This window comes from Aeromonas sp. QDB62, assembly GCF_027705695.1.
In the GTDB taxonomy this organism is placed as follows: domain Bacteria; phylum Pseudomonadota; class Gammaproteobacteria; order Enterobacterales; family Aeromonadaceae; genus Aeromonas; species Aeromonas allosaccharophila.
Genome location: NZ_JAPDCD010000014.1, coordinates 1 through 105,557, shown reverse-complemented (window position 1 = coordinate 105,557; position 105,557 = coordinate 1). Strand labels below are relative to the sequence as shown.

At 60.0% G+C, this 105,557-nt stretch carries 96 protein-coding genes, 2 tRNA genes and 2 rRNA genes; 58 read left to right on the top strand and 42 right to left on the bottom strand.

Annotation, left to right across the window (positions count from 1 at the left end; translation table 11 throughout):
- The first annotated feature begins 165 nt into the window (after window positions 1–165).
- The 10 genes from rrf (OKC27_RS09300) (at window position 166) to OKC27_RS09255 (ending at window position 10,447) form a co-directional block, all read left to right on the top strand.
- Window positions 166–280, top strand: a 5S ribosomal RNA gene (gene rrf / locus OKC27_RS09300).
- Window positions 281–386: 106 nt separating this feature from the next.
- Window positions 387–462 (top strand) — tRNA-Thr (locus OKC27_RS09295).
- A 23-nt stretch (window positions 463–485) separates the two neighbouring features.
- Window positions 486–600, top strand: a 5S ribosomal RNA gene (rrf, locus tag OKC27_RS09290).
- A 165-nt stretch (window positions 601–765) separates the two neighbouring features.
- On the top strand, window positions 766–1,731 hold the full coding sequence (ebgR, locus tag OKC27_RS09285; protein ID WP_182938641.1) for a transcriptional regulator EbgR: 966 nt from the start codon (window positions 766–768) through the stop codon (window positions 1,729–1,731).
- 320 nt (window positions 1,732–2,051) lie between these two features.
- Entirely contained in the window at window positions 2,052–5,126 is a 3,075-nt protein-coding gene (gene ebgA / locus OKC27_RS09280; RefSeq protein ID WP_182938642.1) for a beta-galactosidase subunit alpha, read from the top strand.
- A complete protein-coding gene (locus OKC27_RS09275; RefSeq protein WP_182938643.1) occupies window positions 5,123–5,578 on the top strand; it encodes a beta-galactosidase subunit beta in 456 nt (151 codons plus the stop codon). Before ebgA ends, OKC27_RS09275 begins: the two co-directional genes overlap by 4 nt.
- A gap of 103 nt (window positions 5,579–5,681) precedes the next feature.
- Entirely contained in the window at window positions 5,682–7,133 is a 1,452-nt protein-coding gene (locus OKC27_RS09270) for an amino acid permease (protein WP_270806181.1), read from the top strand.
- A gap of 113 nt (window positions 7,134–7,246) precedes the next feature.
- Window positions 7,247–7,585: a tRNA-binding protein gene (locus tag OKC27_RS09265; RefSeq protein ID WP_182938644.1), complete on the top strand. Its 339-nt coding sequence runs from the start codon at window positions 7,247–7,249 to the stop codon at window positions 7,583–7,585.
- A 172-nt stretch (window positions 7,586–7,757) separates the two neighbouring features.
- Entirely contained in the window at window positions 7,758–9,203 is a 1,446-nt protein-coding gene (locus OKC27_RS09260) for an amino acid permease (protein ID WP_182938645.1), read from the top strand.
- Window positions 9,204–9,496: 293 nt separating this feature from the next.
- Window positions 9,497–10,447 (top strand): bile acid:sodium symporter family protein, encoded by a 951-nt coding sequence (locus OKC27_RS09255; RefSeq protein ID WP_182938646.1) that lies wholly within the window; start codon window positions 9,497–9,499, stop codon window positions 10,445–10,447.
- 78 nt (window positions 10,448–10,525) lie between these two features.
- Here the strand turns inward: OKC27_RS09255 and ovoA are convergent, their stop codons facing one another.
- On the bottom strand, window positions 10,526–12,676 hold the full coding sequence (gene ovoA / locus OKC27_RS09250) for a 5-histidylcysteine sulfoxide synthase (RefSeq protein ID WP_182938647.1): 2,151 nt from the start codon (window positions 12,674–12,676) through the stop codon (window positions 10,526–10,528).
- 364 nt (window positions 12,677–13,040) lie between these two features.
- Between ovoA and OKC27_RS09245 the strand changes: the two genes are divergently transcribed.
- Window positions 13,041–13,763, top strand: a complete 723-nt coding sequence (locus OKC27_RS09245; RefSeq protein WP_182938648.1) for a head GIN domain-containing protein — start codon at window positions 13,041–13,043, stop codon at window positions 13,761–13,763.
- A 50-nt stretch (window positions 13,764–13,813) separates the two neighbouring features.
- Here OKC27_RS09245 and fghA read toward each other — a convergent pair whose 3' ends face one another.
- Together fghA and OKC27_RS09235 are read right to left on the bottom strand one after the other, a co-directional pair.
- Complete coding sequence (fghA, locus tag OKC27_RS09240) at window positions 13,814–14,650, bottom strand: S-formylglutathione hydrolase (protein WP_182938649.1); 837 nt, start codon at window positions 14,648–14,650, stop codon at window positions 13,814–13,816.
- A 48-nt stretch (window positions 14,651–14,698) separates the two neighbouring features.
- Window positions 14,699–15,826 carry an S-(hydroxymethyl)glutathione dehydrogenase/class III alcohol dehydrogenase gene (locus tag OKC27_RS09235; protein ID WP_124930421.1) on the bottom strand — a complete coding sequence of 376 codons (1,128 nt, stop codon included), beginning with the start codon at window positions 15,824–15,826 and terminating at the stop codon, window positions 14,699–14,701.
- A 120-nt stretch (window positions 15,827–15,946) separates the two neighbouring features.
- Here OKC27_RS09235 and OKC27_RS09230 point away from each other — a divergent pair, with 120 nt between their 5' ends.
- Complete coding sequence (locus OKC27_RS09230) at window positions 15,947–16,852, top strand: LysR substrate-binding domain-containing protein (protein ID WP_042062478.1); 906 nt, start codon at window positions 15,947–15,949, stop codon at window positions 16,850–16,852.
- A gap of 116 nt (window positions 16,853–16,968) precedes the next feature.
- Here the strand turns inward: OKC27_RS09230 and OKC27_RS09225 are convergent, their stop codons facing one another.
- Genes OKC27_RS09225 through OKC27_RS09215 form a run of 3 tightly spaced genes read right to left on the bottom strand, consistent with a single transcriptional unit; the run spans window position 16,969 to window position 21,181 of the window.
- Window positions 16,969–18,495, bottom strand: a complete 1,527-nt coding sequence (locus OKC27_RS09225) for a DHA2 family efflux MFS transporter permease subunit (RefSeq protein WP_075111958.1) — start codon at window positions 18,493–18,495, stop codon at window positions 16,969–16,971.
- A gap of 11 nt (window positions 18,496–18,506) precedes the next feature.
- Complete coding sequence (locus tag OKC27_RS09220) at window positions 18,507–19,712, bottom strand: HlyD family secretion protein (RefSeq protein ID WP_163130072.1); 1,206 nt, start codon at window positions 19,710–19,712, stop codon at window positions 18,507–18,509.
- Between the two features lie 23 nt (window positions 19,713–19,735).
- Window positions 19,736–21,181: an efflux transporter outer membrane subunit gene (locus OKC27_RS09215; RefSeq protein WP_270806180.1), complete on the bottom strand. Its 1,446-nt coding sequence runs from the start codon at window positions 21,179–21,181 to the stop codon at window positions 19,736–19,738.
- Between the two features lie 100 nt (window positions 21,182–21,281).
- On the opposite strand from OKC27_RS09215, the gene OKC27_RS09210 reads away from it, so the two are divergent.
- Entirely contained in the window at window positions 21,282–21,887 is a 606-nt protein-coding gene (locus tag OKC27_RS09210) for a TetR/AcrR family transcriptional regulator (protein ID WP_042656121.1), read from the top strand.
- Between the two features lie 395 nt (window positions 21,888–22,282).
- Here OKC27_RS09210 and OKC27_RS09205 read toward each other — a convergent pair whose 3' ends face one another.
- Entirely contained in the window at window positions 22,283–23,146 is an 864-nt protein-coding gene (locus OKC27_RS09205; RefSeq protein WP_042062476.1) for a YicC/YloC family endoribonuclease, read from the bottom strand.
- Window positions 23,147–23,293: 147 nt separating this feature from the next.
- Between OKC27_RS09205 and rph the strand changes: the two genes are divergently transcribed.
- From rph to OKC27_RS09160, 9 genes are all read left to right on the top strand, one after another.
- Window positions 23,294–24,010 (top strand): ribonuclease PH, encoded by a 717-nt coding sequence (gene rph, locus OKC27_RS09200; protein WP_182938651.1) that lies wholly within the window; start codon window positions 23,294–23,296, stop codon window positions 24,008–24,010.
- Window positions 24,011–24,085: 75 nt separating this feature from the next.
- Entirely contained in the window at window positions 24,086–24,739 is a 654-nt protein-coding gene (gene pyrE, locus OKC27_RS09195) for an orotate phosphoribosyltransferase (RefSeq protein WP_182938652.1), read from the top strand.
- A gap of 172 nt (window positions 24,740–24,911) precedes the next feature.
- A complete protein-coding gene (locus OKC27_RS09190; protein WP_182938653.1) occupies window positions 24,912–27,341 on the top strand; it encodes a heavy metal translocating P-type ATPase in 2,430 nt (809 codons plus the stop codon).
- Window positions 27,342–27,731 carry a Cu(I)-responsive transcriptional regulator gene (gene cueR / locus OKC27_RS09185; protein WP_042062472.1) on the top strand — a complete coding sequence of 130 codons (390 nt, stop codon included), beginning with the start codon at window positions 27,342–27,344 and terminating at the stop codon, window positions 27,729–27,731.
- A 127-nt stretch (window positions 27,732–27,858) separates the two neighbouring features.
- Window positions 27,859–29,013: a GGDEF domain-containing protein gene (locus tag OKC27_RS09180; RefSeq protein ID WP_182938654.1), complete on the top strand. Its 1,155-nt coding sequence runs from the start codon at window positions 27,859–27,861 to the stop codon at window positions 29,011–29,013.
- Window positions 29,014–29,043: 30 nt separating this feature from the next.
- Complete coding sequence (locus OKC27_RS09175; RefSeq protein ID WP_042062469.1) at window positions 29,044–29,307, top strand: YihD family protein; 264 nt, start codon at window positions 29,044–29,046, stop codon at window positions 29,305–29,307.
- A 155-nt stretch (window positions 29,308–29,462) separates the two neighbouring features.
- Window positions 29,463–30,914, top strand: coding sequence for a cytochrome c oxidase accessory protein CcoG (gene ccoG / locus OKC27_RS09170; protein ID WP_182938655.1), 1,452 nt, complete (start codon window positions 29,463–29,465; stop codon window positions 30,912–30,914).
- A 103-nt stretch (window positions 30,915–31,017) separates the two neighbouring features.
- Window positions 31,018–32,007 (top strand): serine/threonine protein kinase, encoded by a 990-nt coding sequence (locus OKC27_RS09165; RefSeq protein WP_182938656.1) that lies wholly within the window; start codon window positions 31,018–31,020, stop codon window positions 32,005–32,007.
- Between the two features lie 229 nt (window positions 32,008–32,236).
- Window positions 32,237–32,845, top strand: coding sequence for a thiol:disulfide interchange protein DsbA/DsbL (locus tag OKC27_RS09160; protein WP_042655883.1), 609 nt, complete (start codon window positions 32,237–32,239; stop codon window positions 32,843–32,845).
- A gap of 73 nt (window positions 32,846–32,918) precedes the next feature.
- Here the strand turns inward: OKC27_RS09160 and pncB are convergent, their stop codons facing one another.
- Window positions 32,919–34,097, bottom strand: coding sequence for a nicotinate phosphoribosyltransferase (gene pncB / locus OKC27_RS09155; RefSeq protein WP_182938657.1), 1,179 nt, complete (start codon window positions 34,095–34,097; stop codon window positions 32,919–32,921).
- 89 nt (window positions 34,098–34,186) lie between these two features.
- Window positions 34,187–34,822: a nicotinamidase gene (locus OKC27_RS09150; protein WP_042062463.1), complete on the bottom strand. Its 636-nt coding sequence runs from the start codon at window positions 34,820–34,822 to the stop codon at window positions 34,187–34,189.
- A 74-nt stretch (window positions 34,823–34,896) separates the two neighbouring features.
- Between OKC27_RS09150 and OKC27_RS09145 the strand changes: the two genes are divergently transcribed.
- Both OKC27_RS09145 and OKC27_RS09140 read left to right on the top strand, forming a co-directional pair.
- A complete protein-coding gene (locus tag OKC27_RS09145; RefSeq protein WP_111807240.1) occupies window positions 34,897–35,547 on the top strand; it encodes an NUDIX hydrolase in 651 nt (216 codons plus the stop codon).
- Complete coding sequence (locus OKC27_RS09140; RefSeq protein ID WP_182938658.1) at window positions 35,544–36,056, top strand: DUF523 domain-containing protein; 513 nt, start codon at window positions 35,544–35,546, stop codon at window positions 36,054–36,056. The genes OKC27_RS09145 and OKC27_RS09140 overlap by 4 nt, the downstream gene beginning before the upstream one ends.
- Here the strand turns inward: OKC27_RS09140 and OKC27_RS09135 are convergent.
- From OKC27_RS09135 to OKC27_RS09125, 3 genes are all read right to left on the bottom strand, one after another.
- Window positions 35,972–36,946 (bottom strand): acyltransferase, encoded by a 975-nt coding sequence (locus OKC27_RS09135; protein WP_182938659.1) that lies wholly within the window; start codon window positions 36,944–36,946, stop codon window positions 35,972–35,974. The genes OKC27_RS09140 and OKC27_RS09135 overlap by 85 nt on opposite strands.
- A gap of 6 nt (window positions 36,947–36,952) precedes the next feature.
- Window positions 36,953–37,852 (bottom strand): acyltransferase, encoded by a 900-nt coding sequence (locus tag OKC27_RS09130; RefSeq protein WP_139409837.1) that lies wholly within the window; start codon window positions 37,850–37,852, stop codon window positions 36,953–36,955.
- A 127-nt stretch (window positions 37,853–37,979) separates the two neighbouring features.
- A complete protein-coding gene (locus OKC27_RS09125) occupies window positions 37,980–39,494 on the bottom strand; it encodes a YifB family Mg chelatase-like AAA ATPase (protein ID WP_111807248.1) in 1,515 nt (504 codons plus the stop codon).
- 384 nt (window positions 39,495–39,878) lie between these two features.
- On the opposite strand from OKC27_RS09125, the gene ilvG reads away from it, so the two are divergent.
- The 6 genes from ilvG to ompA all read left to right on the top strand — a co-directional run bounded on the left by ilvG (window position 39,879) and on the right by ompA (window position 47,597).
- Window positions 39,879–41,525: an acetolactate synthase 2 catalytic subunit gene (ilvG, locus tag OKC27_RS09120; RefSeq protein WP_182938660.1), complete on the top strand. Its 1,647-nt coding sequence runs from the start codon at window positions 39,879–39,881 to the stop codon at window positions 41,523–41,525.
- The gene (gene ilvM / locus OKC27_RS09115; RefSeq protein ID WP_005339613.1) at window positions 41,522–41,800 is read left to right on the top strand and encodes an acetolactate synthase 2 small subunit; all 279 of its coding nucleotides are present in this window, start codon (window positions 41,522–41,524) and stop codon (window positions 41,798–41,800) included. The genes ilvG and ilvM overlap by 4 nt, the downstream gene beginning before the upstream one ends.
- Before the next feature lie 12 nt (window positions 41,801–41,812).
- Window positions 41,813–42,757, top strand: coding sequence for a branched-chain amino acid transaminase (locus OKC27_RS09110; RefSeq protein ID WP_182938661.1), 945 nt, complete (start codon window positions 41,813–41,815; stop codon window positions 42,755–42,757).
- A gap of 144 nt (window positions 42,758–42,901) precedes the next feature.
- Window positions 42,902–44,743 (top strand): dihydroxy-acid dehydratase, encoded by a 1,842-nt coding sequence (ilvD, locus tag OKC27_RS09105; protein WP_182938662.1) that lies wholly within the window; start codon window positions 42,902–42,904, stop codon window positions 44,741–44,743.
- Window positions 44,744–44,746: 3 nt separating this feature from the next.
- Window positions 44,747–46,267, top strand: coding sequence for a threonine ammonia-lyase, biosynthetic (gene ilvA, locus OKC27_RS09100; protein ID WP_058052051.1), 1,521 nt, complete (start codon window positions 44,747–44,749; stop codon window positions 46,265–46,267).
- Window positions 46,268–46,502: 235 nt separating this feature from the next.
- Window positions 46,503–47,597 carry a porin OmpA gene (gene ompA / locus OKC27_RS09095; protein ID WP_058052049.1) on the top strand — a complete coding sequence of 365 codons (1,095 nt, stop codon included), beginning with the start codon at window positions 46,503–46,505 and terminating at the stop codon, window positions 47,595–47,597.
- 79 nt (window positions 47,598–47,676) lie between these two features.
- On the opposite strand, the gene OKC27_RS09090 is transcribed toward ompA, so the two are convergent.
- The 6 genes from OKC27_RS09090 to OKC27_RS09065 all read right to left on the bottom strand — a co-directional run bounded on the left by OKC27_RS09090 (window position 47,677) and on the right by OKC27_RS09065 (window position 54,192).
- A complete protein-coding gene (locus tag OKC27_RS09090; protein WP_231554903.1) occupies window positions 47,677–48,786 on the bottom strand; it encodes a YeeE/YedE thiosulfate transporter family protein in 1,110 nt (369 codons plus the stop codon).
- Between the two features lie 123 nt (window positions 48,787–48,909).
- Entirely contained in the window at window positions 48,910–50,529 is a 1,620-nt protein-coding gene (locus tag OKC27_RS09085; protein ID WP_270806178.1) for a methyl-accepting chemotaxis protein, read from the bottom strand.
- A 180-nt stretch (window positions 50,530–50,709) separates the two neighbouring features.
- Window positions 50,710–51,606 carry an EamA family transporter RarD gene (gene rarD, locus OKC27_RS09080; RefSeq protein WP_182938664.1) on the bottom strand — a complete coding sequence of 299 codons (897 nt, stop codon included), beginning with the start codon at window positions 51,604–51,606 and terminating at the stop codon, window positions 50,710–50,712.
- Window positions 51,607–51,731: 125 nt separating this feature from the next.
- Window positions 51,732–51,890, bottom strand: a complete 159-nt coding sequence (locus tag OKC27_RS09075; RefSeq protein ID WP_182939823.1) for a hypothetical protein — start codon at window positions 51,888–51,890, stop codon at window positions 51,732–51,734.
- A 138-nt stretch (window positions 51,891–52,028) separates the two neighbouring features.
- Window positions 52,029–53,525 carry an aldehyde dehydrogenase gene (locus OKC27_RS09070; protein WP_270806177.1) on the bottom strand — a complete coding sequence of 499 codons (1,497 nt, stop codon included), beginning with the start codon at window positions 53,523–53,525 and terminating at the stop codon, window positions 52,029–52,031.
- Window positions 53,526–53,649: 124 nt separating this feature from the next.
- On the bottom strand, window positions 53,650–54,192 hold the full coding sequence (locus OKC27_RS09065; protein WP_005339643.1) for a cupin domain-containing protein: 543 nt from the start codon (window positions 54,190–54,192) through the stop codon (window positions 53,650–53,652).
- Between the two features lie 186 nt (window positions 54,193–54,378).
- On the opposite strand from OKC27_RS09065, the gene OKC27_RS09060 reads away from it, so the two are divergent.
- The 6 genes from OKC27_RS09060 to OKC27_RS09035 all read left to right on the top strand — a co-directional run bounded on the left by OKC27_RS09060 (window position 54,379) and on the right by OKC27_RS09035 (window position 61,000).
- On the top strand, window positions 54,379–55,710 hold the full coding sequence (locus OKC27_RS09060; protein WP_042062437.1) for an aspartate aminotransferase family protein: 1,332 nt from the start codon (window positions 54,379–54,381) through the stop codon (window positions 55,708–55,710).
- An 81-nt stretch (window positions 55,711–55,791) separates the two neighbouring features.
- On the top strand, window positions 55,792–57,288 hold the full coding sequence (locus OKC27_RS09055) for a CoA-acylating methylmalonate-semialdehyde dehydrogenase (protein ID WP_182938666.1): 1,497 nt from the start codon (window positions 55,792–55,794) through the stop codon (window positions 57,286–57,288).
- Window positions 57,289–57,371: 83 nt separating this feature from the next.
- Window positions 57,372–58,100 carry a glutamine amidotransferase-related protein gene (locus tag OKC27_RS09050; protein ID WP_182938667.1) on the top strand — a complete coding sequence of 243 codons (729 nt, stop codon included), beginning with the start codon at window positions 57,372–57,374 and terminating at the stop codon, window positions 58,098–58,100.
- 183 nt (window positions 58,101–58,283) lie between these two features.
- Window positions 58,284–59,255 (top strand): LysR substrate-binding domain-containing protein, encoded by a 972-nt coding sequence (locus OKC27_RS09045; protein ID WP_042062431.1) that lies wholly within the window; start codon window positions 58,284–58,286, stop codon window positions 59,253–59,255.
- Window positions 59,256–59,361: 106 nt separating this feature from the next.
- Window positions 59,362–60,201 carry a PfkB family carbohydrate kinase gene (locus OKC27_RS09040; RefSeq protein WP_182938668.1) on the top strand — a complete coding sequence of 280 codons (840 nt, stop codon included), beginning with the start codon at window positions 59,362–59,364 and terminating at the stop codon, window positions 60,199–60,201.
- Window positions 60,202–60,547: 346 nt separating this feature from the next.
- On the top strand, window positions 60,548–61,000 hold the full coding sequence (locus OKC27_RS09035; RefSeq protein ID WP_005339654.1) for an Rrf2 family transcriptional regulator: 453 nt from the start codon (window positions 60,548–60,550) through the stop codon (window positions 60,998–61,000).
- A 74-nt stretch (window positions 61,001–61,074) separates the two neighbouring features.
- Here the strand turns inward: OKC27_RS09035 and OKC27_RS09030 are convergent, their stop codons facing one another.
- The gene (locus tag OKC27_RS09030) at window positions 61,075–61,596 is read right to left on the bottom strand and encodes a ferredoxin-type protein NapF (protein ID WP_005339657.1); all 522 of its coding nucleotides are present in this window, start codon (window positions 61,594–61,596) and stop codon (window positions 61,075–61,077) included.
- A gap of 140 nt (window positions 61,597–61,736) precedes the next feature.
- On the opposite strand from OKC27_RS09030, the gene OKC27_RS09025 reads away from it, so the two are divergent.
- Window positions 61,737–61,952: a hypothetical protein gene (locus OKC27_RS09025; protein WP_021231493.1), complete on the top strand. Its 216-nt coding sequence runs from the start codon at window positions 61,737–61,739 to the stop codon at window positions 61,950–61,952.
- Window positions 61,949–63,289: a DNA recombination protein RmuC gene (rmuC, locus tag OKC27_RS09020; RefSeq protein ID WP_182938669.1), complete on the top strand. Its 1,341-nt coding sequence runs from the start codon at window positions 61,949–61,951 to the stop codon at window positions 63,287–63,289. The genes OKC27_RS09025 and rmuC overlap by 4 nt, the downstream gene beginning before the upstream one ends.
- A gap of 151 nt (window positions 63,290–63,440) precedes the next feature.
- Here the strand turns inward: rmuC and add are convergent, their stop codons facing one another.
- The 5 genes from add to glnA all read right to left on the bottom strand — a co-directional run bounded on the left by add (window position 63,441) and on the right by glnA (window position 69,258).
- Window positions 63,441–64,442: an adenosine deaminase gene (add, locus tag OKC27_RS09015; protein WP_182938670.1), complete on the bottom strand. Its 1,002-nt coding sequence runs from the start codon at window positions 64,440–64,442 to the stop codon at window positions 63,441–63,443.
- A 142-nt stretch (window positions 64,443–64,584) separates the two neighbouring features.
- On the bottom strand, window positions 64,585–66,003 hold the full coding sequence (gene glnG / locus OKC27_RS09010; protein ID WP_182938671.1) for a nitrogen regulation protein NR(I): 1,419 nt from the start codon (window positions 66,001–66,003) through the stop codon (window positions 64,585–64,587).
- Window positions 66,004–66,012: 9 nt separating this feature from the next.
- Complete coding sequence (gene glnL, locus OKC27_RS09005; protein WP_005356202.1) at window positions 66,013–67,068, bottom strand: nitrogen regulation protein NR(II); 1,056 nt, start codon at window positions 67,066–67,068, stop codon at window positions 66,013–66,015.
- Window positions 67,069–67,154: 86 nt separating this feature from the next.
- Window positions 67,155–67,733, bottom strand: coding sequence for a DUF4124 domain-containing protein (locus OKC27_RS09000; RefSeq protein ID WP_182938672.1), 579 nt, complete (start codon window positions 67,731–67,733; stop codon window positions 67,155–67,157).
- A gap of 115 nt (window positions 67,734–67,848) precedes the next feature.
- Window positions 67,849–69,258, bottom strand: a complete 1,410-nt coding sequence (glnA, locus tag OKC27_RS08995; protein ID WP_042062421.1) for a glutamate--ammonia ligase — start codon at window positions 69,256–69,258, stop codon at window positions 67,849–67,851.
- A gap of 352 nt (window positions 69,259–69,610) precedes the next feature.
- Here glnA and typA point away from each other — a divergent pair, with 352 nt between their 5' ends.
- Window positions 69,611–71,422, top strand: coding sequence for a translational GTPase TypA (gene typA / locus OKC27_RS08990; protein WP_042062420.1), 1,812 nt, complete (start codon window positions 69,611–69,613; stop codon window positions 71,420–71,422).
- 249 nt (window positions 71,423–71,671) lie between these two features.
- Here the strand turns inward: typA and OKC27_RS08985 are convergent, their stop codons facing one another.
- The 5 genes from OKC27_RS08985 to def all read right to left on the bottom strand — a co-directional run bounded on the left by OKC27_RS08985 (window position 71,672) and on the right by def (window position 77,489).
- On the bottom strand, window positions 71,672–73,114 hold the full coding sequence (locus tag OKC27_RS08985; protein ID WP_042657333.1) for a TrkH family potassium uptake protein: 1,443 nt from the start codon (window positions 73,112–73,114) through the stop codon (window positions 71,672–71,674).
- 96 nt (window positions 73,115–73,210) lie between these two features.
- Entirely contained in the window at window positions 73,211–74,587 is a 1,377-nt protein-coding gene (gene trkA, locus OKC27_RS08980; RefSeq protein ID WP_042062417.1) for a Trk system potassium transporter TrkA, read from the bottom strand.
- A 79-nt stretch (window positions 74,588–74,666) separates the two neighbouring features.
- A complete protein-coding gene (gene rsmB, locus OKC27_RS08975; RefSeq protein ID WP_111807273.1) occupies window positions 74,667–75,959 on the bottom strand; it encodes a 16S rRNA (cytosine(967)-C(5))-methyltransferase RsmB in 1,293 nt (430 codons plus the stop codon).
- 60 nt (window positions 75,960–76,019) lie between these two features.
- Complete coding sequence (fmt, locus tag OKC27_RS08970; protein ID WP_182938673.1) at window positions 76,020–76,964, bottom strand: methionyl-tRNA formyltransferase; 945 nt, start codon at window positions 76,962–76,964, stop codon at window positions 76,020–76,022.
- Window positions 76,965–76,976: 12 nt separating this feature from the next.
- The gene (gene def, locus OKC27_RS08965) at window positions 76,977–77,489 is read right to left on the bottom strand and encodes a peptide deformylase (RefSeq protein WP_042062412.1); all 513 of its coding nucleotides are present in this window, start codon (window positions 77,487–77,489) and stop codon (window positions 76,977–76,979) included.
- A gap of 108 nt (window positions 77,490–77,597) precedes the next feature.
- On the opposite strand from def, the gene OKC27_RS08960 reads away from it, so the two are divergent.
- The 9 genes from OKC27_RS08960 (at window position 77,598) to OKC27_RS08920 (ending at window position 84,359) form a co-directional block, all read left to right on the top strand.
- The gene (locus OKC27_RS08960; RefSeq protein WP_182938674.1) at window positions 77,598–78,689 is read left to right on the top strand and encodes a LysM peptidoglycan-binding domain-containing protein; all 1,092 of its coding nucleotides are present in this window, start codon (window positions 77,598–77,600) and stop codon (window positions 78,687–78,689) included.
- Between the two features lies 1 nt (window position 78,690).
- Window positions 78,691–79,806 (top strand): DNA-processing protein DprA, encoded by a 1,116-nt coding sequence (dprA, locus tag OKC27_RS08955; protein ID WP_182938675.1) that lies wholly within the window; start codon window positions 78,691–78,693, stop codon window positions 79,804–79,806.
- The gene (locus OKC27_RS08950) at window positions 79,799–80,272 is read left to right on the top strand and encodes a DUF494 family protein (RefSeq protein WP_042062407.1); all 474 of its coding nucleotides are present in this window, start codon (window positions 79,799–79,801) and stop codon (window positions 80,270–80,272) included. The genes dprA and OKC27_RS08950 overlap by 8 nt, the downstream gene beginning before the upstream one ends.
- Window positions 80,273–80,327: 55 nt before the next feature.
- A complete protein-coding gene (locus tag OKC27_RS08945; protein WP_058052030.1) occupies window positions 80,328–80,885 on the top strand; it encodes a DNA topoisomerase family protein in 558 nt (185 codons plus the stop codon).
- Window positions 80,886–80,959: 74 nt separating this feature from the next.
- Window positions 80,960–81,463 (top strand): 5-(carboxyamino)imidazole ribonucleotide mutase, encoded by a 504-nt coding sequence (purE, locus tag OKC27_RS08940; protein WP_005339704.1) that lies wholly within the window; start codon window positions 80,960–80,962, stop codon window positions 81,461–81,463.
- A 132-nt stretch (window positions 81,464–81,595) separates the two neighbouring features.
- Complete coding sequence (locus OKC27_RS08935; protein ID WP_182938676.1) at window positions 81,596–82,156, top strand: Sua5/YciO/YrdC/YwlC family protein; 561 nt, start codon at window positions 81,596–81,598, stop codon at window positions 82,154–82,156.
- A 112-nt stretch (window positions 82,157–82,268) separates the two neighbouring features.
- Entirely contained in the window at window positions 82,269–83,177 is a 909-nt protein-coding gene (hemF, locus tag OKC27_RS08930) for an oxygen-dependent coproporphyrinogen oxidase (RefSeq protein WP_182938677.1), read from the top strand.
- Between the two features lie 103 nt (window positions 83,178–83,280).
- On the top strand, window positions 83,281–84,102 hold the full coding sequence (gene aroE / locus OKC27_RS08925) for a shikimate dehydrogenase (protein ID WP_182938678.1): 822 nt from the start codon (window positions 83,281–83,283) through the stop codon (window positions 84,100–84,102).
- Window positions 84,099–84,359, top strand: a complete 261-nt coding sequence (locus OKC27_RS08920) for a DUF1488 domain-containing protein (protein ID WP_182938679.1) — start codon at window positions 84,099–84,101, stop codon at window positions 84,357–84,359. The genes aroE and OKC27_RS08920 overlap by 4 nt, the downstream gene beginning before the upstream one ends.
- A 776-nt stretch (window positions 84,360–85,135) precedes the next feature.
- On the opposite strand, the gene yihA is transcribed toward OKC27_RS08920, so the two are convergent.
- Window positions 85,136–85,792 carry a ribosome biogenesis GTP-binding protein YihA/YsxC gene (gene yihA / locus OKC27_RS08915; RefSeq protein WP_005341943.1) on the bottom strand — a complete coding sequence of 219 codons (657 nt, stop codon included), beginning with the start codon at window positions 85,790–85,792 and terminating at the stop codon, window positions 85,136–85,138.
- A 142-nt stretch (window positions 85,793–85,934) separates the two neighbouring features.
- On the opposite strand from yihA, the gene OKC27_RS08910 reads away from it, so the two are divergent.
- The 4 genes from OKC27_RS08910 to hemN all read left to right on the top strand — a co-directional run bounded on the left by OKC27_RS08910 (window position 85,935) and on the right by hemN (window position 89,837).
- Window positions 85,935–86,552: a c-type cytochrome gene (locus OKC27_RS08910; RefSeq protein WP_005341942.1), complete on the top strand. Its 618-nt coding sequence runs from the start codon at window positions 85,935–85,937 to the stop codon at window positions 86,550–86,552.
- Window positions 86,553–87,392: 840 nt separating this feature from the next.
- A complete protein-coding gene (yihI, locus tag OKC27_RS08905) occupies window positions 87,393–87,980 on the top strand; it encodes a Der GTPase-activating protein YihI (RefSeq protein WP_182938680.1) in 588 nt (195 codons plus the stop codon).
- A gap of 11 nt (window positions 87,981–87,991) precedes the next feature.
- Entirely contained in the window at window positions 87,992–88,432 is a 441-nt protein-coding gene (locus tag OKC27_RS08900) for a DUF2489 domain-containing protein (protein ID WP_182934325.1), read from the top strand.
- Window positions 88,433–88,463: 31 nt separating this feature from the next.
- Window positions 88,464–89,837: an oxygen-independent coproporphyrinogen III oxidase gene (gene hemN / locus OKC27_RS08895; protein WP_182938681.1), complete on the top strand. Its 1,374-nt coding sequence runs from the start codon at window positions 88,464–88,466 to the stop codon at window positions 89,835–89,837.
- A gap of 721 nt (window positions 89,838–90,558) precedes the next feature.
- On the opposite strand, the gene OKC27_RS08890 is transcribed toward hemN, so the two are convergent.
- The 3 genes from OKC27_RS08890 to OKC27_RS08880 all read right to left on the bottom strand — a co-directional run bounded on the left by OKC27_RS08890 (window position 90,559) and on the right by OKC27_RS08880 (window position 91,850).
- Window positions 90,559–90,927, bottom strand: coding sequence for a CopG family transcriptional regulator (locus OKC27_RS08890; RefSeq protein ID WP_075111914.1), 369 nt, complete (start codon window positions 90,925–90,927; stop codon window positions 90,559–90,561).
- A gap of 1 nt (window position 90,928) precedes the next feature.
- On the bottom strand, window positions 90,929–91,576 hold the full coding sequence (locus OKC27_RS08885) for an AAA family ATPase (RefSeq protein ID WP_042063761.1): 648 nt from the start codon (window positions 91,574–91,576) through the stop codon (window positions 90,929–90,931).
- A 97-nt stretch (window positions 91,577–91,673) separates the two neighbouring features.
- Complete coding sequence (locus tag OKC27_RS08880; RefSeq protein WP_167335554.1) at window positions 91,674–91,850, bottom strand: hypothetical protein; 177 nt, start codon at window positions 91,848–91,850, stop codon at window positions 91,674–91,676.
- Between the two features lie 747 nt (window positions 91,851–92,597).
- Between OKC27_RS08880 and arcA the strand changes: the two genes are divergently transcribed.
- The 4 genes from arcA to OKC27_RS08860 all read left to right on the top strand — a co-directional run bounded on the left by arcA (window position 92,598) and on the right by OKC27_RS08860 (window position 97,421).
- A complete protein-coding gene (gene arcA / locus OKC27_RS08875) occupies window positions 92,598–93,818 on the top strand; it encodes an arginine deiminase (RefSeq protein WP_042063762.1) in 1,221 nt (406 codons plus the stop codon).
- 62 nt (window positions 93,819–93,880) lie between these two features.
- Window positions 93,881–94,807, top strand: coding sequence for a carbamate kinase (arcC, locus tag OKC27_RS08870; protein ID WP_139710607.1), 927 nt, complete (start codon window positions 93,881–93,883; stop codon window positions 94,805–94,807).
- Between the two features lie 79 nt (window positions 94,808–94,886).
- Entirely contained in the window at window positions 94,887–95,891 is a 1,005-nt protein-coding gene (argF, locus tag OKC27_RS08865; protein ID WP_270806176.1) for an ornithine carbamoyltransferase, read from the top strand.
- Between the two features lie 123 nt (window positions 95,892–96,014).
- On the top strand, window positions 96,015–97,421 hold the full coding sequence (locus tag OKC27_RS08860) for a YfcC family protein (protein ID WP_111807290.1): 1,407 nt from the start codon (window positions 96,015–96,017) through the stop codon (window positions 97,419–97,421).
- 132 nt (window positions 97,422–97,553) lie between these two features.
- Here OKC27_RS08860 and OKC27_RS08855 read toward each other — a convergent pair whose 3' ends face one another.
- From OKC27_RS08855 to OKC27_RS08835, 5 genes are all read right to left on the bottom strand, one after another.
- Window positions 97,554–98,045, bottom strand: coding sequence for an arginine repressor (locus tag OKC27_RS08855; protein WP_042063766.1), 492 nt, complete (start codon window positions 98,043–98,045; stop codon window positions 97,554–97,556).
- A 200-nt stretch (window positions 98,046–98,245) separates the two neighbouring features.
- Window positions 98,246–98,710, bottom strand: coding sequence for an aspartate carbamoyltransferase regulatory subunit (gene pyrI, locus OKC27_RS08850; protein WP_042063767.1), 465 nt, complete (start codon window positions 98,708–98,710; stop codon window positions 98,246–98,248).
- Between the two features lie 15 nt (window positions 98,711–98,725).
- Window positions 98,726–99,646 carry an aspartate carbamoyltransferase gene (pyrB, locus tag OKC27_RS08845; RefSeq protein WP_042063824.1) on the bottom strand — a complete coding sequence of 307 codons (921 nt, stop codon included), beginning with the start codon at window positions 99,644–99,646 and terminating at the stop codon, window positions 98,726–98,728.
- Window positions 99,627–99,821 (bottom strand): hypothetical protein, encoded by a 195-nt coding sequence (locus OKC27_RS08840; RefSeq protein ID WP_152986295.1) that lies wholly within the window; start codon window positions 99,819–99,821, stop codon window positions 99,627–99,629. Before OKC27_RS08840 ends, pyrB begins: the two co-directional genes overlap by 20 nt.
- A gap of 99 nt (window positions 99,822–99,920) precedes the next feature.
- Window positions 99,921–100,463: a hypothetical protein gene (locus OKC27_RS08835; RefSeq protein WP_058052021.1), complete on the bottom strand. Its 543-nt coding sequence runs from the start codon at window positions 100,461–100,463 to the stop codon at window positions 99,921–99,923.
- 201 nt (window positions 100,464–100,664) lie between these two features.
- Between OKC27_RS08835 and OKC27_RS08830 the strand changes: the two genes are divergently transcribed.
- Both OKC27_RS08830 and OKC27_RS08825 read left to right on the top strand, forming a co-directional pair.
- Window positions 100,665–100,741 (top strand) — tRNA-Trp (locus OKC27_RS08830).
- Window positions 100,742–101,002: 261 nt separating this feature from the next.
- The gene (locus OKC27_RS08825; protein ID WP_042063770.1) at window positions 101,003–102,895 is read left to right on the top strand and encodes a methyl-accepting chemotaxis protein; all 1,893 of its coding nucleotides are present in this window, start codon (window positions 101,003–101,005) and stop codon (window positions 102,893–102,895) included.
- A gap of 66 nt (window positions 102,896–102,961) precedes the next feature.
- On the opposite strand, the gene OKC27_RS08820 is transcribed toward OKC27_RS08825, so the two are convergent.
- From OKC27_RS08820 to OKC27_RS08805, 4 genes are read right to left on the bottom strand one after another with little or no spacing between them, the layout of a single operon-like run.
- Window positions 102,962–103,426, bottom strand: a complete 465-nt coding sequence (locus tag OKC27_RS08820) for a gamma-glutamylcyclotransferase family protein (protein WP_182938682.1) — start codon at window positions 103,424–103,426, stop codon at window positions 102,962–102,964.
- Complete coding sequence (pcp, locus tag OKC27_RS08815; protein ID WP_182939692.1) at window positions 103,423–104,067, bottom strand: pyroglutamyl-peptidase I; 645 nt, start codon at window positions 104,065–104,067, stop codon at window positions 103,423–103,425. The genes OKC27_RS08820 and pcp overlap by 4 nt, the downstream gene beginning before the upstream one ends.
- A 17-nt stretch (window positions 104,068–104,084) precedes the next feature.
- Complete coding sequence (locus tag OKC27_RS08810; RefSeq protein WP_182938683.1) at window positions 104,085–105,008, bottom strand: DUF979 domain-containing protein; 924 nt, start codon at window positions 105,006–105,008, stop codon at window positions 104,085–104,087.
- Window positions 105,008–105,478 (bottom strand): 5-oxoproline transporter, DUF969 family subunit, encoded by a 471-nt coding sequence (locus OKC27_RS08805; protein WP_270806182.1) that lies wholly within the window; start codon window positions 105,476–105,478, stop codon window positions 105,008–105,010. The genes OKC27_RS08810 and OKC27_RS08805 overlap by 1 nt, the downstream gene beginning before the upstream one ends.
- Window positions 105,479–105,557 lie beyond the last annotated feature (79 nt).

Below are 105,557 nucleotides of genomic sequence, written 5' to 3'. Positions count from 1 at the left end.
CGTGTTGAGCTAACCCATACTAATTACCCGTGAGGCTTAACCATACAACACCCAAGAAGTGTTCTGGGCCTTGTAGCGAATGAACGAACTACTCAAATTCAGTGATAGCGACAAGCCAATAGGAAACTCGTTATTCACGTCAGCTTTCCAAGATTGAAGAATTTGCCTGGCGGCCATAGCGCCGTGGAACCACCTGATCCCATGCCGAACTCAGAAGTGAAACGCGGTAGCGCCGATGGTAGTGTGGCATTCGCCATGCGAGAGTAGGACACTGCCAGGCTTTAATTAAGCAATCACAGCGATGTGGTTGGTCGCGATACAACGTCAGGTTGTGTTGGACAAAAGATTTAGATAGCGCACACAGTGCGGTCTTTACCGGTTAGTGTGCTGATATGGCTCAGTTGGTAGAGCGCATCCTTGGTAAGGATGAGGTCCCCAGTTCGACTCTGGGTATCAGCACCATTATTGAAGTAGTAAAGCTTTTGCCTGACGGCAATAGCGCCGTGGAACCACCTGATCCCATGCCGAACTCAGAAGTGAAACGCGGTAGCGCCGATGGTAGTGTGGCATTCGCCATGCGAGAGTAGGACACTGTCAGGCACCTATTTAGAAGAGGCCTCCCATTCGGGAGGCCTTTTTGCATTTCTGCGTTTCAAAAATCGGCCCTGCTGCCAGCATTTTAGTAAAAATGCTGGGCTATCAAGGGATTGCCCGTTACTCTTTAGCCGTTACCGATTAACACGTGATGCTGCCAGCGAGGTATTGATGGCTACGTTGAAGGAAATTGCACAGGAGGCGGGGGTGTCGCTCGCCACGGTATCCCGGGTACTGAACGAGGATCCCAGCCTGAGCGTCAAGGAAGAGACCAAGCAGCGGATCTTCGAGATTGCCGAACGGCTGGAGTACAAGACCAGCAGCGCCCGCAAGGGGGTTCACAAGAGCAAGCTGCACTTTCTGGTGGTCTACTCCTACCCGCAGAGTACCGAGGTTAACGATCCCTACTATCTCGCCATCCGTTATGGCATCGAGACCCAGAGTGCCCGTCTCAACATCGAACTGACCCACCTCTACAACTGTGGTGAGGGACGCGAGCTGACCGCCGTGGACGGTATCCTGGTGGTGGGGAGCCTCTCGGCCGAGCGTCTGGCGCAGCTACGCACCTGCTCCAGCATGCTGGTCTTTGTCGATTCCCGGGCCATGGAGGAGTTTGACTCGGTCGACGTGGATCTCGCCCTGATCAGTCAGCAAGTGGTGGATTACTTTATCGCTCAGGGGCACCAGCGCATCGGCTATATCGGTGGGCAGGATGAGAATCCGGATCTGCGTGAGCTGGCCTTCAAAGATTATGGCCAGCGACTGGGGGTGGTGCAGGAGAGCGATCTCTATCGCGGCGACTTCTCCAGTGCCTCCGGCTACCGGCTGGCAAAAGAGATGCTGGCAGGGGATTGGCCCAGGGCGCTGTTCGTTGCCTCCGACTCTATCGCCATTGGGGTGCTGCGGGCCATCCACGAGAGGGGATTGTCGATTCCCCAGCAGATTGAGCTGATTAGCGTCAACGATATTCCGACCGCCAAGTTCACCTTTCCGCCGCTCTCCACGGTGCGGATCCACTCCGAGTTGATGGGCTCCCAAGGGGTTAATCTGCTGGTCGAACGGCTGCGTGACGAGCGTGATATTCCCCTTCGGGTACTGGTGCCGAGTCGCCTGACCCTGCGTGGCACCACTCGTTGATTTTAGTAAAATAAATTCTGTTTTAGTCGCGTCATCTTGCGGTGGCGCGGCCTCATCCCTTTATCATCCTCTCCCTTATTTCTCCTGATAAATTCATAATGCATTGTTTTACGGTGGTTTTAGCCATTTTTTGCCTGCATTTATCAACATCCATGCCATCACTGCCTGCTTTATCCCCTTTTATCCTCCGATTCAGATCTCGCTCACAAAACCATCCAGCCATTGTGATCAGGTTAAAACTTTACCGATCCAAAACTGATATTTAGTAAATGTTTATCTAAAGTTTACCCAGTCAAAGTTGCCTTGTTCCGGGAGGACATGTGAATAACTGGGAAAACGTCCAATTCGTTGGTGAAAACAGGCTGGCTCCGCGTGCCTACTTCTTCTCTTATGCCGACCACGCGCTGGCGGCCACCATGCAGCGCGAGCTGAGCCGCCGTTTTCTGGGCCTTAGCGGTCAGTGGCAGTTCCACTACTTCGACCACCCTCTGCAGGTGCCGGAGGCCTTCTATCACAGCCCTATGAGCGAGTGGGGCCAGATCACTGTGCCCAACATGTGGCAGATGGAAGGGCATGGCAATCTGCAGTACACCGACGAAGGTTTTCCCTTCCCCATCGACGTACCCTTCGTGCCGACCAACAACCCCACCGGCGCTTATCAGCGCAGCTTCACGCTGAGCCCGGCCTGGGATGGCGAGCAGGTGATCATCAAGTTTGACGGGGTCGAGACCTACTTCGAGGTCTATGTGAACGGCCACTACGTCGGCTTCAGCAAGGGCAGTCGCCTCACTGCCGAGTTCGATATCAGCGCTTACGCCAAGATTGGTGAGAACCTGCTGTCGGTGCGGGTGATGCAGTGGGCCGACTCCACCTATATCGAAGATCAGGACATGTGGTGGATGGCGGGGATCTTCCGCGATGTCTATCTGGTGGGCAAACCGGCCGCCCATGTGCAGGACTTCTTCATCCGCACCGCGCTGGCCGATGATAATCAAAGCGCTACCCTGAGCTGCGATATCCAGCTGGAAAATCTGGGTGCGGCTGCCCGTGATCACCGTCTGGTCTGGTCGCTGCTGGATCAGGGCAACGAGATCGCCAGCGGCTCGCTCGACCATCTCGCCATCGACGGCAAGTGTGATTGCCGCTTCACGCTGGATCTGGCCAACCCCCATCTGTGGAGCGCCGAAGACCCCTACCTCTATCAGCTGCAACTCTCCCTCTACAGCGGTCAGGGCGAGCTGCTGGAGGTGATCCCGCAGCGGGTCGGGGTGCGTGAAATCAAGGTCAAGGATGGTCTCTTCTACGTCAACGGCCACTACCTCAAGCTGCACGGGGTGAACCGTCACGACAACGACCACCTCAAGAGCCGCGCGGTCGGTATGGACCGTGTTGAACGGGACATCGTGCTGATGAAGCAGCACAACCTCAACTCGGTGCGCACTGCCCACTACCCGAATGACCCGCGTTTCTACGAGCTGTGTGACCAGTACGGTCTGTTCGTGATGGCGGAGACCGACGTGGAGACCCACGGCTTTGCCAACGTCGGCGATCTCAGCCGCATCACCAATGACCCCTTCTGGGAGCCGGTGTTCGTGGATCGCATCGAGCGCCACGTGCACGCCCAGAAGAACCACCCCTCCATCATCATCTGGTCGCTCGGCAACGAGTCCGGCTACGGCTGCAACATCAGAGCCATGTACCAGCGCTGCAAGGCGATCGACCCGACCCGGCTGGTGCACTACGAAGAGGATCGCGATGCCGAGGTGGTGGATGTGGTGAGCACCATGTATTCGCGCGTCTCCCAGATGAACTGCTTCGGCGAGTTCCCGATGGAGAAGCCGCGCATTATCTGTGAATACGCCCACGCCATGGGCAACGGTCCGGGTGGCCTTAGCGAATACCAGCAGGTGTTCGACCGCCATCCCCACATTCAGGGTCATTACATCTGGGAGTGGTGCGATCACGGCATTCTGGATCAGGACGAGCAGGGGCGCGCCGTCTACAAGTACGGCGGCGACTATGGTGACTACCCCAACAACTACAACTTCTGCATGGATGGCCTCATCTATCCGGATCAGACCCCTGGGCCGGGCCTGCGCGAATACAAGCAGGTGATCTGCCCGGTCAAGGTGCGGGCGCTGGATCTGACCAGCGGCAAGCTGGCGGTGGAAAACCGCTACTGGTTCTCCACTCTCGACGACATCCGCCTGCTGGTCGAAGTGAAGGCCGAGGGCGAACTGCTGGCCAGCCAGCAAATCCGGCTGGAAGGGGTGGCTCCCGGTGCCATCACCGAGCTGCAACTCGAGCTGCCATCCCTCGATGGGCGGGAAACCTTCCTCCAGCTGCGGGTCATCAAGGCTACCGCTACCCGCTATAGCGCGGCGGAGCACGAGCTGGGCCAGTACCAGTTCCAGCTGAAAGAGTCGACTCGCCAGCTGCAGCCCTTTGCCAATCCCAACGCCACCGCATTGCAGATTGCCGACGAGCGGCTCGCGCTGACCTTGAGCGGCAGCGGCTTCGCCCTGCGCTTCTCGCGTCTGGACGGCAAGCTGGTGAGCTGGCAGCAGGATGGTATCGAGCTGATTGAGCGCTCGCCGCGCCTCACCTTCTTCAAGCCGATGATCGACAACCACAAGCAGGAGTACGAGAGCCTGTGGCACCCGAACCACCTGCAGATCATGCAGGAGCACTTCCGCACTCTGAGCTGGCGTCAGCTGGGTGGCGCGGTCGAGGTGACGGTCGAGAGCCTGATCGCGCCGCCGGTGTTCGACTTCGGCATGCGTTGCCGCTACGTCTACACCCTGAGCCCGAATGGCCAGCTGCACGTGGCACTGTCCGGTCAGCCCTACGGCGGCTATGACGACATCATTCCCAAGATCGGCTTCGAGCTGGGTATTCGTCAGGATCTCGACCGGGTGCACTACTACGGCATGGGACCGGGTGAAAACTATCAGGACAGCCGCCAGAGCAACTGGATCGACCGCTTCAACAGTACGGTGGGCGAGATGTGGGAGCACTACCCCTTCCCGCAGGACAACGGCAACCGCCAGCAGGTGCGCTGGGCGACCCTGACCAACCGCCACGGCGCCGGTCTCTACGTGCGGCCCGATGCCCCCATCAACCTGAGCGTCTGGCCCTACAGCTGGGAGCATATCCATGCGGCGCAGCACATCAACGAGCTGGAGCCGAGCGGTTATCTCACCCTCAATCTGGATCACAAGGTGCTGGGGCTGGGCTCCAACTCCTGGGGTTCCGAGGTGCTGGACTCCTGGCGGGTGCGCTTCGAGCCGTTCAGCTTCGGCCTGACCCTGCTGCCCATCGCTCGCGGCAACCTCAATCCGGCTGCGCTGGCCGGGCTCGATCTCACCATCAACGGCGGGAGGAACCTCGCATGATCACCCTGGACAACCTGACCCTGTTCAAAAACATCTACCGGGAGGGCAAGAAGTGGGGCCGCTGCGTGGAGGCCATCAACAACCTGGCCAACCTGAAGCCCGGCATCTGCCACTCCATCGGTGACTCCCTCACCTACCGCTTGCAGGAGGGGGCCAGCCCGGCCACCTCCCTGTTCGAGGGGCAACGCCGCTACTTCGACGTTCACTACTACCTGGAAGGGGAAGAGACGGTGGAGTGGGCTGCCAAGCGCGAGCTGGGCGTCGAGCAGCCCTATGACGACACCACGGATCGCGAGTGGCTGGCCGGTGAGGTGCGTGAGCGCCAGAAAGTCGGCAAAGGTCAGGTGGTGATCTTCGAGAACGACGAGGCTTATCGGTTCGTCGGCGACGGGCCGGTGCGCAAGCTGATCATCAAGGTCACCGTCGAAGGCGGCTACTTCAAAAACAAATAACAAGCCGCTGTTTTTGCACTGATAAAAGCCGGAAGGACGGGGCTCACCCTACAACTCATGCCCCGCCCTTTCGCGGAAATAACTACAGGTCTGGAGATGCACCATGTCTGATTCCAAACGCAATACGATAGGCAAGTTTGGTCTGCTGTCGCTCACCTTCGCGGCGGTATTCAGCTTCAACAACGTCATCAACAACAACATCGAGATCGGTCTGGCCTCGGCCCCGGCCCCGATGTTCTTTCTGGCCACCATTTTTTACTTCATTCCGTTCTGCCTGATCATTGCGGAATTTGTGTCACTGAACAAAAACTCCGAAGCGGGGGTGTATGCCTGGGTGAAGAGCTCCCTCGGCGGTCGCTGGGCCTTTATCTCCGCCTACACCTACTGGTTCGTGAACCTGTTCTTCTTCACCTCCTTGCTGCCGCGGGTCATCGCCTACGCCTCCTATGCCTTCCTCGGCTACGAATACATTTTCACCCCGCTGGCGACCACTTTCTTAAGCATGGTGCTGTTTGCCTTTGCCACCTATGTCTCCACCAATGGCGCCAAGCTGCTGGGCCCCATCACCTCGGTGACCTCGTCCCTGATGCTGCTGCTGACCCTCTCCTACATTCTGCTGGCAGGTGTGGCGTTAGTCGGTGGTGTACAACCGGCTGACCCCATCACGGTAGAGGCCATGGTCCCCGATTTCAGCTGGGCCTTCCTGGGTATTACGACCTGGATCTTCATGGCAGCCGGTGGCGCCGAGTCGGTGGCGGTCTACGTCAATGACGTGAAAGGCGGCTCCAAATCCTTCGTGAAAGTGATCATCGTCGCCGGGCTCTTCATTGGTGTGCTCTACTCCATCGCCTCCCTGCTGATCAACGTGTTTGTCCATAGCGACACCCTGAAATTTACCGGTGGCTCGGTGCAGGTGTTCGAGGGGCTGGCGGCCCATTTCGGTCTGCCCACCGTGCTGATGAACCGCTTCGTCGGTCTGGTCTCCTTCACCGCCATGTTCGGCTCCCTGCTGATGTGGACGGCGACTCCGGTGAAGATCTTCTTCTCCGAAATTCCGGCCGGCATCTTCGGCAAGAAGACCGTCGAGCTGAACGAGAACGGCGTGCCCGCCCGTGCAGCCTGGATCCAGTACCTCATCGTGCTGCCGCTGATGGTGATCCCGACCCTGGGTTCCAACACCGCGCAGGATCTGATGAACACCGTCATCAACATGACCGCTGCCGCCTCCATGCTGCCGCCGCTGTTCATCATGCTGGCCTACCTCAATCTGCGCCTGAAGCTCGACCACCTGCCACGGGATTTCAAGATGGGCTCGCGCACCACCGGCATCGCCGTGGTCTCGGTGCTGATCGCCATCTTCTCGGTGGGCTTCCTCGCCTCCACCTTCCCGACTGGCGCCGACATCATGACCATCATCTTCTACAACGTTGGCGGGATCGTGATTTTCCTCGGCTTCGCCTGGTGGAAGTACAACCGCTACGAAGCCTCCCTGAGTGCTGACGCGCGGGTGAAAGAGGCCCAGCCGACCAGCCAGATTTCCGTCCGGGCATCCTGACGATAACCCTGACCAGACCGGCCCCCGTGGCCAGGAGAGATCAACCGGGTGGCTGCGGCCACCCGTTACCCGTTGCACCATTGAGCACAAGAACCGAACACAAGGAGAAAGGAATGAGCGAGACGATCGAGTTTGCCGAATTCAAACGGGTCGAGATGAAGGTGGGCAAGGTGCTGGAGGTGGTGCGCCACCCCGGGGCTGACAAACTCTACATCGTCCAGATCGACGTGGGTGGCGAGCGGCCACTGCAGACCGTCACCAGTCTGGTGCCCTACTACAGCGAAGCGGAGCTGATGGGCAGCGAAGTGGTGGTGCTGACCAACCTCAAGCCGACCAAGATGCGCGGCGAGCGATCCGAGTGCATGTTGCTCTGCGCCGAGACCTCGGACGAGAGCCAGAGCGTGCTGTTACAGCCGCAGGTGCCGATGGCGCCGGGCACCCCGATCGTCTGAACCACGGATTGAACGCCGGGGCAGCAGGGCTGCGTCGGTGTGTGAAGGGGCGCCATGAGCTGCCCCTCTGACCATAACAAGAGAGTAAACGGCGCGGCCAGCTGGCAGGCGCCGAACACATTCAGAGTCATAGCGCCCCGTACGAAGGGGCGTGAATCTACCGGAGGACACCATGTCTGAATCAGTACGCGGCACCATCGGCAAATTTGCCCTGTTGTCGATGACCTTTGCCGCCGTGTTCAACGTGCGCAATATCGTCAACAACAACATCGAGCTGGGGCTCAGCTCCGCCCCCATTTTCCTGCTGGCGACTTTGGTCTACTTCGTGCCATTCGTCTTCATCATTGCCGAGTTCGTTTCGGCCAACAAAGATTCCGAGTCGGGGATGTACGACTGGCTGAAAAAACCGCTCGGCACCCGGATGGCCTATCTGGGCTCCTTCCTCTACTGGTTTGTGAACCTGTTCTGGTTCGTCTCATTGCTGCCCAATGTCATCGCCTACGCCTCTTACGCCATGCTGGGCTATGAGTACAGCTTCTCGCCGACCGTCACCTCGATCATCTCCATCGTGCTGTTCGCGGCGGCGACCCATATTTCCACCAAGGGGGCGAGCTGGCTCGGCAAGATTGCCGAACTGGTGGCCTATGGCGTGTTTGCCCTGTTTGCCATCTATGTGCTGGGTGCCCTGATGGCGCTCGGTGGTGACCATGTGGCGGCCCAGCCGATCACGCTGGAGGCCATGACCCCCACCGTCAACTGGGCGACCCTCGGCATCATGTGCTGGATCTTCCAGGCGGCGGGCGGTGCCGAAACCGCGGCTGCCTATCTCAATGACGTGAAGGGCGGCCAGAAGTCCTTTATCAAGGTGATCATCACCGCCGGTATCGTCATCGGTGCCATGTATGCGCTGGGTTCCCTGCTGGTGAACGTGTTCGTGCCGCGCGAGAGCCTCACCTATGCCGGTGGCATGGTGGAGATCTTCACCGGCATGGCGCAGTACTTCGGGCTCTCCGAGACCCTGGTGGGTCGCGCGGTCGGTATCGTGCTGTTCATCGCCATGTTCGGCTCCATGATGATGTGGACCTCGGCGCCGGTGAAGATCCACTTCTCCGAGATCCCGCAGGGTGTCTACGGCGACAAGACCACCCGCCTCAACAAGCACGGGGTGCCGGTGCGTGCCGCCTGGTGGCAGTTTGTCTTCGTGTTTGTGATGCTGGTGGTCAACGGTTTCGGTTCCGAGTCGGTACAGCAGATGATGAATACCGCCATCAACCTGACCGCCGGTACTGCCATGCTGCCGCCGATCTTCATCATGGTTGCCTACTTCGTGTTCCGCTGGAAACATGACGACACCCCCCGCGACTTCCGCATGGGATCGCGCAAGTTCGGCATGGGCGTGGTGTCGGTGCTGATCGCCATCTTCGTGGTGAGCATGATCGCCTCCGCCTTCCCGAGCGGGGTGGATCTGGTGCGCGCCTTCTTCATCAACGTCTTTATGACCGCGGTCTTCTCGGCGCTGGCCTACTGGTGGATCTCCCGCTTCGAGAAGCGGCAGGCCCGCAAAGCCGGTGGCAATGAGAAGAAAAGCGGCAACGGCACGCTGGCCAGCCAGCGCTGATCGGCGGAGCGAAAAAACGAGACGGGCGGCCCAGGTCGCCCGTTTTTTTATCCATTTATCGCCGGTTTGGCGCTATCTGGCCGCGGGTCGTCAACTTCCGCTATTCGACAAAGCAAAGGCGTTAAGCATTGATGAACAATTAACCGCCACTCAACGTTGCGCCGCTTCGATATCGGGGTAAGCTGGGGGTTCGTTTCAACGGGAGGTGCCAGACACCTCCTGTTGTGTTTCTTGTCCTTCCCGATCCTGACCTTTTGCCAAGAAGGCAGGATGCGCTCTGATGGAGACCCCTTGTGCGTCTGGATCCCTTTACTGTTGTGCTGATTGCGGTGGTCACCCTGGCCTCCCTCTTTCCCTGCGAGGGGCAGGTGGCCGTCTGGTTCGGTCTGCTGACCAAGCTGGCGGTGGCGCTGCTCTTTTTCATGCATGGCGCCAAGCTGTCGCGCCAGAACCTGCTGGCGGGCCTCGGCCACTGGCGGCTCCATCTGGTGGTGATGCTCAGCACCTTCGTGCTGTTCCCGCTGCTCGGGCTGCTGCTTACGCCGCTGGTGCCCAGCTGGCTGAGTCCGGCCATCTACCTCGGCTTCCTCTATCTCTGTGCTTTGCCTGCCACAGTGCAGTCAGCCATCGCCTTCACCTCTATGGCGGGGGGCAATGTGTCGGCGGCGGTGTGCAGCGCCTCGGCCTCCAGCATCCTCGGCATCTTCCTCTCGCCGGTGCTGGTGGGGATGATGATCCACGTGCAGGGGGAGGGGGTCGATACCTGGCACTCCATTCAGGCCATCATGGTGCAGCTGATGCTGCCGTTTGTGGTGGGTCATCTGTCGCGGCCGATCATCGGCCGCTGGGTCGACAGCCACCGGCCGATGATCGGCAAGCTGGATCAGAGCTCCATCCTGCTGGTGGTCTACGTCGCCTTCAGCGAGGCGGTGGTGCAGGGGATCTGGCGTCAAGTAGGTTGGTACGATCTGGCCAGCATCGTGCTGCTGAGCTGCGTCTTGCTGGCGCTGGTGCTCTGCTGGAACGTCTGGATCAGCCGCCGCCTCGGCTTCAACAAGGCGGACGAGATCACCATCGTCTTCTGCGGCTCGAAGAAGAGCCTCGCCAACGGGGTGCCGATGGCCAACGTCATGTTCCCCGCCGCCAGCGTCGGCGTCATGGTGCTGCCACTGATGATCTTCCACCAGATCCAGCTGATGGTGTGCGCCGTGCTGGCCCGCCGCTATCACGAGCAGGGGCATTGATCATCGCGCCGTTTGCATTGTCATAACAAGAGGGAGGCTGTTGGCCTCCCTCTTCTCATCTGCATGCCGACTGGCGTACTAGCGTTTGCGCCAGACGGTCAGCTGCGCCACCGTGTGCTGGTATTTGCGGGCGGTCTCGCGGATGACGAAAGGCACATCCCGCGGCGGGCAGTGCTCCTCGAACTCCGCCGCCAGCAGCCGTTGCAGCGCCTGATAGGTGGTGAGCGCCTCGCCGTTTTCGCGAATGCCGCCGAGCCAGTTGGCGGGCGGGGTATATTCCGCCAGCCAGGTGTAGGGGCTGGTGAGCACCAGCAGGCCACCGCTGCGCAGCCGGGGAGCGATATCCCGCAGGAAACGGGCGGGCTCCCGCAGCCGGTCGATCAGATTGGAGGCGAGCACCAGATCGTAGTGGTCATATTTGGGCTTGAGGTTGCAGGCATCCCCCTGACTGAAGTGGATGCGCTCAGCCTGACTCGCCCCCAGTCCGTGGCTCGACAGGCGTGCCTCGCAATACTCCACCAGTTCACCCTCCAGCGGAATGGCGTAGCGGAAACTGTCCTGGCTGGCGAGGGCCAGCGCCACATCGATGAAGCGGGCCGAGTAGTCCACCCCGTCCACATGCTGGAAGTGGCGGGCCAGCTCGAAGCTGGCGCGGCCGGTGGCGCAGCCAATATCCAGCGCCCGCTGGTGGTTGCTGCACAGCTCGCCAGCAAGGTCAGCAAGCGTCTTGGCGTAGTTGGCCACCCCGAAGTGGCTCGGGCCGTACTGGAAGTCGAGGTACTGAGCGACGAGCGTGTCGGTTTCATAGGGATTCACGATAACGGGTTCCTGATAACGGGAGACCAGATAGCGGAAACCCGCATGCTGGAAGAAGTGACGCCGGAAGGCGTAACGGGATGATTTGAGCGCTTCGTTGCCGGTACTGATCCAGCTGCCGCCCTTGATCAGGGTGTGCTTGCCATCAAAGGTGGGGGTGGAGAAGTCGTCGTAGAGCGGGTGGATTTTAAAACCGTCGAAGCCATCGATGGCGGTGCTGGTCCACTGCCAGACATTGCCCACCAGATCGAAGAACGCCCCTTGCGGGCAGGCATCCACCGGGCAGGACGACGCGAAGCGGGCCAGATTGATATTGCCGGGGGCCTCCGTCCAGTCCGGCTGATCGCCGGGTACCTGTTCGCGCAGCAGCTGCCATTCTGCCTCGCTCGGCAGCTGGATAGGGAGTCCGGTCTGGGCCGCCTTCCAGCGGCAGAAGGCGGCCGCCTCCAGCTGGTTCACCTCGACCGGCCAGTCCCAGGGCATGGCAACCTGTTCGGTCATCAGCCGCAGCTGCAATTGCCCGGGTTCGGCGGGGTCGCCGACCCAGAAGGTGGGCATCTGCGCCTTGGCATACTGACACCAGCTCCATCCCTCCTCATTCCACCACTGCTGCTGGCCGTAGCCGCCCGCCTGTACGAAGGCGAGGTACTCGGCATTGTTCACCAGCATGCGGCTGGCCTGAAACGGGGCCAGCTCGATATGGCGCTCGCCATATTCGTTGTCCCAGCCGTAGGTGGCGTCCTGCTTGCCAAGGCGCACCTTGCCGCCAGCCACCGGTAGCAGGCTGTTGGTTGGCACCTGCTCAATGCGGTGGCGCGCTTCGGTGCAGGCGGGCCAATAAGGTTGCGGCCGCACCCAGGCGAGCGGCAACTGGCGGATCAGCACGCTGGAGGTCTCGAGGTGGATGCGCTCGTGCTCTATCCCCATCAGGATCACCCAGGCCGGGCTCTGCCAGTCGATGGGCAGGGTGAGTGGCATCTGGCGGATGAAGTCGCACACCAGAGTACGGACTTTGGCACGATAGCTGCGCAGCTCGGTGACTTTTGGCCAGTCGTAGTGGGTCTCGTCCAGATCGTCCCAGCTCATCTCGTCCACCCCGATGGCGACCATGGCCTCGATACGGGCATCCAGCCGCTGGTCGATCAGGCGCGCCGCCAGCAGCTTGTTGATAAAGAAGGCGGCGGTGTGGCCGTAGTAGAAGATGAGCGGGTGGCGCAGCGGGATCGCCTTGTTGAACCAGGCCCGCTCATCGGCCAGACAGTCGAACAGCGAGTCGTAGAGATCGAAGGTCTGGCAGAAGTAGCCAAGCAGCTCGCGCCGTTTCTGCTCGGGGTCGTTACCGGTCAGCAACGGTGTGCGAGTCGGTGCTGGCAGACCGACGGCAGTGGCATAGAGAGGGCTTGCTTGGGTCACGCTCTGACTCCTTGTTGGCGGTGAAGACTGACAAGACAGTGGTAATGACATTACCGCAATAGAGAGCTTGGTACGCACGAAGTACCACTATTGGCTCAACAGATCGGTACGGCAATCAAAAATTGCCACGGGCTGTCAGCATAGTGACCGGCAGGGCGACCCGCCAATCAGCCATAAACATACCCGTTCGAGGATGGCCATTTTCACCAACATATGGTCTAAATGACTCTCTAAATACTGAAATTGGTGCAGGTGAAAATAGTTATTTCCTTTTGAATCATGAAGTTGATTTTTTGGCGCACGCTTTGCAAAGCATGAAAACCCATTGGCCCCGGATGGCCAATAGATAACGAGGAGAGTGGTGATGAAGTGGATGATGGTTGTCATGCTGGTGGCTGGGCTCAGTGGTTGCAACTGGCTGGACGAAACCCGGATCAGCGGTGCTGGCGCCGTGATCGAGCGCCAGCAACCGTTGGGCGAGAGGGTGACCCGGGTGTTGGCGGGCGTGCCTGCCACCCTCTATCTGGTGGCGGGGGAGCCGCGCGGCATCCTGATCAAGGGGCAGGAGAACCTGCTGCCCTATCTGGAGCTGACCGAGCGGGACGACAAGCTGGAGATCGAGGTGAAGGAGGGTTACCGGCTCGACCCCACCGAGCCGCTGGAGCTGACCATTACCCTGCCCGAGCTCCATGAATTGGCGCTGGCGGGCATTGCCAGCGGCGAGTTGCGCGGCTTCAAGGGGGATTCGCTGGTGCTGTCGGTGGCCGGGGTCGGTGACCTGACAGCCAGCGGGCTGGAGATGAACCGGTTGGAAGGCAATATTGCCGGGGCGGGCAGTCTGGATCTGGGGGAGGGATCGGCCAAAGCGCTCACGCTGAACATTGCCGGGTCGGGTGATATTCAGGGGGGCAATCTCAAGGGTCAGGAGGTCGAGGTCAATATCGCCGGCAGCGGAGATGTGGAGGTGCGGGCGCAGGATCTGCTCAAGGTCGGCATCGCGGGCTCGGGGTCGGTCAGCTATTGGGGCGATCCCCGGCTGCGTAGCGAGATCGCCGGTTCCGGCGATGTGAGTCGTGTCGGCAGCTGAGGCCAACCGATCACCACAACTGAAACAGGCCCGTTACGGGCCTGTTTTGATCAGAGGTGGCGGGCGTGAAAGCGCAGGTGCGCCTCGATAAAGCTCGCCACGAAGTAGTAGCTGTGGTCATAGCCCTCGTGGCGGTTGAGCTCCAGTGGCCACTCCTTGCTGGTGGCCACTTCGGCCAGCGCATCGATATGCAACTGCTCGGCGAGAAAGGGATCATCCAGTCCCACATCCACCAGGGTGGGCAGCGGCGTGACCGGCTGGTGGCGCAGCAGTTGGCAGGCATCCCATTCCTGCCACAACAGCGGATTGCTGCCGAGATACGCCCCGAGCGCCTTCTGGCCCCAGGGGCAGCGGCTCGGGTGGCAGATCGGGCTGAACGCCGAGACCGAGCGGTAGCGACCGGGCTCCCGCAACGCGGCGATCAGCGCACCGTGACCGCCCATGGAGTGGCCGCTGATGGCGCGTCGGGTCGAGACCGGGAAGTGGGTCTCTATCACCTCAGGCAACTCGCGGGTGACGTAGTCATACATCTGGTAGTGAGCCTGCCAGGGGCTCTGGCTGGCATTGACGTAAAAGCCTGCCCCCATGCCGAGGTCATAACCGGGATCGTCCGCTACGCCGTCGCCGCGCGGGCTGGTGTCCGGTGCAACCAGCGCGATGCCGAGCTCGGCGGCGATGCGCTGGGCGCCCGCCTTCTGCATGAAGTTCTCATCGGTGCAGGTGAGGCCGCTGAGCCAGTAGAGCACCGGCACCTTCTGGCCGGTGAGGGCCTGAGGCGGCAGATAGATGGCAAAATTCATCTCGCAGCCGAGCACACTGGCGCGGTGGCGATAGCGCTTGTGCCAGCCGCCGAAGCTCTTGTTGCTGCTGATAATCTCCAGATTCATCGAAGGACTCCTGCACCCCGCCCACGAAGGCGGGCGGGGTGATCAAGCTCAGTAGTGGATGACGGTGCGGATGCTCTTGCCTTCATGCATCAGATCGAACGCCTCGTTGATCTGCTCAAGGGGCATGGTGTGGGTGATGAAGTCATCGAGGCGGAACTCACCCTGCATGTAGCGCTGCACATAGCTCGGCAGTTCGCTGCGACCGCGTACCCCGCCGAAGGCGCTGCCGCGCCAGACCCGGCCGGTCACCAGCTGGAACGGACGGGTACTGATCTCCTGACCCGCGCCGGCCACGCCGATGATGACCGACTCGCCCCAGCCCTTGTGGCAGCACTCCAGCGCCGCACGCATTACTTTGACGTTGCCGATGCATTCGAAGGAGAAGTCGACGCCGCCATCGGTCAGCTCGACGATCACTTCCTGAATCGGTTTGTCGTAATCGTTCGGGTTGATGCAGTCGGTGGCGCCCAGCTTGCGGGCCAGCTCGAACTTGCTCTCGTTGATGTCGATGGCGATGATGCGACCAGCCTTGGCCAGACGGGCGCCGATCACTGCGGAGAGGCCGATGCCGCCCAGCCCGAAGATGGCGACGCTCTCACCCTCTTTCACCTTGGCGGTGTTCATCACGGCGCCGATGCCGGTGGTGACGCCGCAACCGAGCAGGCAGACCTCTTCCAGCGGGGCGGCCGGGTCGACCTTGGCGATGGAGATTTCCGGCAGTACCGTGTATTCGCTGAAGGTGGAGGTGCCCATGTAGTGATAGATGGGCTGGCCATCTTTCGAGAAGCGGGTGGTGCCGTCCGGCATCAGCCCCTTGCCCTGAGTGGCGCGGATCTTCTGGCAGAGGTTGGTCTTGCCGGATTTGCAGAATTTGCACTCGCCGCACTCGGGGGTGTAGAGCGGGATCACGTGATCGCCGACTTTGACGCTGGTGACCCCTTCGCCGACTGATTCGACGATGCCGCCCCCCTCGTGACCGAGAATACAGGGGAAGACCCCTTCCGGATCCTCACCAGACAGCGTGAAGGCATCGGTGTGGCAGACGCCGGTCGCGACGATGCGCACCCGCACCTCTCCCGCTTGTGGCGGCATGACCTCGATCTCTTCGATGGAAAGGGGCTGACCCGGGCCCCAGGCGATGGCGGCCTTACACTTGATGCTTTGAACCTGTGCCATAAATGACATCCTTCTTGTTGAGCAGGGTGAACAGAGATGAGTTCGGACAGTCAGTGTAGTTTCCCGCCGATTTGGTGATAATGAGGGCAAATCTCAAATCACTTTTACACACAGGTAATAATGTTCGGCTGGGAAGGGATCTGTGAATTTGTCAGCGTGGCAGAGCAGGGGGGCTTTACCCCGGCGGCACGCAAGCTGGGGGTGTCGGTGGCGCAAGTGAGTCGTCAGGTGGCGCAGCTGGAGGATCGGCTGCAGGCCAAGCTGCTGCTGCGCACCACCCGTCAGGTGCGGCTCACCGAGCTCGGCGAGATCTACTATCGCCACTGCCGTCAGCTGCTCGACAACCTCTACGAGGCTGAGCTGGCGGTGGGGCGCCATCAGGCCGTGCCGCAAGGCACCCTGCGCATCACGGCCCCCGTCTCTTACGGCGAGAGCCGCATCGCCCCGCTGGTGAACGACTTCATGGTGCGCTTCCCCCAGCTGGAGGTGACCCTCAACCTCACCAACCAGCTGCTGGATCTGGTGCACGAAGGCTACGATCTGGCGCTGCGGCTCGGCCACCTCAAGGATTCGACGCTGGTGGCGCGCAAGCTGGCGCAGCGGGTGCCCTATGTCTGCGCCTCACCGGCTTACACCGCCCGCCACGGCATGCCCAACAGCCTCTCCGAGCTGACCCGCCACACCTGTCTGGTGGGCAACAGTGACGAGTGGCATTTCACTCTGGATGGTCGCCCCCACAGCGTGCGGGTGCGCGGCCTGCTGCAGTGCAACAGCGGTCACGCCCTGCTGGATGCGGCGCTCAAGGGGATTGGCATCATCCAGCTGCCGGACTACTACGTGAGCGACCATCTGGCCCGTGGCGAACTGATCGAACTGCTGCCCGAACTGCGAGCGCCGGCCGAGGGGATCTGGGCCCTCTATCCCCACAACCGCCACCTCTCCCCCAAGGTGCGGCTGCTGGTGGACTATCTGGCCGAGCGGCTGAGCGACCCTCACCAACCGGCGCTGGTGATGCCGAGAGGCTAGGGCGCTTCCCGCCCGTTGACTCCCCGACGGCTGGCAGCAAACCCTCTGGCCGAAAAATGAAAAAAAGCCTGAACAGAACGACCTGTCCAGGCGTGATCCCCTCAGGGCTGAGGGACCTAGTGCACTACGGAAGTGTCTACCTGTGTTTTCGGGCGGGGCGCCAGCCAGATGGCAAACGCAGCTACGAAAAACAGCACGGCAATAATCATGAAGATCTTGTTGGTGGCCACCATCACGCTTTGGCCTTGCAGCAGCCACTCCAGGGTGCCTTTGCTCTGCTCCCCGGCACCTGCCATCTGCATCGCCTGGGTGGTGTCACCCGCGCGGTCGGTCAGTCCGGCCAGTTCGGCCCGCACATAGCGGGTCTCGCGCTCCCAGCCGGTGTTGACCATGGAGGTAGCCACCGCGCCGGAGAGCGTCCGGATAAAGTTCATCAAACCGGCGGCGGACTCCATTTCACGGGCGAGCACGCTGCCCAGCGCAATGCCGGTGAGCGGCACAAAGAACAGCGGCATGCCGATCCCCTGGAAGAACATGGGGAAGCTTATCTGCCAGAAGGTCATGTCCATGTTGGCGTGGCTGCGGTAGAGGGTCCAACCGCCCAGCCAGAGCACACCGATAAACACCATGGGCCGCGGATCGATCTTGGTCGCCAGATTGGCAATCAAGGGCGCCAGGAACACCGCCAGAATCCCCATCATGGCCGTTGAATAACCGGCGATGGTGGCGGTATAGCCCATGTAGATCTGCAGCCACAGCGGGGTCAGTACCGTGATGCCGAAAAAGGCACCAAAACCGAGTGACAGGGTCAGCATACTGGTGCGATAGCCCCGATGACGGAACACCCGCAAATCGACCACCGGATTGCGCTCGGTCAGCTCCCAAATCAGGAAGGCGACAAAGCCGATGGCCGCGATGATCGCCAGGGTCACAATCCGGGTCGATTCGAACCAGTCGTGATCCTTGCCCTCATCGAGCATGATTTGCAGCGCCGCAACCCAGACGATCAGCAACACCAGTCCCACCTTGTCGATAGGCAGCTTGAGGGTCTTTGATTCGAACGGCCGCAACAGCTTCCAGCACATCACCCCGGCCAGCAGGGCAAACGGCGCCTTCACATAGAAGATGTAGGGCCAGCTGTATTGGTCACACAGGATCCCGCCCAGAATCGGCCCCATGATTGGTGCGACCAGCGTGGTCATGCTCCAGATCCCGATCGCCGCGTGCGCCTTGTCCTTGGGGAAAATGCGCATCATCAGGGTCTGCGACAGTGGCATCAGCGGCCCCCCGCACAACCCGAGAAAGACCCGAAACAGCACCAGCATGTTCATGCTGGTGGCCATGCCGCACAGCAGCGAGAACAGACCAAACAGGATAAAGCAGGTAGCAAACACCCGGATCGGACCAAAGCGCGACGCCAACCAGCCGGTCAGCGGCACCGAGATCGCCTCGGCTACCGCATAAGAGGTGATGACGTAGGTGCCCTGGCTGGTCGAGGTGCCCAGACTACCGGCAATGTTGGAGACAGACACGTTGGCGATGGTGGTGTCGAGCACCGCCAGGAAGTTGGCCATCGCCAGGATGCCAGCGCCTAATGCCAGTTGTGCTCCGCGCAGCGGAGCCGGCTCAGCGACGTGTTGCATCACGTATCTCCTCAGCCCTGCTTGCGGTCATCGGTGTGGGTACGCTCGGCCAGTGCCGGACCGGGCGCCTCGGCGCGGGTATCAATGGTGGCGATCATCGACAGCCCTACCTGCAACGGGCGACTGGCAAGCTCGGTGGGATCGAGCTCGATACGAACCGGCAAACGCTGCACCACCTTAATCCAGTTACCGGTGGCGTTTTGGGCCGGGATCATGGCAAACGCCGAGCCGGTGCCGCCGGAGAAGCCGCTCACCGTGCCGTGATAGACCACTTCGTTGCCATAGAGGTCAGCGGTGATCTCGACTGGCTGGCCGATCTTGACGCTACGCAGCTCCACCTCCTTGAAGTTGGCATCCACGTGCACGGTATGCAGGGGCACCACGCTCATCAACGGTGCGCCAATCTGTACGCGCTGACCCACCTGTACCTGACGCTTGGCGATCACACCATCGACGTTGGCAAAAATGCGGGTCCGTGACAGATCGACTCTGGCCTGCTCAAGACGGGCCTTGGCCAGTAGCACTTCCGGGTTGGTATCCACGGTGGTGTCCCGGATCAGCGCCGCATTGGCCTTTTGCGAGCCGATGGTCGAGTGTACGTTGGCCACGCTTTGCGCCGAGGAGGCGCGCGCCGCGCTCAGATTGGCCTGGGCCTGAATCAATCCATTGCGGGCATTGGTCAGCTCTTCGCCCGATACCGAGCCGGAGGCCTGCAGGGCGGCACGACGGTCAAAATCCACCCGGGCCCGATCCAGATCGGCTTGAGCCGCCTGGAGTTGCGCCTGGGCTCGCAGTTGGTCGGCCTCGCGCGCCTTCACCTGCGCCGCCAACCCTTCATCATTGGCCTGGTAGCTGTGTACCCGCCGCTTGGCCAGCGCCAGATCGGCCTCAGCCTGTGCCAATGCCAATTGGGCATCGGTGTCATCTATCTCGACCAGCAGGTCACCCTTACGGACATGCTGGGTATCGACCACCTCAATACGCTTGATGATCCCGCCCACCGCCGGAGTGACCTCGGCCAGCTCGACCGCGGTGTAGGCGTTGTCGGTCGAGACATAATGCGAGCCGACGAAATACCAGTAAGCGCCATAACCACCGGCCGCGACCGCAACGGCGGCAGCCAGCCCGATAAAGCCACGACGCCGCCGGGCATTGGCCTCACGGGCATCAAACGTCTGCTCGGCAGCGGAGTCGGAGTGTTGAACTTGTTGCGACATACAATTGAATTTCCTGTCTTTTATCAAGAGTGGGCAACGCTGTAACCCGCACCCAGTGCGTGGACCAGCGAGACATCAATGGAGAGAGCACGGGCCTGCATGTTGACCAGTACCTGACGGCTCTGCAGCAAGGCTGCCTCGGCACTGAGCACATCCAGGTAGGTAGACAACCCGCCCTTGTAGCGGTTATTGGCAATCCGGTAGGCATCTTCGGCCGCATCCACTGCAGTCCGGGACTGGATCAACCGTGCCTTGAGCGCATCCTGGCTGGTGACGGCATCGGCCACCTGCTGCATGGCCTGGGTCAGGGTCTGGTTATATTGCGCAACGGCCTCTTGATAGCGACCACGGGCACTGTCCAGCTGACCTTCCAGCTTGCCGCCGGTAAAGATCGGCAGATAGAGGGCTCCACCGACCCCCGCCGTTTGCGAGCCGGACTCGAGCAGCTTGTCGAGCCCCATCGACTGGTTACCAAAGAAGGCTGACAACGAGACGTTCGGATAGAACAGGGATTCTGCGACACCGACCTGCTGAGCGGCAGCTTCAACGCGCCAGCGGGCAGCGGTCACATCCGGTCTGTGCCCCAGCAAGTCGATACCGGCGCTGTCCGGCAAACCAAACACCGAGGTCATGGCCAGCGTCGGGCGCTGCAGAGTCAGGCCGCGATCCGGCCCCTTACCGAGCAGGGCGGCAATGGCATGGCTCTGCAGCACTATGGTCTCTTCCATTCCCAGCAACTCTTGCTCGGCACTCGCCTTGAGTGACTCGACCTGACGCACCGACCCCGGGGTTTCCAGACCGTTGTTGTAACGCTGCTGGAACAGGCTGACGGTCTCACTGCGGATCTTCAGCGCTTCTGCGGCTGTGTCGCGATTGGCGTACAAACGGGCCAGCTCGACATAGGACTGCATCAGGGCACTGACCAGCACCCGCTCGGCATCGGCCTGCTCCGCTTCGCTGGCAGCCAGCGTCGAGCGCGCGGCTTCCACCGTGGCCCGGTTCTTGCCCCAAAAGTCGAACTCATAACTGAAGTTCGCCATACCGCTGCCAAACGTGTTCCAGCCATGCGGTGGCAGTGAGCTGTAGTTGTAACTCACCCGCTGCCGGGTGACATCACCACTCACAGAAAGCTGCGGCATCTCACTGGCTCCGGCTTGTCTTGCCATCCCCTCGGCACTGCGCAGACGGGCCTGTGCGATGGCCAGAGACGGCGCATTGTGCAGTGCCTCCTGGATCAGCTGATCGAGCTGATTATCACGGTAACGCTGCCACCAGCTGGATTGAGGCCAGCTGTCCTGACGCGTCGCCAGCAAACTCTTGCTGTGCTCGAGGGTATCGGCGCTGGCAAGGGCATCGCTGGGCAGATCAGGTTGATGGGCACAACCACTGAGCAGGGCAAACAGGGACCAACAACAGACTCGCCAACCCTGCGAATGGTTGTCTGCAACGTCACGAGAGAGGAATGACACATGTACTCCTGATAACTGAACTGTACGGTTTAGTTATAATTTGACAAAGCCTCTTCGTCAAGCAAAACTAGACTGATGAGTTCATTAATGAAGGTTTGCAATGAGAGTTAAAAGCGAAGAACGGCGACAGGCGATCCTCGATGTTGCCAGGGAAGCGTTTACCCAGCTTGGGTTTGAAAACACCACCATGTCGGAGATCGCCAACCGGACCGGTGGGTCCAAGGCCACGTTGTATAACTATTTCAGCTCGAAAGAAGAGCTGTTTGCCGCAGTGATAGACGAGTTTGGTCGGCAGCGGATCGCGGAAGCGTTCATGTCGATGAATCCGGCCAAGCCGGTGCGCGAAGAGATCACCCGTTTAGGCCTTCACTACCTGCGTTTTATCCTCAATCCGGACGTCATTGGCCTGCGTGCAGTGATTGTTCATGAGTCCGCCCGTACCAATATTGGCCGCGAATATTATCGCCTTGGGCCACAACGCGGCTGGCAATACATCAGCCAATATATTGAACAGCAATCTCGCAGTGGCCAACTCTGTGCTATCGAAAACAGCTGGGCGGCAGCCATGCACCTCAAAGGCTTGCTAGAGGTCGAGATGCTCGAGCCTCTCCTGCTCGGAGCAAGAGCATGTCCGGATGATAAGGAGATGGCAGAGGTCGTGGAGCGCGCCATTAACGTCTTTATGCTGGCTTACGGCCCGAGGTAAGTCGCAAGGCTGCACCGAATTCGCAGCCCTCTTTCCAGCCAATATCATCGCGCTCATAAGCCATCGTGTCAGAAGGGCCCGAATAAGCCCCTGATGTGAGATCAAGCCGCGTTGGGCAAGGGCATCATCACATCCCGCTTGGTCTGGCTGTGTCTTGCGGTATCGCACAGGTCATGGACCCATCGAGTCTCGAACGAGAGGCCGTTCTGTGTGAGCGGCTTTTTGATTGCCTGATTCAGCGATTCAGTATCACGTTATGGGGAAGTGGAATTGCGTCGTATGGTGATACCACTTTTCTCGAACAATCCAGAACGATGCAGACATCCACAAACAACAAACCCCTGAAAATCAGGGGTTTGTGAGTCATCTGAAACAGCGATAAACGCCGAAAAACATCACTCGATGTTCTGGATCTGCTCGCGCATCTGCTCGATGAGGACCTTCAGCTCAACGGCGGACTGGGTCACTTCGGCGTTGATGGACTTGGAGCCGAGGGTGTTCGACTCGCGGTTGAACTCCTGCATCATGAAGTCGAGACGACGGCCACAGGCGCCACCCTTTTTCATGATCTTGTTGGTTTCGCTGATGTGCATCTCCAGACGATCCAGCTCTTCGGCCACGTCGATCTTCTGGGCCAGCATGACGATCTCCTGCTCGATGCGGGCCGGATCCAGCTCGACCTTGGCTTCGGCCAGGCGGTCGGTGAGCTTCTGGCGCTGCCATTCGATGATCTGCGGCAGGTGGACGCGCACCTTCTTCACTTCCACTTGAATACCGGCCAGACGCTGTTCGATCAGCGCCTTGAGGTTGGCCCCTTCGCTGGCGCGGGAGGCGAGGAAATCTTCCATGGTCTGATCGAACCCGCCGAGCAGCTCGGTGGCGACCGCGTCCATGTCCTGCTCGGCGGCAGCCATGACACCCGGCCAGCGCAGCACGTCGACCGGGTTGAGCTGGCCCTGGCCTGCTTCTTTCATTACCCAGTTGGCGCTGTCGATGATTAGCTTGGCCAGCTCTTCATTGATATGCAGCTGCTTTGCATCGGCCTGAGCGGCTTCGAAACGCAGGTTGCACTCCACCTTGCCGCGCTGCAGCTTGGCGCGGAAACGCTCACGCAGTACCGGCTCCAGGCTGCGCAGTTGCTCCGGCAGGCGAATGTAGGTTTCCAGATAGCGCTGGTTTACCGAACGAATTTCCCAAACGGCTGTGCCCCAGTCGCCCTTGAATTCCTTGCGGGCGTAGGCGGTCATGCTGTGAATCATTGATTGTTCCGGGCTTGATGAAGTGTGCGGCCAGTATACTCAGCCCGGCCCTGCTCGTCAGCCGATGCCGTGGTTTTAGCGGCTGATATTTGGGGCGGGATCACTTATAATCCCCCGCCAATTTGAGCCAGCCCAGAGGTCCGTTCCATGTCACGTCCCAGCGATCGCACTGCCGCGCAGCTTCGCCCGGTTACCATTACCCGCAATTTCACCAAACATGCAGAAGGCTCAGTGCTGGTGGAGTTCGGTAACACTCGCGTGCTCTGCACCGCCAGCGTCGACACCAGCGTTCCGCGCTTCCTGAAAGGGAAGGGCCAGGGTTGGGTCACTGCCGAATACGGCATGCTGCCGCGTTCCACCCACTCCCGCATGAACCGCGAAGCGGCCTCCGGCAAGCAGAGTGGCCGTACTCTGGAAATCTCCCGTCTGATCGCCCGCTCCCTGCGCGCGGCGGTAGACCTGACTGCGCTGGGCGAGCACTCCATCACCGTTGACTGTGATGTGCTGCAAGCCGATGGCGGCACCCGCACCGCCTCCATTACCGGTGCCTGCGTGGCGCTGGTGGATGCGCTGAACTGGATGGTCGAGAAGGGCATGCTCAAGCAGAGCCCGCTCAAGCAGATGATCGCCGCCGTCTCAGTCGGCATGTATCAGGGCGAAGCCATCTGCGATCTGGAGTACATCGAAGACTCCGCCGCCGAGACCGACATGAACGTGGTGATGACCGAAGATGGTCGCATCATCGAGGTGCAGGGCACCGCGGAGGCCGAGCCCTTCACCCATGAGGAGCTGCTGGCGATGCTGGGGCTCGCCAAGGGCGGCATTGAAGAGATCATTGCGCTGCAGAAGCAGTCGCTTTCATAATTTTAAAAACGCGGCCAAGGCCGCGTTTTTTTATACCCCCACACAAGACAACGACAAGCCAAGCAAGGAGCCAGAATGAAAGCCTACCAGCGTCAATTTATCGAGTTCGCCCTGGAGAAACAGGTCCTCAAATTCGGTGAATTTACCCTGAAATCCGGTCGTAAAAGCCCCTACTTCTTCAACGCCGGTCTGTTCAACAGTGGCCGCGATCTGGCCCGCCTCGGCCGTTTCTATGCCGCCGCCCTGATGGATGCCGGCATCGAGTTCGATGTGCTGTTTGGCCCGGCCTATAAGGGGATCCCCATCGCCTCCGCCACCGCCGTGCAGCTGGTGGAGCAGCACGATGTGGACGTGCCCTGGTGCTTCAACCGCAAGGAGGCCAAGGATCACGGCGAGGGCGGCAATCTGGTGGGCAGCCCGCTCAAGGGGCGCATCATGCTGGTGGACGACGTTATCACCGCTGGCACCGCCATCCGCGAATCCATGGATCTGATCCAGGCCAATGGCGCCTCGCTGGCAGGCGTGCTGATCGCGCTGGACCGTCAGGAGAAGGGCAAGGGCGAGCTCTCCGCCATTCAGGAAGTGGAGCGTGACTACGGCGCCCACATCATCGCCATCATCCAGATGAGCGACCTGATTGCCTATCTGGAAGAGAAGCAGGTCGAGCAGCCGGAGCTGGCAGCACAACTGACGGCCATGAAGGCTTATCGCGCCCAGTACGGCATCTGAATGAGCTGAATCATGGCGCCACCCTCGTCGAGGGTGGCGCCATTTTTTTATCCGCGTTTTCCAGCACTGTTTTAAAAAGCGGGTGTGAACTGCTTGAGCTTGCCCTTACAGTAAAGGTTAGGGTTTGCCAGTCGGCGTTTTGTGGTGCCGACGGGTTCCCGGGAGGAGCAGCATGACGATTCAACAGCAACACCTCATTCATCTGCAATTGCCGCTCAGTGGCATGAGCTGCGCCAACTGCGCCAGCCGCATCGCGGCCAGCCTCAACAAACTCGACGGGGTATCGGCCACCGTCAACTTCGCGCTGGAGCAGGCGGCCATCGAGCTGGCCAGCCCCGATCACCTGCCTGTGGTGCTCGACAGTATCAAGAGTCAGGGTTACGACTACGGCAGCGAGACCTTTTTGTTTCAAATTACCGGCATGAGTTGCGCAGGTTGTTCGGCTCGGCTGAACAAAATGCTGGCCGCGCTGCCCGGCGTCATCTCCGCCGAGGTCAACTTCTCCATCGAACAGGCCCGTATCGTGCTGGTGCCGGGGGCCCAGAGCCCCGCCGCCCTGCGTGAACATATAGAGGCGCTCGGCTTTGGCGCCAAACTGGCGCAGGGCTCGGCCAGCGGCCGTCGCCAGCAGTTGCTGGAGCGGGAAGCGCAGGAGGCCGCCACTGCCCGTCAGGCGCAGACCTGGGTCATCGTCTCGGCCCTGCTGACCCTGCCGCTGCTGGTGGGCATGATCGCCATGGCGGGGCTGCTGCCCTGGCATATGCCCGCCTGGCTGGAGCTGGTGCTCGCCACCCCGGTGCAGTTCTGGATCGGGGCCCGTTTCTATCGCGGCGCCTGGCTCGCCCTCAAGAACCGCGCGGCCAATATGGATGTGCTGGTGGCGACCGGCACCAGTGCCGCCTACTTCTACAGCCTCTACCTGCTGCTTAACCTGGGGATGGCCGCCAGCGGCAAGCTCTATTTCGAGGCGAGCGCCATCATCATTACCCTGATTTCGTTGGGAAAACTGCTGGAGGCAAGAGCCAGACACAGCACCCAGTCCGCCATTCGCGAACTGATGGCGCTGCGGCCGGAAACTGCCACCGTCTGGCGTGGCGAAGCGTGGCAGAGCGTCGCCATCGACGAGGTGCTGCGCGGCGATCGGCTGCGGGTGCTGGTGGGCGAGCGGGTGCCGGTGGATGGCAAAATCGTGAGCGGTGCCAGCGAGCTGGATGAGTCGATCCTCACCGGCGAGAGCCTGCCGGTGCCGCGCGGTGCGGGCGACAAGGTGCTGGGCGGTGCCATCAACCGCTCCGGCGTGCTGGAGATCGAAGCCACTAGCGTGGGAGAAGATTCCAGCCTCAGCAAGATCATCGCGCTGGTGGAGAGCGCCCAGATGGGCAAGGCGCCGCTGCAACAGCTGGTGGACAAGGTCTCTGCCGTGTTGGTGCCGGTGGTGATGGCCATCGCCCTGTTCACCCTGCTGGTGTGGTACGCCATCAGCAATGACTTCGCGCAGGCGCTGCTGGCGGCGGTGGCGGTGCTGGTGATCGCCTGTCCCTGCGCGCTGGGGCTGGCGACACCTGCCGCCATCGTCACCGGCACCGGGGTGGCGGCGCGTCACGGCATCCTGATCAAGGATGTGGATACCCTGCAAAAGGCCCACGCCATCAAGGCGCTGATCTTCGACAAGACCGGTACCCTCACTCAGGGCAAGCCGGTACTGGCCAGCTGGAGCGGTAACGGCGAGCAGCTGCGTCTCGCCGCCGCCCTGCAGCAGGCGAGCGAACACCCGCTGGCGCTGGCGATGCGCGAGGCCGTCGGCAACGGTGCGACATTGCCTCAGCCGGAAGCGGTCGAGGTGCGGGTTGGGGCCGGTATTGTCGGTCAGGTTGATAGTCACACGGTCGCCATCGGTAATGGCTCCCTGCTGACCCAGCTCGGCATTGATCAGCCGCAACAGGATGAACAAGCCGCCGATGGGGCGACCCGGGTCTGGGTCGCCATCGACGGCATGGTGGCAGGTATCGCCGCACTGGCCGATACCCTGCGCCCCGAGAGTGCGGAAGCCATCGCCACCCTGCGTCAGCGCGGTATCGCCAGCTGGCTGGTGAGCGGCGATGCACCGGCGCCGGTGGCCCATATCGCCGCCAAGCTGGGGCTGGACGGGGCCTTCGACTCCGTGCTGCCAGCGGGCAAGGTGGCGAAGGTCGAGGCGCTGCGGACGCAAACCCGCGGGCTGGTGGCCATGGTGGGGGACGGGGTGAACGACGCCCCGGCGCTGGCGGCGGCGGATGTCGGCATCGCCATGGGCTCCGGCTCCGATGTGGCGATGGAGACCGCTTCCATCACCCTGATGCGATCTGATCCGCGGCTGGTGGCCGATGCCATCGATATCTCGGCGGCGACCTGGCGCACCATCCAGCAGAATCTGTTCTGGGCCTTCGTATTCAACATCATCGGCATTCCGCTGGCAGCGCTGGGCTACCTCAGCCCCGAGCTGGCGGGGGCGGCCATGGCCCTGAGTAGCATCACCGTTTTGAGCAATTCCCTGTTATTGAAACGCTGGCAGCCCAGGGCGGCGCACGGGCCAGCATCCAACCCGATCAGTAAGGAGGCATAAATGAACATCAGCAAGGTTGCCAAGGCCACGGGGCTGACCGCCAAGACCATCCGTTACTACGAGAGCATCGGCCTTATCACAGCACCGGTACGCAGCGACAACGGCTACCGCAGCTACACGGAAGGCGCGCTGCGGGAGCTGCGTTTCGTCAAGCGGGCGCGGGAGACCGGCTTCAATCTGGAGGAGTGTCAGGAGCTGTTGGCGCTCTATCGCAACGAGCACAGAACCAGCGCCCAGGTGAAGAAGCTGGCGCAGGAGAAGATCGTCGATCTGCGCACGCGCATCGCAGGGCTGCAGGCCATGCTCAGCTCGCTGGAAGGGCTGGTCTGCTGTTGCCACGGGGATGAAAACCCTGAGTGCCCGATCCTCGACGAGCTGGAGAAGGGGTGAGCAAGAGCTCACCGTCCAGCGCAGGGTAAGCCACAGATGATTGACTAACTTCTTAATAAACGGTGCTTTATTGTTGCTGGTCAGGGGGTAGTGGTAGACTGCTCGGCTCTTGTACAGGAGTACTCAGTTGACCCAGAGTGTGACACGCCAGGTTAAGCAGGCCATCATGGCCCAGCTCTATACCCACGCATCGTTCAGTCTCCCCTGTTTGGGCGTGTTGGCATTTGGCTGGAGTCTGCTGTTTCACGACTATCTGCCCGCCACCGAAGCGCTTGGCTGGCTGTCAGGGACTTTCCTGTGGCTGCTTGGCCGGGGCTGGCACCTGCGCTGGCGCCGATCCCGCCTGCACCAGACACCGCTGCCGGTGCTGGAGCGCGAACTTTTCATCGGCGTGACTATCACCTCCATCATCTGGGCCCTCGGGGTGCTGCTCTACATGGACAAGCTGCCCGATACCTACCGGGCCGCCATGATGATGCTCGCCAGCCTCATTCTTACCGGCAGCGCCATCATGCTGTTTGGCAGCCGCCGTACCCTCTATGGTTCCGCCCTGCCGCTGGGCATGGCGATGCTGTTCGAGCTGGGCAATGGCAACGAGCAGGAGCGGATCGTCTCCTGCATGCTGGCGGGCTATCTGTTTGTCTTTCTGCCGACCCTGCTGCGCCGGATGCGGCGGGATCAGATTGCCTCGCTCCACCACCGTTTCTCCAACGCCGAACTGGTGGCCGAGTTGAAGGTGGTCTCCGAGCATTTGCGTCTCACCTCCCGCCTCGACGGTCTGACCGGTATCGCCAACCGCGCTCACCTCGACGACTCGCTGGAGCGGGCCTGGCGCCGCTGTCACCGTGCCCGGGCGCCGCTGTCGCTGGTGCTGGTGGACGTGGATTACTTCAAGCAGTTCAACGATCTCTATGGCCATCAGCTGGGGGATGACTGTTTGCAACAGGTGGCGGGCTTGCTGGCCGAGGTGGAGCGGCGCGAGGACGATCTGGCGGCCCGTTACGGGGGCGAAGAGTTTGCCCTGCTGCTGCCCTGCACCGGCATGCAGGGGGCGTTGCAGGTGGCGGACAATGTGCGGCAGGCGCTCAAGGAGCTGGCCATCCCGCACCAGAAGTCACTGGTCTCCGGTCGGGTCACATGTAGTTTTGGTGTTGCGACACTGATACCGGATAACAGCATGAAAATCGCCGATTTGATCCAGAAAGCGGATGCGGCACTCTATCAGGCCAAGCATAATGGGCGGGATCGAATCGAAGTAGCCTTGATGGGTAAGGTTGCCTGAATTTAACGTGACAGATTAAAGAGGTTGTCTATGCAATGTCATCGTATCGAAGAGCTGCTGGAGTTGTTGCAGCCTGCCTGGATCAAGGAACAGGATCTCAGCCTAGTGCAGTTTGTTGCCAAACTGGCCAACGAAGCGGGATTTGAAGGTTCTCTGTCCGAGTTGACCGACGACATGCTGATCTATCACCTCAAAATGCGGGAATCCGACAAGCAGGCGATGATCCCCGGTCTGGCCAAGGATCATGTGCCCGATTTCAAAGAGGCACTGCTCAAGGCCCGCGGAATCAAGTGAATCTTTAGCGGAAGCGCATCACCTTGGGGTGATGCGCTTTTTTGTTGCCGAAAATTGCGATCAAACGCCAATATTAGATACATCTAATCCACACAATTAGCATGCTGTTTAAGATATAATCCGCTCCATAACAAATAAGGGAGCGATGTCTTGCAATGGCCGACCACGATAAAATCGATATCAAGGACGTCACCGACAAGGACGTAACCGGGACCTTCAACCCCCATACGTTCAAAGCCAGCGACGACAGATTCAACCCGGGCAACCGCATCTATGTGCGGGCCCAGAAAGGGTATTGGCAGCGGGTGCGCAAGGGGATGGGCTGGTTCTTCGTTGCCCTCTTCGTGCTGCTGCCCTGGCTGCGTTACGAGGGGCGACAGGCGGTGCTGTTCGACCTCGGTCATCAGCAGTTCCATATCTTTGGCGCCACCATCTGGCCGCAGGATCTGACCCTGCTCGCCTGGCTCTTCATGATTGCCGCCTTCGCCCTCTTCTTCGTGACCACCTTCCTCGGCCGGGTCTGGTGCGGCTATCTCTGCCCGCAGACGGTCTGGACCTTCATGTTCATCTGGTTTGAAGAGAAGCTGGAGGGGCCTGCCAACAAACGGCGCAAGCTGGACGAGGCGCCCTGGAGTGGTGAGAAGCTGGCCCGCAAGGGGGCCAAGCATCTGGCCTGGCTGGCGATCTCGCTGGTGACCGGCCTCACCTTCGTCGCCTACTTCCAGGATGTGACTGAGCTGGTGCCGGACTTCTTCACCCTGCAGGCGGGGGGCTGGGTGCTGTTCTGGGTGAGCTTCTTTACCATCATCACCTACGGCAACGCGGGCTGGATGCGTGCCATCATGTGTATCCACATGTGCCCCTATGCCCGCTTCCAGTCCGCCATGTTCGACAAGGACACCTTCATCGTCGGTTATGACACCAAGCGCGGCGAAACCCGTGGTGCCCGTTCCCGCAAGGCGGACCCCAAGGCGCTCGGGTTGGGTGACTGTATCGACTGCGATCTCTGCGTGCAGGTCTGCCCGACCGGTATCGATATCCGCGACGGCCTGCAGTACGAGTGCATCAACTGCGGCGCCTGCGTCGATGCCTGCGATCAGACCATGGAGCGGATGGGTTATCCGAAAGGGCTCATCAGCTACACCACAGAGCACAAGCTGGCCAACGACTCCACCCATGTGGCGCGGCCCAAGCTGATTGGCTACGGGCTGGTGATGGCGGTGATGCTGGGGGTATTTGTCTACAACGCCATGTCCATCATGCCGATGGGGCTCGATATCCTGCGGGACCGCAACCAGCTGTTCCGTGAAAACAGCGAGGGGCTTATCGAGAACACCTATACCCTCAAGATCCTCAACAAGACCCTGCTGCCCCAGACCTACCAGCTGGATGTGGAGGGCTTGCCCGAGTATCAGTGGTTTGGTCCCCGTGAAGTGACCCTGAAAGCGGGCGAGATCTATACCTTGCCGGTCAGTCTGGCGGTCGACCCCTACAACCTGAAACGGCCGACGCTGGATATCCAGTTCGTGCTGAAACGGGAGGGGGCGGCGCCCGATGACAGCAAGGGCAACCTGCGCCAGGGCAGCAAGTTTATCAGCCGGTTGTAACCGCGTGTGGCGGTGTGCCGGACGTGACACACGTCAGGTCACCAGCGAGCACGGCAATGCCGGGCAGTAGTGATAGAATGGGGCGCAACGGCGCCCCTTTCTTATGGTGGATGACATGCGTTTCAACTATTCCGATCTCACACCCGACCTCATCATGGATGCGCTCGATCTCAGCGGCTTGCGGCTCGACTCTGGCCTTATCGAGCTCAACAGCTACGAAAACCGGGTCTACCAGTTTCAGGATGAGGATCGTCGCCGCTATGTGGTGAAGTTCTACCGTCCCGGCCGCTGGAGCCGGGCCCAGATCCTCGAGGAGCACGAGTTTGCCACCCGTCTCGCCGAGGCGGAGATCCCGGTCGCTGCGCCGCTCGCCTTCGCGGGCGAGACCCTGCTGGAACACGAGGGTTACCCCTTTGCCATCTGGCAGAGCGTCGGTGGCCGTCAGTTCGAGGTGGATAACCTCGACCAGCTGGAGTGGGTGGGGCGTTTCCTCGGCCGCATCCATCAGATCGGTGCCAGCAAGCCGTTTCACCATCGGGTTCGCCTCGACGTGGATAGCATGCTGCACGAACCGCGTCAGCTGTTGGCGTCCGGCGAGTGGCTGCCAAGTGGGTTGGCGAAGCAATTCTTCGGGGTGCTGGACGAGCTGATCAAGCATGTCAGCGACGCCATGACTCTGGATGTGGCGCAGATCTCGCTGCATGGCGACTGCCACCCGGGCAACATCCTGTGGCGCGACGGCCCCATGTTTGTCGACCTCGATGATTGCCGCACCGGCCCCGCGATTCAGGATCTCTGGATGATGCTGAGTGGCGAGCGCCACGAGCAGCAGATCCAGCTCGACACCCTGCTGGCGGGCTACGAGGAGTTTATGGAGTTCGACTCGCGGGAGCTGGCGCTGATCGAGCCGCTGCGGGCGATGCGCATCGTCCACTACATGGCCTGGCTGGCGCGGCGCTGGGAAGATCCCGCGTTCCCCCGTCACTTCCCCTGGTTCAATACCGATCACTACTGGCGTCAGCAGATAGCGACCCTGCACGATCAGCTGGAAGCGCTGAAGGCGCCACCGTTGAGCCTGATGCCGGGGTGGTAACTTATCCGGTGGCCAGCAGATCGCCCCACCTGCGGCGAGATCAGCTGGAAGCACTGAAGGCACCACCGTTGAACCTGATGCCAAACTGGTGAAATAGAAGGGATCTTGCGTGGCCAGCGGGGCTCGATCTCCGGCCCTGACCATTGACGTCAGCATGGCGAAACAATAGGCTTGGCACTGCTTCGGTTCGCCGGGCGTGCCTCACAGTGATCCCTTAACAGGAAACATCATGAAAAAAGTTCTATTTTTCCTTGCTGCCATGCTGATGATCCCCATGGTTCACGCCGCCCCCGAGTTCAAGGAAGGCGTCAACTACGATGTGGTCAAACAGACTGGCAGTGCCCAGCCGGAAGTGATGGAGTTCTTCTCCTACTACTGCCCGCACTGCGCCACCTTCGAACCGATCGTTGAGCAACTGCAAGCCGGTCTGCCGAAAGGCGTCACCCTGAAGAAGAACCCGGTTGCCTTCCTCGGCCGCGAAATGGGCCCCGAGATGCAGCGTGCCTATGCCGTTGCCAGCCTGCTCAACGCCGAAGCCAAGCTGACCCCGGCCATCTTCACCAAGATCCACACCCAGCGTCAGCCGCCGATGAGCCGTGACGAGGTGAAGCAGATCTTCGTGGACAATGGTGTGCCGGCTGAAGAGTTCGACGGTGCCGTCGACAGCTTCGCCGTCTCCGGCATGGTCTCCCAGTTCGATCGCAACACCGAGAGCTACAACATTCGCGGTGTGCCGGCCTTCCTGGTGAACGGCAAGTACATGGTGAAGATTGAATCCATCACCTCTCAAGAGCAGTTCAACCAGCTGGTGCAGTTCCTGCTGGCCAAGAAAGACTGATACCTTTTGAGTCGATAAAAAAAGCCCGCCGGTGCGAACCGGCGGGCTTTTTGTTTTCTGGCGTGCTCGAAGATCAGACCCCGACGTGGAACGCCTGCTTGAGGTTGCGGATAAACTCCGCATCCCGGCACAGGGTCTTGCCCGGGCTGTCGGAGATCTTGGCGACCGGGCCGCCGTTGCACTCCATCAGCTTGAAGACGATGTTCATCGGGCTGACATCGGGCAGATCGCAGGTGAGCTTGGTGCCGATGCCGAAGCTGGTGTTGATGCGGCCACGGAAGTGGCGGAACAGCTGCACCGCCTTGTCGAGGTTGAGCCCGTCGGAGAAGACCAGGGTCTTGTCGGTGGGGTCGATACCGAGGCGCTGATAGTGGCTGATCGCCTTCTCGCCCCACACCACGGGATCACCGGAGTCGTGGCGCAAGCCCTGATAGCTGCTGGCCAGCTCGAAGTCGAAGTCACGCAGGAAGGCATCCATGGTGATGCAGTCGGTCAGGGCGATGCCGAGATGGTCGGTAAACTCGTCCAGCCAGCTGGTGAGGGCGGCGCGCTGGCTGTGCTCCAGCGGGAAGCCGAGCTGCTGGTGTGCCTGGAACCACTCGTGGGCCTGGGTGCCCACCGCGGGCAGCTTGTACTTCTGGGCCAGCATGTAGTTGCTGGTGCCGCGAAACGCTGGCAGCCGCTCCTTGAGACGACCCACTACCGCATCCTGCACCGCGTGGGAGAAGCGACGGCGGGTGCCGAAGTCGATGAGGTTGAACTCGCTCATCTCCTCCGGGCTCAGCTCCTGCTCCAGCTTGTCGATCTTCTGATCGAGCCGCTCCAGCGCGTGGCTGACGCCGAACTGGGGGTAGCGGAAGCGGTTGCGCATCTCGCTGATGATGGCGAGCACCGGGATCTCCCACAGGATCACATCCTGCCAGGGGCCCTCGACCCGCACATTGATGCGGCCATCCTGCTCGAACACCTTGAGCAGAGAGGCATCAAGCGGCTTGCGGCGCAGGTGGTCGAGGTAGTCAGGGGTGAAGAAGGGGCGCTCGGCCAGAAAATCGAGCTCGGGCTTGGTCAGTCTCAGGGATCCGGCGAGGCGCAGCTGCTCCTCGATCTGCCCCATCATGGGCAGCAGATCCTCTTCATTGCGGCTGTGAAACTCGGCCACCACCTCGGCATCCGGATAGCGATGGAACACCGCCTGCTGCATATGCAGCTTGTAGGCGTCGGTGTCGAGCAGGCTGGTGAGGATTGGAGGCATATCAGGCTCCCCGCAGGCGGGTGAACGCCAGTTGCATAGGTAAATTGCAGGCGCCGGTGTCGAGCTGGCTGGTAAGGATTGGGGGCATATCAGGCGTCCAGCAGGCGTTGTACATCGATCAGGGTCTGGGCCAGTTCGGCGCCAGCCTCGATCATCTGGGTGTGGGCGCTGGCAACCGTCTCGGGCGCGATGCCACGGCAGGCATCGAGATGGACGATCACCCGGAAACCGGCGCGGCGCAGTTGCAGCACGCTGGTTTTGACACAGTAGTCGGTGGCGAGGCCGCCGACCAGTACGGTGTCGACCTTGCGGGCTTGCAGGAATTCAATGAGTCCGGTGCTGCGCCGTTCGGCCAGATCGTGATAACAGGCGCCGTAAGGGTGCAGATCCGGCTCGACCCCCTTCCAGACGAAGAAGTCATAGTCGATGGGGGCGGGCAGGCCGTCGAGCAGCTCGAAGCCCTTGCTGCCCGGCACGCAGTGCACCGGCCAGGTGAGGTCGGCGTTCGGCAGATCCAGCGGCAACAGCATGCCGGCAGGGTCAGAGACGGCCCAGTCGGCATTGGCGGGGTGAGCGTCCTTGCTGCCGATCCGCAGCGTGGCGAGGGTGGCCTGAGCGTTGAGCGCAGCCACAATATCATCACCGCCCGCGACGGGCAGTTCGTTCGGGCAGAGGGGGGTAAAGCCCTTCTGCGCATCAATATCCAGGCTGGCGACGGTTCCCATGATTGGCTCCTGCACATACTATTCGTGTGATATTATCTACCAAACATTAATGGAAGGCGAGCAGGGCGATCGGCATGCTGAGAATGAGTCTGGATATGGTGGTGCTGCGGTTGCATAACGAGCGGCTCGAGCTGCTGCTCGAGACCCGCGATCGCCCCCCCTTTGCCCACAGTTGGCAGCTACCCGGTTTGCGTATCGACGAGGCACTGGATCGGGATCTGGACGCCGCCCAGCGTCGCCTGCTGGCGGAGTGGGGGCTCGGCCACTGCTACAGCGAGCAGGTCTGTACCCTCGGCAATCTGGAGCGGGATCCCCGCGGCTGGTCCACCACCCTGGTCTATCTCTGCTTGGTCGATCCGGAAGTGGAAGTGACCCACGGCTGCTGGCATCCGCTCTCCAATCTGCCGGGGCTGAGCCTCGCCTTCGACCATGTGCAGCTTATCGCCAAGGGGCTGGAGCGGCTGCGGATCAAGAGTCGCTACAGCACCCTGCCGTTGCATCTGCTGGGGCCCGAGTTCACCCTCTCCGAGGTGCAGCGTGCCTTCGAGATCATCCTGCAAACCCCGATGAATACGGCGGCGTTTCGCAAGCGGATCCATCGCGCCGACATTCTGGTGGATACCGGCCGCAAGCGTACCGGCAAACAGCGCCCCGCCATCCTCTACCGGCTGGAGAGCCCCTGCTGCGTGATGTTCGATCAGGTGATGCACGGAGCGGAAGCGTGAGTTCGAACCCCGTTCGTGTGCTGGTCAGCGCCTGCCTGTTGGGCCAGCCAGTGCGTTACGATGGCCAGAGCAAGGGGATTGTCAGCGATTGGCTGAGTGAGCTCGGAGCCGAAGGGCGGGCGCTGGCGTTTTGTCCCGAAGTGGCAGGCGGCTTGCCGACCCCGCGCCCTCCTGCCGAGCGGCAGGGCGAGCGGGTGGTGACGGCGAGCGGAGTGGATGTGACTGAAGAATTTGATCGCGGCGCCGAGCTGGCGCTGGCGATCTGTCAGGCGCAAGGCATTCGCTTCGCGCTGTTGAAAGAGGGGAGCCCTTCTTGCGGCAGCGGCCGTATCTATAACGGCCGCTTTGAAGGGGTCTCTGTGGCGGGCGAGGGCAAGACCACCGCCCTGCTGCGCCGCCACGGGATTGCGGTCTTTTCCGAAGATCAGCTGGTCGAGCTGGCCTCGGCGCTCTCTTTGGATGCCTCTTTGCTGGATATCTCTTCGGCAACAACCGGCAGCGGTGACTGACCGCTCTGCCACCTCTCCAGCACCTCGTCCTTCTCCTGCCAGAGCTGGTTTAGCCACTCCTGAAAACCGCGCTTGAACTGCTTGTCATTGAAGTAGTCGCCCACCAGCGCCTCATCCACCGGCAGCTCCTCGATCCGCACCTGAATGCGCTTTACCCGCCCCATCAGGAAGTCCTTGAACGGGGTTTCGGCGTTGTCCGGATAGCGGATGGTGACGTTGATCAGGCTGTCAAACTGCTCCCCCATGGCGGCCAGCGTGAAGGCCAGCCCCGCAGCCTTGGGCGGCATCAGATGGCGGTAGCGAGAACGGGCCGCATCCCGTTTCTGCTCGGTGAAGCGGGTCCCCTCTACGAAGTTGATGACGGTGGTGGGGATGTGGCGAAACTTCTCGCAGGCATTGCGGGTGGTCTCGATATCCTTGCCGCGCAGGTGCGGATTTCTTAACAGAAACTCTCTCGAATAGCGGCGCATAAAGGGCATGTCGAGCCCCCAGCAGGCGAGCCCCAGCAGCGGGATGTAGATCAGCTCGTGCTTCATGAAGAACTTGGGCACCGGCAGTCGATCCCGGAACAGATGACCCAGCACCACGATATCGGTCCAGCTCATGTGGTTGCTGATGATGAGATACCAACCATCCTTGCGCAGTCGGGTCTTATCTTCGATCTGCCAGTCGATGCGCATCGTGAGACGGATCACCAGCGCATTGCAGGCGAGCCACAGACGCATGAAGCGGTTGTTGAGGCGGCTGCAGGCGCGGCTAAAAGCCGGAACAGGCAGCAGCAGTTTGGCCAACGACACCAGCAGGATCAGGCTGGCGCACAAGGCGGTGAACAGGATGGTCAGGCCCGCGCTGATGATCAGCACCAGCGGGCCGGGAAGCAGGGATAGCATGGATGTTTACTGCGCCTTGGTTGCCAGCAGTTGGCTCAGGGTCTGGTCCTTCTCGTGCCAGATCCCGTTCAACCACTGTTGAAACTCTTGTTGGAAGTCGGGGTCATTGAAGTAATCCCCCACCAGCTTGCGGTCGATCGGCAAATAGCGGACCTGAACCTTGATTTGCCCGACCCGGCCGCACATGAAATCCCAGTAACTGGGAATGCCGTCCGGATAGGCGATGGTGACATCCACCAGTTGATGCAACTGATCACCCATGGCGGCCAGGGTGAAGGCGATGCCCCCCGCTTTCGGGAGCAGCAGATGACGATAGGGCGAGCCCTGCTTCTGATGCTTGCTGCCGGTGAAGCGGGTGCCTTCGACGAAGTTCATCACACTCACCGGAATGTGGCGGAACCTGGCGCAGGCCTTACGGGTCGTTTCAATGTCTTTTCCCTTCAGATGGGGGTGTTTTTCCAGAAATTTTCTGGAATATCGCCGCATGAAGGGGAAGTCGAGTGCCCACCAGGCCAGACCGAGAAAAGGCACCCAAATCAGCTCTTTCTTCAGAAAAAACTTCAGGAAGGGGATTTTTTGGTTAAAAACCCGCTGCAATACCAGTATGTCGACCCAGGATTGATGGTTGGCAATCACCATATACCACTCATTCCGGCGCCCTTTGTCCACTCCGACCACCTCGAAAGGGGTTTTGATGATGGTTTTCTGGATCAGATTGTTGAAACCGATCCAGCAGCTGGCACAGCCATCCAGCAGGGCATTGCAGAGGGTTCGCCACCCTTTGAGCGGTAACGGCAGCTTGAGCAGACCCAGCAAGAAGATGGGGATAAACCAGAAGAGGGTGTTGAAAAAATAGAGCAGGGTGGAGAGGCTGCCGCGCAGTCGCTCTGTCAGCTTGTTGGGCATGAGTTCGGGTCCGTCTTGCTGTCGATAAAGGGCCATCAAGTGGTCAGATCTGTGGCCATAATATCAGCCGATGGCCCGTGAGACCATTAAGAGCCGTTACGGGGCCGGACTCACCCTTTCCCCTCTATCAGCTGCTGCGCAGCCGCGACAGCAGACGATCCATGGCGCGATAACCGAGCGCCTCGATAAGATGCTCCTTGCCGATGGCCGGTTGTCCCGCCAGATCGGCGATGGTGCGCGACACCCGCAAAATGCGGTGCCAGGCCCGGATACTGAGTCCCAGCTTCTGGATGGCGTTCTCCAAAAACTCGGCATCTTGCGCTGATAGTCGGCAAATATCCTCTATCTCACGGCTATCCAGCAGGTTGTTGAGCTTGCCATTGCGGCTGAGCATCCGCTCCCGCGCCGCCAGTACCCGATCGCGGATCTGCTGGCTCGACTCCCCTCGTTCCGCCTTGCCGGTCAGGCTCCCCTTGGGCAGCAGCGGCACCTCCACCGTCAGGTCGAAGCGGTCGAGAAAAGGGCCGGAGAGCTTGCCGAGGTAACGCAGGATCTGATCCGGGCTGGAGCGGGTCTGGCCGTCGCCATAGTGGCCGCAAGGGCTGGGGTTCATGGCGCCCACCAGCTGGAAGCGGGCGGGAAAGTCCACCTGACGGGCAGCCCGGCTGATGGTGATGTGGCCGGTCTCCAGCGGTTCGCGCAGAGAGTCGAGTACCTTGCGCTCGAACTCCGGCAATTCATCCAGAAACAGCACCCCGTTGTGGGCTAGCGAAATTTCGCCGGGCCGCGGATGGCTGCCACCTCCCACCAGCGCCACCGCAGAGGCACTGTGGTGCGGCGTGCGATAGGGCCTGTGGTGCCAGTGACCGGCCCGCGGGGTGAGGCCACCGATGGAGTGGATGGCGGCGGTCTGCTGCGCCTCCTGCTCACTCAGCGGTGGCAAGATGCCGGGCAGGCGGCTGGCCAGCATGCTCTTGCCGGTGCCGGGCGGGCCGATGAACAACAGGTTGTGGCTGCCAGCGGCGGCGATCTCCAGAGCCCGCTTGGCCTGGGACTGGCCGATCACATCCTGCAGATCCGGTACATCGGGCAGGGAGTCCGTGGTCTGGGGCTCCGGCAGTGGCAGCTCGTATTGACCCGCCAGCCAGGCGGTGACGGCCAGCAACTGGTGGGCGGTGCGCACCTCGGCATCCTGAATGAGGGAGGCCTCAGGGCCGTTCTCTCGCGGCACCAGCAGGGTGCGTCCTGCATCGCGGCAGGCGAGCACGGCAGGCAGCACGCCGAGCACGGGACGGATCTCGCCAGTCAGAGCCAACTCCCCTAAAAATTCGTGATTGAGCAGGTATTTTGCCGGTATTTGCTTGGAAGCGGCGAGAATGCCGATGGCGATGGCCAGATCGAAACGACCGCCCTCCTTGGGCAGATCGGCGGGGGCCAGATTGACTGTGATGTGCTTGCTCGGGAACTCGAAATTGCCGTTGAGCAGGGCGCTGCGTACCCGATCCCGCGACTCTTTCACCGAGGTTTCCGGCAATCCCACCATGTTGAAGGCGGGCAGGCCGTTGGAGAGGTGAACTTCCACTGTAACTTGCGGCGCCGCGATCCCGAGGCTGGCACGGCTATAAACCACAGCTAATGACATAAATCCCGTCCTTGAGTTGATATATGTTCTGACTAACTGCTTGTTGTTGGTTTTTTATTCCAGAGTTCCGGTTGGGGAATAGCCAAAATCAGTGGGTTGTCACAGAAAAAAGGCTTGCCCAATAAAAATCACCGTGCTAGTTCTAATAGCCATTCGCGGTAGAAACCGCCCCAATTTCACAGGATTTCCGGTTGTAACTATGAACATGGCCTCCCGTTTCGTCAGCATTATTGTGGTCCTAGTGGTGATTATTATCTCACCGCTCGGGGCTCGTTTAGCTGCACGGAACAAGGGATAGACCCACCACCGGACAGAACGAAACAAGCGACCCCCGAGCCTCACAGCTCGGGGGTTTTTTTTCGACCAAAGGACAGGATTTTCCACATGAACGGCGCGCAGTTTTTGGTACAGGCTCTCAAGAAACAGGGTGTGACCCAGGTGTTTGGTTACCCGGGCGGGGCCATCATGCCGGTCTACGATGCCCTGTATGACGGTGGTCTGGCCCATCAGCTCTGCCGCCACGAGCAGGGAGCCGCCATGGCGGCGGTCGGTTATGCCCGCGCCTCCGGTCAGGTGGGCGTCTGTATCGCCACCTCCGGCCCCGGCGCCACCAATCTGGTGACCGGTCTGGCGGAGGCGCTGCTCGATTCCGTGCCGCTGGTGGCCATCAGTGGTCAGGTGCCCTGTTCCGCCATCGGCACCGATGCGTTTCAGGAGGTCGACGTGCTCGGCATGTCCCTCTCCTGCACCAAGCACTCCTTCATGGTGACCGATGCCGCCGATCTGGGGCGCGTGTTGGCAGAAGCCTTCTCCATTGCCACCGAAGGGCGTCCGGGTCCTGTGCTGATCGATTTTCCCAAGGATGTGCAGTTGGCTGCCGTGCCGCCCCAGAGCCCGCTGTTTGCGGTGGAAGAGCCGGAAGCGCTTAACCCCTCTGAGTTGGCCGCAGCCCGCACCCTGATTGCCACCGCCGAGCGTCCGGTGCTCTACGTCGGTGGCGGAGTGGGCATGGCCAATGCCGAGCAGCAGCTGCGCGACTTTGCCGCCGTCACCGGCATGCCTGCGGTCACCACCCTCAAGGGGATTGGGGCGCTCGACCCCGACAGCCCCGTTTATCTCGGCATGCTCGGCATGCACGGTACCAAGGCCGCCAACTACGCGGTGCAGCAGTGCGATCTGCTGGTGGTGGTGGGCGCCCGTTTCGATGATCGGGTGACCGGCAAGCTGGAGGAGTTTGCCCCCGAAGCCAAGGTAATCCATCTCGATGTGGACGCCGCCGAGTTCGGCAAGCGCCGCGCTGCCGAGGTGGGTATCACCACGGATCTCAAGCGGGTGTTGCCCGCCCTCGCCATGACTCTCTCCATCGACCCGTGGCGTGAACACTGCGCCGCCATGGCCCGCGAATATGCGTTTCGCTACGACCATCCAGGTCAGGCCATCTATGCGCCGGCCCTGCTCAAGCAGCTCTCTGCCCGGCTGCCGGAGACCAGCGTGGTGGCCTGCGACGTCGGTCAGCACCAGATGTGGGTGGCCCAGCACATGCGCTTCACCAGCCCGCGCAACCACCTCTCCAGCGCCGGTCTTGGCACCATGGGGTTCGGTCTGCCTGCCGCCATCGGCGCCAAGATGTCGCGCCCGCAGGATGAAGTGGTGCTGGTGAGCGGCGACGGCTCTTTCATGATGAACGTGCAGGAGCTCGGCACCATCCGCCGCGCCCAGCTCAAGGTGAAGATGGTGCTGCTGGATAACCAGCGCCTCGGCATGGTGCGCCAGTGGCAGGAACTGTTCTTCGACGGCCGCTACAGCGAGACCATCCTCTCCGACAACCCCGATTTCGTCGCGCTGGCTGCCGCCTTCGGCATTCCTGGCGAGACCATCACATGCAAGGAGCAGATAGCCGGTGCCCTCGATCGCCTGCTGAAGAGTGAGAGCGCCTATCTGCTGCATGTGGCTATTTCAGAGGAAGAAAACGTCTGGCCCCTGGTTCCGCCGGGAGTCGCCAACCACAAGATGATGGAGCAACGCCCATGAACCCGCACACCCTTGCCCAGCCTGCATTTGCACAACACACCCTGCATATCCACGCCCAGCCCAGACCCGAAGTGATGGAGCGGGTGTTGCGGGTGGTGCGTCACCGCGGCTTCGCTCTCTGCGCCCTTAATATGGAGCAGGATTGCCAACAGCTGCGGATCACGGTTACTGTCGAGTCGGTGCGTCCCATCCAGCAGTTGTGGAGCCAGCTGGTAAAGCTGGTGGACGTTTCCCGGGTCGATGCACTGGAACAGCAACCCCGGATCAGAGCTTAAGGAGCAAAGCCAATGTCACAGCCTTCCCAATCCGTCACTCACCCGCAATACATCTGGTTCAACGGCACACTGGTGCCCTGGCAGGATGCCCAGGTGCACGTCATGAGCCACGCCCTGCACTACGGCTCCTCGGTGTTCGAGGGGGTACGCGCCTACGACACCCCCAAGGGCACCTGCATCTTCCGTCTGCAGGAGCACACCCGCCGCCTGTTCGACTCCGCCAAGATCTACTGGATGGATGTCCCCTACAGCGAGGCCGAAGTGAATGAAGCCTGCCGCACCGTGGTGCGCGAGAACGGCCTGAAGAGCGGCTATTTGCGCCCGCTGGCCTTTGTCGGCAACGTGGGGCTGGGGCTGCATCCGCCGCTGAATGCCAAGGCCGATCTCATTGTCGCAGCCCTGCCCTGGGGCGCCTATCTGGGGGAAGAGGGGCTGAAAAACGGGGTGGATGTCTGCGTCACCTCCTGGAACCGGCTCGCTCCCAACACCATTCCCACTGGCGCCAAGGCGGGCGGCAACTATTTGTCATCCCAGCTGATCAGCCGCGAGGCCAAGCGCAACGGATTCGCCGAAGGACTGGCGCTGGATGTGAACGGCTATCTGAGCGAAGGGGCGGGGGAGAACCTGTTTCTGGTGAAGAACGGCGTACTGTTCACCCCGCCTGCCACCGCCGCCATCCTGCCCGGCATCACCCGCGACACCATCATGACGCTGGCCCGCGATCTCGGTTACGAGGTGCGCGAACAGGCGCTGCCCCGCGAAGCCCTTTATGTGGCGGACGAGATCTTTATGACCGGCACCGCCGCCGAAGTGACCCCGGTGCGCTCCGTCGATCGGATGAAGGTGGGCGCTGGCAGCCGTGGCCCGGTGACCGAGCAACTGCAAAACGCCTTCTTCGGCCTGTTCAACGGCCAGACCGAGGATAAGTGGGGCTGGCTGACGCCAGTCAACGGCTGATGAGAGAGGGGAGGCGTCATGCCTCCCCGAGTCGCTTCCGGTGAGAGCTTCACAGAGGAGCCTTCACCAGGATCGATTCCGATCCACTCGTATCATCACCGCATAACGCATCGAGCCCATATGGGCATTCAGGGAGTAGAGACAATGCCGAAGTTGAGATCCGCCACCACCACCCACGGACGTAACATGGCCGGGGCCCGCGCCCTCTGGCGTGCTACCGGCATGACCGATCAGGATTTCGGCAAGCCCATCATCGCCGTGGTCAACTCCTTCACCCAGTTCGTACCGGGCCACGTCCACCTCAAGGATCTGGGTCAGCTGGTGGCGCGCGAAATTGAAGCCGCGGGTGGCGTTGCCAAGGAGTTCAACACCATCGCCGTGGATGACGGCATCGCCATGGGCCACGGCGGCATGCTCTACTCCCTGCCATCGCGCGAACTCATCGCCGACTCGGTGGAGTACATGGTCAACGCCCACTGTGCCGACGCCATGGTCTGCATCTCCAACTGCGACAAGATCACCCCGGGGATGCTGATGGCCGCCCTGCGCATCAACATCCCGGTCATTTTCGTCTCTGGCGGCCCGATGGAAGCGGGCAAGACCAAGCTCTCCGACCAGATCATCAAGCTGGATCTGGTGGACGCCATGATCCAGGGCGCCGATCCCAAGGTCTCCGATGCCCAGAGCGAACAGGTGGAACGTAGTGCCTGCCCCACCTGCGGCTCCTGCTCCGGCATGTTCACCGCCAACTCCATGAACTGCCTGACCGAAGCGCTCGGCCTCTCCCAACCGGGCAACGGCTCCATGCTGGCAACCCACGCTGATCGGGAGCAGCTGTTCAAACTGGCGGGTCAGCGCATCGTGACGCTGGCCAAGCGCTGGTATGAGCAGGATGACGAGAGCGCCCTGCCGCGCAATATCGCCACCAAGGCGGCGTTCGAGAACGCCATGGCGCTCGATATCGCCATGGGCGGCTCCACCAATACCGTGCTGCACCTGCTGGCGGCGGCGCAAGAGGCCGGTGTGGACTTCACCATGGCCGACATCGACCGCATGTCCCGCAAGGTGCCCCAGCTCTGCAAGGTGGCGCCCTCCACCCAGAAGTACCATATGGAAGATGTGCACCGCGCCGGTGGCGTGGTCGCCATTCTGGGCCAGCTGGAAAAAGCGGGTCTGGTACACGGCGATACCCGCACCGTGCTGGGTTGCTCCCTCGTCGAACAGCTCAATGAATATGACGTCAGCCGCCAGCCGAGTCAGGAGGTGGTGGACTTCTACCGCGCTGGCCCGGCCGGTATCCGCACCACCAAGGCATTCAGTCAGGATTGCCGCTGGCCGGAGCTGGATCTGGACCGCGCCGAGGGCTGCATCCGCTCGCTGGAAAATGCCTACAGCCAGGAGGGCGGCCTTGCAGTGCTCTCCGGTAACCTCGCGCTCAATGGCGCCATCGTCAAGACTGCCGGGGTAGATGAGGAGAACCTCACCTTCCGTGGCCCGGCCCGGGTGTTCGAGAGCCAGGAGAGCGCGGTGAGCGGCATTCTGGACGGCACCGTGAAAGCGGGCGAGGTGGTGGTGATCCGCTACGAGGGTCCGAAAGGGGGCCCGGGCATGCAGGAGATGCTCTACCCCACCACCTATCTGAAATCCATGGGCCTCGGCAAGGCGTGCGCTCTCATCACCGACGGTCGCTTCTCCGGCGGTACCTCGGGCCTCTCCATCGGCCACGTTTCGCCGGAGGCCGCTTCCGGCGGCACCATCGGTCTGGTGGAGGATGGCGACATCATCAGCATCAATATCCCGGCCCGCAGCATGGTGCTGGAGGTGGCCGACAGCGTGCTGGCTGCCCGCCGCGTCGCCGTGGAAGCTCGTGGCTGGAAGCCGCTCGATCGTCAGCGTCAGGTCTCCTTTGCCCTGCGCGCTTATGCCATGTTCGCCACCAGCGCCGACAAGGGTGCGGTGCGTGATCGTTCGATGCTGGGGGAGTAAGTCATGGTCTCTGCGGCTGATTATCTACGCAAGGTGCTGCTCTCTCCCGTCTATGAGGCGGCGCGAGTGACCCCGTTGCAAACGTTGAAAAAACTCTCCGAGCGGCTCGGCAATCATGTCAGTCTGAAGCGGGAGGATCTGCAACCGGTCCACTCCTTCAAGCTGCGCGGTGCCTACCACAAGATCGCCACCCTGACCCAGGAGCAGAAGGATCACGGCGTCATCGCCGCCTCTGCTGGCAACCACGCGCAAGGGGTCGCCCTGTCTGCCGCCAAGCTGGGTATCAAGGCGATCATCGTGATGCCCAAGACCACGCCAGACATCAAGATCGATGCGGTGCGCCGTCAGGGTGGCAACGTCATGCTGTTTGGCAACAGTTTCGACGAGGCCTATGCCGAGAGCCGTCGCCTTGCCGAGCTGGAGGGTTACACCCTGATCCCGCCGTTCGACGATGTCGAGGTGATCGCGGGGCAGGGCACCATTGGCAAGGAGCTGCTGGATCAGGACATTCACCTCACCCACGTCTTCGTGCCGGTGGGCGGCGGTGGTCTGGCCGCCGGGGTGGCGGTCTATATCAAGCAGCTGCTGCCGGATGTGAAGGTGATCGGGGTGGAGGCGGAAGGCTCAGCCTGCCTCAAGGCGGCCATGGCGGCGGGCGAGCCGGTCAATCTGGAGCGCGTCTCGTTGTTTGCGGACGGGGTGGCGGTCAGGCGCATCGGCGAGGAGACCTTCCGCCTCTGTAACCAGTATCTGGACGAGGTGGTGACCGTCTCCAACGACCAGATCTGCGCCGCCCTGAAAGACATTTTCGACGACTGCCGAGCCATTGCCGAGCCGTCGGGCGCCCTGTCGCTGGCGGGGCTGAAAGCCTACAGCGAGCGGGAGCAGGTCAAGGGGGCGCGGATGGCGGCCATTCTCTCCGGCGCCAACGTCAACTTCCACAGCCTGCGCTATGTCTCCGAGCGCTGCGAGATCGGCGAGAAGCGCGAGGGCATGCTGGCGGTGACCATCCCCGAGCGCAAGGGGGCCTTCCTCGACTTTTGCCGTCAGCTTGGACCCCGCATGGTGACCGAGTTCAACTATCGCTATGCCGATGCCGAGCAGGCCTCGCTGTTTGTCTCGGTGCGCCTCACCGGCGGTGACGAAGAGCTCGGCCAGATCATCGATCAGCTCGGCGGCAACGGCTATCCGGTGGTCAACATGACCGAGAGCGAGCTAGCCAAGAACCACGTGCGCTACATGATTGGCGGCCGCCCGGCCCGGCCCCTCGGTGAGCGTCTCTACAGCTTCAAGTTTCCGGAGCAGCCGGGCGCTTTGATGCGCTTTCTCGAGACCCTGGGTTGCCGCTGGAACATCAGCCTGTTCCACTACCGCAACCACGGTGCCGACTACGGCCGGGTGCTCTGCGCCTTCGAGCTGCCGGACGAGGACGTGGCCGCCTTCCACGACTACCTGCACGAGATTGGCTACGGCTGGAAAGAGGTGAGTGACGACCCCGCCTACCGGCTGTTCCTGGCCAGTTGACGGGTCAATGACGGATGAGGGGGGCCAAGGCCTCCCTCCTCTTTTCAAGATGATGGCCCCATGACCGATGGTTTTTGCAGCGGAGAATGTAGCCAAGCTCACACTCCTGGTGGCTTGGTCATTTGAGGCTGCGTTCGGATGGGATACCCTGATTGACGGAGAGGCCGCCTGACGGCTTCACACAGGGATAGTGCGCACTCAGGCGCCCATAACGACTTATTGCAGAGGCGAACATATGAATAAATCCATGCTTGCGGTATTGGTCAGTGGTTTGCTGGCGGCCGGGGCCGTACAGGCCGCCGCTCAGGACAATACCTGGTATGTCGGTGGCAAGGCCGGTTGGTCGAACTATTACGGTGTTGATCACAACGAGTATGCCGAGGCGATTTCCCAATCCTTGGGCAATACCAGCGAGAACACGGATGATCTGGGACTGGGCCTGTTCGCCGGTTACCAGCTCAACCCCAATCTGGGCTTCGAGCTGGGTTATGACTGGCTTGGTAAATATGAGGGCAAGGCGGGGACTGGTAGCAATACCCTCAATACCGAAGCCAAAGGCCAGATGATTCAGGCCACCATGAAGATCAGCTTCCCGGCAACGAATGTGCTCGATCTTTATGGCCGACTGGGGGGCGCCTATGCCTGGACTGAAAATGAAATCAGCTTCGCCAATGTCAGCGAGACTGGCAAGAAGCATGGTGCCGCCTTCGTCGGGGCGCTGGGTGCCGAATACACCATCGATCGTGACTGGGCTGCCCGTCTGGAGTACCAGTACACCACGCCGCTGGGCGATACCTCGCTCGATCGCTCCGGCATCGAGCTGGATAACGGTCTGATCTCGTTCGGCATGCTCTATCGCTTCGGTCAGCAAGGTGGCGAGGTTGCCGCACCGGCGCCTGCTCCGGCTGCCGAACCGGCCCCTGCGGTCGTGGTGGCGCCCAAGACCTTCAGTCTGAGTTCCGATGTGCTGTTCGAGTTCAACAAGGCGACCCTGAAACCGGCGGCCAATCAGGCGCTCGATGCCCTGTTCAGCCAGATTGTGGCTGCCAATCCGAAGGATGGCGTCGCGACCGTGGTGGGTTATACCGACCGCATTGGCTCCGACAACTACAACCTGGCCCTCTCCGAGCAGCGCGCCCAGAGCGTGGCCAGCTATCTGGTTTCCAAAGGCTTGTATGCCGACAAGGTGCGGGTCGAAGGTCGTGGCAAAGCCAACCCGGTTACGGGCAACAGCTGTGCCAGCCGTTCCAAACAGGAACTGATCGCCTGTCTGGCACCGGATCGCCGGGTGGAGATCAATCTGGAAGGGGTGTCCCAGCCCGCTCAATAAGCCGAGCGACGGGATCGATAAACGAAAAACGGGAGGCCTGGCCTCCCGTTTTCTATGGCGTGCATTGCGATGCCGGGCGTCAGAGCCCGAACAGCGGGCGCAGGCGAATGCCGATCAGGCTGCCAGCGAGGGCCATCAGCATCCACACCCAGCCGTGCAGACTGCCGGACGCCGTGCCATCGAAGAAGCCGCCAAGGTTGCAGGCGGCGTACATGGCCCCCATCCCCATCAGCAGGCCGCCAATGATGGATGCCAGACTGTTGCCGATCCGCATCGGGGCGAAGTTGCCGCCACCGCTCAGGCAGCGCGCCAGCATGGCCCCCAGAATGCCGAGCCAGAACATGCCGACCATGGGGTTGATAAAGAGCGGCTGGGCCAGTTTCGGGTTCCCCTCGAACAGGCCGAACAGGGAGGCACCGCGCAGCGCCATGTCATAGACGGCGCCGGTGATGGTCCAGGCCGAGCCGTGCAGGGCGACCACGGCAGAGTTGAGCAGGGCGATGATGATGCCGCCGGTCAGCACGGTGAAGCGGCCATCGCGCCAGAACAGGTTGCCACCGCTGAAGAGGGGCTTGAGCTCGCCGGTGCGCTTGAGCTCGCTATTGCGAAACAGCATGAACAGCACGGCAACCAGCGCCAGGTTGAGCAGCATGCCGCTCCAGATGTTGCCGGTCAAATCCTTGGCCAGCACTACCTGGCTGGAGAAGGTGGCGGTCAGCTCGGGACGGAACTGGTTGCTGATGAGGGTGCCGATGCCGTAGCAGATCAGCACCAGCCAGAAGCGGGGTTGCCCCTCGCCACAGCAGTAGAGGGTGCCGGTGGCGCAGACGCCTGCCAGCTGCATGCCGATGCCGAACAGGAAGGCGCCGACAATAAAGGGAATGCCGATAGCCATCACGTTGCCCACCATGGCATCGCCAAACAGGGCGTGGCTAAAGGAGAGGAAGCAGGTGAACAGCAGAATTTCGATGGCGATGGTAAGCAGGTGAACCCGCACATAGTAGCTGTTGCGCTTGGTCAGCATCTCGCGCCAACCGAACACGATACCGAAGCGGCTGAAGGAGAGGGTGAAGCCGAAGCCGAATCCGATCAGGGCCATCAGAGCCCATTTCATACCAAAGGTGTTGCCTAGCCAGAGTAACGCTCCCCCCGCGAGAGCCACGATGGGGAGCGACCATTTTCGAGTCATGTCAGTTGATCCTTGCAGTTGGTTTTTTAGAGGGGCGGATCCTATTCCCTCATGGAGTCCAATGCTACCCATTTTGCCAACGCAGAGGAAAATGGCGGCGCTGACGCCCGTCAGCGCCCCGGATCAGTGGCGGGGGGTGTCGAGATGGAAGTGACGAGTCTGCCTGGTCAGGATGCGGGCGTGCTGGGCGACCATGGTCGCCTCTTCGGCGGCGTGACTGGCGCTCTGGTTGACCTCGGCCGCCAGCCGCGACATCTCGCCGACCTGATGGTGGATCCCCTGCACCAGCCGGGTTTCATCGGTCATCAGCTGATCGACCTGAGCGATGCGCAGGTTGATCTCCTCGCAGCTCTGCGCTATCCGGGCGACGCTCTGGCCTGCTGTCATCGCGTGGGCGACCGCCTGTTCGACCCGGGTCAGCTCGGTATCCATCTCGCTGGCGGCACGCAGGCTGACATCCTGGATCTTGCCGATGATGGTGTTGATCTCGGTGGTGGCACTGCCGGTGCGGGTCGCCAGCAAGCGCACTTCATCGGCCACCACGGCAAAACCGCGCCCCTGTTCGCCCGCTCGGGCGGCTTCGATGGAGGCATTGAGCGCCAGCAGATTGGTCTGTTCCGCAATGCCATGGATAGCGCCCGCCAGCCCGGCAATCTGCTGCGAAAGACCGGCCAGATCCGAAATGGTGCGCGAGACCCGCTTCACCCCCGCTGCTTGCTCCTCGATTACCTGTTCAACGGTGTGAATAGCGTGAGTGGCTTCTTGTGCGCGGGTGGCTGACTGGAGGGTTTGCTCCCCAACCTGATGCAGCTGGCTACCCGCCTGCTCGATGGAGTGGGTGAGCTGTTCGATGGCCTGCTCGATATGGTGGGCCGCCCCGACCTGCGCCTGACTGTCATCGGCGTGCCGTTGCGCCATCGACGTCAGGTTGGTGGCGCGCTCATCCAGCGTACTGGCGCTGCGCTGCAGCGACTCCACCAGGGTGGCAAGCTGGTCACGCATGGCCCCAATCTGGCGGATCAGCTCGCCAATGGCGTCGAGGCCCGGCTCCGGCATGGGGCGGTTCAACTCCCCTTCGGCGATGGCGGCGGTGGCCTTACCGGCGGCCAGCAGTCGTTGTTGGGTGGGGCGTCCCAGCCAGAAGATGAGTCCCGCCCCCATCAGTGCGGCGCACAGCAACAGGCCGTAACAGAGTCGGGTGGTGTTGGCGAGATGGGCCATCTGTTCGGCGGCATACTGGTTGCCGCTGATGACGGTGGCGTCCACCCCGAGCCGGTGGGCGTTATAGAGGGTGTGCAGACGCGCAGCAATCGCTCCCGCCTGTGTCAAATCGCCCGCCTTGATCGCGGGGACAAACTTGGCGTTGAGCAGTTGCCAGAACAGCTCTCCCTGTACTTTTTGCTCCCCCAGTAGCCGCTCCCTGAGGGGCTCGTTCAGATTGCTCTCTTGCCAGAAGCGGTTGCGGCTCTCGAACTCTTGCTGCAGCCGGGTGAGGGTTTGCAGCAGGGCCTCCCGCTCCTCCGGTTTGGCATGGAGCAGGGTGTAGACCTGCAACTGGGATTCGATGAGGTAGAGGGGCGGCGGCAGAATATCGGCCACTACGTCCTTCCCCTGTCCCATCTGGTCGGCTGCGCTCCGGACCGAGTAAAGTCCGAAAAAGCTGATGGAGATCAGCGTGATAATAACTATGACCCCCAGAATTTGGCTAAAAAGCAGGGATCTGTCGTGAATGTGCTTGAGCATGCTGCCTCCATTCGGCTCCGTTCATGGATAGCATAGCTCTCTGTCGGGATGATGCGACTCGGTTGTGACCAGTTGATGATGAGTCGGCTCTGGGGCATGGGTGGTCGCTGTCAGGAAAGGGCGGGTGGCACAAAAAAGAACCCCGGCTGATGAGCCGGGGTCGAGGGGGGCGGGGAGGTGTCAGGTCCGGCTTGGCGCGGCTCTGCCGCTGCGCAAGCCATCGAGGCTGAACAGTACCAGCGCGCTCCAGATGCAGGCGAAGGTGAGCAGCTTGTCCATCGCCAGCTCTTCCCCATAGAGGGTGACGGCGAGGATGAACATCATGCTGGGGCCAATGTACTGGAAGAAGCCCAGGGTGGAGAGCTTGAGCCGGGTCGCGGCGGCGGTGAAGCAGAGCAGGGGGGCCGTGGTGACGGCGCCAGCGGCGATCAGCAGCAGGTTGAGGTGCCAGCTGTTCTCCGTCATGTGGCTGGTCGGGCTGTCGGCAAAGCCCCACAGATAGATGGCCGCTGGCGGCAGCATGATCATGGTTTCGATCAGCAGACCGGTGAGGGCATCGAGGGCCAGCTTTTTGCGCACCAGACCATAGATGGCGAAGCTCGATGCCAGCACCAGCGCAATCCAGGGCAAGGAGCCAAAGGCGATGAGCTGGATCGCCACCCCGGTAAAGGCCAGCGCCACTGCCCACCACTGCAGGCGGCGCAGCTTCTCGCTCAGAAACACCATCCCCAGCAGCACGTTGAACAGCGGGTTGATGTAGTAGCCGAGGCTGGCATCCAGCATGTGGCCATTGTTGATGGCCCAGATGAACAGCAGCCAGTTGCCGCCGACGGTGACCGAGGTAAACGCCAGGGTGAGCAGCACTTTTGGCTGGCGCAGCACCGCCTGTACCTTGTGCCACTGACGGCCTGCCAGCGTCAGCACCATCAGCAGTACGCAGGACCATATCATCCGGTGGGTCAGGATCTCGGCGGCCGGGACGGCAGAGATGGTCTTGAAATAGATGGGGGCTATGCCCCAAAGGGTATAGGCGCACAGGGCGTAGATGACGCCCTGACGCTGGATCTGTTGCGGCATGCGGATGACCTTTACTGAAGCGTTGGATGCGGGAAAACATCGCAAAAAATCAGTGTAGCGATCCTTTTGCGGGGAAAGAAGCGAATAAACGAAGTTTGAGGGGAAGGAAGCGAGTGGCTGGCCGGTCAGCCTTTACCGCGGCGGATCTTGTCGACATCCATCAACAGCCACAACATCAGGGCGATGGCGGAGATCCAGGGGCCCCAGGTCACGTAGGCCTCGCCGTGCCCCAGCACGAAGAACAGCAGGGGCAAACCGATCACCAGAAAAAGTACGCTTCCCATAAAAAATAGCATTTTTGTCTTTATATTTAACATGTTGGCTTTTTTGTCATTATAAGGATTGGGGCCGGTGATGGAAGGCCAAAAATGCAAAAGGGGGATTTCTCCCCCTTTTTGATCCGGTAGTGCTGCTTTATGGCGTTACGCCAGCTGGATCCAGGTGCTTTTCAGCTCGGTGTACTTCTCCAGCGCATGCAGTGACTTGTCGCGGCCGTTGCCGGACTGCTTGAATCCGCCAAACGGCATGGTCATGTCGCCACCATCCCAGTTGTTGACGAACACGGTGCCGGCACGCAGGGCGCGGGAACCCTTCACCGCCTTGTTGAGATCCGCCGTCCAGATTGCCGCCGCCAGTCCATAGTCGGTGTCGTTGCCAAGGGCAATGGCCTCTTCCAGCGTATCGAAACCGGTCACCGCCAGCACAGGGTCGAAGATCTCCTCGCGGAAGATGCGCATCTCGGGGGTCACGTCGTCAAAGATGGTGGGTTCGATATAGAAGCCGCCGCTCTCCATATTGGTGCGGTTGCCGCCAAGCAGCAGCTTGGCCCCCTCCTGCTTGCCAATCTCGACATAGCGCAGCACCTGCTCCATCTGGATGTGATCCACCATGGCGCCGATGCGGGTGGCTGGGTCGAGCGGGTTGGCCGAGATCCACTCGCGGGCATGGGCCAGCAGCCGCTCCATAAATTGCGGTTTGATGCTGTTTTGCACCAGCAGGCGAGAGGCGGCGGTACACACCTCGCCCTGGTTGTAGAAGATGGCGCCAGCGGCGCTCTTGGCGGCGGCGTCCAGATCCGGCGCATCCGCCAGTATGATGTTGGGGCTCTTGCCGCCGCACTCCATAAAGGCGCGCTTGAGGTTGGACTTGCCGGAGCACTGCACCAGATGCTTGCCGATCTTGGTGGAGCCGGTGAAGGTGATGCAGTCCACATCCATATGCATGGCCAGCGCCTCGCCCACGGTGTGGCCAAAGCCCGGCAGCACGTTGAACACGCCGTCCGGAATGCCCGCCTCTTTGGCCAGACCCGCGATGCGCAGGGCCGTCAGGGGGGATTTTTCGGAAGGCTTGAGTATTACCGAGTTGCCGGTAGCGAGCGCCGGGCCCAGCTTCCAGCAGGCCATCACCAGCGGGAAGTTCCACGGCACGATGGCGGCAACCACCCCGAGCGCTTCGCGGGTCACCAGCGCCAGTGCTGACTCCTCCACCGGGGCGACCTGATCGTAAATCTTGTCGATCGCTTCGGCGTTCCACGCGATGCAGTTGGCGGCGGCGGGGGCGTCATAGCCCATGGCATCGCCGATGGGTTTGCCCATGTCCAGCGACTCCAGCAGCGCCAGCTCCACCTTGTTGAGGCGCATCAGCTCGGCGAAACGCTGCATGATCTGCTTGCGCTGTTTCGGCGGCAGGCCGCACCAGCGTTTGTCCTCGAAAGCGGCACGGGCGGCCTGCACCGCCAGTTCGGCATCGGCGGCATCGCAGGCCGCCACCTTGGTCAGCAGCTTGCCGTTGGCCGGGTTGATGCAATCGAAGGTGGCGCCATTGACGGCATCACGATAGCTGCCGTTGATAAAGGCTTGCGAGGGCAGGGTCAGATGGGAGGCCTTGTGTTGCCACTGGGCCAGGGTCAGGTCACTCATGTTCACTCCTTGAACCGGCAAAAGTCAGTTTCCGCGTATCAATATGCTAAACATCCTGCCGCTTGTAAATCCATCTTGTAACAATTCATTAAACATTGCCCCCCTGCCGACGCGCGTCTGAATGTCAGAAACTGGCGGGGGTGTTGGCCGAAATCAGCACGCACTCCTGCTCGCCGCTATTGCGAAAACGGTGGGGGGTGCGGCTGTCAAAGTAGTAGCCATCCCCGGCGCCCAGCAGGTAGATCTGCTCGCCCACGGTCACTTCAACTTCGCCCTTGATGACGATGCCGCACTCTTCACCTTCGTGGCTCAGCATGTCGTCGCCGGTGTCGGCGCCCGGTGGCAGCACCTCCTGCAACATGCCGATGGCGCGGTTGGCACGGCTATGCCCGACCAGCCGGTAGCTGATCGGGTGAGTGCCGAGATCCGGCATATCCGCGGCGCGGAAGATCACTTCGGTGCCCATTTCGGTCTCTTCGGTGAAGAAGCTGGCCAGCGACATGGGGATGCCTTCCAGCACCTTGCGGAGGGAGGCGACAGAGGGGCTCACCTGATTTTTCTCGATCTGGGAGATAAATCCGTTGGTCACACCGGAGCGCTTGGCCAGCTCGCGCTGGGAGAGGGCTGCCTTGGTGCGAACCGCCTTGAGGCGGTGACCGATATCCATCTATAGACACTCCTTGACTGTTTACTATTATTAAAATTGTGTTAAATATCTTATACCACCCTGTTGATGCATCTAGCTAGGGGTGGCACCAGACAGGGCAATATCGAGCCCTTTTTTATGGATTCAGGTGTTTAATTTAATAGGCATTAGCCGACAGTTGCTAAACACCTTAAGGATGAGGTGACCATGAAACCGATCAGCGACATCAATACGCCCTCCGACATGTCCGCGTTCTGGATGCCGTTCACCGCCAACCAGCAGTTCAAGGCGGCGCCGCGCATCCTGAAGTCGGCAGAGGGGATGTATTATCACTCAGAGGATGGCCGCAAGATACTGGATGGCACAGCCGGACTCTGGTGTTGCAACGCGGGCCATGGTCGGCGCGAGATTGCCGAGGCGGTTTCCCAGCAGATTTCCCACCTCGATTTCGCCCCTACATTCCAGATGGGCCACCCCCTGCCGTTCGAGCTGGCCAACCGGCTGGTGGAGATCGCCCCCAAGGGGTTTGGCCACGTCTTCTATACCAACTCCGGTTCCGAGTCGGTCGATACCGCGCTGAAAATCGCGTTGGCCTGGCAGCGGGCTCGCGGTCAGGGCACCCGTACCCGGCTGATTGGCCGCGAGCGTGGCTATCACGGGGTCGGCTTTGGCGGTATCTCGGTGGGGGGGATTCCCGGCAACCGCAAGTGGTTTGGTTCCCTGCTGACCGGGGTGGATCATCTGCCCCATACCCTCAATATCGCCAAAAATGCCTTCACCAAAGGACTGCCCGAGGAGGATGTGGCGCTGGCCGACGAGCTGGAGAAGATCGTCTTCCTGCACGATGCCAGCAATATCGCTGCGGTGATCGTCGAGCCCATCGCTGGCAGTACCGGCGTACTGATGCCGCCGAAAGGCTACCTCAAGCGGCTGCGGGAGATCTGCACCAAGCACGGCATCCTGCTGATTTTTGACGAGGTGATCACCGGTTTCGGTCGCCTCGGCTCCCCCTTTGCCGCACAGGAGTTCGATGTCATCCCCGACATGATCACCTGCGCCAAGGGGCTCACCAACGGCGCCATCCCCATGGGGGCGGTGCTGGTGCAGAAGCACATCTATGACGACATGATGGCGGCAGGCAAGGGGGCCATCGAGCTGTTCCACGGCTACACCTACTCCGGCCATCCGGTGGCGGCGGCCGCAGGTCTCGCGACCCTCGAGATCTATCGCAACGAGAACCTGCTCAGCCGCGCCGCCGATCTGGCGGGCTACTGGGAGGAGGCGGCGCATTCGCTGAAGGGCTGCAAGCATGTGAAGGATGTGCGCAACTACGGGCTGGTGGCGGGCATCGAGCTGGAATCCATGCCGGATGCGCCGGGCAAGCGCGCCTACGAGGTGTTTGTTCGCTGCTTCGAGAAGGGGGCACTGATCCGGGTGACCGGCGACATCATCGCCCTGTCGCCACCCCTCATCATCGAGCGCAGTCAGATCGACGATCTCTTCACCCTGCTGCAGGATGTGTTGCAGGCACAACCCTAACCCATTTGATGGCCCCGCACTGGCGGGGCCTTGCGTTGTCTTGCTCAGCGCAATTACCACATCAGTTATCACGGAGGATACATGACACACAGGGTCAGCAACTTCATCAACGGCCAGCTGCAGGAGAGTCGCAGCGAGCGCCAGGGGGCCATCTTCAATCCCGCCTGCGGCAAGCCGCAGGGAAGCGTCGGGCTCTCGAGCGCCGCCGAGTGTCAGGAGGCGATCGCCATCGCCGAGCGCGCCTTTGCCGACTGGTCGCAAACCCCGCCGCTGGTGCGGGCCCGGGTCTTTTTCCGCTTCAAGGAGTTGATGGAGCAGCACAGGGATGAGCTGGCCCAGCTCATCAGCCGCGAGCACGGCAAGGTTTTCTCCGATGCGCAGGGTGAGTTGACCCGCGGGCTGGAGGTGGTGGAGTTTGCCTGCGGCATTCCCCATCTGCTCAAGGGGGAGCACTCCCTCAACGTCGGCCGCGGGGTAGACAGCTACTCCATGATGCAGCCGGTGGGGGTCTGCGCCGGTATCACCCCGTTCAACTTCCCGGCCATGGTGCCGCTCTGGATGTTCCCGGTCGCTATCGCTTGTGGCAACACCTTCATTCTCAAACCCTCCGAGAAGGATCCCTCTCTCTCGCTGCGGATGGCCGAGTTGCTCAAGGAGGCCGGTCTGCCGGACGGCGTGCTCAACGTGGTGAACGGTGATAAAGAGGTGGTGGACGTGTTGCTGACCGATCCGCGAGTGGGTGCCGTGTCGTTTGTCGGTTCGACCCCCATCGCCCAGTACATCTATGCCACCGCCTCGGCCCACGGCAAGCGGGTGCAGGCGCTGGGCGGCGCCAAGAACCACATGGTGGTGATGCCGGATGCGGATCTCGATCAGGCGGTCTCCGCCCTGATGGGGGCCGCTTATGGGGCAGCGGGTGAGCGCTGCATGGCCATTTCGGTGGCGGTGGTGGTAGGTGACGAGACCGCCGATGCGCTGGTGGCCAAGCTGACGCCGCTGGTGGAGCAGCTGCGAGTCGGCCCGGGGCTGGGCCAGAGCCCGGAGAACGAGATGGGGCCGCTCATCAGCCGGGAGCATCTGGCCAAGGTGCGCGGTTACGTGGATCAGGGGGTGGCCGAAGGGGCCGCGTTGCGGGTCGATGGTCGCACGCTGAGTCACGAGGAGGGTTACTTTATCGGTGGTTGCCTGTTTGACGAGGTGACCCCCGAGATGCGCATCTACCGCGAGGAGATCTTCGGCCCTGTGCTCTCCATCGTGCGGGCGCCCGACTACGAGACGGCGCTGCGGCTCATCAACGAACACGAGTACGGCAACGGCACCGCCATCTTTACCTGTGACGGCGACACCGCACGGGACTTCACGGCGCGGGTGCAGGTCGGTATGGTAGGGGTGAACGTTCCCATTCCGGTGCCGATGGCGTTTCACAGCTTTGGCGGCTGGAAGCGCTCCATCTTCGGGCCGCTCAATATGCACGGGCCGGACGGGGTTCGCTTCTATACCCGGATGAAGACGGTGACGGCGCGCTGGCCCCAGAGCCTGCGCAGTGGTGCCGAGTTCTCCATGCCGACCATGAAGTGACGCGCAGGCGCCTGCTCATGGCCTAACCTCTTGCCCCCGCCGGTCGTTGATTGGCGGGGGCGAACTCTGTAAAGGAACAACAGATGCGATTGGGAATTCTCGATTGTGACCGGCTCGATCCCGATCTGGCGGATCGTTTTGGCCCCGTTTACTCCGAGATGTTTATCAGGGGCTTTGCGGCCCTGGCCCCCGAACTGGAATTTCGGGTCTGGTCGGCTCTCGATGGAGAACTGCCGGAGGATCTGCACGAGTGCGATGCCTGGCTTATCACCGGCTCGCGCCACGATGCTTACAGCGATATCCCCTGGATTCAGGCGTTGCGGGCGTGGATCCGCCAGGCGCACGATGCTGACGTCAAGCTGGCTGGCATCTGCTTTGGTCATCAGGTGATCGCCCAGGCGCTGGGTGGCGAGGTGGTGAAGTCCACCAAGGGGTGGGGGCTGGGGGTGGCGGTTCACCCTATGCTGGCGGATGCGCCCTGGATGGCGCCGGCGCGGGATCAAATCCGCATTCTGGCCAGCCATCAGGATCAGGTGGCCCTGCTGCCACCGGGGGCGACCCGGCTGGCGGGCAATGATTTTTGCCCCAACTTCATGTTTTTGCAGGGGGATCACATTGTCGCCATTCAGGGGCATCCGGAGTTCTCGGTGGAGTACAACCGGGCGCTGATCGAGCGGCGCCGTGGCCTGTTGCCCGACGAGCGCTACCAGAGCAGCCTCTCCTCGCTGGAGGGAGAGGTGGATTCGGCGACCATGATGCAGTGGCTGCTGCAGTTTCTGGGGATCCTGCCGCTGCGGGCTGGCGCGGCCTGAGCCCGGTTTGTCAGCCACCCCTTCGGATGCTAGATTTTGTAGCAAAATGAAGGATCAAGCGCTGAGATGTCGGGATCGGATGGTACACTGGCCGCCCATGTGGCGGCCTGTTTGTCTGGCTTGATTGCCGTCCCGGCCTGAGCCAAACCTGTCTGAGCCAAACCAGTGTGAGAGTGTGACGCCTTGAAACTACAGCAATTGAAGTATTTGATCGCGATCCGGGACCACAACCTCAATGTGTCCGTGGCTTCCGATGCGCTTTTCACCAGTCAGCCGGGGGTCAGCAAACAGATTGGCCTGCTGGAGAGCGAGCTGGGGGTGCGGATCTTCGAGCGCCGTGGCAAGCACCTGCACCGCATCACGCCGGTGGGGGAAGAGATCATCAAGTGTGCCGAGGCAATGCTCAACATCGAGAGCAAGATCAAGGCGATCTCCCGCGAGTATCTGGACCCGACCGTGGGCACCCTCAATATTCACACCACCCACACCATCGCCCGCTACCTGCTGCCCAAGTCGGTCACCTACTTCACCAAGAAGTATCCCAAGATCTCGTTCCACCTCCATCCGGTGATGTCGGCGAGCAAGGAGCAGATCAGCAAGGGTTACTCCGATTTCTCCATCGTTGCCCACGAGATTGGCTTCGACAAGGAGCTGATCGCGCTGCCCGCCTACCTCTGGACTCTCTCGCTGGTGGTGCCACAGGATCACCCGCTGGCCAAGGTGAAGAAGCCGACCCTGGAGCAGCTCTGCCACTACCCGATCCTCAGCTACGAGAGCGGTGCCACCGGTCGTCAGGTGCAGGACGAGGTGTTTCAGGCGGCGGGCCTTACTCCGAGTTACTACATGACGGTGATGGATGCCGGGGTGATCAAGCGCTACGTGGAGCTGGGCTTTGGCATCGGCATCATCTCTTCGCTGGTCGCCAACGACACCGATGCCCCCGGGCTGGTCTCCATCAATCTGGAGCACCTGTTCAAGCCCTGTCCGGCGCAGATCTGTTTCAGCAAGAGCATCCTGCTGCAGAACTACATGTATGACTTCATCAGCTCCTTCTCGCCCCACCTCACCAAGGAGGTGATCCAGAGCGTGATGCAGCAGCCGAGTCAGGCGCGTATCGACGAACTGCTGGCCGGGGTGGAACTGCCCATCTATTGATCCCGATCGGATTCCCGATCGCTGCCGGTTGTCTCTTCTGTCAGGCTGGGCTCTACTCGGGGTTCAGCCTGTCTCTTTTGGGCTATCTCCATCGTTCGAGGTCTCTATGTCCCGCATTCTGCTGCTTGCCAATCTCAACTGTGATCATGTGCTCTCCCTCTCTGAACCGCTGGTGGCGGGGGCCCGGCTGCAATATGTGGATCAGGGGCGCAGGCTGGGCGGTGGCGCGGCCAACACCGGCATCGGGCTGGTATGGGCGGGCCACGAGGTGACCATCGCCTCCCGCATCGGGCTGGATGAGACCGGCGACTGGCTGCTGGAGCAGGCGGCAGGTTACGGGCTGGATTGCAGCCATGTGGAGCGCTTCGGCGGCGAGACCGGCGAGCTGCTGATCCTGGTGGACTCCACCGGCGAGCGCACCATACTGCGCCGCCCGCGGCGTCCCGATCTGCCCGGCGATCTGCCGCTGGAGGGGGTGGATTGCCTCTATGTGAACTATCCCGGCACTGCCATCATCAGCTACATGCGCCAGATGATCGGCAAGAGCTTCGTGGTAGCCCAGTATCCCAAAGGAGGGCAGGCGCGCCGCCCCTGCCATGTGCTGGTGGCCTCCCGCTCCGATCTCGGCGAGGTGAGCGACCCTTGGCAGCATGCCCGCCAGCTGGCGGGGGAGCAGCTCGAATGGCTGGTGCTGACCGAGGGCAAGGCGGGGGCGGTCGCTATCCATGGCGACGAGCAGATCCGGGTCGCCGCCCGGCCTGTCTCGGTGGTCGATACCACGGGGGCGGGGGATGCCTTCGCCGGTGGCCTGATCCACGGTCTGGCACGAGGCATGGCGATCAAGGATGCGTTGCAATGCGCGGTGGACTGGGGCGCGTTTGCCGTCGCCTCCGAGAGCTCCATCCCCTCGGTTGCGCTGAAAAACTGGCTGAAACAGCCTCACTGAACCACCTCTCTGCTGGCCGATTAAGGGACGGAGCGCGGGCCATATGACTGCTGGTCGAAGGGGCTTGGTGAGGGGGACTATTTGGGAGATTTACCCGCCATAAAGCGGGTAAACGCCGGGCTAACCCGGCAAGTTTGCGATCAATCAAAGAAAGTGTCGATTTATGTGCATCTTCATCGACACCCGGTTGTGCTGCTCTTAACCTGTCACTCCGCAACTCAGATTAAGAGACAGGCCCCCCCTCTGGCGCACCAATGGGCAAACAGAGGCAAACCGGTTGTCTCCTGCCTCTTAGCTCAATGTTGTCGTCCTGATTCCTGGCTTGTAGTAAGAGGCAAGTGCGACCATGCAACTGACACGATTTACCGACTACGCCCTGCGTACCCTGACCTTCCTGGCGGTTCAGCCGGGGGATCGTCTGTCGACCATTACCGAAGTGGCCGATACCTTCGGCATCTCTCGCAACCACGTGGTCAAAATTGTGCACCAGCTTGGTATCAAGGGGTACATCGAGACGGTACGTGGCAAGCACGGTGGCATCCGCCTCGGTCGCTCGGCGGTCTCCATCAATTTGCGGGATGTGGTGATGGACATGGAGCATGTGCTCTGTCCGGTCGATTGCAAGCGGGAGAACTGCCGTCTCTCCGGTGGCTGCCGCATTCAGGGCATCCTGCGCCGCGCCATGAACGCCTTCCTCGAAGTGCTGGGCGAGTACACCCTGGCCGATGCGGTGCGCGATCCCAACCGTCTCTGCCACCTGCTGGGTATCGAGCAAGAGACGATTGTGACCATGGCCTGACGGGGCGCGGGATAACGAACAAGATGTGAAAGGGGCCTGATGGCCCCTTTTGCTTTTGTACACAGGTGGTTTTTTTAGCGACTGCCCGGCTGGCGGATCAGGGTGATGGCGCCGTGCAGGCAGGCGAGGCCGCAGGCACCGCAGCCATTGCAGGCATCCATATTGACGTTGATGCCGTCGGCGGTGGCCTTGATCGCCTGTTGTGGGCAGGCATCTTCACAGAGCAGGCAGTAGAAGCCCTGTCGTGCCTGACAACTCTCCTCAATCTGCACCCGGGTCTGCACCTGTCGACCCAGTTGCAGGTCGAGGGCGCCGGTGGGACAGGCTCTGGCGCAGCTGCCGCAGTAGCTGCACTGGCCGCAGGCGAGATCGAGCACCGGCGTACCGGCGATGGGGCTCCCCTCGTACTCCTCCTGCGTGGCCGGTTTGAGCAGACCGCGCGGGCAGGCTTTGAAGCACTCGCCACAGCGGGTGCAGAGGGAGAGGTACTGGGACTCCTCGATGGCCCACGGCGGGCGCGCTTCATGGCAAACCACGGCGGGCTTGCGGGAAGCTTGCCAACCTTGTGTCAGCCAACGGAGGAAATAGTGAGTCATGCTCGCCCCTGATACCTATTAGGGGTTAATTTTATCGAAGTTTCGGCAAGCAGGCCAGAGAATAGCGGCCGTCAGGATCGCAAGCGCAGTTGCCCTTGTGTAAGCTAGGCGGGTCTTTTTACGTGGTTGAATGAAAACATATGTGGCTATTTCTCTGGCGTGCGTCCCTGCTCTATGTCTTTCCCCTGCTGATGTGGGCCTACTGCCGCATCAAGGATATCGAGTTCGCCGAGCTCGATACTGGCGTCAACACCCACAAGTGGGTGGTGCTGGCCGCCTATCTTATCTACGTGGTGATCTGGATTCTGGTTAACCGTTATCTCGAACTGTTCCTGCGTCAGCGGAGCCGTAAATGATCGACCCCGGGCTCTGGGGGATCTTGCTGCCCGCCGCTGTGCTGGCCCTCGGGCTTGGCTGGCTGATCGGGCGGCGGGCCGCCACGGCGCAGGCTCAGGAGCTGATGCTGGCGCAGGAGCGCCATCAAGCGTTGCAGGATCGCTTCGACGAGTTGCAGGATGAGCGGATGCAGGGCCAGCAGAAGCTGGATCAGCAGCAGACCCTGCTGATCAAGCTCACCGCCCGCCTCAAGGATGCGGAAGCGACCCTGCGCAGCGAACGGCTGGCCGCCGCCGAGAAGCTACAACTGCAACAGGAGGCAGAGCAGCGCCTCAGTCAGCAGTTCGAGAACCTCGCCAACCGGATTTTCGAGCAAAACTCCGGCAACTTCCGCGAATTGAACCAGAACAGCCTCGATCTGTTGCTCACACCGCTCAAGGAGCAGCTGGAGGGCTTCCGCCGTCAGGTGGGGGAGACCCACGCGCAGGAGACGGCCCAGCGCCACAGCCTCAAGTTCGAGCTGGAGCGCCTCGCCGAGCTCAACGCCCGCATGACCGAAGAGGCGGCCGCCCTGACCCGCGCCCTCAAGGGTGACAGCAAGCAGCAGGGCAACTGGGGTGAAGTGGTGCTGGCTCGGATCCTCAGCGAATGTGGCCTGCGCGAGGGGCACGAGTACCACACCCAGGTCAATATCGAGGTGGAGAAGGGCAAGCGCTACCAGCCCGACGTGATCGTCCATCTGCCACAAGAGAAAGACATCATCATCGACGCCAAGGTGTCGCTGACCGCCTACGAGCGCTGGTACAACGCCGATGACGAGCTGGAGAAGGCGGTGGCGCTGAAGGAGCACGTCGCCTCGGTGCGCAACCATATCCGCGAGCTGGGTCGCAAGGATTACCAGCAGTTGCCCGGGGTGCGCACCCTCGATTATGTGCTGATGTTCGTGGCGGTAGAGCCTGCCTTCCTCACCGCCATGGAGGCCGATCCCTCGCTGGTGCGTTACGGTCTCGACAACAACATTCTGCTGGTGAGCCCCACCAACCTGATGGTGGCGCTGCGCACCATCGAGAACCTGTGGCGTTACGAGCGGCAGAACCAGAATGCCCGCCAGATTGCCGAGCGGGCCGGTCGTCTCTACGAGAAGTTGCGGCTGTTTGTGGAGGAGATGCAGCAGATGGGCGGCAGCCTGCACAAGGCGCAGGAGAGTTACGACAAGGCGATGGGGCGACTGGTCAACGGTCGTGGCAACCTGATTGCGCAGGTCGAGCGTTTCCGCGAGCTGGGGGTGGAGGTGACCAAGAGTCTGCCCGAACCGCTGGTGGAGCGCGCGCTGGAGCGCGACAAGGAGCGGGAGTAGTTTCCCCTGCTCTGCCATCAGCAAAAGGCCCAAACACGGTTTGGGCCTTTTGCTATCTGTCAGTTGGCCCAGTGCTTACCCATCATCAGAAATCCGCAAAGCAAACGGCCCACCGTAGTGGGCCGCTGTTTTTTTGCAGTGCCGGTGTTAATCAGCGGCTGGCAGCGCGGGCGCTCAGCTCGGCTTTCTCGCTATCGCTCAGGAAGGCCAGGATCAGGCCGTTCTGCTGGGCGGTGCGGATTTCGCTGGCGGTCATGCCAGCGGCCGGAGCGGCCACTTCATATTCGTGGGGCAGGTCGATCCCTTCCACCGCCGGATCGTCGGTGTTGAGGCAGGCCAGCACGCCGGCGGCCAGGAACTGGCGGATCGGGTGTTCGGTCAGGCTCGCTACCGTGGTGGTCTGAACGTTGGAGGTGAGGCAGGATTCGATGCCGATGCGGTGTTCGGCCAGATAGGCCATCAGAGCCGGATCCTGAATCGCTTTGACGCCGTGGCCGATACGCTCGGCGCCCAGTTCGCGAATGGCCTGCCACATGCTCTCGGGGCCGGCGGCTTCACCGGCGTGCACCGTGACGCGCAGGCCTGCATCGCGCACCTTGCGGAAGTGGTCGGTAAAGAGGGTACCCGGGAAGCCCAGCTCGTCACCGGCCAGATCGATGGCGACCAGCTTGTCGCGGTGGGCCAGACAGGCGGCCAGCTCCTGATTGCACTGCTCGGTGCCGAAGGTGCGGCTCATGATGCCGATCAGATTGGTCTTGATGCCGAAGTCGCGGCTGCCAGCGGCCACGCCGTCGATGATGGCTTCCACTACGCCCTGCGGGTGCAGCTTGTGGGCCATCGCCATGTAGGCCGGGCTGAAACGCAGCTCGGCATAGTCGATACCGGCGCGCAGCAGATCTTCCACGTTTTCATAAGCAACTCGGCGGCAGGCGTCATAGTCGGCCAGCACGGCCACCCCCCAATCCAGCTTCTTCAGGAAGGCGACCAGACTCGGTTCGTTCTCGACGATCTGCACGTGGGGGCGCAGCGCTTCCAGCTCGAAGGCGGGCAGCTGGATATTGTGTTGGCGACCCAGCTCGAGGATGGTTTGCGGGCGGATGTTGCCGTCCAGATGGCGGTGCAGGTCGGTCAGGGGGAGAGATCTGTCAATCATGGTTGGCGCCCTCGTCGAGTCAGGTTTGAAAGCCTGCCATTCTAGGCGGGGCTTTCAAAAAAGATACCCCGTTTATGGTTAAACGGGGTTCTGGCGGGCGGTGATTTGTCAGGGCGTGATGGGAATCGTTTTTCCCCGGGACTCAGGAGAGATCGAGTTCCTTCAGCTTTCGGGTCAGGGTGTTGCGGCCCCAGCCAAGCAGGCGCGCCGCTTCCTGTTTGTGGCCGTGGGTGTGCTCCAGCGCCGTCTCCAGCATGATCCGCTCGAACTGGGGCATGGCATCGGCCAGGATATCGATCTCGCCCAGCGCCAACTTGCTGGCCACCCACTCCTGCAACTGCTGCTGCCAGCAGCCGGGCATCGCCGGTTGACCGGGTTCGGCACTGTTGGTGATGGGGGTGAGCAGCTCGGCAGGTAGATCGCCGACCAGCACCTCCTGCCCCGAGGCCATCACGGTGAGCCAGCGGCAGACGTTCTCCAGCTGGCGCACGTTGCCCGGCCAGGGCAGGCGGCTGATATAGGTCTGGGTATCGGGGTGCAGGCTTTTGGCCTCGACGTTCAGCTCCTTGGCGGCGCGCAGCAGGAAGTGGCGGGCCAGCTGGGGGATATCCTCACGGCGCTCCTTGAGGGCGGGGATGTGGATGCGGATGACGTTGAGGCGGTGGAACAGATCCTCGCGAAACTCGCCATCGGCCACTCTTTTCTCCAGATTCTGGTGGGTCGCGGCGATGATCCGCACATCCACCTGCACCGGCTGGTGGCCGCCGACCCGGTAGAACTGGCCGTCGGCCAGCACCCGCAGCAGCCGGGTCTGCACATCCAGCGGCATGTCGCCGATCTCGTCGAGAAACAGGGTGCCGCCGTCGGCCTGTTCGAAGCGGCCGTGGCGGATGTTGTTGGCGCCGGTGAAGGCCCCCTTCTCGTGACCGAACAGCTCGGATTCGATGAGATCTTTCGGGATGGCCGCCATGTTGAGGGCGATGAAGTTCTTGTGGGCGCGCGGGCTGTGCTTGTGCAGCGCATGGGCGACCAGCTCCTTGCCGGTACCGCTCTGACCGTTGATCAGCACCGAGATGCTGGAGCGCGACAGGCGGCCGATGGCGCGGAACACCTCCTGCATTGCCGGTGCCTCACCGATGATTTCGGGAGTGGCGGTGGCCTCTTGCTGGCGAGACTTGCGCTTGGTGCGCTGCTCCTTGAGGTGGTTCTCGGCGCGGCGCACCAGGGTCACCGCCTCATCGATGTCGAACGGCTTGGGCAGGTACTCGAAGGCGCCGCGCTGGTAGGCGTTGACCGCGCTGTCGAGATCCGAGTGGGCGGTCATGATGATGATGGGCAGATCGGCCTGACGGCGGTGGATCTGTTCCAGCAGGCTCAGACCGTCGATGCCGGGCATCCGGATATCGGAGAGGATCACATCGGGCGAGCGCAGCTCAAGGGCGTGCAGCAGCGCTTCGCCATCGGCAAAGCTCTCGCAGTTGAAGCCTTCGCTGCCGAGAGTGCGCTCCAGCACCCAGCGGATAGAACTGTCGTCATCGACGATCCACACTTTGGCGGTCATGGGGTTCCCTTACTTGCGAAGCGGTAGAAAAATGGTGAATTCGGTGTGACCTGGCCAGCTGATGCAGTCAATCCGTCCCTTGTGCTGGTCGATCAGGTTCTGGGCGATGGAGAGGCCGAGCCCGGTTCCCCCCTCCTTGCCGGTGATCATCGGGTAGAACAGAGTGTCGCGAATTGCATCGGGAATGCCGGGGCCGTTGTCGATGATCTTGATCTCCGCTGCCAGCCGGTAACGCTGGCCGTGGATGGTGATCTGGAACGCGGTGCGGGTCTTGATGCGGATAAGCCCGGTCTGGTCGCCCAGTGCTTCGGCGGCATTGCGCACTATGTTGAGAAACGCCTGCTGCAGCTGATCCGGCTCCATCTCGAATTCGGGGATGCTGGGATCGTAATCCCGTTCGATGCGAACAGAGGGAGGGAGTTCGAGCTCCACCAGTCGGCGTACCTGCTCCAGCACCGAATGGACATTGTGCATCTGGTGACGGCCGGGGCGCTGGGGGCCGAGCAGCCGATCGACCAGTACCCGCAGCCGATCGGCCTGTTCGATGATGATGCCGGTATATTCGCGCAGGGCCGGGTCCGGCAGCTCTTTTTGCAGCAGCTGGGCCGCGCCGCGCAGGCCGCCGAGGGGATTCTTGATTTCGTGGGCCAGCCCGCGCACCAGCTCCTTGGCCGCCAGCTGCTGGGCATGTTGCTGCTGCTCCTGACTGATTTTCTTCTGCTGGTCGATCTTGCGCAGCTCCACCACCAGCAGACGCTGTTCGTGGTCGGCCATCGGGGTGGCGCTCAGCTCCACCAGTCGCGGTTCTCCCTCTACCACCAGAGTCACTTCGCTGTCGGTAAAGCCTTGCCCTGACACGAGGCACTGCTTGAGCCGCTGCAAATCGAGGGAGATATGTTCCAGCAGATGGGGAAGTTCAATGCCGATCAGCCGTCGTTCACTGAGGGAGAGCAGCTGTTCAGCCGCCGGGTTGACGAACTGGATGCAGAGCCGCTCATCCATCAGGATCACGGCGGTCAGCAAATTATCCAAGAGTGTTTTGGCGTTGTCCGAGCGGGTTGGCACAGGTTTCTCCCTAAAACGGTGCTACACACCTGTTATGCACCGATATGGTGCATAGAGTTTACCCGCATCGGTGCGCTATATCACCCCTAGTCGGCTTTGGGGGTGGGTTTGGGAGCCGGCGTCACGCTCGCTCTATGCAGGTAAAAGGTGACTGCACTGGATTTAGCAAGGATCGTACCGTCTTTGGCGAGCAGCTCGAGCTGAGCCTCGTGGGCGCCGCGATCGACGTTCTCGACGCGGATCGACAGGCTGTTGTTGACGATGGGGGCAGCCTTGCCATCCAGGATCAGGCGCACATCATACTGGGTCGGTGGTTTCGGACTGATATTGCCCTGAAAGACGATGTTGCCGGTGTTGTCGCGCAGGGTGCTGCCCTGTTCCGGGGAGAGCAGTTCGATGGCCAGCTTGGCTGCTTCTTTTTCCTTCTTGGCATCGGCGCCGGTCAGGCTGTTGAAGTTGTCCACCTGCACCGATTTGGGCGTGCTGCTGCCCAGCAGCGGGGCAACCCGCAGATCGACCTCTTTGGCACTCTTGTTTGGCGGTGGTGCATCCGTGTAGTGGGTGATGCCATTGCCATCGACCCAGGAGTAGACCTTGGCCGCATCCACCCCGAACGAGGTCAGTAACAGCAGGGCGAGCACCCCTAAAACATGCTTGTTGTTCATCCATCTCTCCTTGACGGTCATTTTCTTAATCCTATCAGAGAAAAAACCCGCCAGATGGCGGGTTTTGTCACGATTAAGCAAGCTGGCCGGATTTAAATGGGCAGCCTGTTCTGGCTTAGACGGAGTAGTACAGTTCGAACTCCAGCGGGTGCGGGGTCATGCGCACACGGTCAACATCCTGCTGTTTCAGTTCCAGGTAGGAGTTGATGAAGTCATCGCTGAACACGCCACCACGGGTCAGGAACTCGCGATCGCTATCCAGAGCAGCCAGCGCTTCGTCCAGAGAACCGGCAACGGTCGGCACTTCTGCGGCTTCTTCCGGCGGCAGGTCATACAAGTTCTTATCCATGGCATCGCCCGGATGGATCTTGTTGATGATACCGTCCAGACCGGCCATCAGCTGAGCTGCAAAGGCCAGGTACGGGTTGGCAGCCGGATCCGGGAAGCGCACTTCGATACGACGGGCTTTCGGGCTCGGTACTACCGGGATACGGATGGAAGCAGAGCGGTTGCGGGCAGAGTAGGCCAGCATGACCGGTGCTTCATAACCCGGAACCAGACGCTTGTAGGAGTTGGTGGTCGGGTTGGCGAAGGCGTTGATGGCCTTGGCGTGCTTGATGATACCGCCGATGTAGTGCAGAGCCATCTCGGACAGGCCGCCGTACAGGTCGCCAGCGAACAGGTTGACGCCGTTCTTGGCCAGAGACTGGTGGCAGTGCATGCCGGAGCCGTTGTCACCGAACATGGGTTTCGGCATGAAGGTGACGGTCTTGTTGTAGGCGTGGGCCACGTTGTGGATCACGTACTTCAGTACCTGCACTTCGTCAGCTTTCAGCGTAAGCGTGTTAAAGCGGGTGGCGATCTCGTTCTGACCGGCAGTGGCTACTTCGTGGTGGTGAGCTTCAACGACCTGGCCCATCTCTTCCAGCACCAGACACATGGCGGCGCGGATATCCTGGGAGGAGTCGACCGGTGCAACCGGGAAGTAACCGCCTTTCACGAACGGACGGTGACCCTTGTTGCCATGCTCATAGGCCGTACCGGAGTTCCATGCGGCTTCTTCAGATTCGATTTTCACGAAGCTGTGGCCCATGGTGTTGGAGAAAGTGATGTTGTCGAACATGAAGAATTCCGGCTCCGGCCCGAACAGCACGGTGTCAGCGATGCCGCTGGACTTCAGGAAATCTTCTGCACGCTTGGCAATGGAGCGCGGATCGCGGTCGTAGCCCTGCATGGTGGCCGGTTCCAGCACGTCACAAACGATGTTCAGCGTGGTCTCTTCGGTGAACGGGTCCAGCTTGGCGGAGGCTGCGTCCGGCATCAGTACCATGTCGGATTCGTTGATGCCTTTCCAGCCGCCGATGGAGGAGCCATCGAACATCTTGCCGTCTTCGAAGAAATCTTCATCAACCTGGTGAGCAGGGATGGATACATGCTGCTCTTTACCCTTGGTGTCGGTAAAGCGCAGATCAACAAACTTGACTTCGTGTTCCTGGATCAGGGCCAATACGTTCTGGGCTGACATGCTAAGTAACCTCCGGTGTTAAAACTCTCTGGGTGAATGCGTCGTCACATTCACATAAGCCAGTATCGTGCCAAGTTTGTGATAGCTTGATTTCAGGGCAATCCCGCTGATGAGGCTCCCCAAAATCAGGCGTTCTCGACTCGTGTTGCATCAATTTAGTGCAGTGGTGGATCGTTTTGGTGCGCTGTAATGGTGCGCAAAATACGGCCACCGCCCATCTAAGCAGGGTTTGTCAGGGAGGTCTATGATCCAGATCCGTTGTTGTGCGCGAATGAACTGCAATTCTGCTAGGCAGATCACAAAGGCGAGAGTACAATTAGCGCCCAATTTTACCCGGTGATTTGAGGCGAGAATGTTAGAGAATTTACGCAATATTGCGATTATTGCGCACGTTGACCACGGCAAAACGACTCTGGTTGATAAGCTGCTGCAGCAATCCGGTACTCTGGATCGCACCAGCGAAGGTCAGGAACGGATCATGGACTCCAATGATCTGGAACGGGAACGTGGCATCACCATTCTCGCCAAGAACACTGCGATCCGCTGGAACGACTACCGCATCAACATCGTTGATACCCCGGGTCACGCCGACTTCGGTGGTGAAGTTGAGCGCGTACTGTCCATGGTTGACTCCGTGCTGCTGCTGGTTGACGCCGTAGATGGCCCGATGCCGCAAACCCGTTTCGTGACCCAGAAAGCGTTCGCTCAGGGTCTGAAGCCGATCGTGGTCATCAACAAGATTGACCGTCCGGGTGCTCGTCCTGACTGGGTAATGGATCAGGTATTCGACCTGTTCGACAACCTGGGCGCGACTGACGAACAGCTGGATTTCAAAGTTGTTTACGCCTCTGCACTGAACGGTTGGGCCACCATGGATCAGGACGTCGAGTCCGAGAACATGGAGCCGCTGTTCCAGGCTATCGTTGACAACGTAGAAGCCCCGGCGGCGGATGCCGACGGTGGTTTCCAGATGCAGATTTCCCAGCTGGATTACAACTCCTACGTCGGCGTTATCGGTATCGGCCGTATCACCCGTGGTCGCGTCAAGACCAACCAGCAAGTCACCATCGTTGGTGCTGACGGCAAAACCCGTAACGGTAAAGTCGGCCAGGTGCTGGGTTACCTGGGCCTGTCCCGTACTGAAGTTACCGACGCGCAAGCGGGTGACATCATCGCCATCACCGGTCTGGGCGAGCTGAAAATCTCCGACACCATCTGTGACAACGGTGCTGTTGAAGCCCTGCCGCCGCTCTCCGTTGACGAGCCGACCGTGAACATGACCTTCCAGGTCAACACCTCACCGTTCGCCGGTAAAGAAGGCAAGTTCGTGACCTCCCGTAACATTCTGGAGCGTCTGAACCAGGAGCTGGTCCACAACGTGGCCCTGCGCGTGGAAGAGACTGATGATCCGGACAAATTCCGCGTATCCGGTCGTGGTGAGCTGCACCTCTCCATCCTGATCGAAAACATGCGTCGCGAAGGTTACGAACTGGCTGTGTCTCGTCCGGAAGTAATCCTGCGTACCGTTGACGGCGTTCTGCAAGAACCGTTCGAAACGGTAACTGTGGACGTTGAAGAAGCGCACCAGGGTTCCGTGATGGAGCAACTGGGTCTGCGTAAAGGCGAAATGACCAACATGACGCCGGATGGCAAGGGTCGTGTCCGTCTTGACTTCATGATCCCGAGCCGTGGTCTGATCGGCTTCCAGACCGAGTTCATGACCATGACCTCCGGTACCGGTCTGCTGTACCACACCTTCGACCATTACGGTCCGCACAAGGGTGGCAGCATCGGCGAGCGTCAGAACGGCGTGCTGATCTCCAACGCAACCGGTAAGGCTCTGACTTACGCCCTGTTCGGTCTGCAAGACCGCGGTCGTCTGTTCATCGGTCACGCGACCGAAGTGTACGAAGGCCAGGTGATCGGTATTCACTCCCGTTCCAACGACCTGACTGTTAACTGCCTGAAGGGCAAACAGCTGACCAACATGCGTGCCTCCGGTACCGACGAAGCCCAAGTGCTGACTCCGCCGATCCGCATGACTCTGGAACAGGCTCTCGAGTTCATCGACAACGACGAACTGGTAGAAGTGACTCCGAAGAACATCCGTATCCGCAAGAAATTGCTGACCGAGATGGACCGCAAGCGCTCCGGCCGTGGTTAATGCCATGAGCTGAGTCTCGGCAGCCCTCGCGGCTGCTGACGGTTCACTGATAAACGGACCCAAACCTCTGGTTTGGGTCCGTTTTTTTATGCGTGTGATCCGCTCTGGTCATCCTGGTGAGGTCGTTCAGGTCATCAGCAATGGATGATGAGCGGGCTGATAAGCGGTGAGCTAAGTCGTGGGGATGTTTGAGATAAAAAAGCCGCAGCGGGTGAACGCTGCGGCTTTTTGCTGACATGCCGTAAGGGGTTACTGGCGCCAGAAGGAGGGGAAGAAGAGCACGGCGACCGTCAGGATCTCCAGCCGTCCCAGCAGCATGCCAAACGACAACAGCCACTTGGCTGATTCCGGCAGGCTGGCAAAGTTGGTGCTGGGGCCAACCACAGGGCCCATGCCAGGGCCGACGTTGGCGACGGCGGTGATGGAGCTGGAGATGGAGGTGAGGGGGTCGAGTCCGATGGCGGCCAGCAGCGCGGCGATCACCAGAATGATAGCAAAGTAGGCCAGCACGAAGGAGATCATCGAGCGGATGATGGCGTCATTGACCGTCCGGCCGTTGTATTTCTGCGGGAATACGGCGGAGGGGTGCATCAGCTGGCGCATCTGCTTTCTGAACAGGGCAAACGCCACCTGCACCCGGAAGATCTTCAGACCACCCGCAGTGGAGCCTGAGCAGGCACCGAGTGCCAGCAGCACGATGAAGACGATGCTGGCGAGCGGGCCCCAGGTGCCGAAGTCACCGAGACCGAAGCCGGTGGTGGTGAGTACCGAGACGATGTTGAAGCAGCTGATGCGCAGGGCATCCATAAAGCTGAACAGATCCCGCTGCCACAGATAGAGGGTCATGATGGCGGTGACCCACACCACCAGCCAGAAGAAGCCGCGCACCTGGGCATCCTTGAACAGGCTGTAGTCCCTGTGGTTGAGGCTCTGCACATAGAGCAGGAAGGGCAGGCCGCCGAGGAACATGAACAGGGTGCCAATCCAGTGTGCCGAGTTGGAGAAGTGGGACATGGATTGATCGGAGGTGGAGTAGCCGCCGGTACTGAGGGTGGTCATGGCGTGGTTGATCGCCTCGAACATGTTCATGCCGCTGGCCCAGTAGGCCATGAAGCAGAGCATGGAGAGCACCAGATAGACCACAACGATGTTGTTGGCCACCGTCTTGGCCCGCGGCGCGCTTTTGTCTGACCAGTCCGAGCTCTCGGTCTGGAACAGCTTCATACCGCCGACGTTGAGGTAGGGCAGTACGGCAACCGCCATCACGATAAAGCCGACCCCGCCCAGCCACTGCAGGATGGATCGCCACAACAGGATGCTGTGAGCCATGTTGTCGAGGCCGGAGAGCACGGTGGAGCCCGTGGTGGTCACTCCCGACATGGTCTCGAAGTAGGCGTCGGTAAAGTTGATGTGGGTGATGAAGACAAAGGGCAGCGCGCCGAAGGCACAGGCCACCACCCAGACCGAGGTGGTGAGCAGGAACATCTCCCGCACCCCCAGATGAAACTCCGCCTTGCGGCCGTAGTGGAGGCAGAGCAGGGCGGCGCCGTGGGTGATCAGCACGGACTTGAGAAACTCGACAAATCCCTCTGACCCGGTGAGCAGTGCCAGCAAGGTGGGCAGCCACATGAAGAGCGCCAGCTTGGAGAGCACCAGCCCCAGGGTGAAGATAATGGGACGCAGCTTGATCATGTTCGATAACCTGGTCGTTGATTAACAAAAGACCCGGACCATCCCCTTGGAGGAGCTGAGCCGGGTCTGGTTTGACAGCCTGTGCGCATGAAGACGTTACAGGAAGAAGGGGCTTGGCTGGAACAGCCGCTCCACTTCCGGGATGTACTTCTTGTCCACCAGGAACATGACCACGTGGTCATCCTGCTGGATCTTGGTGCGATCGTGGGCGATAAGCACCTCATCCCCGCGTACCACGGCACCGATGGTGGTGCCCGGCGGCAGCTTGAGTTCGCCCACCGTCTTGCCGACCACCTTGGAGGTGTTCTCGTCGCCGTGGGCGATCGCCTCGATCGCCTCGGCCGCACCGCGGCGCAGGCTGTAGACGTTGGCGATATCGGCCCGGCGCACGTGGGTCAACAGGGCCGAGATGGTGGCCTGCTGCGGCGAGATGGCGATATCGATGGAGCCACCCTGCACCAGATCCACGTAGGCGCCGCGCTGGATCAGCACCATGGTCTTCTTGGCGCCCATCTTCTTGGCGAGCAGCGCCGACATGATGTTGGCCTCGTCCTCGTTGGTCACGGCGATGAAGACGTCGATCTGATCGATGTGCTCCTCGGCCAGCAGCTCCTGATCCGCCGCATCGCCGCAGAAGACGATGGTGTTCTCCAGCAGTTCGGAGAGCTGCTCCGCCCGCTTCTGGTTGCGCTCGATAAGCTTGACGCTGTAACGCTTCTCCAGCTGGCGGGCGAGGCCAGCGCCGATGTTGCCGCCCCCGACGATCATGATGCGGCGGTAGGGGCTCTCGAGGCGCTGCAGCTCAGACATCACGGCGCGGATATGGCCCGCGGCGGCAACGAAGAAGACCTCGTCATCCGCTTCGATGATGGTGGTGCCTTGCGGACGGATCGGGCGGCCCTGACGGAAGATGGCCGCTACCCGAGTTTCGATGTTGGGCATGTGCTCGCGCAGGGTGGAGAGGGCATTGCCCACCAGCGGGCCACCGTAGTAGGCCTTTACCGCCACCAGACCGACGCGACCACCTGCAAAATCAACTACCTGCAGGGCGCCCGGATACTCGATCAGGCGACGCACATAATCGGTCACCAGCTGTTCCGGCGCGATCAGGTGATCCACCGGCACCGATTCCGGCAGGAACAGACGATCCCGCTCGGTCAGATAGGCGGGCGAGCGGATCCGCGCCACCTTGTTCGGGGTGTTGAACAGGGAGTAGGCGACCTGACAGGCGATCATGTTGGTCTCGTCACTGTTGGTGACGGCAACCAGCATGTCAGCATCCTGGGCCCCCGCTTCGCGCAGCACTCTGGGGTGGGCGCCGTGACCGTTGACCACCCGCAGGTCAAACTTGTCCTGAAGCTCGCGCAGCCGTTCGCTGTCGGTATCGACGATGGTGATGTCGTTGTTCTCCCCGGCCAGGTTCTCAGCCAGGGTGCCGCCGACCTGGCCGGCTCCCAAAATGATGATTTTCATAGGGAACGTCTACTCACGTTGATGCAGTAAAGGGGCGTGCCGTCAGCATGGCGGCCACCCCGGAAGAAGCTGGCCAGACTCACAGCTTGAACAGTTTGGCGTAGTAGAAGCCATCCATCTCGGCTTCACCCGGCAGGAACTGGCGACCCGGGCAGTCCGGGGTGTCCTGTTCGTGCAACGGCACCAATTTGGCATCTTTGGTCGCCGCAAGGAAGGCGCGGATCTGTTCACGGTTCTCTTCCGGCAATACGGAGCAGGTGGCGTAGAGCAGGGTGCCGCCGCTCTTCAGCTTGCCCCAGAGGGCATTGAGAATGCGGCGCTGCAGCTCGGCCAGCTCGCGAATGTCCTGATCACGGCGCAGCCACTTGATGTCGGGGTGGCGGCGGATCACGCCGGTGGCGGAGCAGGGGGCATCCAGCAGAATGCGATCGAACTGACCCTCCGGCCACCACTGTTCCGGTGCCGCGGCATCGCCGTGGATCACCTTGGCGGTCAGGCCGATGCGGTCCAGGTTCTCCTGCACCCGCTTGAGGCGGTTTTCGTCGGCATCGACGGCAACCACGCCAGCCAGCTTGGGTTGACGCTCCAGCAGATGGGCGGTCTTACCGCCAGGGGCTGCGCAGGCATCCAGCACCCACTCACCCGGTTGCGGGTCGAGCAGTGCCGCAGCCTGTTGTGCTGCACCATCCTGTACCGAGCAGTCACCGACCTCGAAGCCGGGCAGCTTGGTCACGTCGCAAGGGCGCTCCAGCAGGATGCAATCCTCGCCCTCTTCACCGGCCACGGCATTGATGCCGACGTCGGCCATGCGGGCCAGCATGGCATCGCGGCTCTGGCGCTGGCTATTGTTGCGGATCCACATGGGGGGGCGCTGGTTGTTCGCCTCCATGATGAATTCCCACTCATCGTGATAGGCCTGACGCAGCCGTTTGGTGAGCCACTCCGGATGACCGAGGCGAATGCTGGGGACTCGGTCGATGCGCAGCAGAATGACTTCGGCGCTGCGCTGGAAGTTGCGCAGTACGCCGTTGATGAGGCCACGCAGGGAGGTGCCCTTGAGCAGTTTGACGGCGTTGACGGTCTCCGCCACCGCGGCGTGAGCCGGAATGCGGGTGTAGATGAGCTGATAGAGACCGACCAGGATGAGGTAGTGGAAAATGCGGCTCTTGTTCTTGAGCGGCTTGTCCATCATCTCGTTGACTGCCGCATCGAGGCGGGGCAGCCAGCGCAGGGTGCCGTAGCAGAGTTCTTGCAGGAGAGCGCGATCGCGAGGCGCGACCTTCTCCTGGGCAGCAGGCAGAACAGCAGAGAGGGATTGACCCTGATCCAGCACCTGTTGAATAACGAGAGCGGCCTGTGCACGTGTTTTCATAGAGTTACCTTAGATGCGCAAGTCGGGGCCTGGGCCCCGCTTGTGTCAATTCAATCCAGTTCAATTCAATTGCGTGCCGGGTTCAAACCAGTCGCGGCGAGAGTTGAGCAGATCCGAAACGGACATGGCCTTCTTGCCGGGCGGTTGCAGGGTCAGCAGGCGCAGTACCCCTTTGCCGGTGGCGATGTCGATCCCCTGTTTGTCGGCCTTGAGCAGGGTGCCGGCGGGTTGGCCGTGGTCACTGTCCAGCACTGCTGCTTGCCACACCTTGATCGTTTGGCCGGCGACTTCAAACCAGCTGATTGGCCAGGGGTTGAACGAACGGATGCAGCGTTCGATGGCAACAGCCTCCATCGACCAGTCGATGCGGGCCTCTTCCTTGGAGAGCTTTTCGGCGTAGTTTGCCTGCGCATCATCTTGCGCCTCGGCAGCGGTTTCACCGGCGGCCATGGCATTGATGGTGTCGACCAGCGCCTGCGGGCCCAGCTCGGCCAGCTTGTCATAGAGGCTGGCGGAGGTGTCATCGGCGGCTATGGGGCAGCTCACCTTGCGGATCATGGCGCCGGTATCCAGCCCCACATCCATCTGCATGATGGTGACGCCGGTTTCGTTATCGCCCGCCCAGATGGCACGCTGGATCGGTGCCGCGCCGCGCCAGCGGGGCAGCAGGGAGCCATGGACGTTGATACAGCCCAGACGCGGGGTATCGAGCACCACCTTGGGCAGGATCAGGCCATAGGCCACGACGACCATCAGGTCGGCACCCAGAGCAGCCAGTTCGGCTTGCGCCTCTTCTTTGCGCAGGGATGCGGGCTGGTAAACCGGCAGATTGTGGGTCAGGGCCAGCTCTTTGACCGGGCTGGCAGTGAGCTTCTGACCACGACCGGCGGGCTTGTCCGGCTGGGTATAAACGGCAACGACCTCGTGGTCGGAAGACAACAACGCCGCCAGGTGACGGGCGGCGAAGTCGGGAGTACCGGCAAAAATCAGTTTCAGCTTATTCAATGGGGCAGATCCTCAGAGGACTTTGCGATCTTCACGGGCCATCTTTTCCAGCTTCTGGCGAATGCGCTGGCGCTTGAGCGGGGACAGGTAATCCACGAACAACTTGCCGACCAGATGATCCATCTCATGCTGGATGCAGATGGCGAGCAGATCGTCGGCTTCCAGCTCGAACGGCTTGCCGTTGCGATCCAGCGCGCGGATTTTGACCTGTTCGGCGCGCGGCACCAGAGCACGACTGCCGGGCACGGAGAGGCAACCCTCTTCGATGCCGGTGCTGCCGCACTGCTCGATGATCTCCGGATTGATCAATACCAGAGGATCTTCACGGTTTTCAGAGACATCGATCACTATGATGCGTTGATGAACGTCGACCTGAGTTGCGGCCAGGCCAATGCCTTCCTCCGCATACATAGTTTCGAACATATCATCTACAATCTGTTGTAACTCGGGTGTAAAGGTCTCGACAGGGGCTGCGACAGTGCGCAGGCGTTCATCGGGAAAACGCAATACATCTAGAATGGCCATAGTTTTTTCTTTAGTTTCGTATAAATGCAGTCAATATTGGCGTAATTCTAGTCATTTACGCCGACAAAAAACAGCAACACTTTGCGTGCAGAAGTAACAGGGAGTGTTATGTATCTGAAGCAAACCATCCTCGCCTGCCTGCTGGTGACCGTGAGCCACTCCGCTCTGGCCGACCAGCTGAGGCTAAAAGCGGGCTATCCCGAAAGCTATGTGGTGCAAAAAGGCGACACCCTGTGGGATATCTCCGGCAAGTATCTCTCCGAGCCCTGGCTGTGGCCCCGGCTCTGGAACATCAATCCGCAGATTGCCAATCCTCACTGGATCTACCCCGGTGATGTGCTGCACCTGAGCTGGGTCAATGGTGAACCCCGGCTCGGCAAGGCGATGCAGGGGGGCAAGCAAGTTATCCGTCTCGGTCCGAAAACCCGTTACGAGAACAAGGCCAACCCCATTCCGACCCTGCCCATCAGCGAGATCGGCCCCTTCTTGCAAACCGACCATATTCTGGCAGACAGCCAGCAGCAGAAAACCCTGCCTTATCTGCTGGGCTCGGACCAGAAACATATCGGCATGCTGGAGGGGGACACCCTCTATGTTCAGGGCTCCCTGACGCCTGGCCAGATGTATGGCATCTATCACCCGGGGGTGGTCTACAAAGATCGTGAAACCGGTGAACAACTTGGCCAGGAGGCCATCTTTGCCGGTGTGGTACGGGCTGTGGCGCGTCTTGATGGTGACCGGACCGAAGTGACGCTGACTCATAATCAGCGGGAGGTGCTGCAGGGCGACAAGGTGATGCCGCTGCCCGCTCAGGAGAACATGCCCGCCGTCTTCACGCCGAAGGCTGCACCCGCTATCACGCCGGGTTATATCATCGACTTGCCGAACAAGACCCGGGGCGGTGGCAAGTTTGATGTGGTGCTGATCAATCGGGGTGGTCGTGATCAACTGGTCGCCGGGGATGTGCTGGATGTCAGGCGGCCCGGTGCTGCCTTGGTGACCAAAAATGGCGATGTGCAGTACAAGGAACTCTCATCGGTCTACAACAAGGTGTTTTACAGCAGCAACAAGAAGACACCACTGCCTTCCGAAGCGATTGCCCGCGTCATGTTGTTCAAGGTGTATGACAAGGTGAGTTACGGCCTCATCATGCAGAGTAACGACATGGTGAGTTCGGGTTATCAGGTCACTCACTTCTGACGTGAGCTACCCCGACGAGCGTCTGGCGCTCTGGTTAACCCTTGATGCGGTTACCGGTATCGGTCCGGTGACCGCAACCCGCCTGCTGGAGCTGGTTGGGGGAAGCATTGATGCCCTGTTCCAGTGCGATGAAGCGCAACTGCATGGCATGGGGCTATCGTCAGAGCAGATCAAGCAACTGCGTTGGCCCTCGCCGATTGTTGAGCAGAGCCTGGCTTGGGCCGCTTTGCCTGGCAACGTCCTTATTCCGCAAGATCACCCGGTTTACCCCTCTTTGCTGCGGGAGATCCCCGCAGCCCCCTTGTTGCTCTACTGTCGCGGCGATCTCGCCGCCTTGTCCTTGCCTCAGCTGGCGATGGTGGGGACGCGCCATCCCACCTACGCAGGCAAGGATAATGCGTCCCGCCTCTGTAGCGAGTTGGTTGGGTGCGGGTTGGCCATTACCTCGGGCCTTGCGCTAGGTATCGATGGTATTTGCCATCAGCAGGCACTGGCTGCTGGCGGTATCACCCTCGCAGTGCTGGGCTCGGGTCTTGATAGCCTCTATCCCAAACGTCATCAGGGGCTGGCTGGCCAGATTCTGGAGAATGGTGGTTTGCTTATCTCCGAGCTGGCGCCTGACAAAGGGCCGTTAGCTGAACATTTTCCGCGTCGCAACCGTATTATCAGTGGTCTGTCGCTGGGAACCCTGGTGGTGGAGGCGACCGAGCAGAGCGGTTCGCTGATCACCGCCCGCTATGCGCTGGAGCAGGGGCGCGACGTGTTTGCGGTTCCTGGCGCTCCACAAAATGCCCAGGCGATAGGGTGCAACAGATTAATTCAGCAGGGAGCCAAACTTGTGCTGAGTGCGGCCGATATAGTGGAAGAGCTGCCAGAGTGGGTCGCACGGCCACATCCGTCGGTTACATCATCTGAGCAACCGCATAATAGCGAATTGCCTTATGCCGATTTGTTGGATAACGTAGATTATGAGACCACGAGCGTGGATACCGTCGCCGAGCGGGCCCAGCTTCCTGTCGAAGTGGTATTGGGCAGGTTGGTAGAGCTGGAGCTGGCCGGTGCAGTGATAGCGGTAGCCGGTGGATACGTCAGAGCGAGGAGGGCGAATCATGTTTGATGTATTGATGTACCTTTTCGAGACCTACATCCACAGCGATGCAGATGTGATGGTCGAGCAGGATGAGCTCACCGACGAGCTGAGCCGGGCCGGTTTCGATAAAGCCGAAATCGACAAGGCGCTCGACTGGCTGGAGCGACTGGCCAATCTGCACGATAGCGAGCGGGAGGTCTATGTCACCGCCAGCGCGCAAGGCTCGATGCGTATCTATGCCCCGCAAGAGCTGGCACGCCTCAGCACCGAGTGCCGCGGCTTCCTGCTCTTTCTGGAACAGGCCCAGGTGCTGAATGCCGAAACCCGCGAGATCTGTATCGAGCGCCTGCTCGAGCTGGACAAGCCGGATATCGAGCTGGATGACCTGAAGTGGGTCGTCATGATGGTGCTGTTTAACGTACCGGGCAGTGAAAATGCCTACCAGCAGATGGAAGAGCTGGTGTTTGATGAGTCAGACGGCGTCATCCACTGACAGTCCGGTGCCGCGCTGGTAGAATTCAGACCATCTGGATTTCAAGGCGCGGCCCATGTCAAAAATCGATCATCACCTCTTTTCAGCCCACGAACATGCCTTCGAGCGCGAGCTGTGCCCGCAGTGCGGGGCCGAGCTGGTGATCCGCCAGGGCAAACATGGTCCCTTTCTCGGCTGCTCTGCTTACCCTGCCTGTGATTACATTCGTTCCTTGACGCCATCTGGCCGCGACATCGAAAAGGTGCTCGAAGGCTCTGCCTGTCCCGATTGCGGACAGCCGCTGGCGATCAAGAAGGGGCGTTACGGTCTGTTTGTCGGCTGTACCCACTATCCGGCATGTCAGCATATCGAATCCCTGCAGGAGAGCGACGATACCCAGATCCTCTGCCCCGAGTGCGGCAAGGGCCATCTGGTGGGCCGCACCTCCCGCTACGGCAAGCAGTTTTACTCCTGTGATGGCTATCCCCATTGTAAATATGTGGTGAACGACAAGCCGATCCCCATGCCTTGTCCCGCGTGTGGCTGGGGCATCATGATCGAGAAAAAAGTGAGGGGAACGCTGCGCTGGGTCTGTCCGCAAAAGAAATGCGGCCACCAAAGTGAGCAGGTATAATCCCGCCGCCGCAACCGGATTGAAACGTTTTCGGCGAACTTCAACCCCCCACTTGGAGTAAGGAAATTCCCACCATGAATAAACCCTTTGTTGCCGTATTGATGGGCTCTGATTCTGATTTCCCCGTGATGCAGACCACCCTTGAGGTGCTCAAGTCATTTGATATCGCAGTGGAAGTCAAAGTCACCTCCGCGCACCGCACGCCGGCTGCGACCCATCAGTATGTGACCGATGCCGAGGCCCGTGGCTGCAAGGTCTTTATCTGTGCAGCCGGTCTGGCGGCGCATCTGGCGGGTGCCGTAGCCGGCATCACGACTCGTCCTGTGATCGGGGTGCCCATCGATGGTGGCCCGCTCAAGGGGCTGGATGCACTGCTCTCCACCGTGCAGATGCCGGGTGGTGTACCGGTGGCGACCGTGGCGATCGGCAAGGCCGGTGCCAAGAACGCAGGTTATCTGGCGGCCCAGATGCTGGCAGTAGCCGATGATGAACTGGCGGCCAAGGTTCGGGCCGAACGCCAGAAGAATGCTGAAGAGGTGATGGCCAAGGATGCTGCCCTGCAGGCTCAACTCAAGTAAGTGAACGGGTGGCGATCCGGATGTGTCGTATTTTCTGTCTACAGCAACACGTCACGTTGCCATGGTCGCCGCCATACTGATTCAACTTGCTACTAAGTGACGAGGCGGCAGCCAGGCTGCCGCATTTTTCCTATGCCAAATGAATTTGAACAGGCGGTTGCAGCCCTCCAACAGGAAGGGGTGATTGCTTATGCGACCGAGGCCGTGTTTGGTCTGGGTTGTGATCCCGACTCCGAAGTTGCGGTGCAGCGACTGCTGGCCATCAAACAGCGTCCGGTAGAGAAGGGGCTGATCCTGATTGCCGCCGACGTGGCGCAATTGCAGGATTACATCGATCTGAGTCAGCTTAGCGATGAGCAGTTGGCTCGGGTTGAAGCCAGCTGGCCCGGCCCCTTTACCTGGATCATGCCTGCCCGTGAGACGACGCCGGCCTGGCTGACCGGGCAGTTCGAGACCCTGGCGGTACGCGTGACGGCTCATCCTCAGGTGCAGGCGTTGTGCCGCGCCTTTGGCAAGCCGCTGGTCTCGACCAGTGCCAACCTGACCGGTGAGGAGCCAGCCCGTCGGGTGGCCGATATCGGTGAGCTGCTGGCCAGCAAGTTGGCCTATATCCTGCCCGGTGAGGTGGGGGGGCAAGCCAACCCATCCGAGATCAAGGACGCCCGTACCGGCGCCATTATTCGCCCCTCCTGAGTGGGCGGATGCATCATGATTTGCCATCAATCCGCTGGGCGGTGAGCTCACCGGATTGATTCAACTATAAAAATGGACAGGGCGTTTACGATCCTGCCTGACTGGAGACAAGATGAGCAAACCGGATGTGGCCCAGGTCAAGGCCTTCCTGTTGCAGTTGCAGGATGAGATCTGCCGTGGTCTGGAGCAGGCCGACGGTGCCGGACACTTTGTGGAAGATGCCTGGAGCCGTGAAGGCGGTGGTGGTGGTCGCACCCGCGTGCTGCGCCACGGTGCGGTGATCGAGCAGGGGGGCGTCAACTTCTCCCATGTCTATGGCGATGCCATGCCTGCCTCTGCTACAGCCCATCGGCCCGAGTTGGCCGGTCGCAAGTTCGAGGCGATGGGCGTGTCGTTGGTGATCCATCCGCACAACCCCTATGTGCCGACCAGTCACGCCAATGTCCGTTTCTTCATCGCCGAGAAGGAAGGTGAAGAGCCGATCTGGTGGTTTGGTGGTGGCTTCGATTTGACGCCCTTCTACCCGTTTGCCGAGGATGTGCAGCACTGGCATCAGGTCTCCCATGATCTCTGCCTGCCCTTTGGTGATGAGATCTACCCCGAGTTCAAATCCTGGTGCGATCGCTACTTCTTCCTCAAGCATCGCAATGAGACAAGGGGGGTGGGCGGTCTCTTCTTCGACGATCTGAATCGCTGGCCTTTTGCTGACTGCTTTGCCTTTATGCAGGCGGTCGGTCGGGGTTATCTCGATGCCTACCTGCCGATCATCGAACGACGCAAGGCACTGCCCTATGGAGAGCGGGAGCGGGAGTTCCAGCTCTATCGTCGCGGTCGTTATGTGGAGTTCAATCTGGTGTATGACCGAGGCACCCTGTTCGGGCTGCAGACCGGTGGACGTACCGAGTCGATCCTGATGTCGATGCCACCGCTGGCACGTTGGGAGTATGACTGGCTGCCGGAGGCGGGCACTCCTGAAGCCTTGCTCTACACCGATTACCTCACGCCGCGAGAGTGGTTGTGACTCGAGGGGCCATGATGGCCCCTTTTTACTGGCCGATATTCGGCTTGTTCCCGAGTGCGAAAACCCGTTAAATCGGAATATTGCCCTCTGATGGAACTCTTTGATGGATCGTTATCTGGTTTTTGGCCACCCGGTGCGCCACAGCAAGTCCCCCTTCATTCATACCCTGTTTGCCAGACAAACCCAGCAAGAGCTGGAGTATGGGCTGGCTGAACCCGCCGTCGACGAGTTTGCCCAAACCCTGCGGGCCTTTTTTGCCCAAGGGGGCAAGGGGTGCAATGTCACCGTTCCCTTCAAGGAGCAGGCATTCACTCTGGTCGATCGGTTGAGCCCGAGGGCCAAGCGGGCGGGCGCGGTCAATACCATCAAGCTGACCGATGATGGCGTGTTGCTGGGGGATAACACCGATGGCGCCGGATTGGTTGCCGATCTCAAGTCCCATGGTGTGACACTGGCGGATAGCCGGATCTTGCTGCTGGGGGCTGGCGGTGCGGCTCGCGGTGCATTGGCGCCGCTGCTAGCAGAGCTGCCGAGCGATCTGGTGATTGCCAACCGTACGCACACAAAAGCGCAGCAGCTGGCTACCGAATTCCACGATCTGGGGCCCGTGACCGCCCAGACCTATGAGCAGTTGGCAGGGCCGTTCGATCTCATCATCAACTCTACGTCTGCTAGTTTGCAAGGGGAGCTGCCGCCGTTGGCACCCGCCCTTATCCACGCTGATATTGCCATCTACGACATGATGTATGGCTCATCGGATACGGCGTTTATTAGTTGGGCCAAACAGCAGGGAGCCCGCCAAACCATGGATGGACTCGGCATGCTGGTGGAACAGGCCGCCGAAGCGTTTACCGTGTGGCGCGGAATTCGTCCCGGGACTAAACAGGTATTGAGAGAATTGAAGCGTAACTTGGGGGTGATATGAACCAGAGTATTCTGTTTCCCGATCTGATGGAGTGGCAGGCTGGCGAACAGCGGGTTCGCTTTCCCGCCCAGCAGATGGGGGCACTGATAGATTGTTACATCAGCCAGCGGCGACTGGAGAAAATAACCGGTCTGGTGCTGACGAGGGAGGATGACATCGTCAGAGCCTTCGAAAGCGTGCGTTTTGATATTGAAGATCTGGCTGAAAAACTCATTGAAGAACAAGAGTTTGCTGAGGATGGCGCTATCTATCTCTGATTTTTCAAAGTTTTTTTGTTTTGTAGCGGAACTACTTTGAAATGGCGCTGACTAACTAGATAGTTGAGGAAGTGCTAGCTAGTCACCTTTATAACTCCCCGGTATTCGTACTGGGGATTTTTTTATCTGCATGAAAATAAAAGATTTTTTCTTAAGCAATAAGCCGTGAAACTAAATTACATAAATTACTTTCACTTTCTGCTGCTTTGCTGTACAGTTGTCTGCGTAGGGTACAGAGGTAAGATGTTCTATCTTTCAGACCTTTTATTTCACGTAATTGAATGTGGCTGAATAGCTGCCCCGATGAGGTTCTCGTCGGGGTGTTTTTTTATGCGCGGCATTTAGAGTAAATGCTTTAAATTGGCGATGTATTTGATAGAATGAGGCTGCTTCTTGAGGAATACCTGTCGTCTGGTACTCAAGATTCAGCTTCTTCCCAATTTTTTGAACTTATTATTTCAGGCTGGATGGCATCACTGTCGTCCGGCCTCATTTTTATCCCTCTCGGTTAGATCTTGTAATTAAATTTCATTTTGGTCTCTTTTTGTAATTTTGGTTCGTTTTGAAAGAACAGATTTGAAAACGCTATCAACGCATCCTTAAGTTAATTCCCACTATGAATTAACGATCTATCTATATGAACTGTAAGCAATAATGGATATAACTGGGGGGCCGAATGCGGGGTATTAGTCGTGAGGCAGGTGAAAGCGGCAATCTGAAACCCTTTCAATCAGCGGAGGAGTGCTCCGCCAATTGCAAGGAAAGCGAGGAGTGGATTACTCCTCGACAGGTTGCTGTTCGTCAGCGTCCAGCAGGTCGGTATCGTCACCACTGACATACCATTCGGTCAGGGTTTGCGCCAGCTTCTCCACACCGATATGGGTGAGGGAGGAGAAGGCTTCAACCTGGATCTGGGAACCAAGGTTGGCAACGGCCTGGCGCACCTTGATCACCTGGTTGTTGCGCGGACCCGGGCTCAGTTTGTCGGCCTTGGTCAGCAGCAGCATGACGGGCAACTGACGGTGTGAGCTCCACTCCAGCATGTTCATGTCGGTATCTTTGAGCGGGTGGCGGATGTCCATCAGGATCACCAGACCTTTCAATGACTCACGGCGCTGCAGATACTCTGCCAGTGACTTTTGCCACTTGAGCTTCATTTCCAGCGGAACTTGCGCATAACCATAACCCGGCAAGTCGACCAGACGCTTGCCCGGTTCCAGCTCAAACAGGTTGATCAGCTGGGTACGACCGGGTGTCTTACTGGTACGCGCCAGGTTCTTGTGTTTGGTTAAGGTGTTCAATGCAGATGACTTACCGGCGTTGGAACGGCCGGCAAACGCGATCTCGACACCCCCATCATTTGGCAGGTGACGGATGTCGGGTGCGCTGGTCACAAAATGCACCTTATTGAAATTCAGAGTTTGTGTATCCAACGTAAATTCCCCATGGAGATAGAGGGTTATAGAGTTACTTTTTTGTAAAATGGTGTAAAATAGCGTCGCTTAAACGCGTTTATTTTAACATGCCTTCAGCGGCATGGGATCTGGAAGCCTAATAACGAAAAGTTGGAACGCCATGAAGAACCTAGTCATTACTCTTGCTCTGATGGTTGGCGTAACGGGGATGGCACAAGCCAAGGGCGATGCCGCTGCGGGACAGACCAAGGCTGCCGTTTGTGCGGCTTGTCATGGACCGGACGGAAACAGCCTGGTTGATATGTACCCCAAAATTGCTGGTCAGCACGCATCATATATCAAAAAGCAGTTAGTTGAACTGAAGGCTGCCGCTTCTGGTCAAATTGGCCGGGTTGCGCCAGTGATGGGGCCGATGGCGTTACCTTTGTCGGAACAGGACATGGATGACCTGGCGGCTTACTTCTCCGGCCTGAAGGTTACCCCGATCGCTGTCCCTGACGACGTGGTCGAAGCGGGCAAGGCACTCTATATGGGTGGTGACATGAGTCGCGGTCTGGCAGCCTGTACGGCTTGCCATGGTCCCCGTGGCTCGGGTGTCGAACAGGCGAAGTATCCAAGCCTGTCCGGCCAGCATCCTGCCTATATCAAGGCTCAGCTCACCGCATTCCGTGCCGGGACACGTGACAACGATCCGAATGGCATGATGCGGGACGTTGCCAAGAAACTGACTGATCAGGATATCGAAGCCCTCTCCAAATATGTGGCGGGTCTGCACTGATATAGTCAGATACGGTCGATTCGAGTTGAAACGGGGAGCCTTTGCTCCCCGTTGTTTTTATGGTTTTCAGATAATTCTCGGTTTAATCCCCCCGTTCTGTAAGAGATCTCCCATTCTCAAGGCAGGCCAAGGCTCATAAAATTGCATAAAATATTAAATATCCATTATTTATCAATTAATTATGTGCATATTGATATTTTTCGAGATGTTGAGAATCTTTTGGGTGGATTGAGCCGTTTTATAGAGTTGATACAGTAGGCTCAATGGATTCACCCACGGATTGGGTGGCGGTTTCACAGCAGGATGTTGTGAGCAGAGGATGGCTGGCGTGGCGGGATGCCATGGGCTCGCATGAGCTGGCAAGGGATTTGAAGGATCAGGATGGTGACCATCTCCGGAGCGGGATGGGGTTGCGGGATGCAAGACTCCCCGGCACGATGGCAGGATGCGGTCGCGACGGGTCAAACAGGCACACGCACATTCAGGAACGACCAATACAAGGTCAGGATGACCACACAACGATATGCTGCGGCGACAAGTTGTCACGGAGAGGACGAAACAGACTGTTTTGCCATTCAGGATGGCGCCCGCATGAACATATCAAGGCAGCTTCGGCTGCCTTTTTTCTTTTGGGTCATTAACCCGATTAGCCATTCTGTGTCAAAATACCAGCAACATGCCCAGAGGATACCGATCCTGCGGTGTTCAGTGGCCTGATTGGGCCGGATTGGTGCCGGATCCTGCTCTTGTTCCAGCCTTACTGTTCCTCGCATCGTATCCCACCGGGTGAGATCATCCCGGGTACGGGTCAAACCAGTTATTTTTCGGAGTTAGCCATTCATGTCTGCCAAACAACCCACTCGCAAGCCTACTGGCAAGCGCAAAGAATCTGATGTCAGTGCTCAGGAAGGTCGTGAGCGTAAACGGGCTGCCAAGCGCAAGGGCCTGAAGGCTGGTTCTCGTCAGCAAGTTGAACAATCGAACAACAAGTCTGGCAACAGTCAGTCCAAAGATCCGCGTATCGGTTCCCGCAAGCCGGTGGTACTGGTGGTGGATGACAAACAGAAGAAGCCGGCAGCACCCAAGGCAGTGAAAGAGAAGCAGCTGGTGATGACGCCCGAGCAGGAGCTGGCCTCCATCGAAAACGATGATCGCTTGAATGATCTGCTGGATCGTCTTGATGCAGGTGAAACCCTGGAAGCTGCTGAGCAGGCTTGGGTTGATCAGCGCGTCGACCGTTATCAGGAGCTGATGGATGAGCTGGGCATCATCGATAACGACGATGATGAAGATGACGAGCTGCCGTTTGATGATGGCGATGACGCCGAGTTCGACGAGCAAAAACCGGCCTCCGAAGAGGAGTTGTGGGATCGTTTCAACCAGGTCGATTTCAAGCCGGAACCCAAGCCTGAGCCGAAGAAAAAGTGATGAGTGGATGGATGCTGGCCGCCCTGTTGGGCGGCCTGATTTTGTCAGGGTTGGCAATCTATGCAGGCATGCTGCTGGCCAGACTGAGACGGCAGCAAGCGATGCAGTGGCAGGCGATAACTGCTCGCAATGAGCGAATTCTGGAGAGCGTGCGGGTCATTGCCCATGCAGTGCAGGAGGGGCAGTGCGATTACTCCGAAGGTGCCATTCGGCTGACCAATCTGCTGGATGCATTGCAGATCAAGGGTGGGCGGGCGTTCGCTGCCGAGTTCCCGGGTCTGTACGGGCTGTATGAGAAGGTGAAAGATATGCCGACTCATGAGGCCAGACGCGCACTTAAACGCAATGAAGTGATGAAGATGGATCTCGAACGCAGCGGCTACGAGGCCGAGCTGGAGGCTCAGATCCTCAAGGATGTGGCCCAACTGAAGGATTTTCAGTTAGGTCGGTGAGCCAACAATAACAACAAGAGAGGAAGCGAACGTGCAAGCAGAACAGATTGTGTGGGATCAGGCCCTGATCGAAAAATATAACTACAGTGGCCCGCGATACACCTCTTATCCCACTGCGCTGGAGTTCAACGAGAGCTTCGGTTATCCGGATTTTGTCCGCGCTGCCGGCCAGTATCCCGAGCGCAATCTGTCGCTCTACGTGCATATCCCTTTCTGTCACAAGCTCTGCTATTACTGCGGCTGCAACAAGGTCATTACCCGCCATCAGCACAAGGCTGACGAGTACCTCGACTATTTGGAGCAGGAGATCAAGGCGCAGGCCCCGCTCTTCAAACATCGTCTGGTCACCCAACTTCACTGGGGTGGCGGTACACCCACCTATCTGGATGAAGCGCAAACGCGCCGCCTGATGGCCATGCTGCGTGAGCACTTCCATTTTGCCGAGGAGGGAGAGTTCAGCATCGAGGTCGATCCGCGCGAGATTGCCATTACCATGCTGGATGTGCTGCGAGATGTCGGCTTCAACCGCATCAGCCTTGGGGTGCAGGATTTCAACAAGGATGTGCAGGTCGCGGTCAACCGCGAGCAGGACAACGACTTTATTAAAGCCATGTTGGAACGGGCCCGTGAACTCGGCTTCCGCTCGACTAACCTCGACCTTATCTATGGCCTGCCGCATCAGGATCGTGCCAGCTTCCACCATACGCTGGAAGAGGTGCTCAAGACCGATCCGGCGCGCCTCTCCATCTTCAACTATGCCCATCTGCCGAGTCGCTTTGCCGCCCAGCGCAAGTTGAAAGAGGTGGATATGCCTGCTCCGCAGGAGAAACTGGCCATGCTGCAGGACACTATAGCCTTCCTGACCGGTCGCGGTTACCAGTTCATCGGCATGGACCATTTTGCCAAACCCGATGACGAGCTGGCGGTTGCGCAGCGCGAGGGTAAACTGCACCGCAACTTCCAGGGCTATACCACCCAGGGAGATTGCGATCTGCTGGGGTTGGGGGTCTCCTCCATCAGCATGATCGGTGATGCCTATTCCCAGAATCAGAAAGAGCTCAAGGCCTATTACGCACAGGTTGCAGAGCTGGGTCATGCCCAGTGGAAAGGCTGCTCGCTCAATCAGGATGATCTGATCCGTCGTGAGGTGATCAAGCGGCTGATCTGTGATTTTCGCCTGAACTTTGCCGCTGTCGAGCAGGCGCACAGGCTCAATTTCAGAGAGTATTTTGCCGACGATATCAAGCTGCTGCAGACCTTCATCAACGATGGGCTGGTGCGAATGACTGAGGATGGCCTGGAGGTCTCCTCCACGGGGCAGCTGCTGATCCGCAATATCTGCATGTGCTTCGACGTGTACCTACGCAACAAGGCGCGTCAGCAGCAGTTCTCTCGCGTGATATAAGCTTGTATGCCGATCAGAAAACAGAAAGGGGCGCCATCGTGGCGCCCCTTTCATATCTATTTTTGCTTAAGCCGCGGGTCTGGACGGTTCTGGCAATAAGGCTCGCGATAGGGCAAGCAATCGGGCGGTAAAACGCAGACAAAAAGATGGGGGCGACTTGCGTCGCCCCCGGTAGTCGTATCGCTCATATCCTTGAACGAAGTTGCTCCCTGCAATCCCTGACTGTTTACCTCTTCCTTTAGGTTTCCCCTTCCCAATCCTTTGGGGTGTCCTTTAGCCATCTTGGCCTGACGAGTCATCCTGTCCCGTCGCACTTTCTCCGTCCTGGGAGGTGTCCTTTACCACATCCTGTGGTGAGTCCATTTGCCCAACCCTGGCAGCCAGTCTTCCTGACCGACTTCATTGCGTCTGTGCATGAGTAACTATAAGGATTTTTTTACCGGCTACAACGTCAGATTGGAAAACGTTTTTTTCATAAGCTGTTCCGAAAGCGGTGTGTTTCGACTTATTCATTTATAAACATGATGTTAAGTGTGTTGCCTTCATATTTTAAGATCCTATCTTCCGATTATCTCGAGGATCTTTTCGGCTGTTGGCTTACATATGGAATGGCAGATCTCTTACGCGGCTTTTTGGTTACTTTGGAAACAGATTCTGCAGTCTGATGATGGTCATTCGGGATGGGTTGGCGAGGCACCAAAAGAGCGACTGAATGGAGAAATTATGAGCGCTGGTTGAGTCGCTCATAGATGGTCTGGCGTTCTTCCGGGGTGAGCGAAGAGAAGTAGTGGGTAAAGAGGCGCAGCAACAGGGATTTGTTCATGCCATCTTGCTGGGTCAGATTGCCAAGTTCGTCGATGGCCACCGTGCTCATGGAGAAGGTGGCCTTCTTGTAACTGGGCCTCAGGTGCTCGCCACTCTCGATAAAGGCCAGCGCCGACAGGGCTTCATCACGATGTAGGCTCAGTTCAAGGCTGACCACCTTGGGTTTGCCCTTGGCGTAGAACTCCGCATCTTCGATAAATTCGTCGACGGTGAACTTCTTCTGGTGATGCAGCTGGTGCTTTTTCTTCAGATCGGCCAGACCCATCTCACACCCCCACTTGCAGGAACTCTTTGGCGATGGCCCGGATCTCTTCGGCGGATTTGCCATCCGGCTCGATCTCCATCACCGACAGCCCCTTCTCTTCGCTGTCGTCGTAGACGTTACGGCCATAGGTGATGGCGTTCAGCACATCGACACCGAATGAGGCGCAGACCTCTTTCGCCTCCAGAATGCGTTTTACCTGATTGGGCAGGGCGGGGCACTGGGTCAGCACTACAGCGGCATTGAGCGTCGGATTGACCATCTTGCAAGTGGTGATGAGATCTTCCATATGGGGCAGGGTCTTGAGGTCGCGGCGTTTCGGGCGCAAGGGGATCAGGGCGTGGGTAGCGACAGCCATGGTGGAGCGCAGAGCCCGGTTGTCCTGTCCGCCGCAATCGACGATGACGTAGTCGTAGCGGTTTTTCAGGCTGAGCAAGTCGTTGCGAATATTGCCATAGAGCTGAACGCAGTTGATTTGTGGCAGCTCCGGGTTGTCATTGCGCTCCTGAATCCAGTCAGAGGTGGTGCGCTGCGGGTCGCAGTCGACCAGTAACACCTCCCCCTGAAATTGGGATCTGAGGTAGACCGCCAGATTTTGTGCCAGGCAGCTCTTGCCACTCCCCCCCTTCTCTCCACCGACCAACAAGATCATGACGTTCCCCTATCCATAAGAAAACCGCTGATTTCAGTATAGGAGGGGCCTGCCTCATCACAAGGCGAGAGGAGTGATGCTCCTCTCGTTGTGTCGATTAGTAATGAACGCTGCCTCCATGCCAGCGGCAGACATAGTCAGGCACCAGCATCTGGGGGGCCTGGTCGACATGGCATACCACCATGGGCATGGCAGGGGCTCCTTCAGCTTGAATGAAGGTCGGGAGCGCAGAGAGCAGCAAAGTCGCGAGCAACAGCATGGGTTTCATCTTCATAACAACTCCTTGGTAGTACCATTTTAGTGTGATCTGGATCACTTTCTGAGTTAAGTCGAGGTTGGCGCCAGCGCAAGGTGGGACGAATAAATTCAATTAATGAAAAAAGTATCAAAAGGCGTTGTGGTGACTGACGAGGATGGTTGCCAGCCTCGATGCGAACTTTGTGCATATTAAGTTGAACCGCATAAAGAGGTGATGGCTGATGAGGCCTTGCCTGATGGGGTTGGCATCAATGCCATGATCTGGGACAAGAAAAGATTTATGCAGTGAGTGTGCTCGATCTGAGTATTTATTTCCCCCGAGTTCCTCTTGTCACACCGATGTATTCAATACACAGGAAGTAATATTCAAAACTTATTTTTAAAACCATTTATTATTATGATTTTTAACGAGTTTTGTTTTTTGAATTTAATCTTGCTAGTGAGCCTGCATGAATAAAAACTGAATCAATCTGAAATATAGTGGGGTGGTTGTGCATGGCTATTCAGTTCGCTCTGTGTGGGAAATACGCAATTTGCTACCGGGGTCATAGATTGAGCGGTGAATATATTCAGTTCTGAGTGAATGTGATCAATGTCTAAGTTTGCATTGGTTCGCAGGTCTAACCTCGGCATCGAAAGGCAAGGGCAGGATAGAACATAAGCCGAGTACCCTACATAAAGAATATCCCGCCTTAGCCACGAGCATGAATAGAAGGAATCTATTCAATCACTCGCAGGGACCACTGCTAGACGGAATATAATCATGAGCAAATTTTATGTAGGTTCTGAAGTTGGCCAATTGCGCCGTGTCATGTTGCACCGCCCCAACCTCAGTCTGAAGCGTCTGACTCCTTCCAACTGCCAGGATCTGCTGTTCGATGACGTCCTGTCTGTTGAACGCGCCGGTCAGGAGCACGACAAATTCGCTCAGGTACTGCGCGATCAGAATGTCGAAGTTTTCCTGCTGACCAATCTGCTGGCCGAGACTCTGGATGTGCCGGAAGCCAAAACCTGGCTGCTGCAACATCAGGTCTCCGACTACCGCCTCGGTTCTTCTTTTGCCAACGACGTGCGCTGCTTCCTGGCAGACATGCCGCACCGCGAACTGGCCCGCATTCTTTCCGGTGGCCTGACCTACTCCGAGATGCCTTATCACGGCGTCAACATGGTAGTGGGTATGCATGCACCGACCGACTTCATCATCGAGCCGCTGCCCAACCACCTCTTCACCCGTGACACTTCCTGCTGGGTTTACGGTGGTGTCTCCATCAACCCGATGGCCAAACAGGCTCGTCGCCGCGAAACCAACCACGTGAAGGCTATCTACCGCTGGCACCCGATGTTTGCCGGTCAGGACTTCATCAAGTACTTCGGTGACGAGGAGCGTGACTACGACAACTCCACCATCGAGGGTGGTGACGTACTGGTTATCGGCCGCGGCGCCGTGCTGATCGGCATGTCCGAGCGCACCACACCGCAAGGTGTCGAGCACCTGGCTCGCAGCCTGTTCAAACACGGTCAGGCCAAACAGGTCATCGCCATGGAACTGCCGAAACACCGCAGCTGCATGCACCTGGATACCGTCATGACCCATATGGATGTCGATACCTTCTCCGTTTATCCGGAAGTGATCCGCAAGGACGTGCAGTGCTGGAGTCTGACTCCGGGCGGCGCCACCGGCATGAACATCAAGGAAGAGGGTTACTTCGTCACCGCTATCGAGAAAGCGCTGGGCGTGGATCAGCTGAAGATCATCACCACTGGCGGTGACAGCTTCGAAGCCGAACGCGAGCAGTGGAACGACGCCAACAACGTGCTGACCGTACGTCCCGGCGTGGTGGTGGGTTACGAGCGCAATACCTACACCAACGAGAAATATGACAAGGCCGGTATCACAGTTCTCTCCATTCCGGGTGATGAACTGGGCCGTGGCCGCGGCGGCGCCCGCTGCATGAGCTGCCCGATGGAACGCGACAGCATCTGATGAGACGGCGTGGCGCCGGCAGAGGCTGGCGCCACACAGACCCAAAATCGAGATTAACCACTATGAAAAAACCAACTGTCGTCGTCGCTCTGGGTGGCAATGCACTGCTCCGTCGTGGTGAGCCACTGGAAGCGGATATCCAGCGCAAGAACATCGCCACTGCCGCCAAAACCATCGCCCTGATCGCTCAGGAGTACAACGTGGTGCTGGTACATGGCAACGGCCCGCAAGTCGGCCTGCTGGCTCTGCAAAACAGCGCCTACACCAAGGTATCCCCCTATCCGCTGGATGTGTTGGGTGCCGAGTCCCAAGGCATGATCGGCTATATGCTGATCCAGGAGCTGAAAAACCTGATGCCGAGCCGCAACGTCACTGCGCTGCTGACTCAGGTGCAGGTTGATCCCAAGGATCCGGCGTTTGCCAATCCGACCAAATTTATCGGCCCCGTCTATGAAGAAGCGGAAGCCCGCACCCTGGCAGAAGAGAAGCACTGGGTGGTCAAGGCTGACGGCAAGTTCTTCCGCCGTGTAGTGCCGTCCCCGCTGCCCCAGCGCATCGTCGAAGGCGACGCCATCGAAACCCTGATTGCCCAGGGCCACCTCATCATCTGTACCGGTGGTGGCGGCATTCCGGTGACCTGGGATGGCCAGAGCCTGACCGGTATCGAAGCGGTGATCGACAAAGACATGTCTGCCGCCTATCTGGCCAAGCAGATCAAGGCCGACGCCCTGCTGATCCTGACCGACGCCGATGCCGTCTATCTGGATTGGGGCAAGCCGACCCAGCACCCGCTGCGGGTCACCAGCCCGGACGAGCTGGCCGGAGTCAAGTTCGATGCAGGCTCCATGGGACCGAAAGTCGAAGCCTCTTGTGAATTTGTCAAAGCGACCGGCGGCATGGTCGGGATCGGCTCGCTGGAAGATGGTCTTGCCATCCTCAAGGGTGAAGCCGGCACCAATATCGTCGCCACCCGCACCGTGAATGCGTAATTACCGAAATTTGTACTGAGAATGCGTAGTCAACACTACTGCCCGAATTGGTCTGAAACAAATATAGAGAGAACTCATCATGGCTTTTAATCTGCGTAACCGTAACTTCCTGAAACTGCTGGACTTCACCCCGCGCGAAATCCAATACATGATTGACCTGGCCATCGACCTGAAAAAAGCCAAATACGGTGGCTACGAGCGCAAACACCTGACCGGCAAAAACATTGCCCTGATCTTCGAGAAGACCTCTACCCGTACCCGCTGTGCGTTTGAAGTCGCGGCCTTCGACCAGGGTGCGCAAGTCTCCTACCTTGGCCCGAGCGGTTCCCAAATCGGTCACAAGGAGTCCATGAAGGACACCGCCCGTGTACTGGGCCGCATGTATGACGGTATCGAATACCGTGGCTACGGTCAGGAGATCGTGGAAGAGCTTGGCGCCTATGCCGGTGTTCCGGTCTGGAACGGCCTGACCAACGAATTCCACCCGACCCAGATCCTGGCCGACTTCATGACCATGCTGGAGCACGGCAAGGGCAAGCGTCTGGATCAAATCAAGTTCGCCTACCTGGGTGATGCCCGCAACAACATGGGTAACTCCCTGATGGTCGGCGCCGCCAAAATGGGCATGGACATTCGTCTGGTTGCACCGAAAGCGTTCTGGCCGAAAGAGGAGCTGGTTGCCAAGTGCCGCCTGATCGCCGAAGAGACCGGCGCGCGCATCACCCTGACCGAAGATGTGAAAGAGGGTGTGCTGGGCACCGACTTCCTCTACACCGACGTCTGGGTATCCATGGGTGAAGCGAAAGAAGCCTGGGATCAGCGCGTCAAACTGATGACCCCGTATCAGGTCAACATGGATGTCATCAACGCCACCAAGAATCCTGATGTGAAGTTCATGCACTGCCTGCCAGCGTTCCACAACGACGAGACCACCATGGGCAAGGAAGTGGCTGACAAATATGGCATGAAAGGCCTGGAAGTGACCGAGGACGTGTTCGAATCCGAGCACAGCATCGTGTTCGACGAGGCCGAAAACCGGATGCACACCATCAAGGCAGTGATGGTTGCTACGCTGGGCGACTAAGGTCGCAGTAGTGGTGCCGGGGGGCGACCCCCGGCTTTTCGACCATGTGACAGCGGCATAATACCTCTAACCCTACGACCCGCAGCCTGCATGGATACCACACCCACAGAAGGAAGCTGGACCATGACCAAATTCAAGTTCCCGTCAGCCTACACGATACTGTTTGTGCTGATCGCCCTGGTGGCCGCCCTGAGCTGGATAGTGCCGGCCGGCAAATATGAAATGACCATGAACGAAGCCCTCGGCAAAGAAGTGCCGGTGGCGGGTACCTACAAACTGGTGGAGGGGAATCCTCAGGGGATCGTCGATGTGCTGCTGGCACCTATCGATGGCCTCTACAACCACGACACCTATCAGGCAGGCGCCATCGACGTCTCCCTCTTTATCCTGATCATCGGTGGTTTTCTTGGCATTGTGACCAAGACCGGTGCCATTGATGCCGGTATTGAACGTGTGACCGACCGCCTGCGCGGCCGGGAAGAGTGGATGATCCCGATCCTGATGGCGCTGTTCGCCGCAGGCGGCACCATCTACGGCATGGCCGAAGAGTCGCTGCCGTTCTACACCCTGCTGGTGCCGGTGATGATGGCTGCCCGCTTTGACCCTGTGGTAGCGGCGGCAACTGTATTGCTGGGCGCCGGTATCGGTACTCTCGGTTCCACCATCAACCCGTTTGCGACCGTTATCGCGGCCAACGCCGCCGGTATCTCCTTCACCGACGGTATCTGGCTGCGCGTCGCCATGCTGGTCGCCGGTTGGCTGCTCTGCGTTGCCTACGTCATGCGTTACGCCAAGATGGTGCGCAGCGATCCGAGCAAATCTCTGGTGGCTGACAAGTGGGAAGAGAACCGTGCCCACTTCCTTGGCAACAAGAGCGACCAGATGCTGGAGTTCACCCTGACCCGTAAAATCGTGCTGGGTATCTTCGTCGCCGCCTTTGCCGTGATGATCTACGGTGTGGCCGTGCTGGGCTGGTGGATGGCGCAGATCTCCGGCGTGTTTCTGGCTGCCGCCATCATCGTTGGTATCATCTCCCGCATGAGCGAGGAGGAGCTGACCTCCAACTTTATCGACGGTGCCCGCGACCTGCTGGGTGTGGCGCTGATCATCGGTATCGCCCGCGGTATCGTGGTAGTGATGGATAACGGCATGATCACTCACACCATTTTGCACAGTGCAGAAGGGATCGTGACCGGCCTCTCCACCATCGTCTTTATCAACGTGATGTTCGTGCTGGAAGTGGTGCTCTCCTTCCTGGTGCCGTCCTCCTCCGGTCTGGCCGTACTGACCATGCCGATCATGGCGCCGCTGGCTGACTTCGCCAACGTGGGTCGCGATCTGGTGGTGACTGCTTACCAGTCTGCCTCCGGTCTGGTGAACCTGGTGACCCCGACCTCCGCCGTAGTCATGGGTGGTCTGGCCATCGCCAAGGTGCCTTATGTGCGCTGGCTGAAGTGGGTGGCCCCGCTGCTCGGTATCCTGACCGTGCTGATCGTGGTCTGCCTGAGCCTGGGCGCCGTGCTCTCCTGAGGGATGACAAGCAAGATGAAACGGGAGCCTGCAGGCTCCCGTTTTTTATGGGCACAAGAAGTGATGGGCACAAAATAGCAGGCAACAAAAAGGCGACCCGCAGGTCGCCTCAATGCATTTGGGGGAGAGAGCTTAGCGGGCCTGCGCCAGCGTGCGCACCACGGCAGCGTGGGCCTGACGGGTGCGGCTGATATGGCGCGGCGCGACCAGCACCACGTCATTGCCCGCGACGGCGCCCATGATCTCCGGATTGGCGTTGCGATCCAGCAGGCGGGCCACCACGGTAGCGGCCCCCGGGGTGGTGTGGATCAGCACCATCTGCTGGTTGTGTACCACTTCGCGTACCATGTCGTGGATCGAGCGGGTGCTGCCAGCGGGTTCCAGCTGATCGTCTACCAGGGTGTAGACCTTCTTGCCGTTGGCATTCTGCGCCTTGGCTACGCCGAGGCGGCGCAGCAGGCGGGAAATGGTGGACTGGCTGATATCGGCAAAGCCGCGCTCTGACAGCTCGCGGCGGATCTCTTCCTGGGTGCTGTAGCAGTGCTGACCGATGATCTGGCGACAGGCATCCAGCTGGGCCAGATCGGGCTCTTGGGCAACGGGACGACTGAGGGTTTTGACCACGGCGAATTCCTTTGACGATGACCGGAGGTAAACGCGCGATATCTGCCATAGCTGTCAGTTATCAGGCAAAAACACTGATAATCCATCTATATGCAGGAAATGAACGGGCATTACCATCTTGGGATGGCAAATTATAGCTGACTGGAAATTCGGTGATGTGACAGGGTTCAAAAATGGGCCCCGCAGGGCCCAATCAGATATTAGTCACGCTCGCTGACGATGTCCTGAGTGAAGGACTTCTCGCAATATTTGCACTTCATCCGTACCACGCCTTTCACTTCGCGCACCCGGAAGTAGCTGTCCACCGGCTCGTTGTGGGAGATGCAGTTGGAGTTGGGGCAGTGGAACACCCCGGCGATGAACTCCGGCAGCTCCAGCTGGTGCTTCTTCACCACATTGAAGTCTTCGATGATGTTGACGGTCGCTTTCGGGGCGAACAGCGCCAGCTGGTTGGCCTGCTGTTCGGTCAGGCGGGTGTTCTCAATCTTGATGAGATCCTTTTTGCCCAGCGCGCCGGATTTCAGGTTGAAGCCGACGGTGATCCGCTCCTGGGTTTCAACCAGCTGGAACAGCTTGAGGATCTTGATGCCCTGGCCAGCGGGGATGTGATCGATGACGGAGCCGTGACGGATGGCTTCGACTTGCAGTTGGTTCTTGTCAGACATGATATTCCCCTAAGCTCAGACAGTTTCGTTCAGTACCAGTGCCAGCAGCGCCTGGCGTGCATAGACCCCGTTCTCCGCCTGCTGGAAGTAGCAAGCGTGGGGGGTCTTGTCGACCGCGACATCGATTTCGTCGACGCGGGGCAGGGGATGCAGGATCTTCATGGTGGGCTTGGCCCCTTCCAGGGTCGCCAGCTCCAGCACGAACTTGGCAGCCATGTGCTTGTATTCGGTCTCGTCGAAGCGCTCTTTCTGGACACGGGTCATGTAGAGGATGTCCAGCTCAGGCATCACCTCTTCCATGGTCTGGTGGACGCTGAACGGGATGCCTTTCTCTTCCAGCTCTTCGCAGATGTAGTCCGGCATCGCCAGCGCTTCCGGGGAGATGAAGAAGAAGCGGCAGTTGAACAGGCTGAGGGCTTGGGCCAGCGAATGCACGGTGCGGCCATATTTCAGGTCACCGACGAAGGCGACGTTGAGGTTGTCCAGACGACCCTGGGTCTCATGGATGGTGAACAGGTCGAGCAGGGTCTGGCTCGGATGCTGGTTGGAGCCGTCGCCGCCGTTGATGACCGGCACGCGGGAGAACTCGGCAGCCAGACGGGCCGCGCCCTCTTTCGGGTGGCGCATCACCACCGCATCCGAGTAGGAGCCGATGATCTTGATGGAGTCAGCCAGCGTCTCGCCCTTCTTGGCGCTGGTGTTGCCACCGTCGGCGAAGCCGATGATGTTGCCGCCGAGGCGCTGTACCGCGGTCTCGAACGAGAGGCGGGTGCGGGTGGAGGCTTCGAAGAAGCAGCTGGCAACCAGCTTGTCTTTCAACAGGCTGGTGTCAGGTTCAGCCTTCAACCGTTGTGCGGTTGAGACTACCAGTTCCATTTCTGACCGGGTCAGGTCCGAAATGGAGATGACATGTTTCTTATAGAGTGGATTGGTCATCGTCTGCATTCCCTTTGACATCATTGGAGGTTTTTCGGGCACAAAAAAAAGCCCCTGAAACAGGGGCTTTTTTTAAAAATAACTGGGGATCATTGGGGTGGGAACCGAAAACAACGGGGCCGCTCTGGTGCGCACCACCCGTCTGCAAGGCTGTTTTCTGAATCAAAAACTGCATCGTTTCGTCCCGACCTTTTTCAAAACCGGACAGATTATAGGGCCGCTTTTTTAATTGTCAAAATTTTATTTCCGATGCCAATTTCAGCATGAAAAACGTTTAAGTGGCGGGAACAGGACGACAAATCCACACCCTGTGCGTCTCTTGCAGCGATTCCCCATCGTGGGCCATGGCACGCAAATAACCGAGTCTGTGGTGCCCTTCCAGCAGGCAGTAGGGTTGCGGCAACGGTTGCCCGTTCGGGTAACTGCACCCCTCGGCGGGCGCCAGCACGATGACAGGTTCCGGCCAGGTGCCTTCGCTCAGCATCTTCTCGCCGAGCCAGGAACGACGCACATAGCGATTGCTGCGCAGCATCTCGCCCCAGCGCTCGATCACCTCCATATGGCGGGAGTCCACCTGATCCACCAGTTGCGCGGTGGGCCAGCTTTCACAGGTGAACTGATGGCTGGCGAGATCGATAAAGCTCCAGTTGGACTCAAAACCGCGCCAATGACGGTAAATCCACTGGGAGAGCACATTTTCAGGAATAAAGGGCACCAGCGGCGCGACCCGTTCAAGATAGGCGGGCAGGGACTCTGTCTTGCGTTCATCCCTGAAGTTGAGGGGCGCCAGTTGTTGGAGCAATCGGTAATTGAGCATAAGTGGCCTCCCGGTACCTGATTTCACCCTACCCCCATTTATGTCCCATTCCTACCCCGGCAGGGCTGCAAATACAGCAAGTTATCCCGCTTTGCTGCACAAACGACCGCGACTTGTTCGGGATTTGTGCAATCGCATCAAAAGCGTAAAAAAAGCCTTTACCTTTGATCTCCACTTTGTATACTACGCCTCGTTTGTTGCAGGGGCGTAGTTCCAATTGGTAGAACAGCGGTCTCCAAAACCGATGGTTGCGGGTTCGAGTCCTGCCGCCCCTGCCATTTTCAGAAAGGCCAGCTCATTGAGCTGGCCTTTCGCATTTCCGGCGTTCGCCCTCTGTTCCTCCCGCTCCTCTGTTTCTCCTCCTGATTGTTCTGCCGCTCGGTAGCATGGAATAGCGAGCAACCAACTTCTGATAGCTATCCCTGTTGTTGATGGATGTAAAAATATACAGATTCACTAAAGTCTGTTCATGTTGCGGCCGATAGCCTTTGATACATCAGGGTTTTCCCTGCCTGACACAACAACAAGGATTCGTCGTCATGACCCTCTCTCTGCGCGGCAAGCTGCTGGCCACCAGTCTTGGCGTGGTGCTGCTGATGGCATCACTGCTCGGCATCGTTGCCTTTCACACCCTCAAATCCCGCACCATGAGCGCCATCCAGAGCGAGGCGGTCAACTATGGTCACGCCTACTCGGTCGCGATCGGCGAATGGATGGCGGATCGCAAGAATACCGTCCATGCGCTGGTCAACCTGATCAGCGACAACCCGCAGGCCGAGCTGGTGCCGCACCTGAAGCAGGCCTACACCTCCGGTGGGTTCGGCCTCACCTATTTTGGTTCCGCGCAGGGGGTCATGACCCGGCAGGACCCTTCCCTCAACACCGGCAACTATGACCCGCGCGAGCGCCCCTGGTATCAGGATGCGGTGAAAGCGGGGCAGCTGATCGTCACTGCTCCCTATGTCAGCGTCACCATGCAGAAGCTGGTGGTCACCCTCTCCGAGCCGGTGCGCCATCAGGGCGAGCTGGTCGGTGCAGTGGGGGCCAACCTGGCGCTCGACAAGCTGATCGACGAAGTGCTGGCGATGAAGGTGCAGGGTGAGGGTTACGCCATGCTGCTCGACAGCAGTGGCCTCATCGTCGGCCATCCGCAGAAGGATCTGGCGCTCAAGCCCATCGCCGAGCTGGCGCCGGGACTCTCTGCCGCCACCTTCCAGCAGTGGGGCCGCGAAAACAGCGAGCTGCACGCCGCCACCCTCGACGGGCGCGACGTGCTGCTGGCGGTACAACCGGTAGCGGGCACCGACTGGCTGCTGGCCATGGTGATGTATCGCGATGTGCTGGAAGCGCCGCTCAGCAGCCTGCTGTGGGAGCTGGTGGGGCTGACGCTGGTGCTGATGCTGGTGTTCAGCGCCCTGCTCACTGCCACCTTCAAATACCTGTTCGCCGATCTCGGTCGGGTGGCTCACGCCCTGCACGACATCGCCCACGGTGAGGGGGATCTCACCGTTCACATCAACACCCACAGCAAGGATGAGGTGGGTCAGCTGGCCCAGAACTTCAACCAGTTCGTGGCGCGGCTGCATGGCATCGTTAGCCGGTTGCGGGATGTGACCGTCGAGCTGGCGGCCCAGTCCCGCACCCAGGCGGCCGGGGCGCAGGCCCGCAGTCAGCGGGTGCGTCAACAGCAGGACGAGATCGTGATGGTGGCGACTGCGGTGACCGAGATGGCCTCCGCCACCCAGGAGATCGCCGGCAACGCCGAGTTTGCTGCCACCACCGCCACCGATGCGGTTGCACTGGCGGTCGCCGGTCAATCCCAGGTTGGCCAGAGTCAGCGCAGCATTACCGGTCTGGCGGACGAAGTGGCCGATGCCAGCCAGATCATCAACGAGCTCGACAGCCATGCCCAGAAGATCAGCGGCATCCTGGCCACCATCAGCGGTATCGCCGAGCAGACCAACCTGCTGGCGCTCAACGCCGCCATCGAGGCGGCCCGGGCCGGTGAGCAGGGCCGCGGTTTTGCGGTAGTCGCGGACGAGGTGCGGGTGTTGTCGCGCCGTACCCACGACTCCACCGACGAGATCCAGCAGATGATCGAAACCCTGCAGCAGACCACCCGTCGCGCGGTGGGTGGCATGGAGACCAGCCGTCAGCTGGCGGGCACCAGCGTGGAGGATGCGGAAGCCGCCAACCTGAGCCTTGGCCGGATCAACGAGGCGATCGGCTCTATCAGCGACATGGCGACCCAGATTGCGGCGGCGGCCGAGGAGCAGACCTCGGTGACCGGCGAGATCAGCCGTAATACCGAGAATATCCGTCACGTGTCGCAAGAGCTGGCCGAGCAGGCGGGCAACGAGGCGGCGCAGGCGGCCGAGCTCAAGTCGCTGACCGAGCGGCTGGAGCAGGAGATCGGCCGCTTCCGGCTCTGATCATCCCGCCACTCCAGCAACAGAAAGGGCAGCCCGCGGGCTGCCCTTTGTTATTGTCGCTGACCGTCAGGCGGCGCTCTCCAGCTGCGCCAGATGGAAGGCGCGCCAGTTGCCGTCGGGCAGGTAGTGCTTGCCCTGCTGCCACCTGGGGTCGTGCTGCACCACGTAGCGGTAGTGGTAGGCCAGCTGTTGGCCGACATAGCACCCCTGCGCCGGGTCGAAGATCTCCACCTCGACCAGCTGGCGCAGATATTCGCTCTGGGGATCATCCTCGCCGTGGAAATTCTCCATCTCGTCCAGCGCCGCGATGGCGTTGGGGAAGTCGTCCAGCACAAACAGTTCGCCATAGACCCAGTCATCCCCCTGTAGCAGGGCCGGATAGCCCTTGTGCTGCAGGTGATAGAGGGCGCCGCGCACCCGGGCGCGCCGTGGCGGTTGGCTTACATGAGCGGCCAGATAGCGGCGGTAGTTGAACAACCCGTCCATCAGACTGCCGTAGACGAACAGCGGGCGTGGCTGGCCGAGGCTCATGAGATCTCGCCGCCCACGACCTTGAGGTCGCCATCCTGCTGCAGTACCACTGCCTCGATGGCCAGCGCCAGCGCACGGGTGATGTCGCTCATGGCGAGGCAGGGCTGGTTCACCTTGTCCGCTACCTGCTCGGTGATGTAGGGAACGTGGATAAAGCCGCCGCGCACCGCCGGGAACTCTTTTTCGATCAGGTAGTGCAGCTGATACATGATGTGGTTGCAGACGAAGGTGCCCGCGGAGTTGGAGACCGCAGCCGGAATACCGTTCTCCTTGATGCGCTGCACCATCCCCTTGATGGGCAGGCGGGAGAAGTAGGCCGGTGCGCCATCGGCCTGAATCACTTCATCGATGGGCTGCTGCTGCTCGTTGTCGGGGATGCGGGCGTCATCGAGGTTGATGGCGACCCGCTCCGGGGTAATGGCGAAGCGACCGCCCGCCTGACCGACGTTGATCACCACATCCGGCTGGTGCTGGTGCATCAGCGTCGCCAGCAGGGTAGCCGACTTGCCGAATACGGTGGGGATCTGCGCCTTGATCACGGTGGCATCCAGAATGGTGTCGGGTAGGCGTTTAACCGCCTCCCACGCCGGGTTGATGGGCTCGCCGCCAAAGGGGTCAAAACCGGTAATCAGAACTTTCATCATGGTCTCCCGAATTCTCAAAATGCCCAGTAGTACATGAGGGCGATATGGATCAGCACCAGCGTCAGCGCCATCGGCACCTGCACCTTGATCACCTTGTTGAGATCCTTCATCTCCAGCAGGGCGGCGGGCAGGGCATTGAAGTTGGCGGCCATAGGGGTCATCAGGGTGCCGCAGAAACCGGCGGTCATCGCCAGCGCACCGGCGATCACCGGATCACCCCCTTGCGTGACCACGAAGGGAATGCCGATCCCGGCAGTGATGACGGTGAAGGCGGCGTAGGCGTTGCCCATGATCATGGTGAAGACCATCATGCCGAGGCAGTAGGCCACCACCCCGACGAAGGGGCTGCCCATCGGCACCACGGTGGAGATCCCGTGGGAGATGACATCGCCGACGCCGGACGTGTTGAAGATCACCCCGAGGGCGGCCAGCAACTGGGGCAGGATGCCGGTGATGCCCACTTGCTGGATCATCCGGTCCGAGTCGCCCACCACGGTGGAGGGGGTGGCACGGGTCAGCAGTACCGTGATGACGAAGGCGATCACCGCCGCCAGACCGATACCGACTTGACCGCCGAGAGGGGTGAACTGGGCGATCACTACCGCCAGCAGCGCCAGCAACACGCAGGGCAGGAAGATCCGGTTGCCAATGCGGTTGGCGTGGCGCTGGGACTCCTCCTCGCTCGCCTGCTCCAGCTTGCCGATCTTCACCTGCTTGAGCAGGGTGATGACACCCATGGCGAGGATCAGCATCCCGTTGATCATGTTGGGGATATAGCTGCCGAAGGCGAACAGCACCCCGAGGATGGTCCAGAACAGGGCGGTGCCGACTCGAGCCGGGTGGTTGGCATCACGCAGGACGCGCCAGGCGCTGCTGAACAGGATGACGCCGATCAGCACATAGAAGAATTCGAGCATATTGGGGATCAGTGCAGCCATTACTGTTGACCTCCCTTGCTGTTGCCAGATGCATATTTCTTGGCCATCTGACGGTCAAACCACATATTGGAGGCGGCGACCATAAACAGGGTAATGATGGCAATCGGCATGGAGGCCTTGGCAATATCGACGGCGGAGACGTTATATCCCAGCGACTCGAAAGTGCCGACAATCAGCAATACCCCGGCGGAGGCGACGAAGGTATTTTGGGCAAAGAAGTTGCCATAGTTTTCGGTGGCCGAAACCCGCGCCTTGATATATTCCTCGTCCTCTTCGCTTAATTTCCCGTGCACCTTGCTGGCGGCTGCCTGCGTCATCGGGTTGACCAGCGGACGAATAAACTGGGTATGACCCTGTACCCGCACCGAGAAGAGACCGGCCAGCTCGCGGATAAACATATAGAGGGTCATGAACTTGCCCGGGGTGAGCTTTTTGATCCGCTCTATCAGGGTGACGGCCTGCTGTTTCAGACCTGACTCTTATACACAAGTGGCATCTTGAACGGAACCTTTCCCGTTTTCCAGGATCTGATCTTCCATGTGACTCCCA

What these genes read in the sequence shown, in the direction of transcription:
- OKC27_RS08935 (WP_182938676.1), top strand. Translation starts at nt 81,596, where the DNA reads ATGCCAAATGAATTTGAACAGGCGGTTGCAGCCCTCCAACAGGAAGGG.
- ilvA (WP_058052051.1), top strand. Translation starts at nt 44,747, where the DNA reads ATGGTCTCTGCGGCTGATTATCTACGCAAGGTGCTGCTCTCTCCCGTC.
- OKC27_RS09060 (WP_042062437.1), top strand. Translation starts at nt 54,379, where the DNA reads ATGAAACCGATCAGCGACATCAATACGCCCTCCGACATGTCCGCGTTC.
- purE (WP_005339704.1), top strand. Translation starts at nt 80,960, where the DNA reads ATGAATAAACCCTTTGTTGCCGTATTGATGGGCTCTGATTCTGATTTC.
- OKC27_RS08860 (WP_111807290.1), top strand. Translation starts at nt 96,015, where the DNA reads ATGACCAAATTCAAGTTCCCGTCAGCCTACACGATACTGTTTGTGCTG.
- OKC27_RS09000 (WP_182938672.1), bottom strand. Translation starts at nt 67,733, where the DNA reads ATGAACAACAAGCATGTTTTAGGGGTGCTCGCCCTGCTGTTACTGACC.
- pcp (WP_182939692.1), bottom strand. Translation starts at nt 104,067, where the DNA reads ATGAAAGTTCTGATTACCGGTTTTGACCCCTTTGGCGGCGAGCCCATC.
- OKC27_RS09090 (WP_231554903.1), bottom strand. Translation starts at nt 48,786, where the DNA reads ATGACTCGAAAATGGTCGCTCCCCATCGTGGCTCTCGCGGGGGGAGCG.
- arcC (WP_139710607.1), top strand. Translation starts at nt 93,881, where the DNA reads ATGAAAAAACCAACTGTCGTCGTCGCTCTGGGTGGCAATGCACTGCTC.
- OKC27_RS09190 (WP_182938653.1), top strand. Translation starts at nt 24,912, where the DNA reads ATGACGATTCAACAGCAACACCTCATTCATCTGCAATTGCCGCTCAGT.
- cueR (WP_042062472.1), top strand. Translation starts at nt 27,342, where the DNA reads ATGAACATCAGCAAGGTTGCCAAGGCCACGGGGCTGACCGCCAAGACC.
- argF (WP_270806176.1), top strand. Translation starts at nt 94,887, where the DNA reads ATGGCTTTTAATCTGCGTAACCGTAACTTCCTGAAACTGCTGGACTTC.
- arcA (WP_042063762.1), top strand. Translation starts at nt 92,598, where the DNA reads ATGAGCAAATTTTATGTAGGTTCTGAAGTTGGCCAATTGCGCCGTGTC.
- OKC27_RS09085 (WP_270806178.1), bottom strand. Translation starts at nt 50,529, where the DNA reads ATGCTCAAGCACATTCACGACAGATCCCTGCTTTTTAGCCAAATTCTG.
- ilvM (WP_005339613.1), top strand. Translation starts at nt 41,522, where the DNA reads ATGAACCCGCACACCCTTGCCCAGCCTGCATTTGCACAACACACCCTG.
- OKC27_RS09150 (WP_042062463.1), bottom strand. Translation starts at nt 34,822, where the DNA reads ATGGGAACCGTCGCCAGCCTGGATATTGATGCGCAGAAGGGCTTTACC.
- OKC27_RS09245 (WP_182938648.1), top strand. Translation starts at nt 13,041, where the DNA reads ATGAAGTGGATGATGGTTGTCATGCTGGTGGCTGGGCTCAGTGGTTGC.
- OKC27_RS08835 (WP_058052021.1), bottom strand. Translation starts at nt 100,463, where the DNA reads ATGCTCAATTACCGATTGCTCCAACAACTGGCGCCCCTCAACTTCAGG.
- hemF (WP_182938677.1), top strand. Translation starts at nt 82,269, where the DNA reads ATGAGCAAACCGGATGTGGCCCAGGTCAAGGCCTTCCTGTTGCAGTTG.
- OKC27_RS09260 (WP_182938645.1), top strand. Translation starts at nt 7,758, where the DNA reads ATGTCTGAATCAGTACGCGGCACCATCGGCAAATTTGCCCTGTTGTCG.
- OKC27_RS09050 (WP_182938667.1), top strand. Translation starts at nt 57,372, where the DNA reads ATGCGATTGGGAATTCTCGATTGTGACCGGCTCGATCCCGATCTGGCG.
- add (WP_182938670.1), bottom strand. Translation starts at nt 64,442, where the DNA reads ATGATTGACAGATCTCTCCCCCTGACCGACCTGCACCGCCATCTGGAC.
- OKC27_RS08945 (WP_058052030.1), top strand. Translation starts at nt 80,328, where the DNA reads ATGTCAAAAATCGATCATCACCTCTTTTCAGCCCACGAACATGCCTTC.
- OKC27_RS08825 (WP_042063770.1), top strand. Translation starts at nt 101,003, where the DNA reads ATGACCCTCTCTCTGCGCGGCAAGCTGCTGGCCACCAGTCTTGGCGTG.
- OKC27_RS09225 (WP_075111958.1), bottom strand. Translation starts at nt 18,495, where the DNA reads ATGCAACACGTCGCTGAGCCGGCTCCGCTGCGCGGAGCACAACTGGCA.
- OKC27_RS09160 (WP_042655883.1), top strand. Translation starts at nt 32,237, where the DNA reads ATGAAAAAAGTTCTATTTTTCCTTGCTGCCATGCTGATGATCCCCATG.
- trkA (WP_042062417.1), bottom strand. Translation starts at nt 74,587, where the DNA reads ATGAAAATCATCATTTTGGGAGCCGGCCAGGTCGGCGGCACCCTGGCT.
- OKC27_RS08900 (WP_182934325.1), top strand. Translation starts at nt 87,992, where the DNA reads ATGCTGGCCGCCCTGTTGGGCGGCCTGATTTTGTCAGGGTTGGCAATC.
- OKC27_RS08890 (WP_075111914.1), bottom strand. Translation starts at nt 90,927, where the DNA reads ATGGGTCTGGCCGATCTGAAGAAAAAGCACCAGCTGCATCACCAGAAG.
- OKC27_RS09025 (WP_021231493.1), top strand. Translation starts at nt 61,737, where the DNA reads ATGTGGCTATTTCTCTGGCGTGCGTCCCTGCTCTATGTCTTTCCCCTG.
- OKC27_RS09165 (WP_182938656.1), top strand. Translation starts at nt 31,018, where the DNA reads ATGGTGGATGACATGCGTTTCAACTATTCCGATCTCACACCCGACCTC.
- ebgR (WP_182938641.1), top strand. Translation starts at nt 766, where the DNA reads ATGGCTACGTTGAAGGAAATTGCACAGGAGGCGGGGGTGTCGCTCGCC.
- OKC27_RS08950 (WP_042062407.1), top strand. Translation starts at nt 79,799, where the DNA reads ATGTTTGATGTATTGATGTACCTTTTCGAGACCTACATCCACAGCGAT.
- ompA (WP_058052049.1), top strand. Translation starts at nt 46,503, where the DNA reads ATGAATAAATCCATGCTTGCGGTATTGGTCAGTGGTTTGCTGGCGGCC.
- rarD (WP_182938664.1), bottom strand. Translation starts at nt 51,606, where the DNA reads ATGCCGCAACAGATCCAGCGTCAGGGCGTCATCTACGCCCTGTGCGCC.
- OKC27_RS09040 (WP_182938668.1), top strand. Translation starts at nt 59,362, where the DNA reads ATGTCCCGCATTCTGCTGCTTGCCAATCTCAACTGTGATCATGTGCTC.
- OKC27_RS09230 (WP_042062478.1), top strand. Translation starts at nt 15,947, where the DNA reads ATGTTCGGCTGGGAAGGGATCTGTGAATTTGTCAGCGTGGCAGAGCAG.
- OKC27_RS09110 (WP_182938661.1), top strand. Translation starts at nt 41,813, where the DNA reads ATGTCACAGCCTTCCCAATCCGTCACTCACCCGCAATACATCTGGTTC.
- OKC27_RS08880 (WP_167335554.1), bottom strand. Translation starts at nt 91,850, where the DNA reads ATGAAGATGAAACCCATGCTGTTGCTCGCGACTTTGCTGCTCTCTGCG.
- glnA (WP_042062421.1), bottom strand. Translation starts at nt 69,258, where the DNA reads ATGTCAGCCCAGAACGTATTGGCCCTGATCCAGGAACACGAAGTCAAG.
- glnG (WP_182938671.1), bottom strand. Translation starts at nt 66,003, where the DNA reads ATGACCGCCAAAGTGTGGATCGTCGATGACGACAGTTCTATCCGCTGG.
- ilvD (WP_182938662.1), top strand. Translation starts at nt 42,902, where the DNA reads ATGCCGAAGTTGAGATCCGCCACCACCACCCACGGACGTAACATGGCC.
- OKC27_RS09035 (WP_005339654.1), top strand. Translation starts at nt 60,548, where the DNA reads ATGCAACTGACACGATTTACCGACTACGCCCTGCGTACCCTGACCTTC.
- OKC27_RS09145 (WP_111807240.1), top strand. Translation starts at nt 34,897, where the DNA reads ATGCTGAGAATGAGTCTGGATATGGTGGTGCTGCGGTTGCATAACGAG.
- OKC27_RS09175 (WP_042062469.1), top strand. Translation starts at nt 29,044, where the DNA reads ATGCAATGTCATCGTATCGAAGAGCTGCTGGAGTTGTTGCAGCCTGCC.
- OKC27_RS09055 (WP_182938666.1), top strand. Translation starts at nt 55,792, where the DNA reads ATGACACACAGGGTCAGCAACTTCATCAACGGCCAGCTGCAGGAGAGT.
- rmuC (WP_182938669.1), top strand. Translation starts at nt 61,949, where the DNA reads ATGATCGACCCCGGGCTCTGGGGGATCTTGCTGCCCGCCGCTGTGCTG.
- OKC27_RS09235 (WP_124930421.1), bottom strand. Translation starts at nt 15,826, where the DNA reads ATGGCACAGGTTCAAAGCATCAAGTGTAAGGCCGCCATCGCCTGGGGC.
- rsmB (WP_111807273.1), bottom strand. Translation starts at nt 75,959, where the DNA reads ATGAAAACACGTGCACAGGCCGCTCTCGTTATTCAACAGGTGCTGGAT.
- typA (WP_042062420.1), top strand. Translation starts at nt 69,611, where the DNA reads ATGTTAGAGAATTTACGCAATATTGCGATTATTGCGCACGTTGACCAC.
- OKC27_RS09275 (WP_182938643.1), top strand. Translation starts at nt 5,123, where the DNA reads ATGATCACCCTGGACAACCTGACCCTGTTCAAAAACATCTACCGGGAG.
- OKC27_RS09130 (WP_139409837.1), bottom strand. Translation starts at nt 37,852, where the DNA reads ATGCCCAACAAGCTGACAGAGCGACTGCGCGGCAGCCTCTCCACCCTG.
- OKC27_RS09075 (WP_182939823.1), bottom strand. Translation starts at nt 51,890, where the DNA reads ATGGGAAGCGTACTTTTTCTGGTGATCGGTTTGCCCCTGCTGTTCTTC.
- pncB (WP_182938657.1), bottom strand. Translation starts at nt 34,097, where the DNA reads ATGCCTCCAATCCTCACCAGCCTGCTCGACACCGACGCCTACAAGCTG.
- pyrE (WP_182938652.1), top strand. Translation starts at nt 24,086, where the DNA reads ATGAAAGCCTACCAGCGTCAATTTATCGAGTTCGCCCTGGAGAAACAG.
- fghA (WP_182938649.1), bottom strand. Translation starts at nt 14,650, where the DNA reads ATGAATCTGGAGATTATCAGCAGCAACAAGAGCTTCGGCGGCTGGCAC.
- OKC27_RS08910 (WP_005341942.1), top strand. Translation starts at nt 85,935, where the DNA reads ATGAAGAACCTAGTCATTACTCTTGCTCTGATGGTTGGCGTAACGGGG.
- OKC27_RS09265 (WP_182938644.1), top strand. Translation starts at nt 7,247, where the DNA reads ATGAGCGAGACGATCGAGTTTGCCGAATTCAAACGGGTCGAGATGAAG.
- OKC27_RS09070 (WP_270806177.1), bottom strand. Translation starts at nt 53,525, where the DNA reads ATGAGTGACCTGACCCTGGCCCAGTGGCAACACAAGGCCTCCCATCTG.
- OKC27_RS09220 (WP_163130072.1), bottom strand. Translation starts at nt 19,712, where the DNA reads ATGTCGCAACAAGTTCAACACTCCGACTCCGCTGCCGAGCAGACGTTT.
- OKC27_RS09125 (WP_111807248.1), bottom strand. Translation starts at nt 39,494, where the DNA reads ATGTCATTAGCTGTGGTTTATAGCCGTGCCAGCCTCGGGATCGCGGCG.
- OKC27_RS08985 (WP_042657333.1), bottom strand. Translation starts at nt 73,114, where the DNA reads ATGATCAAGCTGCGTCCCATTATCTTCACCCTGGGGCTGGTGCTCTCC.
- OKC27_RS09135 (WP_182938659.1), bottom strand. Translation starts at nt 36,946, where the DNA reads ATGCTATCCCTGCTTCCCGGCCCGCTGGTGCTGATCATCAGCGCGGGC.
- OKC27_RS08820 (WP_182938682.1), bottom strand. Translation starts at nt 103,426, where the DNA reads ATGAGCCTCGGCCAGCCACGCCCGCTGTTCGTCTACGGCAGTCTGATG.
- OKC27_RS09270 (WP_270806181.1), top strand. Translation starts at nt 5,682, where the DNA reads ATGTCTGATTCCAAACGCAATACGATAGGCAAGTTTGGTCTGCTGTCG.
- OKC27_RS08840 (WP_152986295.1), bottom strand. Translation starts at nt 99,821, where the DNA reads ATGCAGTTTTTGATTCAGAAAACAGCCTTGCAGACGGGTGGTGCGCAC.
- def (WP_042062412.1), bottom strand. Translation starts at nt 77,489, where the DNA reads ATGGCCATTCTAGATGTATTGCGTTTTCCCGATGAACGCCTGCGCACT.
- aroE (WP_182938678.1), top strand. Translation starts at nt 83,281, where the DNA reads ATGGATCGTTATCTGGTTTTTGGCCACCCGGTGCGCCACAGCAAGTCC.
- OKC27_RS09030 (WP_005339657.1), bottom strand. Translation starts at nt 61,596, where the DNA reads ATGACTCACTATTTCCTCCGTTGGCTGACACAAGGTTGGCAAGCTTCC.
- ccoG (WP_182938655.1), top strand. Translation starts at nt 29,463, where the DNA reads ATGGCCGACCACGATAAAATCGATATCAAGGACGTCACCGACAAGGAC.
- rph (WP_182938651.1), top strand. Translation starts at nt 23,294, where the DNA reads ATGTCACGTCCCAGCGATCGCACTGCCGCGCAGCTTCGCCCGGTTACC.
- OKC27_RS09065 (WP_005339643.1), bottom strand. Translation starts at nt 54,192, where the DNA reads ATGGATATCGGTCACCGCCTCAAGGCGGTTCGCACCAAGGCAGCCCTC.
- OKC27_RS09205 (WP_042062476.1), bottom strand. Translation starts at nt 23,146, where the DNA reads ATGATTCACAGCATGACCGCCTACGCCCGCAAGGAATTCAAGGGCGAC.
- pyrI (WP_042063767.1), bottom strand. Translation starts at nt 98,710, where the DNA reads ATGTCTGACAAGAACCAACTGCAAGTCGAAGCCATCCGTCACGGCTCC.
- ilvG (WP_182938660.1), top strand. Translation starts at nt 39,879, where the DNA reads ATGAACGGCGCGCAGTTTTTGGTACAGGCTCTCAAGAAACAGGGTGTG.
- OKC27_RS08920 (WP_182938679.1), top strand. Translation starts at nt 84,099, where the DNA reads ATGAACCAGAGTATTCTGTTTCCCGATCTGATGGAGTGGCAGGCTGGC.
- OKC27_RS08960 (WP_182938674.1), top strand. Translation starts at nt 77,598, where the DNA reads ATGTATCTGAAGCAAACCATCCTCGCCTGCCTGCTGGTGACCGTGAGC.
- OKC27_RS09210 (WP_042656121.1), top strand. Translation starts at nt 21,282, where the DNA reads ATGAGAGTTAAAAGCGAAGAACGGCGACAGGCGATCCTCGATGTTGCC.
- OKC27_RS08885 (WP_042063761.1), bottom strand. Translation starts at nt 91,576, where the DNA reads ATGATCTTGTTGGTCGGTGGAGAGAAGGGGGGGAGTGGCAAGAGCTGC.
- yihI (WP_182938680.1), top strand. Translation starts at nt 87,393, where the DNA reads ATGTCTGCCAAACAACCCACTCGCAAGCCTACTGGCAAGCGCAAAGAA.
- pyrB (WP_042063824.1), bottom strand. Translation starts at nt 99,646, where the DNA reads ATGACCAATCCACTCTATAAGAAACATGTCATCTCCATTTCGGACCTG.
- OKC27_RS08810 (WP_182938683.1), bottom strand. Translation starts at nt 105,008, where the DNA reads ATGGCTGCACTGATCCCCAATATGCTCGAATTCTTCTATGTGCTGATC.